The organism is Moheibacter lacus (assembly GCF_014042165.1).
Classification (GTDB): domain Bacteria; phylum Bacteroidota; class Bacteroidia; order Flavobacteriales; family Weeksellaceae; genus Moheibacter; species Moheibacter lacus.
The window spans coordinates 1-115343 of sequence record NZ_JACDZE010000003.1; the positions used below are offsets into that span (position 1 = coordinate 1).

114 protein-coding genes and 1 pseudogene (1 of these 115 running past the window's edge) are annotated in these 115343 nt (G+C 37.3%); 61 read left to right on the forward strand and 54 right to left on the reverse strand.

Annotated features, from left to right (window positions below; translation table 11 throughout):
- Window positions 1-282 precede the first annotated feature (282 nt).
- The 13 genes from HU137_RS09455 to HU137_RS09515 form a co-directional block, all read right to left on the reverse strand.
- The gene (locus HU137_RS09455) at window positions 283-2787 is read right to left on the reverse strand and encodes a cation-translocating P-type ATPase (protein ID WP_182043605.1); all 2505 of its coding nucleotides are present in this window, start codon (window positions 2785-2787) and stop codon (window positions 283-285) included.
- A gap of 48 nt (window positions 2788-2835) precedes the next feature.
- Window positions 2836-3297: a heme-binding domain-containing protein gene (locus HU137_RS09460; RefSeq protein WP_182043606.1), complete on the reverse strand. Its 462-nt coding sequence runs from the start codon at window positions 3295-3297 to the stop codon at window positions 2836-2838.
- 44 nt (window positions 3298-3341) lie between these two features.
- Window positions 3342-4091 carry a phosphatase PAP2 family protein gene (locus HU137_RS09465; protein ID WP_182043607.1) on the reverse strand — a complete coding sequence of 250 codons (750 nt, stop codon included), beginning with the start codon at window positions 4089-4091 and terminating at the stop codon, window positions 3342-3344.
- A 1-nt stretch (window position 4092) separates the two neighbouring features.
- Complete coding sequence (locus tag HU137_RS09470) at window positions 4093-5220, reverse strand: efflux RND transporter periplasmic adaptor subunit (RefSeq protein ID WP_182043608.1); 1128 nt, start codon at window positions 5218-5220, stop codon at window positions 4093-4095.
- A gap of 9 nt (window positions 5221-5229) precedes the next feature.
- Entirely contained in the window at window positions 5230-9549 is a 4320-nt protein-coding gene (locus HU137_RS09475) for a CusA/CzcA family heavy metal efflux RND transporter (RefSeq protein WP_182043609.1), read from the reverse strand.
- 192 nt (window positions 9550-9741) lie between these two features.
- On the reverse strand, window positions 9742-10137 hold the full coding sequence (locus tag HU137_RS09480; protein WP_182043610.1) for a hypothetical protein: 396 nt from the start codon (window positions 10135-10137) through the stop codon (window positions 9742-9744).
- Between the two features lie 155 nt (window positions 10138-10292).
- A complete protein-coding gene (locus tag HU137_RS09485) occupies window positions 10293-10565 on the reverse strand; it encodes a DUF202 domain-containing protein (RefSeq protein ID WP_182043820.1) in 273 nt (90 codons plus the stop codon).
- 58 nt (window positions 10566-10623) lie between these two features.
- On the reverse strand, window positions 10624-11253 hold the full coding sequence (locus tag HU137_RS09490) for a Crp/Fnr family transcriptional regulator (RefSeq protein WP_182043611.1): 630 nt from the start codon (window positions 11251-11253) through the stop codon (window positions 10624-10626).
- Window positions 11254-11265: 12 nt separating this feature from the next.
- Window positions 11266-11607: a YeeE/YedE family protein gene (locus HU137_RS09495; protein ID WP_182043612.1), complete on the reverse strand. Its 342-nt coding sequence runs from the start codon at window positions 11605-11607 to the stop codon at window positions 11266-11268.
- 5 nt (window positions 11608-11612) lie between these two features.
- Window positions 11613-12266 carry a hypothetical protein gene (locus HU137_RS09500; protein WP_182043613.1) on the reverse strand — a complete coding sequence of 218 codons (654 nt, stop codon included), beginning with the start codon at window positions 12264-12266 and terminating at the stop codon, window positions 11613-11615.
- A complete protein-coding gene (locus HU137_RS09505; RefSeq protein ID WP_182043614.1) occupies window positions 12242-12967 on the reverse strand; it encodes an OprD family outer membrane porin in 726 nt (241 codons plus the stop codon). The genes HU137_RS09500 and HU137_RS09505 overlap by 25 nt, the downstream gene beginning before the upstream one ends.
- A gap of 5 nt (window positions 12968-12972) precedes the next feature.
- On the reverse strand, window positions 12973-13530 hold the full coding sequence (locus HU137_RS09510) for a YeeE/YedE family protein (protein WP_182043615.1): 558 nt from the start codon (window positions 13528-13530) through the stop codon (window positions 12973-12975).
- An 81-nt stretch (window positions 13531-13611) separates the two neighbouring features.
- Window positions 13612-14874, reverse strand: coding sequence for an NAD(P)/FAD-dependent oxidoreductase (locus tag HU137_RS09515; protein ID WP_182043616.1), 1263 nt, complete (start codon window positions 14872-14874; stop codon window positions 13612-13614).
- 162 nt (window positions 14875-15036) lie between these two features.
- Here HU137_RS09515 and HU137_RS09520 point away from each other — a divergent pair, with 162 nt between their 5' ends.
- On the forward strand, window positions 15037-15279 hold the full coding sequence (locus tag HU137_RS09520) for a hypothetical protein (protein ID WP_182043617.1): 243 nt from the start codon (window positions 15037-15039) through the stop codon (window positions 15277-15279).
- 63 nt (window positions 15280-15342) lie between these two features.
- Here the strand turns inward: HU137_RS09520 and HU137_RS09525 are convergent, their stop codons facing one another.
- The 6 genes from HU137_RS09525 to HU137_RS09550 form a co-directional block, all read right to left on the reverse strand.
- Complete coding sequence (locus HU137_RS09525) at window positions 15343-16878, reverse strand: glycine--tRNA ligase (RefSeq protein WP_182043618.1); 1536 nt, start codon at window positions 16876-16878, stop codon at window positions 15343-15345.
- A 223-nt stretch (window positions 16879-17101) separates the two neighbouring features.
- On the reverse strand, window positions 17102-18424 hold the full coding sequence (locus HU137_RS09530; protein WP_182043619.1) for an ABC transporter permease: 1323 nt from the start codon (window positions 18422-18424) through the stop codon (window positions 17102-17104).
- Window positions 18425-18435: 11 nt separating this feature from the next.
- Window positions 18436-19359 (reverse strand): ABC transporter ATP-binding protein, encoded by a 924-nt coding sequence (locus HU137_RS09535; protein WP_182043620.1) that lies wholly within the window; start codon window positions 19357-19359, stop codon window positions 18436-18438.
- Window positions 19360-19455: 96 nt separating this feature from the next.
- Window positions 19456-19785 (reverse strand): hypothetical protein, encoded by a 330-nt coding sequence (locus tag HU137_RS09540; protein WP_182043621.1) that lies wholly within the window; start codon window positions 19783-19785, stop codon window positions 19456-19458.
- Window positions 19763-20128 carry a phage holin family protein gene (locus HU137_RS09545; RefSeq protein ID WP_182043622.1) on the reverse strand — a complete coding sequence of 122 codons (366 nt, stop codon included), beginning with the start codon at window positions 20126-20128 and terminating at the stop codon, window positions 19763-19765. Before HU137_RS09545 ends, HU137_RS09540 begins: the two co-directional genes overlap by 23 nt.
- A 39-nt stretch (window positions 20129-20167) precedes the next feature.
- On the reverse strand, window positions 20168-20482 hold the full coding sequence (locus HU137_RS09550; protein ID WP_182043623.1) for a YtxH domain-containing protein: 315 nt from the start codon (window positions 20480-20482) through the stop codon (window positions 20168-20170).
- 106 nt (window positions 20483-20588) lie between these two features.
- On the opposite strand from HU137_RS09550, the gene HU137_RS09555 reads away from it, so the two are divergent.
- The 3 genes from HU137_RS09555 to HU137_RS09565 all read left to right on the forward strand — a co-directional run bounded on the left by HU137_RS09555 (window position 20589) and on the right by HU137_RS09565 (window position 24508).
- Complete coding sequence (locus HU137_RS09555) at window positions 20589-21782, forward strand: pyridoxal phosphate-dependent aminotransferase (protein WP_182043624.1); 1194 nt, start codon at window positions 20589-20591, stop codon at window positions 21780-21782.
- Window positions 21783-21794: 12 nt separating this feature from the next.
- The gene (gene murB / locus HU137_RS09560) at window positions 21795-22811 is read left to right on the forward strand and encodes a UDP-N-acetylmuramate dehydrogenase (protein WP_182043625.1); all 1017 of its coding nucleotides are present in this window, start codon (window positions 21795-21797) and stop codon (window positions 22809-22811) included.
- A gap of 107 nt (window positions 22812-22918) precedes the next feature.
- Window positions 22919-24508 (forward strand): class I SAM-dependent methyltransferase, encoded by a 1590-nt coding sequence (locus HU137_RS09565; protein ID WP_182043626.1) that lies wholly within the window; start codon window positions 22919-22921, stop codon window positions 24506-24508.
- 52 nt (window positions 24509-24560) lie between these two features.
- Here HU137_RS09565 and HU137_RS09570 read toward each other — a convergent pair whose 3' ends face one another.
- Window positions 24561-25259 carry a 16S rRNA (uracil(1498)-N(3))-methyltransferase gene (locus HU137_RS09570; RefSeq protein WP_182043627.1) on the reverse strand — a complete coding sequence of 233 codons (699 nt, stop codon included), beginning with the start codon at window positions 25257-25259 and terminating at the stop codon, window positions 24561-24563.
- Window positions 25256-26278: a tRNA (adenosine(37)-N6)-threonylcarbamoyltransferase complex transferase subunit TsaD gene (gene tsaD / locus HU137_RS09575; protein WP_182043628.1), complete on the reverse strand. Its 1023-nt coding sequence runs from the start codon at window positions 26276-26278 to the stop codon at window positions 25256-25258. The genes HU137_RS09570 and tsaD overlap by 4 nt, the downstream gene beginning before the upstream one ends.
- Before the next feature lie 134 nt (window positions 26279-26412).
- On the opposite strand from tsaD, the gene HU137_RS09580 reads away from it, so the two are divergent.
- The 4 genes from HU137_RS09580 to HU137_RS09595 all read left to right on the forward strand — a co-directional run bounded on the left by HU137_RS09580 (window position 26413) and on the right by HU137_RS09595 (window position 32743).
- Window positions 26413-30948 (forward strand): translocation/assembly module TamB domain-containing protein, encoded by a 4536-nt coding sequence (locus HU137_RS09580; protein ID WP_182043629.1) that lies wholly within the window; start codon window positions 26413-26415, stop codon window positions 30946-30948.
- Window positions 30949-31160: 212 nt separating this feature from the next.
- A complete protein-coding gene (locus tag HU137_RS09585) occupies window positions 31161-31631 on the forward strand; it encodes an Lrp/AsnC family transcriptional regulator (RefSeq protein ID WP_182043821.1) in 471 nt (156 codons plus the stop codon).
- Between the two features lie 10 nt (window positions 31632-31641).
- Complete coding sequence (locus HU137_RS09590) at window positions 31642-32349, forward strand: NUDIX hydrolase (RefSeq protein WP_182043630.1); 708 nt, start codon at window positions 31642-31644, stop codon at window positions 32347-32349.
- Window positions 32350-32365: 16 nt separating this feature from the next.
- Entirely contained in the window at window positions 32366-32743 is a 378-nt protein-coding gene (locus HU137_RS09595) for a hypothetical protein (protein WP_182043631.1), read from the forward strand.
- 95 nt (window positions 32744-32838) lie between these two features.
- On the opposite strand, the gene trxB is transcribed toward HU137_RS09595, so the two are convergent.
- Together trxB and HU137_RS09605 are read right to left on the reverse strand one after the other, a co-directional pair.
- Window positions 32839-33783: a thioredoxin-disulfide reductase gene (trxB, locus tag HU137_RS09600; RefSeq protein ID WP_182043632.1), complete on the reverse strand. Its 945-nt coding sequence runs from the start codon at window positions 33781-33783 to the stop codon at window positions 32839-32841.
- A 125-nt stretch (window positions 33784-33908) separates the two neighbouring features.
- Complete coding sequence (locus tag HU137_RS09605) at window positions 33909-34670, reverse strand: acyl-CoA desaturase (RefSeq protein WP_182043633.1); 762 nt, start codon at window positions 34668-34670, stop codon at window positions 33909-33911.
- A gap of 189 nt (window positions 34671-34859) precedes the next feature.
- Here HU137_RS09605 and HU137_RS09610 point away from each other — a divergent pair, with 189 nt between their 5' ends.
- Together HU137_RS09610 and HU137_RS09615 are read left to right on the forward strand one after the other, a co-directional pair.
- Window positions 34860-35306 (forward strand): DUF4442 domain-containing protein, encoded by a 447-nt coding sequence (locus tag HU137_RS09610; RefSeq protein WP_182043634.1) that lies wholly within the window; start codon window positions 34860-34862, stop codon window positions 35304-35306.
- Between the two features lie 55 nt (window positions 35307-35361).
- Window positions 35362-36048, forward strand: coding sequence for a T9SS type A sorting domain-containing protein (locus tag HU137_RS09615; RefSeq protein WP_182043635.1), 687 nt, complete (start codon window positions 35362-35364; stop codon window positions 36046-36048).
- A 79-nt stretch (window positions 36049-36127) separates the two neighbouring features.
- Here HU137_RS09615 and HU137_RS09620 read toward each other — a convergent pair whose 3' ends face one another.
- Window positions 36128-36586 (reverse strand): hypothetical protein, encoded by a 459-nt coding sequence (locus tag HU137_RS09620; RefSeq protein ID WP_182043636.1) that lies wholly within the window; start codon window positions 36584-36586, stop codon window positions 36128-36130.
- Between the two features lie 182 nt (window positions 36587-36768).
- Window positions 36769-39201 carry an endopeptidase La gene (lon, locus tag HU137_RS09625; RefSeq protein ID WP_182043637.1) on the reverse strand — a complete coding sequence of 811 codons (2433 nt, stop codon included), beginning with the start codon at window positions 39199-39201 and terminating at the stop codon, window positions 36769-36771.
- A 240-nt stretch (window positions 39202-39441) separates the two neighbouring features.
- Here lon and idi point away from each other — a divergent pair, with 240 nt between their 5' ends.
- From idi to rpsJ, 6 genes are all read left to right on the forward strand, one after another.
- Window positions 39442-39972 carry an isopentenyl-diphosphate Delta-isomerase gene (gene idi / locus HU137_RS09630; protein ID WP_182043638.1) on the forward strand — a complete coding sequence of 177 codons (531 nt, stop codon included), beginning with the start codon at window positions 39442-39444 and terminating at the stop codon, window positions 39970-39972.
- Window positions 39953-40363, forward strand: coding sequence for a 6-pyruvoyl trahydropterin synthase family protein (locus HU137_RS09635; protein WP_182043639.1), 411 nt, complete (start codon window positions 39953-39955; stop codon window positions 40361-40363). The genes idi and HU137_RS09635 overlap by 20 nt, the downstream gene beginning before the upstream one ends.
- Before the next feature lie 161 nt (window positions 40364-40524).
- Complete coding sequence (gene rpsL / locus HU137_RS09640) at window positions 40525-40908, forward strand: 30S ribosomal protein S12 (RefSeq protein WP_182043640.1); 384 nt, start codon at window positions 40525-40527, stop codon at window positions 40906-40908.
- Between the two features lie 9 nt (window positions 40909-40917).
- Window positions 40918-41394, forward strand: a complete 477-nt coding sequence (gene rpsG / locus HU137_RS09645; protein WP_182043641.1) for a 30S ribosomal protein S7 — start codon at window positions 40918-40920, stop codon at window positions 41392-41394.
- A 5-nt stretch (window positions 41395-41399) separates the two neighbouring features.
- On the forward strand, window positions 41400-43526 hold the full coding sequence (fusA, locus tag HU137_RS09650) for an elongation factor G (RefSeq protein WP_182043642.1): 2127 nt from the start codon (window positions 41400-41402) through the stop codon (window positions 43524-43526).
- 10 nt (window positions 43527-43536) lie between these two features.
- Window positions 43537-43842, forward strand: coding sequence for a 30S ribosomal protein S10 (rpsJ, locus tag HU137_RS09655; RefSeq protein ID WP_182043643.1), 306 nt, complete (start codon window positions 43537-43539; stop codon window positions 43840-43842).
- 345 nt (window positions 43843-44187) lie between these two features.
- Here rpsJ and HU137_RS09660 read toward each other — a convergent pair whose 3' ends face one another.
- From HU137_RS09660 to HU137_RS09670, 3 genes are all read right to left on the reverse strand, one after another.
- Window positions 44188-45573, reverse strand: a complete 1386-nt coding sequence (locus tag HU137_RS09660; RefSeq protein ID WP_182043644.1) for a glycosyltransferase — start codon at window positions 45571-45573, stop codon at window positions 44188-44190.
- Between the two features lie 111 nt (window positions 45574-45684).
- Window positions 45685-46335 (reverse strand): response regulator, encoded by a 651-nt coding sequence (locus HU137_RS09665; RefSeq protein ID WP_182043645.1) that lies wholly within the window; start codon window positions 46333-46335, stop codon window positions 45685-45687.
- Window positions 46332-48035 (reverse strand): sensor histidine kinase, encoded by a 1704-nt coding sequence (locus HU137_RS09670; RefSeq protein ID WP_182043646.1) that lies wholly within the window; start codon window positions 48033-48035, stop codon window positions 46332-46334. Before HU137_RS09670 ends, HU137_RS09665 begins: the two co-directional genes overlap by 4 nt.
- Before the next feature lie 261 nt (window positions 48036-48296).
- Between HU137_RS09670 and HU137_RS09675 the strand changes: the two genes are divergently transcribed.
- The 17 genes from HU137_RS09675 to rpsN all read left to right on the forward strand — a co-directional run bounded on the left by HU137_RS09675 (window position 48297) and on the right by rpsN (window position 56380).
- A complete protein-coding gene (locus HU137_RS09675; protein ID WP_182043647.1) occupies window positions 48297-48545 on the forward strand; it encodes a hypothetical protein in 249 nt (82 codons plus the stop codon).
- 295 nt (window positions 48546-48840) lie between these two features.
- Window positions 48841-49158, forward strand: coding sequence for a type II toxin-antitoxin system HigB family toxin (locus tag HU137_RS09680; RefSeq protein WP_182043648.1), 318 nt, complete (start codon window positions 48841-48843; stop codon window positions 49156-49158).
- Window positions 49136-49495, forward strand: a complete 360-nt coding sequence (locus HU137_RS09685) for a helix-turn-helix domain-containing protein (RefSeq protein WP_182043649.1) — start codon at window positions 49136-49138, stop codon at window positions 49493-49495. Before HU137_RS09680 ends, HU137_RS09685 begins: the two co-directional genes overlap by 23 nt.
- Before the next feature lie 594 nt (window positions 49496-50089).
- Window positions 50090-50716: a 50S ribosomal protein L3 gene (rplC, locus tag HU137_RS09690; RefSeq protein ID WP_182043650.1), complete on the forward strand. Its 627-nt coding sequence runs from the start codon at window positions 50090-50092 to the stop codon at window positions 50714-50716.
- Window positions 50707-51336 carry a 50S ribosomal protein L4 gene (gene rplD, locus HU137_RS09695; protein WP_182043651.1) on the forward strand — a complete coding sequence of 210 codons (630 nt, stop codon included), beginning with the start codon at window positions 50707-50709 and terminating at the stop codon, window positions 51334-51336. The genes rplC and rplD overlap by 10 nt, the downstream gene beginning before the upstream one ends.
- A gap of 11 nt (window positions 51337-51347) precedes the next feature.
- Complete coding sequence (gene rplW / locus HU137_RS09700) at window positions 51348-51632, forward strand: 50S ribosomal protein L23 (protein WP_182043652.1); 285 nt, start codon at window positions 51348-51350, stop codon at window positions 51630-51632.
- Window positions 51633-51665: 33 nt separating this feature from the next.
- Window positions 51666-52487, forward strand: coding sequence for a 50S ribosomal protein L2 (rplB, locus tag HU137_RS09705; RefSeq protein ID WP_182043653.1), 822 nt, complete (start codon window positions 51666-51668; stop codon window positions 52485-52487).
- Window positions 52488-52490: 3 nt separating this feature from the next.
- Entirely contained in the window at window positions 52491-52769 is a 279-nt protein-coding gene (rpsS, locus tag HU137_RS09710) for a 30S ribosomal protein S19 (protein ID WP_182043654.1), read from the forward strand.
- Window positions 52770-52776: 7 nt separating this feature from the next.
- On the forward strand, window positions 52777-53199 hold the full coding sequence (gene rplV, locus HU137_RS09715) for a 50S ribosomal protein L22 (RefSeq protein ID WP_182043655.1): 423 nt from the start codon (window positions 52777-52779) through the stop codon (window positions 53197-53199).
- A gap of 1 nt (window position 53200) precedes the next feature.
- The gene (rpsC, locus tag HU137_RS09720) at window positions 53201-53920 is read left to right on the forward strand and encodes a 30S ribosomal protein S3 (RefSeq protein WP_182043656.1); all 720 of its coding nucleotides are present in this window, start codon (window positions 53201-53203) and stop codon (window positions 53918-53920) included.
- Window positions 53921-53950: 30 nt separating this feature from the next.
- Window positions 53951-54370 (forward strand): 50S ribosomal protein L16, encoded by a 420-nt coding sequence (rplP, locus tag HU137_RS09725; protein ID WP_182043657.1) that lies wholly within the window; start codon window positions 53951-53953, stop codon window positions 54368-54370.
- A gap of 28 nt (window positions 54371-54398) precedes the next feature.
- On the forward strand, window positions 54399-54578 hold the full coding sequence (gene rpmC / locus HU137_RS09730; RefSeq protein WP_220457212.1) for a 50S ribosomal protein L29: 180 nt from the start codon (window positions 54399-54401) through the stop codon (window positions 54576-54578).
- A 13-nt stretch (window positions 54579-54591) separates the two neighbouring features.
- Window positions 54592-54846: a 30S ribosomal protein S17 gene (rpsQ, locus tag HU137_RS09735; RefSeq protein WP_182043659.1), complete on the forward strand. Its 255-nt coding sequence runs from the start codon at window positions 54592-54594 to the stop codon at window positions 54844-54846.
- Between the two features lies 1 nt (window position 54847).
- Window positions 54848-55216, forward strand: coding sequence for a 50S ribosomal protein L14 (rplN, locus tag HU137_RS09740; protein ID WP_182043660.1), 369 nt, complete (start codon window positions 54848-54850; stop codon window positions 55214-55216).
- 12 nt (window positions 55217-55228) lie between these two features.
- Complete coding sequence (gene rplX, locus HU137_RS09745; protein ID WP_220457213.1) at window positions 55229-55540, forward strand: 50S ribosomal protein L24; 312 nt, start codon at window positions 55229-55231, stop codon at window positions 55538-55540.
- Window positions 55541-55542: 2 nt separating this feature from the next.
- On the forward strand, window positions 55543-56109 hold the full coding sequence (rplE, locus tag HU137_RS09750) for a 50S ribosomal protein L5 (RefSeq protein ID WP_182043661.1): 567 nt from the start codon (window positions 55543-55545) through the stop codon (window positions 56107-56109).
- 1 nt (window position 56110) lies between these two features.
- Entirely contained in the window at window positions 56111-56380 is a 270-nt protein-coding gene (rpsN, locus tag HU137_RS09755; RefSeq protein WP_182043662.1) for a 30S ribosomal protein S14, read from the forward strand.
- A gap of 111 nt (window positions 56381-56491) precedes the next feature.
- Here the strand turns inward: rpsN and HU137_RS09760 are convergent, their stop codons facing one another.
- The 3 genes from HU137_RS09760 to HU137_RS09770 all read right to left on the reverse strand — a co-directional run bounded on the left by HU137_RS09760 (window position 56492) and on the right by HU137_RS09770 (window position 59332).
- On the reverse strand, window positions 56492-56983 hold the full coding sequence (locus tag HU137_RS09760) for a GNAT family N-acetyltransferase (RefSeq protein ID WP_182043663.1): 492 nt from the start codon (window positions 56981-56983) through the stop codon (window positions 56492-56494).
- A 62-nt stretch (window positions 56984-57045) separates the two neighbouring features.
- Window positions 57046-58206, reverse strand: coding sequence for an alanine racemase (alr, locus tag HU137_RS09765; RefSeq protein ID WP_182043664.1), 1161 nt, complete (start codon window positions 58204-58206; stop codon window positions 57046-57048).
- Window positions 58196-59332, reverse strand: a complete 1137-nt coding sequence (locus HU137_RS09770; RefSeq protein WP_182043665.1) for an amidohydrolase — start codon at window positions 59330-59332, stop codon at window positions 58196-58198. The genes alr and HU137_RS09770 overlap by 11 nt, the downstream gene beginning before the upstream one ends.
- 166 nt (window positions 59333-59498) lie before the next feature.
- On the opposite strand from HU137_RS09770, the gene kbl reads away from it, so the two are divergent.
- Window positions 59499-60698, forward strand: a complete 1200-nt coding sequence (gene kbl / locus HU137_RS09775) for a glycine C-acetyltransferase (RefSeq protein WP_182043666.1) — start codon at window positions 59499-59501, stop codon at window positions 60696-60698.
- 137 nt (window positions 60699-60835) lie between these two features.
- Here the strand turns inward: kbl and HU137_RS09780 are convergent, their stop codons facing one another.
- Complete coding sequence (locus HU137_RS09780) at window positions 60836-61543, reverse strand: class I SAM-dependent methyltransferase (RefSeq protein ID WP_182043667.1); 708 nt, start codon at window positions 61541-61543, stop codon at window positions 60836-60838.
- A 114-nt stretch (window positions 61544-61657) separates the two neighbouring features.
- Here HU137_RS09780 and HU137_RS09785 point away from each other — a divergent pair, with 114 nt between their 5' ends.
- From HU137_RS09785 to HU137_RS09795, 3 genes are all read left to right on the forward strand, one after another.
- Window positions 61658-63199 carry a serine hydrolase gene (locus tag HU137_RS09785; RefSeq protein ID WP_182043668.1) on the forward strand — a complete coding sequence of 514 codons (1542 nt, stop codon included), beginning with the start codon at window positions 61658-61660 and terminating at the stop codon, window positions 63197-63199.
- 55 nt (window positions 63200-63254) lie between these two features.
- Entirely contained in the window at window positions 63255-64373 is a 1119-nt protein-coding gene (locus tag HU137_RS09790; protein WP_246361538.1) for an MBL fold metallo-hydrolase, read from the forward strand.
- A gap of 112 nt (window positions 64374-64485) precedes the next feature.
- Complete coding sequence (locus tag HU137_RS09795; protein ID WP_182043669.1) at window positions 64486-65535, forward strand: 2Fe-2S iron-sulfur cluster-binding protein; 1050 nt, start codon at window positions 64486-64488, stop codon at window positions 65533-65535.
- A gap of 136 nt (window positions 65536-65671) precedes the next feature.
- Here the strand turns inward: HU137_RS09795 and HU137_RS09800 are convergent, their stop codons facing one another.
- A complete protein-coding gene (locus HU137_RS09800) occupies window positions 65672-66070 on the reverse strand; it encodes a hypothetical protein (RefSeq protein WP_182043670.1) in 399 nt (132 codons plus the stop codon).
- A 255-nt stretch (window positions 66071-66325) separates the two neighbouring features.
- Here HU137_RS09800 and HU137_RS09805 point away from each other — a divergent pair, with 255 nt between their 5' ends.
- From HU137_RS09805 to HU137_RS09815, 3 genes are all read left to right on the forward strand, one after another.
- Window positions 66326-66571 (forward strand): hypothetical protein, encoded by a 246-nt coding sequence (locus HU137_RS09805; protein ID WP_182043671.1) that lies wholly within the window; start codon window positions 66326-66328, stop codon window positions 66569-66571.
- Between the two features lie 106 nt (window positions 66572-66677).
- Complete coding sequence (locus HU137_RS09810; RefSeq protein ID WP_182043672.1) at window positions 66678-67445, forward strand: GLPGLI family protein; 768 nt, start codon at window positions 66678-66680, stop codon at window positions 67443-67445.
- Window positions 67426-70098, forward strand: coding sequence for a TonB-dependent receptor (locus HU137_RS09815; RefSeq protein WP_182043673.1), 2673 nt, complete (start codon window positions 67426-67428; stop codon window positions 70096-70098). Before HU137_RS09810 ends, HU137_RS09815 begins: the two co-directional genes overlap by 20 nt.
- Here HU137_RS09815 and HU137_RS09820 read toward each other — a convergent pair.
- Complete coding sequence (locus HU137_RS09820) at window positions 70088-72118, reverse strand: M3 family metallopeptidase (RefSeq protein ID WP_182043674.1); 2031 nt, start codon at window positions 72116-72118, stop codon at window positions 70088-70090. The genes HU137_RS09815 and HU137_RS09820 overlap by 11 nt on opposite strands.
- Window positions 72119-72414: 296 nt before the next feature.
- On the opposite strand from HU137_RS09820, the gene HU137_RS09825 reads away from it, so the two are divergent.
- Both HU137_RS09825 and HU137_RS09830 read left to right on the forward strand, forming a co-directional pair.
- Entirely contained in the window at window positions 72415-74298 is a 1884-nt protein-coding gene (locus HU137_RS09825; RefSeq protein ID WP_182043675.1) for an ATP-binding protein, read from the forward strand.
- 2 nt (window positions 74299-74300) lie between these two features.
- Complete coding sequence (locus tag HU137_RS09830; RefSeq protein WP_182043676.1) at window positions 74301-74924, forward strand: response regulator transcription factor; 624 nt, start codon at window positions 74301-74303, stop codon at window positions 74922-74924.
- Between the two features lie 55 nt (window positions 74925-74979).
- On the opposite strand, the gene HU137_RS09835 is transcribed toward HU137_RS09830, so the two are convergent.
- Complete coding sequence (locus HU137_RS09835) at window positions 74980-76236, reverse strand: DEAD/DEAH box helicase (protein ID WP_182043677.1); 1257 nt, start codon at window positions 76234-76236, stop codon at window positions 74980-74982.
- Window positions 76237-76568: 332 nt separating this feature from the next.
- Here HU137_RS09835 and HU137_RS09840 point away from each other — a divergent pair, with 332 nt between their 5' ends.
- The 5 genes from HU137_RS09840 to HU137_RS09860 are packed head-to-tail and all read left to right on the forward strand — an operon-like array spanning window position 76569 to window position 81336.
- Window positions 76569-77012 (forward strand): Fur family transcriptional regulator, encoded by a 444-nt coding sequence (locus HU137_RS09840; RefSeq protein ID WP_182043678.1) that lies wholly within the window; start codon window positions 76569-76571, stop codon window positions 77010-77012.
- Window positions 76993-78864 (forward strand): OstA-like protein, encoded by a 1872-nt coding sequence (locus tag HU137_RS09845; RefSeq protein ID WP_182043679.1) that lies wholly within the window; start codon window positions 76993-76995, stop codon window positions 78862-78864. Before HU137_RS09840 ends, HU137_RS09845 begins: the two co-directional genes overlap by 20 nt.
- 60 nt (window positions 78865-78924) lie before the next feature.
- Window positions 78925-79572: a hypothetical protein gene (locus tag HU137_RS09850; RefSeq protein WP_182043680.1), complete on the forward strand. Its 648-nt coding sequence runs from the start codon at window positions 78925-78927 to the stop codon at window positions 79570-79572.
- A complete protein-coding gene (locus HU137_RS09855; protein WP_182043681.1) occupies window positions 79572-80762 on the forward strand; it encodes an aspartate aminotransferase family protein in 1191 nt (396 codons plus the stop codon). The genes HU137_RS09850 and HU137_RS09855 overlap by 1 nt, the downstream gene beginning before the upstream one ends.
- Before the next feature lie 43 nt (window positions 80763-80805).
- Complete coding sequence (locus HU137_RS09860) at window positions 80806-81336, forward strand: adenine phosphoribosyltransferase (RefSeq protein ID WP_182043682.1); 531 nt, start codon at window positions 80806-80808, stop codon at window positions 81334-81336.
- 93 nt (window positions 81337-81429) lie between these two features.
- Here the strand turns inward: HU137_RS09860 and HU137_RS09865 are convergent, their stop codons facing one another.
- Both HU137_RS09865 and HU137_RS09870 read right to left on the reverse strand, forming a co-directional pair.
- Window positions 81430-82554, reverse strand: a complete 1125-nt coding sequence (locus HU137_RS09865; protein WP_220457214.1) for a GNAT family N-acetyltransferase — start codon at window positions 82552-82554, stop codon at window positions 81430-81432.
- Between the two features lie 33 nt (window positions 82555-82587).
- On the reverse strand, window positions 82588-84036 hold the full coding sequence (locus tag HU137_RS09870; RefSeq protein ID WP_182043683.1) for a S41 family peptidase: 1449 nt from the start codon (window positions 84034-84036) through the stop codon (window positions 82588-82590).
- A gap of 109 nt (window positions 84037-84145) precedes the next feature.
- On the opposite strand from HU137_RS09870, the gene HU137_RS09875 reads away from it, so the two are divergent.
- The 4 genes from HU137_RS09875 to HU137_RS09890 all read left to right on the forward strand — a co-directional run bounded on the left by HU137_RS09875 (window position 84146) and on the right by HU137_RS09890 (window position 87932).
- Window positions 84146-84544, forward strand: a complete 399-nt coding sequence (locus HU137_RS09875) for a hypothetical protein (protein WP_182043684.1) — start codon at window positions 84146-84148, stop codon at window positions 84542-84544.
- 15 nt (window positions 84545-84559) lie between these two features.
- A complete protein-coding gene (locus HU137_RS09880) occupies window positions 84560-85255 on the forward strand; it encodes a zinc metallopeptidase (RefSeq protein WP_182043685.1) in 696 nt (231 codons plus the stop codon).
- Between the two features lie 149 nt (window positions 85256-85404).
- Complete coding sequence (locus HU137_RS09885; RefSeq protein ID WP_182043686.1) at window positions 85405-86565, forward strand: acyl-CoA dehydrogenase family protein; 1161 nt, start codon at window positions 85405-85407, stop codon at window positions 86563-86565.
- 140 nt (window positions 86566-86705) lie between these two features.
- Window positions 86706-87932, forward strand: a complete 1227-nt coding sequence (locus HU137_RS09890) for a dihydrolipoamide acetyltransferase family protein (protein WP_182043687.1) — start codon at window positions 86706-86708, stop codon at window positions 87930-87932.
- Between the two features lie 450 nt (window positions 87933-88382).
- Here HU137_RS09890 and hemF read toward each other — a convergent pair whose 3' ends face one another.
- Window positions 88383-89285: an oxygen-dependent coproporphyrinogen oxidase gene (hemF, locus tag HU137_RS09895; RefSeq protein ID WP_182043688.1), complete on the reverse strand. Its 903-nt coding sequence runs from the start codon at window positions 89283-89285 to the stop codon at window positions 88383-88385.
- Between the two features lie 198 nt (window positions 89286-89483).
- On the opposite strand from hemF, the gene hpt reads away from it, so the two are divergent.
- Both hpt and HU137_RS09905 read left to right on the forward strand, forming a co-directional pair.
- Window positions 89484-90020, forward strand: coding sequence for a hypoxanthine phosphoribosyltransferase (hpt, locus tag HU137_RS09900; protein ID WP_182043689.1), 537 nt, complete (start codon window positions 89484-89486; stop codon window positions 90018-90020).
- A gap of 2 nt (window positions 90021-90022) precedes the next feature.
- Window positions 90023-90601, forward strand: coding sequence for an adenylate kinase (locus HU137_RS09905; RefSeq protein ID WP_182043690.1), 579 nt, complete (start codon window positions 90023-90025; stop codon window positions 90599-90601).
- Between the two features lies 1 nt (window position 90602).
- Here the strand turns inward: HU137_RS09905 and HU137_RS09910 are convergent, their stop codons facing one another.
- The 8 genes and pseudogenes from HU137_RS09910 to porX all read right to left on the reverse strand — a co-directional run bounded on the left by HU137_RS09910 (window position 90603) and on the right by porX (window position 97013).
- Window positions 90603-91709: an acyltransferase family protein gene (locus HU137_RS09910; protein WP_182043691.1), complete on the reverse strand. Its 1107-nt coding sequence runs from the start codon at window positions 91707-91709 to the stop codon at window positions 90603-90605.
- A complete protein-coding gene (locus HU137_RS09915; protein ID WP_182043692.1) occupies window positions 91702-92082 on the reverse strand; it encodes a hypothetical protein in 381 nt (126 codons plus the stop codon). Before HU137_RS09915 ends, HU137_RS09910 begins: the two co-directional genes overlap by 8 nt.
- Before the next feature lie 20 nt (window positions 92083-92102).
- Window positions 92103-93308, reverse strand: coding sequence for an alanine dehydrogenase (locus tag HU137_RS09920; protein WP_182043693.1), 1206 nt, complete (start codon window positions 93306-93308; stop codon window positions 92103-92105).
- Window positions 93309-93317: 9 nt separating this feature from the next.
- On the reverse strand, window positions 93318-93722 hold the full coding sequence (gene tsaE / locus HU137_RS09925; protein WP_182043694.1) for a tRNA (adenosine(37)-N6)-threonylcarbamoyltransferase complex ATPase subunit type 1 TsaE: 405 nt from the start codon (window positions 93720-93722) through the stop codon (window positions 93318-93320).
- 84 nt (window positions 93723-93806) lie between these two features.
- Window positions 93807-94301 carry a DUF6691 family protein gene (locus HU137_RS09930; RefSeq protein WP_182043695.1) on the reverse strand — a complete coding sequence of 165 codons (495 nt, stop codon included), beginning with the start codon at window positions 94299-94301 and terminating at the stop codon, window positions 93807-93809.
- Between the two features lie 11 nt (window positions 94302-94312).
- Window positions 94313-94876, reverse strand: a complete 564-nt coding sequence (locus tag HU137_RS09935; RefSeq protein ID WP_182043696.1) for a YeeE/YedE family protein — start codon at window positions 94874-94876, stop codon at window positions 94313-94315.
- Between the two features lie 83 nt (window positions 94877-94959).
- Window positions 94960-95358: pseudogene (locus HU137_RS13000) on the reverse strand (rhodanese-like domain-containing protein).
- A 107-nt stretch (window positions 95359-95465) separates the two neighbouring features.
- On the reverse strand, window positions 95466-97013 hold the full coding sequence (porX, locus tag HU137_RS09945; protein ID WP_182043697.1) for a T9SS response regulator signal transducer PorX: 1548 nt from the start codon (window positions 97011-97013) through the stop codon (window positions 95466-95468).
- Window positions 97014-97066: 53 nt separating this feature from the next.
- Between porX and HU137_RS09950 the strand changes: the two genes are divergently transcribed.
- The 7 genes from HU137_RS09950 to HU137_RS09980 all read left to right on the forward strand — a co-directional run bounded on the left by HU137_RS09950 (window position 97067) and on the right by HU137_RS09980 (window position 106726).
- A complete protein-coding gene (locus HU137_RS09950; protein ID WP_182043698.1) occupies window positions 97067-98290 on the forward strand; it encodes an HD domain-containing protein in 1224 nt (407 codons plus the stop codon).
- 42 nt (window positions 98291-98332) lie between these two features.
- Complete coding sequence (gene lpxD, locus HU137_RS09955) at window positions 98333-99373, forward strand: UDP-3-O-(3-hydroxymyristoyl)glucosamine N-acyltransferase (RefSeq protein ID WP_182043699.1); 1041 nt, start codon at window positions 98333-98335, stop codon at window positions 99371-99373.
- Window positions 99373-100767, forward strand: a complete 1395-nt coding sequence (locus tag HU137_RS09960) for a bifunctional UDP-3-O-[3-hydroxymyristoyl] N-acetylglucosamine deacetylase/3-hydroxyacyl-ACP dehydratase (RefSeq protein ID WP_182043700.1) — start codon at window positions 99373-99375, stop codon at window positions 100765-100767. The genes lpxD and HU137_RS09960 overlap by 1 nt, the downstream gene beginning before the upstream one ends.
- Before the next feature lie 11 nt (window positions 100768-100778).
- A complete protein-coding gene (gene lpxA / locus HU137_RS09965) occupies window positions 100779-101570 on the forward strand; it encodes an acyl-ACP--UDP-N-acetylglucosamine O-acyltransferase (protein WP_182043701.1) in 792 nt (263 codons plus the stop codon).
- A gap of 21 nt (window positions 101571-101591) precedes the next feature.
- Window positions 101592-102158 (forward strand): elongation factor P, encoded by a 567-nt coding sequence (gene efp / locus HU137_RS09970; RefSeq protein ID WP_182043702.1) that lies wholly within the window; start codon window positions 101592-101594, stop codon window positions 102156-102158.
- Between the two features lie 185 nt (window positions 102159-102343).
- A complete protein-coding gene (locus HU137_RS09975) occupies window positions 102344-103357 on the forward strand; it encodes a 3-oxoacyl-ACP synthase III family protein (protein ID WP_182043703.1) in 1014 nt (337 codons plus the stop codon).
- A gap of 156 nt (window positions 103358-103513) precedes the next feature.
- Window positions 103514-106726 carry a S8 family serine peptidase gene (locus tag HU137_RS09980; RefSeq protein ID WP_182043704.1) on the forward strand — a complete coding sequence of 1071 codons (3213 nt, stop codon included), beginning with the start codon at window positions 103514-103516 and terminating at the stop codon, window positions 106724-106726.
- A 72-nt stretch (window positions 106727-106798) separates the two neighbouring features.
- Here the strand turns inward: HU137_RS09980 and HU137_RS09985 are convergent, their stop codons facing one another.
- On the reverse strand, window positions 106799-108265 hold the full coding sequence (locus HU137_RS09985) for a T9SS type A sorting domain-containing protein (protein ID WP_182043705.1): 1467 nt from the start codon (window positions 108263-108265) through the stop codon (window positions 106799-106801).
- A gap of 96 nt (window positions 108266-108361) precedes the next feature.
- Between HU137_RS09985 and HU137_RS09990 the strand changes: the two genes are divergently transcribed.
- Window positions 108362-108769: an RrF2 family transcriptional regulator gene (locus HU137_RS09990; protein ID WP_182043706.1), complete on the forward strand. Its 408-nt coding sequence runs from the start codon at window positions 108362-108364 to the stop codon at window positions 108767-108769.
- A 177-nt stretch (window positions 108770-108946) separates the two neighbouring features.
- Here the strand turns inward: HU137_RS09990 and recN are convergent, their stop codons facing one another.
- From recN to dapA, 7 genes are all read right to left on the reverse strand, one after another.
- Entirely contained in the window at window positions 108947-110602 is a 1656-nt protein-coding gene (gene recN, locus HU137_RS09995; RefSeq protein WP_182043707.1) for a DNA repair protein RecN, read from the reverse strand.
- The gene (gene porD, locus HU137_RS10000; protein ID WP_182043708.1) at window positions 110602-111504 is read right to left on the reverse strand and encodes a type IX secretion system protein PorD; all 903 of its coding nucleotides are present in this window, start codon (window positions 111502-111504) and stop codon (window positions 110602-110604) included. The genes recN and porD overlap by 1 nt, the downstream gene beginning before the upstream one ends.
- Complete coding sequence (gene coaBC / locus HU137_RS10005) at window positions 111501-112703, reverse strand: bifunctional phosphopantothenoylcysteine decarboxylase/phosphopantothenate--cysteine ligase CoaBC (protein WP_182043709.1); 1203 nt, start codon at window positions 112701-112703, stop codon at window positions 111501-111503. Before coaBC ends, porD begins: the two co-directional genes overlap by 4 nt.
- Window positions 112704-112716: 13 nt before the next feature.
- A complete protein-coding gene (locus HU137_RS10010) occupies window positions 112717-113040 on the reverse strand; it encodes a DNA-directed RNA polymerase subunit omega (protein WP_182043710.1) in 324 nt (107 codons plus the stop codon).
- A gap of 23 nt (window positions 113041-113063) precedes the next feature.
- Window positions 113064-113930, reverse strand: coding sequence for an outer membrane protein assembly factor BamD (locus HU137_RS10015; RefSeq protein WP_182043711.1), 867 nt, complete (start codon window positions 113928-113930; stop codon window positions 113064-113066).
- Window positions 113931-114003: 73 nt separating this feature from the next.
- On the reverse strand, window positions 114004-114501 hold the full coding sequence (locus HU137_RS10020; RefSeq protein ID WP_182043712.1) for a ferritin: 498 nt from the start codon (window positions 114499-114501) through the stop codon (window positions 114004-114006).
- Window positions 114502-114511: 10 nt separating this feature from the next.
- On the reverse strand, window positions 114512-115343 hold the 3' portion of the coding sequence (gene dapA, locus HU137_RS10025; protein WP_182043713.1) for a 4-hydroxy-tetrahydrodipicolinate synthase. It continues 44 nt past the right edge of the window; 832 of the gene's 876 nt are visible here — the last part of the coding sequence; the start codon falls outside the window, past its right edge — the gene reads right to left on this strand; it ends in the stop codon at window positions 114512-114514.

Genomic DNA, 115343 nt, shown 5'->3' on the forward strand with positions numbered 1-115343 from the left:
TCCATTGAAAACCATTCGGTCATTGATCTCGGGGAAACTCTATGAATCCATGCTACATCTGCCTGAAGTTTTTCATCTTTATGATGTAACCAAGCTCCCTGAAAGGCAAAAGGCTTCATTCTTCCATCGCTTTTATTCAACAAAGGCGTATATTCTATAGGAATTTTTCCATATTAATCTTTTGCCTCTAAAAAAAGTTAGTTAGTATTCGCTAACAAAGATATGGATGTTTTCTATCCCACCAAACTTTTTACCTTATATATTAGTATTTTACTTGTCGTATTATACTTTTTTCATCCGTTTCACCCATTTATATACCTCAAACCACAATACCGACAGGGAAGCAATACTCAGAGCCGTGCCTAATTCCGCCCCATTCAGTCCGGTTAAGCGGAAAAAACCGGCTAAAGGTTCAATATATAATATGGCAAAAAGAAGGATAAGGGTAATGCCGATAACGGCGGCAAACAGGCTGTTCCTGTTCTTAAAACTTTCCAGCATACTGTAATAGAAGGAACGGTTTACGAGGCTCAATAAAATATTGGCGAAAATCAACGTAGTAAAAACCATTGCCCTTGTTTGTTCTTCATTTCCTCCGTTTTGCACCGTATATTGGTATGCGGATAATACGCCTGCGGTTATTGCCAGTCCCTGAACAATACTTATACCAAGCTCTTTCCAGTTCAGGAAAGTATCTGTCATTTTTCTTGGCTTTTGCAGCATCGTATTCTTTTCCATCGGTTCGTTTTCATACACTATGGAGCAGGTAGGCCCCATTACCAGCTCTAAAAAGATAACGTGCACCGGTGTAAATATCTGCGGGAACACCCAACCCAGAAATAACGGCAGGGAAACAGTGAGGATAATCGGGATATGAATGGAAATGATGTATTGAACGGATTTTTTGATGTTGGCATAAATCCTTCTGCCGGATGCAATGCCGGTAATCAGCTTGCCTAAATCATCATTGGTAATCACTAAAGCCGCCGCTGCTTTGGCTATCTCTGTTCCCTTGTTGCCCATTGCCACGCCGATATGGGCGGCTTTCAGTGCCGGACCGTCATTCACGCCGTCACCCAGCATCGCCACCACTTCGCCTTTCTTTTTTAAAGCGTTCACTACGGCCAGCTTGGCATCGGGGAACATCCGCGTGAACAATACTTTTTCTTCGGCGGCCTGCAAAAGCTCCTCTTCCGAATACGCCATAATGTCTTTGCCCTCTACTGCTTCGGCTGTATGGGTAATGCCTGCCTGTGCGGCAATGCTTTTGGTAGTATCGGTATTATCGCCGGTAATCACTTTTACCTTTATTCCGGCATCGTAGATATGACGGAAAACTTCCTGAATACCTTTTTTGGGAGGGTCGTAGAATACTGTCAAACCCAGAAAATCAAACCTGAAATCCTGCTGTTTTGCGGGGAAATTATCACCTTCAAAATGCGACTGGGCTACGCCCAAAATCCTGAAACCCTGTTGTCCTAATGCTTTAATGATATTCCGTATTTTGGTTTTTTCGTTCTCCGAAAGCACAGAAACATTCAGAATAGCTTCCGGTGCACCTTTTGCCGCAATAATCCGCTGGTTTTCGGCATTTTCAAAAAGGTGCGTCATCATTGGCGGTTTGCCGTCCAGCGGATACTCGTGTATCATTTGAAACCGTTTCCGCTCGTCACCGGATTGTGTTTGCTCATATACTTTGTGCAGGGTTTTTTCCATTGGGTCAAAAGGCACCGGCTCGCTGCTCCACATCGCATAATCAATCAGTGTGGACAGTGCGGCATCGCCAAAATCATTCTCATCAAAAACCTTATCCGAACGGTAATCGTAAAGATGCTTCAGCTGCATCGTATTTTCGGTAATGGTTCCGGTTTTATCGGTGCAGATAACTGTTGTGCTGCCCAGGGTTTCCACAATGCTGCTTCGTTTGACGATGATGCCGTCACGCATCAGCTTCCACGCACCCAATGCCATAAAAGTGGTAAATGCCACCGGAATTTCTTCCGGCAGAACAGACATTGCCAGCGTAAGCCCGTTGAGCAGGCTGTCCGTTAAGTTTCCTGTGTGATAATAACTAAAAACACATACCATTCCGAAAATAACGATACCTATAATAGCCATTGCTTTTACAAACCTGCGGATTTGAAGCTGCAAAGGCGAGGCTTCTTCTTTTATTTCCGAAATAGAAATACCGATTTTACCAAGGCGGGTTGCTTTTCCGATTTTCTCTACTTCAAAAACGGCTAATCCCGATACGGTTAAGGTTCCGCTATAAATATTCCGGTCTTCGCTTTCGCTGCTTTTGAATACAGATAAGCTTTCGCCGGTTAAGGAAGCTTCATTAACAGAAAAATCGTTGCTGTGTATAATTCTGCCGTCAGCATTAATCATTTTTCCTTCTTCGGTAATGCAGAGGTCGCCAACAACAATTTCATTGGTCGGAATTTCAACTACCTGTGCATTTCGGATAACCTTGCTCAACGGTTCATTCAGCTTTTCCAACGCCTCCAATGCCTTTTTGCTGCGGTTGTCTTGATAAAATGAAATAGCGGAAACCGCCACAATGGCAAGAAACATAAACAAGGCTTCGCCATAATCGCCTATGATAAGGTAAATAACCGAAATAGCGAAAAGCAATATCAGCATCGGCTCTTTCAGTATGTTCAGGAGCAGTTCCAATGCGGAACTTTTGTGCACCGCATCTATTTGGTTATAGCCGTATTGCTTTCGTGAAGCGGTTACCTCGCTATCATTAAGACCTTTCAGATGGTCGGGAATATTATAGGACATAAGTAATTAGATATAAATATTTAAAAATAATCATATTTATTTGACGGCTTACTGAATTTCTCTTTTTACTTCAGTTACCCACATTTCTATTTCTTTCTTATCCGCATCTGATAGCTTTGCATTACTGTGAATAAGCGTATAAGAACTTAATGGCATTTCATCTTTATTGATAGTTTCTACCACTTCATCCAGCTTGTGCCGCTTTTTTTCTGCCGTATAGTTATTGAACTCATCAAAGTTCAAATGCCTTTTTCCATCGTTGATATGATTGGCTAACCACCATTTTACAGGCTGTACATTGTTATACCAGGGATATTCGGTGTTGTTGGAATGACAGTCGTAGCAGCTCGTTTTTAATAATCCCTGTATCTTAGGAGATACCGTGTAGTGTTTTTCAATCGCATCTTTAGATGCTATCGCAGTACTGTTTTTTTTCGTTCCGAAAAACTGGATGATGATGAGCAGCAATACAACTGCTACGGCTATTTTTTTAATGTTTGATTTTTTCATTTTTAATATGATTTAATTTTTTATTTGCCTCCTTATATTCTTAATTAAAATGTCTTTATAAGATTTAAACCGATTTGCTTTGATTGATAAGTTGGCAGAATGACAAATGATTGTTTTTCGTTCTTAGGTGAAAGCCATTTAGAAGTCATGGGAAATAACCAATAAGCCATTTCAGTGGATAAGATACCAATGCCTGCTCCTGCAACCACATCGCCCACCCAATGTTTATCGTTAAAAATCCGATATATCCCAGTAGCTGCTGCAACAGGATACCCAGAAAGACTTAGCCATAGATTTGTATCTTTATATTCTCTGAACATAAAATGGGCAGAATAAAAAGCCGTTGCCGTATGACCTGAAGGAAAAGAGAACCTATTGGAACCATCGGGACGTTCTTCTTTAACCAAATGCTTGGTTGGCAGTACAAGAGCTGCGGAGACTAATTGAGACGTAGCATAGATAATGGTTCTGTCTTTAAAATTATGCTTCCCTTTAACCCCTGCAAGATTAAGCCCATATACGGCTGCCGCGGGGGCATACTGCATATAGTTGTCTATGGTTGCTCCGGCAATGATATGTTCCCGTGTTTCGTAGCGTGTAGACTGGTTCAATGATTTTAAATCATCAGACATCAAACTCAATACTCCGTATGAAATCAAAACAGAAGGAACAATCAGTTTTTTTGCCGAAAATTTATACGCTTTATCGTCAATGCTTAATGTGTCGTTGCCTCCTGTTTGAGCTTTTAAGCTCAATGCATACAGAAAAGTCATCAATAACAATACAGGCTTCATCTTAATCCTCTGCGGTATTTTTTAGTGCCATTAATAAAGTATAAGCCCCTTTCTGTGCGATTTTTTTACCGGTCAATTGGTTTCCGTTGACAATCTCTATCCAACCATCGCCAGTGTTTCCGATTTCTACTGTTGTCATTCTGAAACTGTTCTTGTCCAATACTTCAAAGACGTAATGTTTTCCTTCAAAGGCCAAAATGCTTTCCTCCGGTAGTGCCAATGCCTTGCTTTCGGGTATGGGAACCTCGGCATTCATATACAGACCGGGAATAAGCTGTGCATTGCTTTCCGTGAAATGGGCGTGAACCTCCACAGCCCGGTCTTGGGAAATATTTTTACTGATCAGAATGATTTCGCCTCCGTATTTCTTTTCCGGGTGGCTGTTGGTGTATGCCGTAAGCGATTGTCCGATGCTTATTTTATCCCAATCTTTTTCAAATACTTTCAGGTTCAGATGCAGATCTTTCGGATCTACGAGTTCAAACAGCACATCCGATGGCGAAACGTATTTGCCTACATTCACAAAAACCTGCGAAACGAAACCGTCAAAAGGTGCATACACAGATGCAGTACGTTTGATGTTGTTCACCGAAACATTAGAAGGGTTGATGTGGATCATCCGCAGTTTTTCTTCCAGTGCCTTTTGGCTGATGAGCAGCGTTTCATAATTGGCTTTTGCCTGCAAATACACTTTATCACTGCTTGCTTTACTCTGGTTCAATTGCTTCTGGCGGTGGTATTCGGCTTCTGCATTTTGCAATTGAGCCCTTGTCGTCAGGTAATCCTGTTGCAGTTGGATGAACTGGTTGTCTTCCATTACGGCGATCACTTCACCTTTTCGGAAGTGCATTCCGGGTAGCAATTTCGTGGATTTTACATATCCGCCCAATGCACTGCTCACCGACACGAGGTTTTGTGGCGGTACGTCCACCGTTCCGTTCAGTTTCAGCGTTTTGGTAACGTTTCTTTCTTGTAATTCAACGGTCGTCAGCGAGAATGCTTTTAGCTGTTCGTCCGATAGTTTCAACACATTTTCGGTAGCTTCCGTAGTGTTTTCTTCTGTTGTGTTTTCCTTATTTCCGCAACTCCATAACAGGAGCAAAACGAAAATTCCGACTATATTTTTCATTTGAATAATTTATTTTGAAATGAGATATTGAAGATTGATGATTTGGAAATTGAGCTGCATCACGGCATCGTAATAATCACGCTGTATCTGTATCGCCTGATTATTGAGCATCACCCAGTCTAAGTAATTGATTTCGCCATTGGCAAATTGTTCTTCTGCTGTTTTGAAAATCTGCTCGGCTGCCGGCAATTGTTTTTGCTTATACGTCCCGACGATGTCAAGCTGTGTCCGGTATTGCTGCAATGCCGCTTCATACCCGCTTTCCCATTCGGCTTTACGCAAAGCGAGTTCATTTTCCGTGAAGAGAATACGTTGTTCCTCTGCTTTGATCTGTGATTTCTGTGCTTTGAAAAAAATAGGTATGCCTACCCCCACCTGAAAGGAATTAAAGCGATTGCTGTTCAAATCCCTGAAGCTCTGGTTGAAATAACCAACGGACAGATTGGGCAACAGCTTCGATTTTTCTAATCGAACCGATGCTTTTGCTTTTTCGATTTCCTGTGCCGACAATAGCAAGACCGGATGTTGTGCGACATCTACATCCGCATCAAAAAGTCCATCCATAACAACGATGTCGGAAGCCGATGGTTCATAGCGGGTGTCAGCATTCAGCATCAGTTGAAGCTGTATTTTTGCCAATTCGATTTCGTTTGCCAACGCTTTTAATTGTATAGCAATGTTTTCCCGTTGCACTTCGGCAGCCGTTTTTTCAAGCAGGTTGCTTTCGCCGCTTTCCATTCGCAGAGAAGCTTTTTCTAAAAACCCTTTATACATTTCATCGGTACGGTTCAAGATTTTTTCCCGCTCACGCAAAACCAAAATCTGGTAAAACAGCTCGCTTACCGTCTTGCGGATGTCCAGCTTGTTCAGGTTCACCGAAATCACTGCCGAATTCCATTCTTCGTTCAGCAATTTCTTTTGGTTGCTATACACAGTCGGAAAACTGAAAGATTGTGAAATCCCGAATTTATTATCGGAAGTACCACTATTGACCTGCCCGAATTCGCCCGTTACGACAGCCTGTGGAATGTTGGCTCCGGTAGCCGTCCGCTTTTTATAATATTCGGCAAGCAGGTTTTGGCTTTTTGCCGACAGGTTGTTTTCCGTAGCCATTTTTACCGCTTCTTCGAGTGTGATGCTTTGCGAAAATGCCGAACCACTTAAACCCAACAAAATAAGCAGTGTTGCACTTTTCCTGCCGAATGTCAGCTTGGGAAATTTAAGTTTTTCAAACAGCACAAATAAAGTAGGCAATACAAAAAGGGTCAGAAATGTGGCAAACAGTAAACCACCGATAACCACCGTTGCCAACGGACGTTGCACTTCAGCTCCTGCACCGTTGCTCACCGCCATCGGTAAGAAACCGAGTGATGCTACGAATGCGGTCATCAGTACCGGACGAAGCCTTGTCTTTGTTCCAAGCAATGCTATCTGGTACAGGTCTTTATCGCCCGTTTGTTTCATCCGGTTAAACTCTGCGATAAGCACAATCCCGTTGAGTACGGCTACCCCGAAAAGGGCAATGAAACCGATACCTGCACTGATGCTGAACGGCATTCCACGCAATGCCAACAGGAATATTCCGCCGATTGCAGACAGAGGAATGGCGGTATAAATCAACAAACTTTCCTTGACGGAACGAAAGGCAAAATACAGCAGAATGAATATCAATGCCAGCGAAACAGGAACGGCTACCATCAATCGGTTGGTGGCTTCATTCAGGTTTTCAAATGCTCCTCCATAGGTTACGTAGTAGCCGGGCGAAAAGGCCATCTGTTTATCGGCTTTCCCCTGCAATTCGTTGACGATGCTCTGTACATCACGTCCACGAACGTTGAAACCAACCACAATCCTTCTTTTGGCATCTTCCCGTTGGATCTGTGCAGGGCCTTCAATGATCTGCACATCAGCTACCTGATACAGCGGTATCTGGTTGCCTTTGGGCGTTGGAATGAGCAGGTTGCGTATATCTTGTAGATTTTCACGTTGTGTTTCGTCCAGACGAACCATCAGGTCGAAACGTTTCTCTCCCTCATATACTTTTCCCGTGCTTTGCCCCGCAAAAGCAGTGTTCACGACTTTGTTGATGCCGGCTATATCCAGATTGTACTGGGCAATGTTTGCACGGTTGTATTTGATTACCACCTGCGGCATTCCTGTGATGGGTTCGATGTATAAGTCCTGAGCCCCTTCAACCGTTTTGATGATTTCGCCGAAGCGGGCTGCATAAGCCGACAGGCTATCCAGATCTTCACCGAAAATCTTACAGACCACATCCTGCCTTGCTCCGGTCATCAGTTCGTTGAAACGCATCTGCACAGGATATTGGAAACCCGTGGTAATACCCGGAACAGCTTCAAGGGATTTTCCCATTTTTTCAGCCAGTTCGGGAAAGGTTTTGGCAGATGTCCATTCCTTTTTATCTTTCAATATCACCATCAGGTCGCTCGCTTCCATCGGCATCGGGTCGGTGGGTACTTCACCGCTTCCTATTTTGGTCACGACCTTTTCTACTTCGGGATAATCCCTGATGAGGATATGGGCTGCTTTCTGCGTGTATTCAACCGTTGTTTTCAGATTACTTCCCGTCAATACACGGGTATCTACCGCAAAATCGCCTTCTTCCAATGCCGGAATAAATTCGCCTCCCAAGCGGGACAAAATAAGCACCGCAACGATGAACAGAGCAGCCACCACACCAATAACCATTTTTGGAAAATGCAGCACCTTAGCGAGTGCTTTGTGATGAATGTTTTCCAACTTTTGCATAATGCGGTCGGAAAAATTGGGTTTGTGCTTGATTTTTTTGCTCAATACCAATGAACTCATCATCGGGATATAGGTCAGTGAAAGGATGAATGCACCGATCAGAGCAAAAGCTACGGTCTGTGCCATCGGTTTGAACATTTTTCCCTCGATGCCTTCGAGCGTGAAAATAGGCAGGTACACAATCAGGATAATGAGCTGACCGAATACGGCACTATTGACCATTTTGGTAGCCGAATTGCTGACCTGATTGTTCATTTCGTCCTGCGAAATACGATTGGCAACTGCAAATTTCTTTCCGTGCAACTGGTGCAGCACGGCTTCGACTATGATGACCGCTCCGTCCACAATCAATCCGAAATCCAATGCCCCCAAGCTCATCAGGTTACCGCTCACGCCAAACAAATTCATCATAATGATGGCAAACAGCATCGACAGCGGTATGACGGAGGCAACCAGAAATCCTGCCCTGAAATTTCCGAGGAACAAGACCAGTACAAAGACCACGATCAAGGCTCCTTCGGCAAGGTTGGTCTCAATGGTGCTGATGGCATTGTTGACCATCTTGGTACGGTCGAGAAAAGGTTCAATGACCACACCTTTGGGCAATGTTTTCTGGATAACGGCAATGCGTTCTTTCACATTTTTGATAACTTCGGCACTATTGGCTCCCTTGAGCATCATCACCACCGCACCGGACACTTCCCCCTGATCGTTGTAGGTCATAGCTCCATAGCGTGTGGCATAGCCTGTTTTCACTTCGGCAACATCTTTCAACAATACAGGAATACCATCCTGCGTAGCCGTGACCGAAATGTTTTCTATATCTACTTTATTACCGATCAGTCCTTCGCTACGGATATAAAGCACGGTAGGGCCTTTTTCGATATAAGCACCTCCGGTATTCTGGTTGTTATTTTCCAATGCCGTGAATACGTCACTGATGCTGAGGTTCAGCGATTGCAGTTTGTTGGAATTGACCGCAATTTCATATTGTTTCAGCTTACCTCCGAAGCTGCTGACTTCGGCAACACCTTTTACACCTAATAGTTGTCGCCTTACGATCCAGTCCTGAATGGTACGCAGTTCGGTGGCATCGAATTGGTTTTCAAACCCTTTTTCGGGTCTTACCACGTATTGGTAAATCTCTCCCAATCCGGTGGAAATAGGCCCCAGTTCGGGCGTACCTACACCGTCGGGGATTTCGTTCTGAACGGTTTGTAGTCGCTCGGAAACCTGCTGTCTCGCCCAATACACATCGGTATTGTCGTCAAAGACGATAGTCACCAACGATAATCCGAAGCGGGAGAAACTACGTATTTCGGTGATGCCGTTGATATTGCTGTTTGCCTGTTCGATAGGGAAAGTAACCAGACGTTCGATATCGGTCGCTCCCAATGAAGGAGCTACGGTAATGACCTGCACCTGATTATTGGTAATATCAGGTTGTGCGTCAATCGGCAATTTGGTGGCTTCGTATAAGCCCAAGCCGATAAGGGCTATGGTAAAAAGCCCGATGATGAGTTTATTCCGAATAGAAAACTCAATAATTTTATCTAACATAATTTGTAATACTGTTCTGTTAATGATGAATGGAATACGGGATTTGCAGGCATACACTGGTAGTGCAAAGCCCGAAAAAACGCAGATGATTAATTGGGAACAGGCTTATGCTGCGACAATATGCTTTCTGTACAGACATACAGAGACAGCATCCGCAAAAGCGAATTCAATTAAAAATCTGTCCAAGAAAAATTAACAGTATTTGGGCGGTTGCCAGATAGCAGAAAGATAGTTTTTGTCAGAGAATGTATCGTCCAAAGGCAAGGCTTTGGGTTCTTTACCCACAGGGATTTTCGTCTCTATTTCAAAACTAAAAGGAGGGGTAAGTACAAAACTGATACTCAAAACATCGGTATGAACAATAAACGGTAGTTGTTGGTCATGTTCGTAATCGTCATCATGCGGATGGTTTTCAAGGTGATTGCCTTCGTAGTGAAGTGCGAGAAATTCAACCACAGTCATTTGAGGGTTTTTCTCTTTGTGTTCGAAATAATGTTCTACCAGCATAGGGAATTTCAGCAACTGACCTAATTCAGTTGTTGAAATAAGATACACGGATAGAAACAATATGGCGAGTACTCTCCTCATACAGCAAAGTTAATGAAAAAGAGTATTCAGTTTTTTAAGTTGTTGTAATTTAAAAGCTTTCAAAATTAGGAGCAAAAGAAAGTTAGATTTTTTTAAACATTTCTATTTACCCCTGTTGTATCAAATGTTGCAAATCGAGGTCATTTTTGCATTACTTATTTTTCATATTTCAGCTTATAATCTCCTATATGAATTTCACTTTGTTTGATTTTTTTACGGTTGCGGAAATAGTTGATAATGCCTACAACGAGTAAAAGTCCGGATATAACGAACAAAATGTACTCAAAAATTACCGCCTCTTCACCATTTACCAACTTATTTACACTTAAGCCTGCTACCAAAAAATACATGGAACTTCTTAAAAATGATAAGAAGGTAGATTGGTTAGCAAGGAATGTACGCTGGATGGCTAATTGCTCCCGAAGTATTAGATCTTTTTTGAATGAATCCGAAACTTAATTAACTTCTTTTTTATCCATTTATCAATTAAGATAATAACTCTATATTATTACGGTTCAGTTTTATTTTTCCGTCATTTTCTAATGCTTTCAGCAATCGTGAAATTACCACGCGGGAACTATTTAGTTCATAAGCAATTTCCTGGTGGGTTTTAGTAATAATATTCGAATCGTTGATCTTACTTTTCTCCTGAAGATAGTTGTAAAGGCGTTCATCCATGTGCATAAAGGCAATATTGTCTATAGCAGCGAGCATTTCATTGAAGCGATTGTTATAACTTTCAAAAACAAAAGCACGCCAACTTTTATATTTTCCCATCCATTCTTCCATTTTACCTACGGGAATCATCGCTACCAAACCATTATTTTCTGCCACTGCCCGGATCTCACTTTTTTTATCGCCCATACAGCAGGTTAGTGTCATAGAGCAAGTATCTCCTTTTTCGATGAAGTATAACAACAGTTCACCTGTATCAAAATCCTCACGCATTATTTTTATAGCACCACTAATAAGCAAAGGCATGGTTTTGATGTATTTTCCTATTTCTATTAACACATCGCCTTCCTTAAATTCAACCAGCTTCGCAACTGAAATTATTTCGTCAATCAGCTCTTTTTCAAATATCCCCCGATAGGTTTCACGGATTAATTCTTCCATATTTATTTTGATTTAATGAGGCAATTTATCTTTTATCAGACCGTAAAGCCAGGTTCCTAATACCGCTCCTAAAATTACAACTAAAATAGGAAAATATCCTGCTCCGGTCAACACAAACATCGGGCCTGGACATGCTCCCGCTAATGCCCAGCCTAAACCAAAAAGAATACCACCTATTAAATAGCGTGGAATACTTTTATCCTTGTCTGCAATAACAATAGGATTTCCAGTAATATCTTTTACCTTGTTTCTTTTGATGTATTGTACTACGATTATTCCTACTGCTAAAGCAGTTCCCATTAAACCATACATGNCGAAAAATGTTCCGATTAGTAAGTAAACTATATTTTTCATTGCTTTTAAAAATTAAAATTTGTTATTAGATTGATTTGGTTGTAATCGCTTCTTTGCGCAACCAATTTTGTATTAGGCTCGTTTTTGTTTTGTTTCCAGACATACAGCAACTCGATATGAAGACCTTTTAAGAAATCGGTAAATTCATAAAGCAGTCGTGTATTTATCTGGTAATAATCATCGATATTGTATTTGTTTAATTCATAGGCTTTTATTGCTATTCCATGAGTAGTAGTTGCATCAACATTCAAAAATAAATGTTTCCAATTGTACTGATACCCGATAGCAAAGACATCAACGCCGCCTAATCCTTCGATACGGCTTCTTGGCATGGAAGTATAAAACTGATCCCGCCCCAATTCTTTCGGGAATAAGTACCTGCCCGTTTCAAAAGCTTTGGAATAAGCCGCTTTGATTTGAGAATGTCCATTTTTGTATTTCAGCATAAAGCTGGCAACCTGTCCGTTTTCATTTGGTTGCACATAGCGGCTTTCGTAAGCAAGCTGCTTTTGATAGGAATCTGGTATTTGATACGAATAAATCATACCCACGTGCCAGTTCTTTTTTGAATACTCCAATTGCAACCAAGAGGTATTGATGAACTTATCTAAATGAAAATTCCAGAAATTTGCGTTCAGATTATTGAACGCTTTTCCCAAATGAACATAGCCAATCCTTGCGAATGGGTTGTTCCTTCGTATGCTGCTTTTTCTCCGTTTGGTAAATATCCGTTATCCGTCAATCCGATAGCTTCTTCCATTGAAAACCATTCGGTCATTGATCTCGGGGAAACTCTATGAATCCATGCTACATCTGCCTGAAGTTTTTCATCTTTATGATGTAACCAAGCTCCCTGAAAGGCAAAAGGCTTCATTCTTCCATCGCTTTTATTCAATAAAGGCGTATATTCCACAGGGATTTTCCCATAGGTTACGTACGAATTTTTCCAATGATATTTGATATATAGTTCCTCCAATCTGTCCAAATCTTTAAAATTGTCTTTATGGTTCACATCAAAAAGTTCTTGTTCCCATCGTGATGATTTATTGGTCTGATCATAAGGTTTATTCAAATCAGATGAAAACAGCTTATAGGTAAATATTCCCGAAACACCTAACTGAAATCCCTTGTACGATTTGGTTTCATAGCTTAATACGCCTCCAATGGCATTGGCATAATAATCGTTTCCATGATTGTTTTCAGTCATCAAAAAATAATTTCGGATATGTCCGCTGATTTCGCCTTCTTTGAGATAGGAAACCAATGATTTGTTTTCAACTGTATCTTTTGTATGGTTTTCTTGTGCTTTTGTTGATTGAGAAAGGGAAAACACAACCAGCATTACCACCAACCTTTTCATCGGTATTAAAAAATTAAAGGAAAAATAAGATGTACCATAATTAATCCACCTATAAAGAAACCAATAGTTGCTATCAAAGACGGTAACTGTAAATTACTGATACCTGATATAGCATGACCAGAAGTACAGCCACCTGCATAACGTGCTCCAAAACCAACCAATATTCCGCCAATTAGTAGTATAGCCAATATCTTAGGATCTGAAAATGCTTCCGTCCCAAAAAGTTCTGTAGGTACGTATGCTTTCCCGGCACTTTCAAAACCTATTACCTTTAAATGCTCAACCGTTTTTGGGTTTAAGTCCGGTATTTGATTATCCGACAGATAATTTGAAGCTACAAAACCACCGATAACAGCTCCGCTCATTACCAATAAATTCCAGCGTTGTGCTTTCCAGTCAAAACAGAAAAAATCACAAGTCTTGTCGGCTCCGCACATGGTGCACAGTGTCCTCAAATTGGACGACATTCCAAAATTTTTACCTACGTAAAGTAGAATAAACATCGTCAGTGCAATCAATGGTCCGCTCACATACCACGGCCACGGTTCTAAAATCCATTCCATAAAATTATATTGTTATTCTTTTTTATAGTTGCAAATTTCAGTTTTCAAAAAGAGATAGTCTGTTACATAGGTTACACAACACTAAACATCTTTTCCTTTCATCATTTTATGCCAATACAAATAGGGCAGCATATATTTTTTCAACAGCCACAAACGCCAGTGTTCTTTGGAACTGTCGCCAATCAGCATCATTTTGAGTTTTGGATCGGGGGTAAATTCATTTTTGTAATTAAATTCAGCTAATACCATTTTTCCATAACCTGTTACCAAGGGACAAGATGAATATCCCTGGTATGATTTATTGTCAGCAGTATTTCCTTTGATGAGTTTGAGAATATTATCGACTACTACTGGGGCTTGTTTGCGAATAGCAGCACCCGTTTTGGCAGTAGGCAGTGCAGCTACATCTCCAATTCCGAAAATCTTTGGGTATTTTTTATGTTGGAGGCTATTGATGTCTACATCTAACCAACCTGCTTTATTTACCAATACAGATTCTTTTACAAACTTTGGAGCTGTTTGAGGCGGCGCTAAGTGTAACAAATCAAAAGGCATTTCAATTAACGAATCGCCTTGTTGCTTTTCTCCTAAAACATTACCTTCGTTTACAATACAGTTGTTGTCATCGGGAGCCACACTTTTGAAATAGACTATTTTTTTGTCGACGTCTATTTTAACGGGAGCATAAAAAGGTTTAAAATGTACATTGTATCGATGGATGACTTTCATCAAAGTATCTGCAATTTGCTTTACCCCAAAAATAACTGTACCAGGAGTTGCAAAAACAACATTCGAGTTTTTATCTAAACCATTCTTGCGAAAATAATCAGCAGCCAAATACATGATTTTCTGCGGCGCTCCACCACATTTGATGGGTGTTGTGGGTTGTGTGAAAACCGCATTTCCACCTTTGAAGTTATTTAGGCATTCCCAAGTATATTTGGGATCTATATAATTACTGCAAACAACTCCCTTTTTGACCGCATCTTCTAATCCTTCTATCAGGGAAAGGTCATTTACTAATCCGGGAGCAACCACAAGATAATCATAACTAATTTTGACACCTTTTTTTAGTTCAATTTTATTTTCTTCCGGATAAAAAGATATTACTGAATCTTGGATCCATTTAGCTTGCTCCGGAATTAAATCTCTGATTGGTTTTTCTGTTTTATCGAAATCATAAGTTCCAGCTCCAACTAATGTCCAGGCCGGTTGATAATAATGTTTATCTGCCGGATCAATAATAACAATGTCAAGTGACTTGTTTTTTTTAAGAAGTTGGGCAGCGGTCATAATTCCGGCTGTACCTGCCCCAATTATGGCTATTTGATAATGCGATTTCATACCGTTACTATTTATTATTATTCGTAAAAGTATATTTTGGCAATAAGATAGTCTGTAACATATGTTACTGAAAGGCATTTATAGAATAAAGACGTCAAAATTTACAGTCAGAATTCTATCGTTATCTTAATTAATTGTTTGACTTTTTAAAATTGAAATATTATGAGATACATCAAGAAAATCATTCTGAAAATCAGAGAAGAAGAGCAGAAATCAGACTTAAGTCCTCAATGTGTAATTGCAAGTTCACGGCAAATTGCTTCAGTTTTGCTGGATAAACTTGAACTTATGAAGGGATACATTTTGGAAAATGGTTTTGGGAAATCAGAAGAAGAAATCGAGTTCTTCAAGAAAATAAAACCAGAAGTACAAGGGAAATTAATTTTTTACAATAAAAAACTTTGACAAAGTTTAATCTGTGAAAACACAACTTTGTCAAAGTTCAATTTATAGTTTAATAAAATCGAATTAAACCTTTGCCAACAAATGTTTCATATTCACTTCTTTATCGATGATTTCAGAAAGTTTCTCAACCGGAATTCTCTCTTGTTTCATCGTGTCTCTGTAACGCAACGTAACTGAATTGTCATTCAAAGAATCATGGTCAACCGTGATACAGAAAGGTGTTCCGATGGCATCCATTCTTCTATATCGTTTCCCGATCGAATCTTTTTCTTCGTACATTACATTGAAATCCAAACGCAAATCATTGAAGATTTTTTCTGCAAATTCAGGCAATCCGTCTTTTTTAACCAAAGGAAGGATTGCAGCTTTAATCGGAGCAAGCGCAGGAGGTAAGCTCAAAACTGTGCGTTCGCTTCCATCTTCTAACTTTTCGTCTTTCAACGAATTAGAGAAAATCGCCAAGAACAATCTGTCCAAACCAACCGAAGTTTCTACCACAAACGGTACATAATGTTGGTTCAATTCATTATCGAAATATTGTAATTTTTTACTTGAATGTTTCTCGTGTGAACTCAAATCGAAATCGGTTCTGGAGTGAATTCCTTCCAATTCTTTGAATCCAAACGGGAATTTGAATTCGATGTCAGCCGCTGCATTTGCATAATGTGCCAATTTTTCATGGTCGTGAAAACGGTAATTTTCTTCGCCTAAACCAAGTGCTTTGTGCCAGCTCAAACGGGTTTCTTTCCATTTTTCATACCATTCCAATTCAGATCCTGGTTGTACAAAAAATTGCATTTCCATTTGTTCAAATTCGCGCATACGGAAAATGAATTGTCGGGCAACGATTTCATTTCTAAATGCTTTTCCGATTTGAGCAATCCCGAAAGGAATTTTCATTCGTCCCGTTTTTTGAACATTTAGAAAGTTGACAAAAATTCCTTGCGCCGTTTCTGGTCGCAGATACAAATCCATCGCGGTATCGGCAGTTGCGCCCAATTTGGTTCCAAACATCAAATTGAATTGCCGCACTTCCGTCCAATTTTTAGAACCGGTAAGTGGATCAGCAATTTCCAATTCTTCGATCAAAGCTTTGACATCGCCCAAATTTTCAGTTTCGAGCGATTTCGCCATTCGACTTAAAATGCTGTCGATTTTTTCTCTGTATTCGACAACTCTTTGGTTTGTGGTAACAAATTGCGCTTTGTCAAAAGCATCTCCAAAACGTTTGGCTGCTTTCTCAACTTCTTTGTCGATTTTCGCTTCGATTTTTGCACAATAATCCTCAATCAAAACGTCTGCGCGATATCGTTTTTTAGAATCTTTATTGTCGATCAAAGGGTCGTTAAAAGCATCAACGTGACCGGAAGCTTTCCAAGTCGTGGGATGCATAAAAATCGCAGAATCGATGCCGACGATATTTTCGTTGAGTTGAACCATCGCTTTCCACCAATAGTTTTTGATGTTGTTTTTGAGTTCGGCTCCGTTTTGACCATAATCGTAAACGGCTGAAAGTCCGTCATAAATTTCACTGGATTGAAAGATGAAACCGTATTCTTTTGCGTGCGAAATGATGCGTTTGAAAATATCTTCTGACATGATTTTAATTTAAATTGCGAATTTAAACAAATCCAATCAATTTGAAGATTTGAATTTCGATAAACTCAATTACAAAAAAATTGAAGATTTGATCCCGATGTTTCGGGATGGGAATTTGAAAATACTATTCTATTTCAAAAAAGTATTTATTCTTTTATAAATAAAGAGATGCACAAAAAACTTGAAACATTAAACTTGAAACATTGAACTCATAACTCAAAACTTAATTCGAATACCGCATCCATTTCCACATTTCTTTTAGCGATGGTTTTTTTCCGTACATCAGAATTCCAACCCGATAAATTTTCGATGCAAAATACACCATCAACAACATCGAACCTATCAATAACGTCAACGAAAGTGCGATTTCCCACCATTCTACACCAAAAGGCAATCGGGTAACCATAGAAATAGGTGAAGTCAGCGGAATCATCGAAAGCCAGAAAGAAACCGGTCCATCCGGATTTTCCATCGCGGTAAAACTTCCGTACATCGCGATCATCATCGGGAAAATAGGGTAGAAAGTGAATTGTTGGGTATCGGTATCGTTATCGACGGCAGAACCGATCGCTGCAAAAATGGAACTGTAAAACAAATAGCCGACAAAGAAAAATAATACAAAGAAAGTGAGGATGAAAGGATAATTCAATTCCATCAACGTATCGGTAATTTGTTTTGCATCGTTCATCCATTCCGGATTTTGCGCCATCATTTCTTGGGCTTGAGGAGTGGATAAATTGGTTGGGATTTCCATTTTGGAAGAAAGAAAAGCAGAAGCCGCAAAGGTCAAACCAAGTCCCATCAAAATCCAAATGATGAATTGGGTCAACGCCACGAAAGTCGTTCCCAGAATTTTCCCCATCATCAGATTAAATGGTTTTACCGACGAAATGATGATTTCCACGACTCGGTTGTTTTTTTCTTCCACCACGCTTCGCATTACTTTCACTCCGTAAATCATGATAAACATAAAGATAACGTAGGATAAAAACATAGCCAATCCGAATTTCAGGAATTCGCCTTTGTCTTCTTCTCCGCCTTTTAGGTTAAAAGTTTTGAGTTGGAGATTGGAATCGATGGTTTTTAGCTGTTGATCAGAAATGCCTGCTTTTTGCATTTTGAGTTCTTCCAAACGTTTGTTCAATCGGTCTTCCAGTTTTTCTTTGAATCCCATTCCGATGTTGCCATTGGTGGTCAATTCGATACCATTTTCCAAAGGTTCTAGATTATTTTGATCAAATTTAGGAATGACCAAAAGTCCGTTTAAAGTTTTGCTATTTAACAAAGTGTCTTTGATTCCTTTGATGTCTTTTGCGCTATAAAAGTTATAAATTTCGTTTTCACCGGAAACCAAAGTAGTGATGAATTCCTGGCTTTCATCTACAACAGCTATGCTTTTCTGGTCTGAGTTTGCGGAAATCATCCAAGCGATGATCCCGATGATTCCCACCAAAAATATCGGGGATAAAACCGTCATGATGATGAAGGTTTTGTTTTTGGCTTGGGTGATGAATTCTCTTTTGGCGACGAGTAATATTTGGTTCATTTTGATGCGAATTAATGATTGGAGGTTTGTACGGCTTTTAAAAACACTTCGTTCATGGAAGGAATGGATTCTTTGAATTGGGCGATATGTCCCAATTGGGTCAATTGAAGCAACAAATCATTGGAGTTCATTTGTTCCGGTTTGGCGATATTGAATTTATAAGAATTTTCGTCCGATGATAGGATTTCAATATCGAATTCGGATTGAAAACGATTTTGCTTTTCCATCGAAACATTTTCTATTTCTGCGAAATATTTTCCCGATTTGAATTGGTGTTTGATTTGGTTGATTTCACCGTCGAGCACTTTATTGGACAAATTAATCAAAGCAATATGGTCGCACATTTCCTCAACGGATTCCATACGATGCGTCGAGAATATGATGGTCGTTCCTTTGTCGCGCAACTCCATGATTTCTTTGGCAATGATTTGCGCATTCACTGGGTCAAAACCACTAAAAGGTTCATCAAAAATCAACAATTCAGGATCATGCAAAACGGTGATAACAAACTGAACTTTTTGTCCCATTCCCTTGGAAAGTTCGGTCAGTTTTTTGTTCCACCATTCATCGATTCCCAATTTCTCAAACCAATATTTCGTTTTTTTATGCGCATCGACATTGGAAAGTCCTTTGAGTTTGGCGAAATAAAGTGCTTGTTCGCCTATTTTCATATTATTGTAAAGTCCGCGTTCTTCCGGCATATAGCCAACCATCGGGATGACCGTTTTGTCGAGTGGTTTTCCGTCGATGGTTACAGAACCTTTATCTGGCGCTGTAATTTGGTTGATGATACGAAGGAAAGTGGTTTTTCCGGCTCCGTTTGGACCGAGAAGTCCGTAAATAGAACCCTTTGGGATGGTTAAATCAAAATCGTTCAGTGCGATTTTTTTTCCGTATTGTTTGGTTAATCCTTTTGCAACAAGCAAATCCGACATAAGAACTGTTTTAAGTGTTAGTTGAAATTCTTATGCAAATGTTACAAAAAAATAGGAAAAGATTATTTCAGGAGGAATAATGATTTATAAAAGAATTTAAATTTTATTGTCAATAAATTCTTGCACTTTTTTTGCGATAATAGGTGCTGCTACGACGACAGCTATGGAAAGGATGGTTTTGGCTGTTTTGCCCATGTTGAATCGATTTTGGACTTGACCGGAAAGAAAACTAAGAGCCGAATTAACGCCACTACCAACCGGCGTCATTTGGACGTCAGAACTGTCCTCGATTTTATTGAAAAGAGAATTGACGGTTTTGTATACAAACCCGTCTTTTGCTTCTTCATCCGCACGAGCCATTTTAAGTTTTAATTCTCTTTTGGCTCGTCTTAAATCGTTTAGATTATTGATGTCCTTCGTTTTCATGTTTTTCTTTTTCATCCTCATCTGAATTATCGATTGCTTCCATTGCAGCTTCGATTGCTTTATCGGTAATTAAAAGCATGATTTTCTTTCGAAATACAAACAAGATAATTAAAAATCCGACATAAATCCCCATTACCAAAAGGAATCCAAGTCCGGTATCGTTAAACCAACTACCGAAAAGATAGCCTGCGGAAAGGCTGCCTATGAACAAAATCATCATGATAAACATCCCCACCAAAACACCAAAAACACCTGCGGAAATCATATTGCTGACAGAATCAACGATTTCCAATTTGGCATAGGCAATTCTATTGTTGATATATTGTTTCAGGTCATCAAACATAGTAGTTGTTTTAGTCAAAAATAAAAAAAATGTTGGGAATTAAACCCCAACATTTTCTTCAAACTCATCTTTCGCTTTTTTAGCATCAGATTTCAAGTCATTTGCAGTGCTTTGCAATTTTGATTTTACTTCAGCCAATCTAACTTCTAAATCAGCCTTTGCTTTTTTTGCTTTTTCACTGAAATCATTTGAATATTTATCCAAATCTTTTTTCAGTTTATCTGCTTCTTTGCGTAATTGTTTTCTTGTTTCTTCTCCGGATTGAGGAGCCATCAATAATCCTGCTGCGGCACCGGCAGCTGCTCCGATTAATAATCCGGCCAATAATTTAAATGCTCCACTTTCTTTTGCCATGGTTTTTATTTTTTTTGGTTAATACTCTATAAATTTACGAAATCTAAAAGTCAAAAACAATACCAAAAATTCTATCTTTACGCCAATTTAATGAAAATTTTAACAAATGCCACAATTATCTGTTAAAGGCAACCAAATGCCTGCTTCTCCTATAAGAAAACTCGTTCCTTATTCCGATAAAGCCAAACAAAGAGGTACAAAAGTCTACCATTTGAACATTGGTCAACCGGACATCGCATCGCCCGTTCCGGCGTTGGATGCCTACCATCATTTGCCTTTTGATGTTATTGCGTATACACATTCGGAAGGGACGCCCGAATATAGAAAAGCACTTTCTGACTATTATAAAGGAAGAGGTTACCAAGTGGAATCTGATAATATCATCGTAACCAACGGTGGTTCTGAAGCTTTGCTTTTTACCTTTGGTGTCATCGCCAATTCCGGCGACGAAATCATCATTCCCGAACCTTTTTATGCCAATTACAATAGTTTTGCGGTGCAAAGCGGGGTGAAAATCGTTCCGATTAAATCCAATATCGAATCCAACTTTGGCTTGCCACCGATTGAATCATTTGAAGAAAAAATTACCGAGAAAACCAAAGCCATTCTCATCTGTCATCCGGGAAATCCTACCGGATATTTGTATTCCAAAGAAGAATTGGAAAAATTAAAAGATTTGGTGATCAAACACGATTTGTATTTGATTTCAGATGAAGTTTATGCCGAATATATTTATGGAAACGAAGAACATATTTCGGTTTTGAGTTTTGACGAACTAAAAGACAATGCCATCATCATCGATTCAGAATCCAAACGTTTTTCCATGTGCGGTGCCCGTTTGGGAGCAATTATCACAAAAAATCAAGAAGTTTTACAACGTGCTTTGAAATTTGCCCAAGCACGATTGAGTCCGGTTGTGACAAGTCAATATGCCGCGACGAAAGCACATGAAAACGTCGGAGATTATTTTGAAGAAAGCCGTGCGGAATATGTAAGTCGTCGTGATTTATTGGTGGCGGAACTGAATAAAATTCCCGGCGTGATTTGTCCGAATCCCAAAGGTGCGTTTTATTGTATGGTGGAATTGCCGGTGGATGATGCCGAAAAATTTGCGATTTGGTTGTTGGATGAATTCGATTTGGATGGTGAAACCGTAATGGTTGCGCCCGGAAATGGTTTTTACAGCGATCCGGAATCCGTGAAAAACCAAGTCAGAATTGCTTATGTTTTGAAAAAAGAAGATTTGCAGCGTTCGGTTGAAATTTTACGTGTTGCTCTGGAGAAATACAATTCAATTTGAAAATATTGAGTTTTGAGTATTTCCAAAAAACAAAATCTAAAACCCTACAACACTTTCGGAATTGAAGTTTTTGCCGACTATTTCACCGAAGCGAATTCGGTGGAAGAAATCATTTCCGCATTGGAATTTGCGGAAAAAAATCAATTGAAACTTTTAATTCTCAACGGCGGAAGCAATCTTTTATTTACGCAAGATTTCAAAGGTTTGGTTTTGAAAATCAATCTGAAAGGAATTGAGATTGTTTCGGAAACAGATGAATTTGTAGAAGTTAAAGTTCAATCGGGAGAAAACTGGCACAACTTTGTTCAGTGGACTTTGGCGCATAATTTCGGTGGATTGGAGAATCTATCCCTCATTCCCGGAAATGCCGGAACCGCGCCGATGCAGAACATCGGAGCTTACGGTGTCGAAATAAAAGATACGATGAGCGAACTTTCCGCATTGGAAATTTCCACCGGAAAAATCAGGAAATTCACCAACGAAGAATGTCAATTTGGTTACCGTGAATCGGTTTTCAAAAATGAATTGAAAAATCAATTTATCATTCTCGACGTAACGTTCAAATTGACGAAAAAAAATCATGAACTGCATACAAATTACGGTGCGATTCAATCGGAATTAGAAAAATTAAACATTCAAAATCCCACGATTCAAGATATTTCAAAAGCCGTAATCAACATTCGCCAAAGCAAATTACCCGATCCGAAAGAAATCGGAAATGCAGGAAGTTTTTTTAAAAATCCGGTGATTTCAAAAACCCAATTTGAAGCCATTCAAAAAGAATTTCCAAACATTTCGGCTTATCCGTCCGGAAACGAATTGAAATTGGCTGCAGGTTGGTTGATTGAAAATGCAGGCTGGAAAGGAAAACGTTTTGGTGATGCCGGCGTTCATGAAAAACAAGCCTTGGTATTGGTGAATTATGGAAAGGCGAGTGGAAAGGAAATTTTTGATTTGTCTCAAAGTATTTTGGATGATGTTCAGGAGAAATTCGGCATTCTATTAGAGCGAGAAGTAAATATCATGTAAATGTAGGGTTCTGATTAAAAATGTCTTACATTTAAATTGAGAAAATTTTCATTAATCTACCTTTTTGGTAGACTAAATGAATTAATTTTGCACCCTAATTTTATGTTATGGACAAAAAATTATTGCGTTCGTTTATTTTCAGACATTTGGATGGAGTCGTTACAGCTCCGGTTTTTCTTCAATTGGCAGAAAAAGGAATATTGGAATTTCTTTTGGAAAAACAAAAAGTTGATATTGCTGAAATTGCTTCGAAATTCAATGCCAATGAAGGTTATTTGAATGTTGCGCTTCGGGTTTTGGCTTCGCAAGGATATTTGGATTATAAATTGGACAATGATAAAAACACCATTCAAATTGCTACAAATGAGAAATCTAATGAAGCTTTTTCAAATGCGGAAACCTACGAAGATTTAGCCAAATTTTTGTCAGATGATGAATTGATCTATTCCAAAACAATTTCAGATGAATTGGGAAAAAAATGGATAAATTTATTTGAAAAATACCGTGCTTATTTATTAGAAGAATTGGATCAAAATTCTTTAAAATACCAAATCCAAAAGCACTTAGAAGGTGCACTCATCAGTCCGATTATCGTCAAACTCGGCATGAGCGGAATGTTTCACAAATACTTTATGGAAGCGTCTTTCAGTGCCGATGAATTCCATAAAAACCCAATGTGTTTTGGACAGATTTTAGATGCTTTGGGCGAATTGGGATGGTTTAGCAAAAAAGGAAAAAATTATCAGTTTACGGAAACCGGGTTGTTTTTTGCCCGCCGCGCTTCGGCTTATGGCGTTACCGTTTCCTATCTTCCCATGTTTGCCAAATTGGAAAATCTCATTTTTGGGAAAGCAAATGAAATCCGGGAAGTTGAAATAGGTGAGGAGGAAATCCATGTGGACAGGGAAATGAATGTTTGGGGAAGTGGAGGAGCGCATGCGACTTATTTTAAAGTGTTGGACGAATTTATCCTCGAGATATTTAATCGACCGCTCGACCAGCAACCCAAAGGAATTCTCGATATGGGTTGTGGAAACGGGGCGCTTTTGCAGCATTTATACGATATCATCGACCGGCAAACTTTGCGTGGAAAACATTTGGATGAGCATCCCTTGTTTTTGGTTGGTGCCGATTATAACCAAGCTGCGCTAAAAGTAACCCGAGCCAATTTGATCAAAAACGACATTTGGGCGAAAGTGATTTGGGGCGATATCGGAAATCCAAAAAAACTGGCAGAAGATTTACAAAGTGATTATGAAATCGATTTAAGCGAACTCTTAAATATCCGCACTTTTCTCGATCATAACCGAATTTGGGAAGATGTTCTAGATGTGGATTCCGATCGTAAATCGACTTCTTCCGGTGCTTTTGCTTTCCGAGGAAAACGGTTGTCCAACCAAGATGTGGAAGAAAATCTATTGCAACATCTGAAAAAATGGACGCCGTATGTGGAGAGATTTGGATTGCTTTTGATTGAATTGCATACCATTCCTCCTGAAATTACTGCTCAAAATTTAGGACAAACGGCTGCAACAGCTTATGATGCAACGCATGGATTTTCAGATCAATACATCGTAGAAGTTGATGTTTTTCATCGGATTTGCAAAGAATCAGGACTAAATCCCGATGGAAATTTATTCAAAAAGTTTCCCAACTCAGAACTGGCAACGGTCAGTATCAATTTGTTGAAGAAATAATTTAATCAAAATAAAAACTTCTCGACTTGGTCGCACAAAGAAAACGCAAAGTTTAATTCACCCAATTCAACCCAAAAACGGCATTTAGTGCAGCAGTTTCTGTGCGTAAACGTTGGTTTCCAAGTGAAATTCCCGTGAAATTATTTTGATAAGCCAATTCGATTTCATCTTTAGAGAAATCACCTTCAGGACCGATGAGGATCAAATAATCTGATTGGGGTTGAAGAATTTCTTTGATATCTTTTCGGTCGAAATTCGCATCGCAATGCGCAATGAATTGATTTTTAGTAGGGTTCATTTTGATGAATTCTGGGAATTTGACCAAGTCATTCATCTTTGGTAAATAAGCTTTCAGAGATTGTTTGACAGCCGACTGAAGGATTTTTTCACATCGATTCAGGTTGATGTTTTTTCGTTCCGAATGAAAACTTTGCAAAAAGGTAATTTCGTCAATGCCGATTTCTGTGGCTTTTTCCAAAAAGAATTCCATCCGATCCATGTTTTTGGTCGGGGCGATGGCTACATGCAATTTATACGGGCGTTGTTCAAAATTTTTTTGAATTTCAATCAATTCAAGTGCAACAGATTTAGAATTGATTTGGTCAACGATTCCTTTTGCTAAAATTCCATTTCCATCGGTGACATGGATTTCATCACCCATTTTTCCACGCAAAACTTTTGAGAAATGTTTGGATTCTTCTTCGGTCAATTCGGCTGAATTTCCATGGATATTTCCAAAAAATAGTTTCATGAGATGCTGTATTTGGAAACCGATTTCGAATTGATTTCTGCGAAATCTTCTTGTTCAAATTTTAACTGTCCTGTCATGGCAATCATCGCCGCGTTGTCTGTGGTATATTCAAATTTGGGAATAAAAACCTTCCAATTTTTTTCGGTTTCCATGGATTTTAGTCGGTTTCGGATTTCAGAATTGGCCGAAACACCTCCGGCGATCGCGACCTGTGTAATTCCGGTTTTTTCTGCTGCCGCAATCAATTTCTCCATCAAAATATCGACAATCGTTTTCTGGATGGAAGCACAGAGATCATTTAAATTTTCCTCGATGAAATGGGGATTTTCTTTGACTTCTTTTTGAATGAAATAGAGAATGGCAGTTTTCAGTCCACTGAAACTGAATTTGAATTCGTCCACTTTTGGTTTGGAGAATTTGAATTTATCGGGATTTCCTTCTTTGGCCAATTTATCGATGATCGGCCCTGACGGATAATCCAATCCCATGATTTTTCCGGCTTTATCAAATGCTTCTCCGGCAGCATCGTCGATGGTTTCGCCTAGGATTTCCATTTCGAAAAAATTGGAAACCTTTACGATTTGGGTATGGCCGCCACTTACGGTTAAACACAAAAATGGGAAACTCGGCGGATTTTCGTTGGCATCTTCAATAAAGTGTGCTAAAATATGCCCAACCATGTGATTGATTTCGATCAATGGAATATCCAATGCTAAACTTAAAGATTTTGCAAAACTACTTCCTACCAAAAGTGATCCCATGAGTCCCGGGCCGCGTGTATAGGCAATTGCACTGAGGTCTTCTTTTTTGATTCCTGCGATTTTAATTGCTTCGTTTACAACAGGAACGATGTTTTGTTGATGCGCACGAGATGCCAATTCAGGAACAACTCCACCGTAGCTTTGGTGTATTTTTTGATTGGCAATGACGTTGGAAAGGATTTTGTGATTTTGAATCACAGCTGCGGCTGTGTCGTCACAGGAGGATTCGATTCCTAAAATGATGGGAAAAGCATTCATTTTAACGGTCTGAATTAATTAATTAGCGTAATTTTGTGCAAATATCGGAAATTTATAGTTTGAAAGCACTTAGAAGAATTGGAAGGATAATATTGATACCCCTAATTGTGGTGCTAACGCTGTTGTTAACCGCCATGATTGCCATTCAAATTCCGACAGTTCAAACCAAAATTGCGGGTTATGCCGTTAAGGAGCTCAACGAAACTTTTCAAACCGAAATAAGCGTAGACCGTGTTCACATCGATTTTTTTGGAGATATCAATTTAAATGGCGTTCGTGCAAAAGACGAAAAAGGAACTCAGTTCGTCGATATAGAAAGACTTCAGGCAAAATTGAGTTTGACGGGTTTGATCATGGAACCCAATCGCATTGCGATCCGAAAATTGAATCTTTATCAACCTAAAGTTCAGGTCATTACGTATAAAGGTGATTCTATTTCCAACTTTATTTCGCTTGTAAACAAATTTTCCAATAAGGAAAATCAAGAACCTTCCGATTTTAAATTGCGCGGTTTTTTAAATGTGATGGATGGTGAATTGCACATCCGAAACGAGAATCTAGAAGGCTACAAACAGGATTGGGTCGATGCAAAAAAATTAAACATTTCCATCGAAGATTTTCGATTGGAAAACAATGAGATTTGGGCGGATTTAAAATCGATGAATTTTGAAGGAAAGCGCAATGGAGAGGATTATATCGTTGAGAATTTAGCCGGAAATGTCCATTATTCGGACAAGGAAATCCGGGTGGATGAAATGGATTTTAAAACGGAGGATTCTTATTTAAATGGTCATTTGGTTTTGTCTTATGATTCGATGGCCGATATGAAAGATTTTCTCAATAAAGTGAATTGGGATTTGGAGTTGAAGGACGACTCCAAAGTGAATTTTAAAGACATCCGCTATTTCGTAGATAATTTTGATAAAAACAGTACAGTTGAGGTTTTGGGAACTGTGACTGGGACGCTCAATGATTTAAAAATAAATGAGTTGCAGTTGTCTGGTGATGGCGCTTTTATTGCTGCCAATGAATTGCGTATTTATGATATGACAGATGGTGAAAACATCATCATAGATTCGGAATCTTTAAAGATGAAAACTTCTTATCGAGGATTGACTGATTTGCTCCCAACTTTTATTGCGCAACGAATTCCTGATTTTATCGATCGATTTGGAACGATGGACTATGCGGGTGATTTTAATTTGGATCCGGTTCGAATTAATTTGGATGGTTATGCCATGACAGCGCTGGGTGATGCTGATATGAAAGTTCGGTTGGATGATTATCGGGCAACTATGCGATATGAAGGAACTGTCATTGCAGATGATATCAATTTGAAACAAATCACAGAAGTTCAGGAATTGGGGTTTGTTTCAGGAAGAGTAGAATTTGATGGAGTAGGTACGGATATCAAAACTTTGCGACTAAATGCAGAAGGAAAGTTGGAATATCTGGATTTGATGGACAAACGCTATCAAAATGTGGCGGTAGATGGACGATTGGAGAATCAAAAATTCAACGGTATATTTTCTATAGAAGATCCGCAATTGACAGCAAATTATGTAGGAACTTTTGATTTTTCTCGAAAACCTTATCAATTGGATTTCACTTCAAAAGTCGGGTACATCAATTTGGATTATTTGGGTGTGACAAAAGATATGAATGCTCAGTTCAGAGGAGATATACGAGGCGATTTTCAGTTTAGTAATTTGGATGATTTTTTAGGCGAAATTCAATTAAATGATGTTTATTTTTCATCCAAAATCGATACGCTTGAAATTGCGCAAGCTTATGTTCTTTCGTCAAAAAATGCAGACATCCAAAATTTAAAATTGGATATTCCTGGCTATTTGGTTGGAGAAATCAATGGAAAATACCGATTGAGTCAATTGCCAGATGCTATCATGAATACAGTTGGGACGACGACTTTGATGACTTATGAGCCCAAAGCTGTCGATCCCGATCAGAATTTCAATTTCTATTTTGAAGTGCAACAGGATTTGTTCAGCATGTTTGACGAGAAAATTCAAATCGCACCGGGAACTATTTTAGACGGAAGTGTGGATACGAATTCCAATACTTTAATTGCCGAATTGAGTTCGGGTGAAATCGGTTATGATGGAATTAATATTTACAATCCGCTGATCAACGTCGATACCTCAAAAGAAACAGAACAAATCTATGTGCGCAGTGATAGTTTGGCTGCAAAAGGTGTGATGTTGTATAACGTGAATGTGCATACAACACCTATTCAGGATTCGCTTTTGGTCAAAACTGATTTCCAAATTGGAAAAGAATTTCCGATGGATTTTGATTTGAATTTGTTCCATACAACAGATGAAAATGAAAATTTGGTATTTGGATTTTCACCATCGACTATCGTCATAGACGAAAATAATTGGTACTTAAATCCAAATAATGACAGTTCTTCCAACCGTGTCATCGTTAATTTTGATAAAAATTACTACGAATTACAAGGTTTATTGTTAGAATCTGAAGACCAAAAGTTATTGGTTGACGGCCATTATGCAAGCAATACGGATTATAAACTCAATGCTGATTTAGAGAATTTGGATTTGGCTAAAATTATTCCGAAAGGACTATTGGGAGAATTGAAAATTGATGGAATTGCCAATGGAAATATAGACATTGTACGAACTGAAAATGAGTTCAAACCCTTGATTGAATTAACGGTAGGTCAATTGGCTTTAAATGAATATGGGTTAGGAGATCTGGGGATGAATGGCGTTTATAATGTCGAACAAAATATATTTGATTTAGAATTATTTCTGGAACAAGAACAAGTACAAGTATTGTATGTAAATGGTTTTATCGACAATAAACCTGAAACGCCGGAACTTAATCTGGTAGCGAGTTTGGATGATCTTAATTTTAAATTTGTTGAAAGTTTTCTGGCAGCGGCCATGAGCAATATGCGTGGAATGGTTTCAGGGAATATGCGGTTTACAGGACCGATTGATTCGCCTAATTTTGAAGGAATGTTGGATTTAAAAGATCTAGGATTTACCGTAGATTATTTAAATGTTGATTATTCATTTGATGGCATCAATACGGTTCCGGTTTCGAAACAAAGCGGTGGACAGGGTTTTATTGCATTGGATGAAGTTCATTTTAGAGATACAAAGTACAATTCCAAAGGCGAAGTTACCGGGCAATTGCTTTTCCGAGATTTTGCTTCATGGTTCCTCAACTTGTCATTCAATACCAAAAACCTATTGGTCATGGACACCAATCAAACCCATAATGATTTATTTTATGGAAGAGTATTTGGAGCGGGAGCATTTGAACTTTTCGGTCCTCCTGAGAAATTGGATATTTCAGCATCGGCTATTATCAATGACGGTTCGGAATTTACCATCAATACAGGTGCAACAAAAGTTGAGACCGCAAGTGATTTGGTGCGATTCATTCCGGAAGCTGATGTAGTGGAAGAGGAAACTGGGCCAAAGGGAATGAACATCGATTTGGAAATTACAGCTTATCCTTCCACCACTGTAAACCTTATTTTTGATCCGATTTCAGGAGATATGGTTACAGCCAATGGATCTACCGATAAATTGAAATTTAACATGAACCGAAATGGAAATATGACCATTGATGGAACTTATATGCTAGAGTCGGGTGAATATAAATTAAGACAAGTAGCTTTGTTAAATCGTGACTTTAACATCCAACCCGGAAGTTATGTCAGTTGGGATGGTGGAAGTGCGATGGATGCAACTTTAAGTATCAAAGCGACTTATGAACGAACTGTTTCCAATGTGGGCGAATATCTAGGCGCAGGATACAGCCAGATCTATGATGTCGTTCTCGGTATCAACATCATGGAAACACTAGATGATCCACAAATGGAATTTACTTTGACCATTCCAAAAGCCGGAACTGATGTCCAATCCATGATCGATTATAAATTCAATTTGGATCCAGATGAAAAGATGATTCAGTTTGGATCGGTCTTGTTGATCGGTCAATTTATGACCAATTCGGACTCTGTTTTGACGGCTGGAGCTACTTCAACCGGAGCAGGAATTGCGCTCAAACAATTGGGTGGAATTATAGAGTCCATCATAGCCGGTTCAGGTGTTTCACTGGATCTTGATTATGTTACTGGATCTGAATTGAGTAATACTTCAGACCGATTCAAAACCGGATTGACTGTGGATTTAAGTCCAAGGTGGACCATCAATGGAGCGCTAGGAGTAGCTGTCGGGAGCACTTCTAATTTGGATAATAACACAACTGTTGAAACGGAAGCCCAGTGGGATATCTCGCGCAATATGGATAAAAGTATCGTGGTCAATTTCTTCACTCGTCCAACCAATTTCGGCGTGCAAAATTTCGGAGGCGCAGGAAACTTCCAGAGTGTAGGAGCCGGAATCATTTATAAAACTTCGTTTGATCGATTTTCAGAAATATTTAAAAAAGAAGAAAAATCAGATCCTTTGGCTCAACCTATTTCTGATTCAGAAGACTCAAATGAGGAACCACCATCACTTTTTGATCTACCGGAACCAGAAAAACAGGATTCTATTTCTGAATCGGAAAAACAAAGTGCTCCGGAAAAATCAGATTCAATTCCGGAGAAAGAAGTTTCTCATCATTCCTCATCTACCAAAGCCAGAAAAAATGGTTTGGTAAGATTCAAATAAAAAAGTTTATTGCCCTTTCAGACAATAAACTCACGCAAAACAAACAAAAGTGATGAATTGAGATAAACTTAAATCCATTACTGTAATCAAATGTAGAATAAATTGAATTAAATTTAAATATATTGATATGTTTTTTGTTGGTAATTTATAAAATTAGTAATATTGCTGCTTAAATATTGATAATTTAATAAAATATCCCTTTGATTATGAAAGTGAATTATGAAATTGATGAAATTGACAAAACCATTTTGCTCTATTTGATTGAAAACACGCGGATGCCTTTTACGGAAATTGCCAAAAAGATGAATGTTTCTGCAGGGACGATACATGTGCGGGTAAAAAAATTGGAAGAAGCCGGAATCATTAAAGGGACAACGCTCATAACGGATTATGATAAAATGGGTTATCAATTTGTGGCTTATTTAGGGCTTTTGCTGACAAAAACCAATAAAATCCAAAAGGTAGTAGATGAATTGTATATGATTCCTAACGTTACTGTTGCGCATATCGTAGCCGGGAAATACAATATTTTTTGTAAAATCAGGGCCAAAGATACCAGTCATGCAAAAGAATTGATTTATCAAATCGATCAAATCGAGGATGTATTGCGTACAGAATCCATGATTTCTCTGGAAGAGAGTTTTAATGATAAAAACAGGCTGATGAAAGCCATTTTTAAATAATATAAACAGGATGAAATTGGAAGAAAACCCATTAGTAGAGTATTTTCAAGTAGCCATTGCTTCTAGTTTGGTTTTGTTTGGTTTTGATGGAGAAGAATTGTTCATTCTCCTTTCAAGAAAGTCCCACGAACCATTTAAAGACGCTTACATTCTGCCGGGAAAATATGTCAAACCATCAGAAGGAAATGATGCAGTGATGCATGAATTGTTAAATGAAAGAATCGGTGTCAATCCTGATTCTATTTATTTGGAACAATTGAAAGCTTTTTCAAAAGTATTCCGAAATCCTCTCGGTCGTGTTGTCAATATCGCTTATTATGCTTTGGTCAAATTGACTCCAGAAGTGAAAAAACATTCCAATGATTTTGAGAACGATTGGATTCCATATAATAAAATTCCGGATTTGGCATTTGATCACAATGATATCATCATTTATGCAAAGGAAAGGTTGAAAAGAAGGGTGAAAAGACGTCCGGTGGGGTTCAACTTATTACCGGAGGAATTCACATTATCACAATTACAAGCGCTTTATGAAAAAGCGCTGAATCGGGAATTGGATAAACGAAATTTCCGTAAAAAAATATTCAATTCCAATCTCATCATCGAAACCGGAAACCAGACCGATCCAAATCTTTATAGGAAAGTTTCTAAATTGTATCGATTTGATGAAGAAAAGTATGAGAAAATGACTTTAAAGGGTTATGACTTCTTGTTCTAATTTTTAACTTTGCGAAATGAAAAGATCCATTTGGTTCAACGGTCTGATAGGCCTTATGTTTATTTTAGTTGGCGGAATTATTTTTAGAGGATACAGGATTTGGTCCACCAACGATTTCCTTTTCAAAGAACATTTCAATATGTCAGATTCTGTGATGCCGAGTTGGTATCCAAACGCTACTTTAGGATTGGGGATTTTGTCATTGATCGGAATTATCCTGGTTTATTTTTATAAAAAAATCGGAGTTTATTTGACGATTCTCAGTCTATTTATCGCCATCGCCATGCAGCCCGAATTCATGCCCGACGGAACGCTATATTCCATGTTTACTTTGTTCGTTTTTATCGGATATGGATTGGCGGTGATTATTCCTCATTGGAAGGAATTTAAGTAAAAAATTAATAACTAATTGGTAAAGAAAAATCCCGAGTCTTAACTCAGGATTTTTTTATTTATAATTACTATTCACTAATTACCCATTACTGTTTATTAATGAAAATATTCCGCAACATATTTCTCTGCATCTAACGCAGCCATGCAACCTGTTCCAGCAGCCGTAATTGCTTGGCGGTAAACATTGTCCTGAACATCACCGGCAGCAAAAACACCCGGGATATTGGTTTTTGTCGATTTGTCTTTTGTGATGATATATCCGGTGGGATCCATATCGATCAAACCGTTGAACAGTTCCGTATTGGGTTTATGACCGATTGCGATAAAAACGCCGTCTACCGCCAATTCTGAAATTTCGTTTGTTTGGTTGTTTACAATTTTTGCTTTTTCAACCACTTTATCGCCTTCCAATCCGATCAATTCGTGGTGGAATAAAACTTCGATGTTCGGGGTATTGAAAACGCGTTCCTGCATTACTTTGGAAGCTTTCAACTCATCTTTTCGAACCAACAAATAAACTTTAGTACATAATTTCGCCAAATAAGTAGCTTCTTCAGCGGCGGTGTCGCCACCTCCGACTACAGCTACGGGACGACCTTTGTAGAAAAATCCATCACAAGTCGCACAAGCAGAAACCCCACTTCCGGCATATTTGGTTTCGTCGTCAAGCCCTAAATATTTCGCTGTAGCACCGGTTGAAATAATCACCGTTCTGGCTTGAATTTCAGTTCCTGAATTGGTTTTTACGGTATGAACTTGACCTGGTTCGGTTTTTAGATCGACTTCCGTGATGTATTCGTAATGAACTTCCGTTCCAAATCTTTCCGCTTGTTTCTGGAGATCTTCCATCATTTCCGGTCCGGTAATTCCATCAGAATAACCCGGAAAATTTTCCACTTCTGTTGTAGTGGTCAATTGTCCGCCCGGCTGCATTCCGGTGTACATGACCGGATTCATGTTGGCACGTGCTGCATAAATTGCGGCAGTATATCCTGCAGGTCCAGAACCTATGATGATCGTGTCTTTGATTGTTTCACTCATTTTTGTGTGTTTAGTTCGCAAATTTAGAATTCTTTTTAGGAATTCAAAATGCGTTCTGATTTGAAATAATTATGGTTTCATAAATTGGATTTTTCAAATTTTTCAATCTTCAAATTCTCAAATTATTACATATACTGTGTAGCCGGTTTGTTTTTGAATCGGATGATTTTTACTTTGTCCATTGCCCAAATAAACGGATATAAAGGGTCAAATTCCCACCATTTTACGGCGAAGTTTGGACGTCCTCCGAATTTATGATGGTTGTTGTGCAAACTCTCGCCCCACATCAACAAATCAACCGGAAATAAATTATGCGAAGTATCTTTTACGTTGTAATTTCTGTATCCGTATTTATGTGAATACCAATTGACGATCACACCGTGAACAGGTGACATCAAAACCATAATGGGCACTAAGAAATACAGCCACCATGGAGCATCTAACAAAACAAAAGTCAATATGTAAACAGCAACCCAAACCAATCTTGTGATTCTTGATTCTGCAAATCGGTCAAATTTTCTCCATTTCGGAACGCCTTTTTTGAATTTCTCACCCACAACTGCAATTTCCTGATCGATGTCCATATAAACCCTTCTCGTTCTCCACATCATCGCAAATAAATCTTTGTCGATAACCGGCGAATGTGGATCTTCTTCCGTGTCTGCAAAAGCATGGTGAAGTCTGTGCATCACACCATAGGCATACGGGCTTAAATAAGAAGAACCTTGGGTAATAAATGATCCGATATGAAAAGCTTTTTCCCAGAAATTGGACATCGTAAACATCCCATGTGCGGCATATCGATGATGAAACATAGATTGGAAAAAAAGCGAAGCATACCAATGTAAAATAAAAAGGCAAATCAAAATAATGACAGTCGTTTGCATGGATTTTTTTAATTTTCACAAAGATAATTGATTAATTTCGAAAAGTTTCTGTTGAAAATCATCTGAGCGAATTATATTTGAAGGATTAACAAAAGTTTATGAAATGCCCATTAGAATTCGTTTCAAACTAACCGAACATGATGATTAGGGCATTGCATCTGACCTTTTTTGAACAATAAATTTTAACAGATGAATACAAGTACTTTCAGTAAATTTCTTTGGGCGAAACTCCCAATTGCCAAAATAGCCGGACTGAAACTGACGCACTATAGCGAAGAAAAAGCCCAAATTTCTGTCAAACTCAGTTGGCTGAATCAAAATCCGTTTAAAAGTATGTTTTGGGCGGTGCAAGGAATGGCAGCCGAATTGTCTACAGGAGTTTTGAGCATTTCCAAAATTCAGAAATCAGAAAGGAAGATTTCGATGCTGGTGGTAGGGCTCGAAGCTAATTTTACCAAAAAAGCAGTCGGGAAAATTGTATTTACTTGTGAACAAGGAAAAGAACTCGATGAAGTTTTACAAAAAGCCATCGAAACAGGCGAGGGGCAAACTTTAAAAATGCGAAGCACGGGAATCGATGAACAAGGAAATCAAGTTTCGGAGTTTCATTTTTTATGGAGTTTTAAGGTGAAATAGGAAATTGAAATTTTTAAATTATTTAGGCTAAATTAAACCAACTAAATCCAAAACTATGAAATCAACTTTATTATTTTCAATTGTTCTTTTTTGTTCTATTCCTTCTCATTCTCAATATTACAATTATTACCTCTACCATTTTCCTTATCAAGATCCATTTGTGCCAAATGAAGAAATTCCTTTTGTTAAATTTTCTATCGGAGATGAAAATGACTATACCTACTTAGAAACTGAAGTTTGTCAATACAGAAAAGTGCGGATTGATTATTGTCTTTGTTGGGATCCGGAATTTCATATTATCGAAATCTTGGAAGAATCAGGTGAGCCTTGTGAGAATCAGGAAAACCAATCCTTTGAGCAAGATTATTTGAGCAATTTTGATGTTGATAGACATTGGTATTATTGGGATGAAAATTTGGATAATGGCGCACATCTTTATCATCTTACAGCAAGTTTGGTTCCCGGCCAACCTTATATTTCGTATTCCAATACTTTAATGAACACGACCGATATGATTTCTCCTGAAAAAATAGAAATTTATCCAAATCCTGCTTCGAATTCAATTCAATTTTCTGAAAAAATAAAAAAGTTGGTTGTTTTTGATTTATCCGGAAAAATCCAAATTGAAAAAGATTTAATTCTAGATGAATTGGATATTTCAGATTTACCAAAAGGAACTTATATCATCAAAGGTTATAAAGAAAACGGAAAATTCTTTACAGCAAAATTTATGAAGAATTAAATTCGAATTTTTCAACTTCCATTTTCAAAGCTCAATAAAATTTTTGGTTGGCTTTGCATTTATATTTTTTGAGAAATGATCAGTTGTTTGCGGTTTTATAATTTTCAGGTGAAAATGGATCATTGTTTATTTTTTGAAGATTTTCACTATATAATTCCTTGAACAAATAATCAAAAGCATTGTTCAGTCTTTTAAAATCTTCTTTATCGTCAATATAAATACGCGCTTCGTTTTTGTATTTAATTTTTAATTGCTCAAAACGTGGATTGTATTTTGGGTCTTCGATGCAGTCGGTTTGTTTTATACATTTAAATTGAATTTGAAAAGGATGATGAGAATAAGTGTCCACCTGAACATCCTTATAGTAAAAGATTCCAACATCTTTTATGAAAATCACGCCTTGGTTATCAATGCTAATTTGGGTTTTTTGTAAACGACTGTTGATGTAATGAATCGTTTGTTCTTTCGTCATGTCTTGTCCAAATACAAATGAGAGATTGAGGACAAAGAAAAGCTGTAGTAGTTTTTTTGTTTTCATGGTTTAGATTAATTGATTAAAAAAAACCTGCAGAGTATTCATTTTCAGGTACTCAGCAGAAATTAAATTTTAGTTAGAGACGTTAAAAGTAAAAATTGTATTTGAAATAATGAGAATATTTAAAAAGATTTTTGTTTCAAAAAAAAAACTCCCATTTGATTTTGGAAGTTTTTTTTTGAATTTTATAGCGTTTTTGCGCCTTTTACTTTCTGTTTTAGCAATGCGATTTTCAGCACGTCCATCATTTCGGTTACATAATGGAATTTCAGTCCTTTGATGTATTCCGCTTTGATTTCGGCGATGTCTTTTCGGTTTTCTTCGCTGAGGATGATTTCTTTAATATTTGCCCGTTTGGCAGCCAGAATTTTTTCTTTGATTCCGCCAACGCCCAGTACTTTTCCACGCAAAGTGATTTCACCTGTCATAGCCAAATTAGCTTTTACTTTTCGTTGTGTAAAGGATGAAACAATCGAAGTCAGCATTGTGATTCCGGCAGAAGGTCCGTCTTTTGGTGTCGCACCTTCCGGCACGTGGATGTGGATGTTGTAGTTGTCAAACGTTTCTTCTTTGATTCCCAATTCCTGAGCGTGTGCTTTGATATATTCAAGTGCGATTCGAGCCGATTCTTTCATCACATTACCGAGATTTCCGGTAATGGTCAGATTTCCTTTTCCTTTGGATAAAATGGATTCGATAAACAAGATATCTCCACCGACTCTCGTCCAAGCCAAACCTGTTACCACACCGGGAACTTCGTTGTTTTCATATTTGTCATTAATTCTTCCGGGTCCTAAAACTTCGCGGATGTATTCTGAATTCAATTTGCTTTCAAACACTTCTTCCATCGCCACTTTTTTGGCGATGCTTCTTACCAATTTGGCGATTTGTTGTTCCAAATTCCGAACGCCCGATTCTCTTGTATAAGTTTCGACCAAAAACTCCAATTCTTTTTTAGTCAACGATATATCGTTTTTCTTCAGGCCATGTTCTTTTAATTGTTTGGGTAGTAAGAATTTATAGGCGATTTCTACTTTTTCTTCAATCGTATATCCGGCGATGTTCACCATTTCCATTCGGTCGCGAAGCGGCATCGGAATGTCAGCAATGTTGTTGGCGGTCGCTATGAAAAAGACTTTGGATAAATCAAAACCTTGTTCCAAATAATTGTCATAAAAAGCAAAATTCTGCTCCGGATCTAGGACTTCCAGCATCGCAGAGGAAGGATCACCATGGTTGCTGCTTCCCATTTTGTCAATTTCGTCGAGAATGAAAACAGGATTGGAACTTCCGGCTTTTTTGATGGATTGTAAAATACGTCCCGGCATCGCACCGATGTAAGTTTTACGGTGACCTCGGATTTCCGATTCGTCATGCAAACCACCGAGTGACATACGGATGTACTTTCTGCCCAATGATTCTGCAACTGATTTTCCTAGTGAAGTTTTCCCAACTCCCGGAGGGCCATATAAACAGATGATCGGGGATTTCATGTCGCCTTTTAATTTCAAAACCGCCAAATATTCGATGATGCGTTCTTTGATGTCTTCCAGTCCGAAATGGTCGCGATCGAGAATTTTCTGCGCTTTTTTCAAATCGAAATCGTCTTTGGTAAATTCATTCCATGGAAGATCTAGCATGAATTCCAAATAATTTCTTTGGATGCTGTGTTCCGGCATTTGAGGATTGAGCCGCATCATGCGGTTGATTTCTTTGTCAAAATGCTGTTTGGTTTCCTCGTTCCAAATTTTGGATTTGGCGCGTTGACGCATGTCTTCTATTTCCGTTTCAGAAGAAACACCACCCAATTCTTCTTGGATGGTTTTCATTTGTTGATGCAAGAAATATTCGCGTTGTTGTTGGTCCAAATCTTGACGGACTTTGGACTGGATATTATTTTTTAATTCTAATTTTTGGAGTTCGATTCCCATCAAACGGAGAATTTCCGTCGCACGATCTTTCAAATTGTCAAACTCCAAAAGTGTTTGTTTTTCTTTGATTGTCAAATTCAAATTGGAACAAACAAAATTGATCAAAAAAGAAGAACTTTCGATATTATTAATCGCCATGCTGGCTTCAGTTGGCAACGCCGGATTTACATCCACGATGCGCAAAGCCATGTCTTTTACTGATTCTATAGTTGCTTGGTATTCTTTGTTTTTAGCTCCCGGTTTTTTTTCTTCGACTGGTATGATTGAAGCTTTAAAATAGGGATCGGTTTGGAGCATTTCTGTCCATTGGAAACGTTTGATGCCTTGTAAAATGACAGTGGTATTTCCGTCTGGCATTTTCAACATTTTCAAGATTTTGGCTACGGTTCCGATTTTATGGATGTCTTTGGGTTCCGGTATGTCGATTTTTGAATTCTTTTGGGTAACTACGCCAACGATTCGGTTTTCTTTGTATGCATCTTCCAGTAATTTGATGGATTGATTCCGACCTGCTGTGATCGGAATGACGACGCTAGGGAAAAGCACCGTATTTTTTAAGGAAAGAATCGGTAGGATTTCCGGGATAGGTTGTTTTTTGTTTCGTTTTTCATCCTCTTCGTTCATCAAAGGAATCAATTCGATTTCTTCTCCCATCATTTGGTCAAGTGACAAATTGTCTATGTTCATGTTTTATTTTTCTGTTAAACTGTCAGTGATTTCAGAATGTATCCAATTTGAATTCAAATAATTTTAAGCCATTGGTTCTTTAAATGATTAAAGTTCAATTGGATAACTAAATAAATTCAGGAAACCACTTAGCTATAAAGTCAAATGGTATGCCAATTGAAGGTAGAATTAAAAATTAGAATTTCCAATATTTCTAACCTCTTATATCGTCCTTCTGAGTTTTAATTCTACCTTTGAAACATGAATGAATTTGTTGTATTGGTAGATGAAAAGGATCAACAATTAGGGTTGATGGAAAAGCAGCAAGCGCATGTTGCGGGATTATTGCATCGGGCTTTTTCCGTTTTTGTATTCAATTCAAATGGTGAATTGTTGTTACAGCAAAGAGCTGCTGATAAATACCATTCGCCACTTTTATGGACCAATACTTGTTGCAGTCATCCACGAAAAAATGAAACCTATTTAGAGGCGGCGCATCGTCGTTTGCAGGAAGAAATGGGATTTGATTGTGAATTGGAAGAAAAATTTCATTTTATTTATAAAGCCCAATTGGGAGAAAGATTGTTTGAGCATGAGTTGGATCATGTATTTGTCGGTCAATATGATGGCGCAATTTCAATCAATCCAGAAGAAGTAGAGGAGACCAAATGGGTTTCGATGGAGGAATTGGAATTGGATATGAAAAATAATCCTGAAAATTATACCATTTGGTTCAGAATCATATTTGACGAATATTTAGCAAAACTTCAGTATGCAAGTAACGATAAGTAGAAAGGCGCATTTCAATGCGGCGCATCGGTTGTTTAATCCGAATTGGGACGATGAAAAGAATTGGTCGGTTTTTGGGAAATGTTCCAATCCAAATTTTCACGGTCACAACTATGAAATGATCGTCAGCATCACAGGTGAAATCAACCCTGAAACGGGTTTTGTGATGAATCTGGATGAATTGAAAACGATTATTTTTTCGGAAGTTGAAGAATATTTGGACCATAAAAATTTGAATGTAGAAATTGAGGAATTCAAGGATGTGAATCCTACTGTGGAAAATATTTCGGTGGTAATTTGGAATCGGATTCGAGCGAAATTGGATTCGAATTTAAAATTGAAAATTACCCTATTTGAAACGCCAAGAAATTTTGTGGAATATTCGGGCGAATAAGAATTTTTAGGACGTAAAATGGTCAATTTTCTTATCAAATTTTGAGATTTCGATAGGATAAAAACTTTCCTTATTAAAAAATAATTCCATTCATTTGTTTGTAAATAAATTAATTGTACTTTTGCAATCCCAAAAAATGGGGTTAAACATATTTTTATAGTATGCCAACAATACAACAATTAGTAAGAAAAGGAAGAACAAAACTAGCCAAGAAGAGTAAATCGGCTGCTTTGGAATCTTGTCCTCAACGTCGTGGAGTATGTACACGTGTGTACACGACTACGCCGAAGAAACCTAACTCTGCGATGCGTAAAGTAGCGCGTGTTAGACTTTCAAACGGTAAAGAAGTCAACGCTTACATCGGTGGAGAAGGACATAATTTACAGGAGCACTCGATAGTATTGGTTAGAGGAGGACGGGTAAAAGATTTACCTGGAGTACGTTACCACATCGTTCGTGGTGCGTTGGATACGGCCGGAGTTAACAAAAGAACTCAGCGTAGAAGTAAGTATGGTGCAAAACGTCCAAAAGAGGCAAAAAAATAACTTTGAGAAATGAGAAAGACAAAAGCTAAAAAAAGACCGTTACTTCCAGATCCAAAGTTTAATGATCAATTGGTAACTCGTTTTGTGAACAATATGATGTACGATGGTAAAAAAAGTGTTGCATTCACTATTTTTTATGATGCATTGGAAATCGTAGATAAGAGAAAAGAAGATGCTGAGAAGTCAGCATTGGATATTTGGAAAGAGGCATTGACAAATGTGATGCCGCACGTAGAGGTTCGTTCTCGTCGTGTAGGTGGAGCTACATTCCAGATTCCTATGGAAATTCGTCCGGATAGAAAAATTTCTACTGCGATGAAATGGTTGATTTTGTACGCACGTAAACGTAATGAGAAATCGATGGCTCAGAAATTGGCCGGAGAAATCATTGCTGCTGCAAAAGAGGAAGGAGCCGCTGTGAAAAAACGTCAGGATACCCACAAGATGGCAGAAGCCAATAAAGCATTCTCACACTTTAGAGTATAATTAAGATGGCAAGAGATTTAAAATATACAAGAAATATCGGGATTGCTGCACACATTGATGCAGGAAAGACCACAACGACTGAACGTATCTTATTTTATTCAGGGAAAAATCACAAGATAGGAGAAACGCACGAAGGAGCTTCTACTACTGACTGGATGGAACAAGAAGCAGAAAGAGGAATTACCATTACTTCTGCAGCCGTAACTGTTGATTGGAAATTTCCAACTGAACAAGGTAAGCCACTTCCAGATGCAAAAGACTATCATTTTAACATTATCGATACTCCCGGCCACGTGGATTTTACCGTTGAGGTAAACCGTTCTTTACGTGTTTTGGATGGATTGGTGTTTTTGTTTTCTGCGGTAGACGGAGTAGAGCCACAATCTGAAACCAACTGGAGATTGGCAGATAATTACAAAGTTCCTCGTATGGGATTTGTAAACAAAATGGACAGACAAGGTTCTGACTTTTTGAAAGTTTGTCAACAAGTAAAAGATATGTTAGGTTCTAATGCGGTTCCTATCGTTTTGCCAATCGGTGAAGAAGCTGATTTCAAAGGAGTAGTTGATTTGATTAAAAACCGTGCGATCGTATGGCACGATGAAAATTACGGATCAACTTTCGATATCGTTCCGATTCCGGAAGATATGTTAGAAGAAGTTAATCTTTATAGAGGGAAATTGATTGAAGAAGTTGCGGGATATGACGATGGACTTTTAGAAAAGTACATGGAGGATCCGGACTCAATTACAGAAGAAGAAATCAACAACGCTTTGCGTGCTGCTACATTGGATATGTCTATCATCCCAATGACTTGTGGTTCTTCATTTAAAAACAAAGGTGTTCAGTTCATGTTGGATGGTGTTTGTCGTTATTTACCATCTCCGATGGATAAAGAAGCGATTGAAGGAACAAATCCAGATACTGAAGAACCAATTGTTCGTAAGCCATCTGTATCAGAGCCTTTTTCAGCTTTGGCATTTAAGATTGCAACTGACCCATTCGTAGGTCGTTTGGCATTCTTTAGAGCTTATTCAGGAGGATTGGATGCAGGTTCTTATGTTTTGAACACTCGTTCAGGAAACAAAGAGAGAATTTCTCGTATCTTCCAAATGCACGCAAACAAACAAGAGCCAATCGAAAGAATTGAAGCAGGAGATATTGGAGCGGCAGTAGGATTTAAAGATATCAAAACAGGAGATACGCTTTGTGATGAAAAACATCCAATCGTATTGGAAAGTATGAACTTCCCAGATCCTGTAATCGGTATCGCTGTTGAGCCAAAAACGAAAGCAGATATGGATAAAATGGGTATGGCTTTGGCTAAATTGGCTGAAGAAGATCCAACTTTTACCGTAAGAACTGACGAAGCTTCTGGTCAAACGATCATTTCCGGAATGGGTGAGTTACACTTGGATATCATCGTAGATCGTATGCGTCGCGAATTCAAAGTGGAGGTTAACCAAGGTCAACCGCAAGTAGAATACAAAGAGGCATTTTCTCAAAACGCCAATCACCGTGAGGTTTACAAAAAACAAACCGGTGGTCGTGGTAAATTTGCCGACATCGTATTTGAAATCGGACCTGCAGATGAAGGAAAAGTTGGATTGGAGTTCGTTTCTGAAATCAAAGGAGGTAACGTACCAAAAGAATATGTTCCATCTATCGAGAAAGGATTTAAAGCGGCTATGAAAAATGGTCCTTTGGCCGGATACGAAATGGATTCGATGAAAGTTACTTTGAAAGACGGATCTTTCCACCCGGTTGACTCTGACCAATTATCGTTTGAGTTGGCAGCAAAATTAGGATACAAAGAAGCAGCTCGTGCAGCAAAAGCAGTTATCCTTGAGCCAATCATGAAATTGGAAGTTTTAACTCCAGAAGAAAACATGGGTGATGTAGTAGGTGACTTGAACAGAAGAAGAGGTACAGTAACCGGAATGGATGATAGAGCAGGTTCTAAAGTTGTTAAAGCTTATGTTCCACTTTCAGAAATGTTTGGTTATGTAACTTCTTTACGTACGCTGACATCTGGTCGTGCAACTTCAACGATGGAGTTTGATCACTATGAGCCGGCTCCGACTAACATCGCAGAGGAAGTAATTTCAAAAGCAAAAGGTGCAACTGTTTAATTTCTAAGAAATGAGTCAAAAAATCAGAATAAAACTAAAGTCTTACGATCATAATTTGGTAGACAAATCTGCTGAGAAAATCGTAAAAACAGTAAAATCGACTGGAGCAGTTGTTAATGGTCCAATTCCATTGCCAACCAACAAAAGAATTTTTACTGTGTTGAGATCACCGCACGTAAACAAAAAAGCGCGCGAGCAGTTTCAATTGAGTGCTCACAAAAGATTGTTGGACATCTATAGTTCATCATCCAAAACAGTTGATGCTCTTATGAAACTAGAACTTCCAAGTGGAGTAGAAGTAGAAATCAAAGTGTAGTTATAAACACGAATTTCGATATATGATCCGCCTCAAAAGGGCGGATTTTTTATTGTTTTTCTTCATTGCGAGGCACGAAGCAATCTTGAAAATGTCTGAGGAATAGACTTCATTTTGCATTGCTAAATAATCTATATTGTTTTAAAAGAAAAAGTTTATTCCTGCAGAATTCTTATTTAAAACCATAATATTTACTAGGGGTACAATTAGTTATCAGCCAATTCAGCGACTTAATTTTTTTGATTAAAAATGGATATTCGCCAAATTGAAATAAAAATAAAACCGACATTAAGCCGGTTTTATTCTCATTAATTAACAATTCACCATAAGGCAAATATCTTTGTTCTATCGGGTTAGCCAGCCGCCGTTTTTTACAGTTAGAATAGAAAATGGATAAATCCAAAAAAGTGCAAACATATAGAAAACACTGTATGGATAGGCCCAAAGCGCTTCTATGAAATTGTATTTTTTTGTAAAGAATAACATCTGAATGCTGGAGAAAATAAAGGTTCCGACCAATGCTGAAGTCAAATACAAAAAAGGATGCGTAAAAAAGAAATAAAACATCAAAACGACCATTGGGATAGCCAGGATCAAGGTCATCCATTGGTTGATAAATACTAACCTTGCTCCAGATTTATTTTTCTCTCTGAAATTTTTAAATACAAATTGATTCATCGCCAAAGTTTCTCTGACATTGCTTCTTCCCCAACGTGTGAACATTTTATGAAGGGTTTTAAATCCTGTTGGCGTGTTGGTCAGGACATTGGCATTTCGCTGAAATTGAACCTCATAACCTTGTTTTAAAATCATATTGGTCATCGCACGGTCTTCTCCGATGGTAGCATAATTTCCCAAAAACCTTTGTTCGATCCAATCTTCCAAAGCATACATAACCGCTTCTCTTTTATAGGCTGACAATGCTCCTGGCGTACACAGGACAAATCCCAAAGAACTCTGCGCTGCACGCACAAATTCAAAACTAAATACAAAACTGACATTCAGCATTTTAGGGATGATCCCTTGTTGCTTATTGAGCACTTTTACATTTCCGGCTACACCACCGCAATTTTTATTGACCACAAACGGACTCACTAAATTTCTAATCGTATCTTTTTCTACCACAGAATCACTGTCGATTGTAATGAATATTTCTCCGCTTCCGGTAGTAAACCCTCTGTACAGCGCATGACGTTTCCCCTTATTTTTAGGTTGTTTATACACAGTCAGACTATAATTCAAATCAGCATTTGCTTTATTGATCCAGTACCATGTGTCATCTTTACTACCATCATCTACAGCGATGATTTCCATTTTTTCCTTTGGGAAATTACTTTCCGAAATGCTGATTAAAGTATCATAAACCAATTTTCCTTCGTTATAAGCCGGTACGATGATCGTACAAGTTGGAAGTGCTTCATCTGATACGGATTGGACGGCCTTATATTTGAAATATAGAAAAACGATATATCCCAAAAAGAACAATTGAAATACCAACATCGCCAATAGCGAATAAACCAAAATCTGACCAGCTAGGGTTTCCATTCTTTCAAAATGAAGTGCTTCAAAATGAAGTCGGAAATTGGTGAAGATAAAAATGGCAGTCAGCATCAATACCTGAACACCGATTAAAATCCCTAAATCTCTCCTGCTTAAATCCTTTAATTTGTTTAATGAAAACCAATTTTTTCTTTCTGAAAACTCTCTGTTGTTTGTAAGGCTTTTTTCCATTTTCTCGTGATTTACGTACATCACAAAGAAATGAGAAAATTGAACCAATCCTTAAAAATAGGCTTCGATGTTTGTCGAAGATCTTGTCGAATTAATTCTACAAAAATGGATTCAGATCGAATGATGGATCCGCATCAATTCGATCAATTCAACCAAAGAATCAATTCTTAACTTTTCAAAAATGCGCTTTTTAAACGTACTGACCGTGTTTTGCTTCAAATCTAATTCATTAGCAATCTCAAGGTTTCCAGCTCCTTTTGCATACATTTCTGCGATTTGTAATTCGCGTTCAGATAAGCGATTCAGCGGATTGAGGAAGTTTTGGTCATAAGAGGCGACTTCCATTAATTTTTTTGTAAAAGGGGAGTAGTACTTTCCGTTTGCGATCAATTCAGATACTGCTTTTGTAATTTCTGATTCCTCACTTAATTTACTCAAATAACCATCTGCTCCGGCTTGGATGAATTTTAAAGCGTAATTTTCTTCTTCAAAACTCGTGAAAACCATGATTTTTACATCAGGTTGCATTTTTTTAATTTCAGGAAGTACCGTTAAGATGTTTCCATCTTGAAGTTGAGCATCCAAAATTGCAATGTCAAATATGTGATTTTGAATTTGTTGATGAATTTGTTCCAAACTTGAAGCGGTGAAAATCTCATGTTTTTCAACCAGATCCTCGATGATCAATTGCATGCCTTGACGTACGATCATATGGTCGTCTGCCAATAAGATTTTTAGAGAATTTTCCGCTGAAGAAATCATGTTACCCTATTTAAATTGATTTCAAAAATAAGATTTGTTCCTTTTCCGGGCTCACTTTCTGCAGAAATCTTTCCATCGTACAGCTGAACGATTTCCTTACATAAACTCAACCCCAATCCGGCTCCGAGGTTTTTGATGTCATTTGAGACGATACCTTGAAAATAGGGTTCAAATATTTTGTCCAAATCGGATTTTGAAATGCCTATACCGCTGTCGGAAATTTGGACATGAAGTTTTATTTTTTGATCATTTTCAACTCGAGAATGAGCAAGAACTTCAATTTTCCCGTTTTCTGTAAACTTATTGGCATTCCCCAAAAGGTTGATGAACAATTGATGGATTTTAATTCGATCTGAATGGACATAGATTTCAGAAGGAATATCATTCTGAATTATAAAAGCATTGTTTCTGGATTCGATATAAGGATCGAACATATTTAAAATCGCACTGACTTCTTCATTCAAATTAAATCGACTGTTTTTTAGTTCGACTTTCTTTTCTTGATTTTTGGCGTATTCAAGGATTTGATTGGATTGGATCAACAGAGAATTATTGGTGAATTCTATGGATTTTAAATATTCTAGCGTCTTTTCATCATCTGTTTTTTTCCTAATTCTTTGTGTGAAAATATTGATGATCTTAAGTGGAGCACGCAACTCATGACTGAGCATCCCTATGATCCGATTTTTGAAATTCAGGTTTTCATTGATTTTTCGATTGGCAGTTTTCAGTTCTTTTTCATACAAAAAAGTCAATTTGGTCGTGTAAATCAATAAAGCCAAAACAAAGAACATCAACACCATCAATCCCAGTACAGCGTATCTTCTGATTTTGTTGTTCAACGAATTTTGTTCTTCATATTGTTGAAATAAACTGGAGCTGAAATCCTCTACTTTTTTGTCATAAATGCCCATGAGATCATTGCTCAGGACGATAAGGTTGTCATAATTATGATAAAGATTTTTGTTTTTTGTATCGATAGTCGAAATATGGCGTTCATATTTTTTCAATTCCTTTTGGTAATGATCGTTGATGACATTGACCGTACTGTCAAAATCAGATTGGACTTGTGTCGTGTCAATTGCATTATTGTATTTGGCAATAACAAAGGTCGTATCTCTTTTCACATCAACATTTCCCGAAATCGCATCTTTGATTCTTGGGAAAAATTTCTTTTTTTCCGTTGTACTATCCGCCACATAGTAAACTTCAACGTCCACTTCTGAAGGTTGTTCTTTGATTACGACTTTATCGATTTTCAGATTCTCTTTTTGAGGAATTGGTTTTTGGGCTGTTTGGTAGGTTTCTTCAATTAAATTTTCAAAATCTTTTAATTTGGATAATGCATCCAAACTGTCTTTTGAATTTTGAAACGAATGTTCAGAATTTCTATAGGTGTTAATGCTGTCGATGTTTCCCGAAAGATTTCGCAAAGAAGTAAAATAAGCTTCTAGAAAATCTTTGTCTTGATCCGTGATGAATTTTTGAAGGTTAATTTGCGCATGGACCAATTCTTTTCTTGAATCATCAGTCAGTGATTTTAACACCCGCATTTCTTTGATTTGATTTTCAATGGCGGTCAATTTCTTTTCATTGAAATATTCATTGTAGAAAAAAAGGAGAATGACAATCTGAATCAGAACGATAGATGCAATCAATGCATAATGAATGGGCTGTCTGTATTTGGTATTAATAATCATGAATCAATTTAACGACAAACAAATTGTTTTCTATATTCAAATGGTATTCATTATAAGTTGATTAGATGGTTTTTGAGGTGTTTTTTATTCGGAAACGCCTTTCAAAACTACAAATTTATTCAAGAATGAATTGTTAAGAAATTGCCATTTGGCAAAATTGAGTTCATGGATAGGTCTTAGATTTCATTTAGAATTTTAGGATTTCTTTATCATTTTGAGGCTTGAATATTGCAAGTTTTTAGACAAATTAAAATTTGAAACATGGATACACAAGAAAAAATCGACATCATGAATGCTGTTTTGACCAAAATGGAAGACATTCAAAATACTCAACAAAGTTTAATCGAAAAAATCGGACAAGTCGAAGTCAATTTGTTTGACATTAAATCCGAAGATTTGGACAAAGAACTCGATAAAATTATGGAGCACGCTAGTCAATCTTTCGACATCATCAAAGAAGCTATTGAAGCATTTGAGATGAAACGAAACCGTTTGGTGAATGAGTCGTAAAGGAAATATTTGATGAATATTTAAAGACCTTTCAGGTTTCTAAAATCTGGAAGATCTTTTCAGTATAAATCAGGCTCAATTCCTTGAAAATTGAAAACTTGTCTAAAAAGGGTGAATATTTTTGTCATTGAATTGTCATTGCGAGGCAGGAATCAATCTTATGATGGTGAATGAAATTGCGTCATTTCGCTCTGCTGCATTTGCAATGACTTGGAAATCCGTGACATCGGATTTTTGTGGAATAAATAACCCCAATTATTTGTAACCAATTTGGTAACAATTCTTATATTTGCGTATGCGGATAATTGCAGTTAAAACTTTGAAGGATTATTGGAATGAATTTCCGCAAGCGGAACAACCCTTACTTTCTTGGTACGAAGAAGCAGAATCTGCAGAGTGGAACAATCCTAATGAATTGAAAGCACAATATAGAAATGCTTCGATTTTAAATGATAAAAGAGTAGTTTTCAATATTCATGGAAATAATTATCGATTGATTGTCGATATAGAATACAGACTTAAAATTGTTTTTGTAGTTGGGTTTGGAACGCATAAAGGATATGATAAAATTGATGCTAAACAGATAAGTTATGTTAAGACCTATAAAAAATGAGCAACAATATGAGCAAACGCTGGAAAGGGTTTATGAATTGATGCAGAAAGAAATAAAGCCGGATTCAAAGGATTCTGACGAATTGGAAATTCTTTCTATTCTTATTAAGGAATATGAAAATGAACATTATCCGGTTCCGCAACCCAATCCTTTGGAAGCGATTAAATTTCGTTTAGACCAAATGAATTTATCGGAAACCGAATTAATTAAAATATTGGGTGCGCGTTCGCGTAAATCAGAAATTCTTTCAGGTAAAAGAAAACTTAGCCTTACGATGATCCGTAAATTAAATGAAAAACTAAATATTCCTGCGGAAGTTTTGATTCAGGAGTATTGAAATATATGATTCACACCATTCAATTTTGAATGATCAGGGGAATGATCACGGATTGCAAATCCGCGCTATCGGGTGGTCTTGATATTTAGATATTATGCACGGATTGCAAATCCGCGCCATCGGGATCGCCTTGGTTTTCGGGGTGAGGGTAAATAGTTCGGAGCTTGAAAAGAAGATTTTAAATAACTGAAAACAAAACTAATTTTTATTTTGTTTACAACCCAAGTCGCGCTCGTTTGAGCGAAGCGGAAACGACTGACTATCTTCACCATCGTTTGCAACGAAAAAGTATTTCAGATGAATCATCCATTTCCAACTTTTACTTACGTTTTTAAGTTGAAGAAAAATTTCTAGATTTTGATTTTGAAGCAAAACTTTAAAAATCCTTAAAATCAATTAGTTGCAATTCTTCCTTCCCCAAACCTAAAATTCCCTAAAAACTTCTCTAAAAAATACTTACATAAAATTTGTGTCGTAATAAATAATCACTACATTTGCACACTCTTTTTTAGGGGAGGATTCTGCCTATTTCACAGATAGTTAAGCTGAAACCCTTATAAAGAGCGAGAAATTTAAAATTAAAATTAGTAAAAAATGTCAGGAATCATTGGAAAGAAAATTGCCATGACGAGCTTGTTCGATGAGAACGGGAAAAACATCCCGTGTACCATCATCCAAGCCGGTCCCTGCGTCGTAACACAGGTCAGAACCGAGGAGAAAGACGGTTATAAGTCCGTTCAGCTTGGTTTCGATGACGCAAAAGAGAAGAACACTTCTGCTGCTTTGAAAGGTCATTTCAAAAAAGCGGGAACTACACCAAAGAGAAAGTTGGTGGAATTCTACGGAGATTTCGTAGATAATTTGGAATTAGGAAAAGAGGTAACCGTTGATTTATTTGCTGAAGGCGAATATGTAGACATTACAGGTGTTTCCAAAGGTAAAGGATTTCAAGGGGTTGTAAAACGTCACGGATTTGGTGGAGTTGGACAAGCTACCCATGGTCAGCACAACCGTTTAAGAGCGCCGGGATCTATCGGAGCCGGATCTGACCCTTCACGTGTATTCAAAGGAATGCGTATGGCGGGAAGAATGGGAGGTAAAAACGTTACCGTACAGAATTTGAATGTAGTAAAAGTAGACAACGAACAAAACCTTTTGATCGTAAAAGGTGCCGTTCCAGGTCCTAAAAATTCATACGTAATTATCAGAAGATGGAAGTAGCAGTATTAAACATCAGTGGAAAAGAAACCGGAAAGAAAGTTTCTTTAGATGATGCGATTTTCGGCATCGAACCAAGTGAGCATACTGTTTATTTGGAAGTGAAACAATACTTGGCAGCACAACGTCAAGGAACACATAAAGCAAAAGAGCGTGCAGAGATTGCAAAATCTACACGTAAGATCAAGAAACAAAAAGGTACAGGTACCGCTCGTGCAGGTTCTGCTAAATCTCCGGTTTTCAGAGGTGGTGGACGTGTTTTCGGACCAAGACCTAGAAATTATGATTTCAAATTGAACAAAGCCCAAAAGAAATTGGCGAAACGTTCAGTATTGAGTCAGAAATTGAAAGACAATGAAATCAAGGTTTTGGAAGACTTCAATTTCGAAGCGCCAAAAACAAAAGATTTCATCGAAGTGTTGAAAGCATTAGGTTTGGAAACCAAAAAAACACTTTTTGTGTTGGGTGGAGCAAATGAAAATGTGTATTTGTCATCACGTAATTTGCAAAAAACCAAAGTAGTGAACAATTCAGAATTGAATGTATATGATTTGATCAATGCATCTGAAGTTGTTTTCCTAGAAGGTTCTTTGGCACAAGTTCAAGAAAATTTAAGTAAATAAAACGAAAAGATATGTCAATTTTAATCAGACCCGTAATCTCAGAAAAGGCGACAAACTCAAGTGAAGTTTTGAGCCAGTATTCGTTTTATGTCAACCCAAAAGCCAATAAATTGCAGATCAAAGAAGCAGTTGAGAAGGCATATGGCGTAAATGTTACCAAAGTGAGCACGATGATTTCAGCTCCTCAAGTTAAGTCTCGTTATACCAAAACAGGACTTCAAGTTGGGAAAACCAATAAGTTGAAAAAAGCGATCATCCACGTAGCAGAAGGACAAGAAATCGACTTGTTTAGTTAATTAATTTAGAATTCAAAATTCAAATTTAGAATAATGTCAGTTAGAAAATTAAAACCTATCACTCCCGGCCAACGGTTCAGAATTGTAAACAATTTTGACAACGTTGAGTCAGTAAAACCGGAGAAATCTCTTACGGTTGGGAAAAAGAAAAGTGGTGGTCGTAACCATTCCGGTAAAATGACCATGCGCTACATTGGGGGTGGACACAAGCAAAGCTATCGTATCATCGATTTCAAAAGAGATCGTGAAGGCGTTGCAACGGTAGAGTCAATTCAGTATGACCCTAACCGAACTGCATTCATCGCATTGATCTCCTATGCAGATGGTGAAAAGCGATATGTGATTGCTCAAAATGGATTGAAAAAAGGTCAGACTATCGAGTCTGGAGACAATGTTGCTCCAGAGGTAGGAAACACGATGAAATTGAAAAATATCCCATTGGGTACTGTGATTTCATGTATCGAGTTGCGACCAGGTCAAGGAGCTTTGATGGCGCGTAGTGCCGGATCTTATGCACAGTTAGTAGCAAGAGACGGAAAATATGCAACGATCAAATTGCCAAGTGGTGAAAGCCGTATGATTTTAACGGAATGTAAAGCGACGATTGGAGTGGTTTCCAACTCAGATCATCAGTTAACCGTTTCCGGTAAAGCAGGTAGAAGCAGATGGAAAGGACGTCGTCCGAGAACAAGACCGATGGTGATGAACCCGGTTGATCACCCGATGGGTGGTGGTGAAGGACGTGCTACCGGTGGTATTCCTCGTTCTAGAAATGGTATGCCTTCAAAAGGTTACAAAACCAGATCGAAGAAAAAAGCGTCTAACAAGTATATCGTTGAAAAGAGAAAGAAATAAGCTATGGCACGTTCATTAAAGAAAGGACCTTTTATCCATTATAAATTAGACAAAAAAGTTCAGTTAAACGTAGAATCTGGAAAGAAAAATGTGATCAAAACTTGGTCAAGAGCTTCCATGATTTCACCTGACTTTGTAGGACAGACAATTGCGGTTCATAACGGGAAACAATTCATTCCGGTATATGTAACTGAGAACATGGTAGGACATAAATTGGGGGAATTTGCTCCAACTCGTACATTTAGAGGGCACGCAGGTGCAAAAAACAAAGGTAAAAAATAAGTAGGCGATGGGATCTAGAAAAAGAATCAGCAACGAAAAAATTCAGGAAGCAAACAAGAGTATTGCTTTCGCGAAATTGAACAATGTTCCTACTTCACCTCGTAAAATGAGATTGGTAGCAGATATCATCCGTGGAGAAGAAGTTCAGAAAGCTTTGGCGATTTTGAAATTTTCAAAACAACATGCTTCTGACCGTTTGGAGAAATTGTTATTGAGTGCGATTGCTAACTGGCAAGCGAAAAACGAAGATGCAGATGTTGAAGAAGCAGGGCTTTTTGTGAAAACAATCACAGTAGACAGCGCACGTCAATTGAAAAGAATCCGTACAGCTCCTCAAGGTAGAGCGCACAGAATCAGAAAACGTTCCAATCACGTGACTATCGTTTTAGGAACAAAAGAAGATAAAGTTAAAGCAGAAGATAAGAAATAATATGGGACAGAAGACTAATCCAATCGGAAATCGTTTAGGGATCATCAGAGGATGGGACTCAAACTGGTACGGTGGAAATGACTACGGTGATAAAATTGCAGAAGATGCAAAGATCCGTGAATATTTGAAAGCACGTCTTTCAAAAGCGGGCATCTCTCGTATTTACATCGAGCGTACATTGAAACTGATTACCGTGACCGTTACGACAGCTCGTCCCGGAATTATTATCGGAAAAGGCGGACAGGAAGTTGATAAATTAAAAGAAGAGTTGAAAAAAATCACCGGAAAGGAGGTTCAAATCAACATCTTCGAAATCAAAAGACCTGAATTAGACGCTGTTTTAGTAGCAGATAGCATCGCACGTCAGATTGAAAATCGTATTTCTTATAGAAGAGCGATCAAAATGGCAATCGCAGCGGCGATGAGAATGAATGCAGAAGGAATAAAAGTTCAGATTTCAGGACGTTTGAACGGTGCAGAGATGGCACGTTCAGAGTCTTACAAAGACGGACGAATTCCTTTGTCAACTTTCAGAGCAGACATTGATTATCACGTAGGTGAAGCACATACGACTTATGGACGTATGGGGATCAAAGTTTGGATCATGAAAGGAGAAGTATATGGTAAACGCGAATTGTCTCCACTAGTTGGTTTGCAGAAAAAGCAAGGCAAAAAGAAACCGGAAGGTAGAGGTGGCGATAGAAAAAGACAAACGCGTTAATTTAGTTTAACAGATTAAAGATTAGAAGAAATGTTATCACCGAAAAGAACGAAATTTAGAAAAACCCAGAAAGGCAAAATGAAGGGAAACACCAAAAGAGGTGCAGAACTTGCCTATGGGACATTCGGGATCAAATCGTTAGACGAAGCATTCATTACTGCACGTCAGATAGAAGCAGCTCGTATCGCGGCAACACGTTTTATGAAACGTGAAGGTCAATTATGGATCAAAATCTTTCCAGATAAACCAATTACCAAAAAACCTGCAGAGGTTCGTATGGGTAAAGGTAAAGGTGCACCTGAATATTGGGTAGCTCCAGTACAACCGGGAAGAATCATTTTCGAAGTAGGAGGGGTACCTCAAGAAGTAGCAACTGAAGCTTTGCGTTTAGCAGCTCAGAAACTTCCCGTAAAAACAAAGTTCATCATCGCTAGAGATTACTCGGCATAAAATCAGAAAGAATATGAAAATTTCAGATATGAATGAAATGAGCGTAGAAGATATCAAAGCGCAAATTGCGCAAGAAAAAGATAACTATGCGAAATTGAAAGTAAGCCACAAAGTGTCTCAGTTAGAAAGTCCTTTGTCTATACGTGCATCTCGTAAAACGATTGCGAGATTGTCAACAGTGTTGAACCAAAAATTAGCTCAACAGTAAAAACGGTCACAAGATGGAAAGAAATTTAAGAAAAGAAAGAATCGGTATAGTTTCCAGTAATAAAATGGAAAAAACCATCGTGGTTTCTGAAACGTACAAACAAAAACACCCATTCTATGGGAAGTTCGTGAAGAAAACCAAGAAATATACGGCACACGACGAACAAAACGAGTGCAACGAGGGCGATACAGTTCGCATCATGGAGACTCGTCCGTTGAGTAAAAACAAACGTTGGAGATTAGTAGAAATCATAGAAAGAGCGAAGTAATATGTTACAGCAAGAATCAAGATTAAAAGTAGCAGATAACACAGGGGCTCGTGAGGCCTTGGTTATCCGTGTTTTGGGTGGTACCAAAAGACGTTATGCTTCTGTCGGAGACAAAATCGTAGTAGCGATCAAGGAAGCTACGCCGGCAGGAAACGCGAAAAAAGGAACCGTTTCAAAAGCAGTAGTCGTTCGTACCAAAAAAGAAGTTAGACGTAAAGACGGATCTTACATCCGTTTTGATGATAATGCATGTGTTTTGCTTAACGCCCAAGGCGAAATGAGAGGAACACGTGTATTTGGACCTGTAGCAAGAGAATTGCGTGACAAGGAATATATGAAAATCGTATCACTGGCTCCTGAGGTGCTTTAAAATTTAATGACAATGACAAAATTGAAAATTAAAAAAGGGGACAAGGTAGTGGTTCTTTCAGGTTCTTCAAAAGGAACTAAAGGTTCTGTTTTGAAAGTATACCCTGAAAAAGGAAAAGCTATCGTAGAAGGTGTGAACAAAATTAAAAAACACACCAAACCCAACGCAGAAAACCCTCAAGGAGGAATTGTAGAAACCGAAGCGCCGATTTACGTAAGCAAATTGGCCTTGGTAGACAGCAACGGTAAACCGACAAAAGTGGGTTACGAAGTGAAAGATGGTAAGAAAGTGAGAATTGCTAAGAAAACCGGTAAAGAAATTTAATTATGAGTACAAGTACATACAAACCGCGTCCGCAAGTTAAATACAAAGAGGAAATTGTTCCTGCATTGAAAGAAGAGTTTTCATACACTTCAGTAATGCAAGTTCCGAAATTGCAGAAAATCGTTTTATCACAAGGTTTAGGTGCAGCGACTGCTGACAAAAAAGTGGTAGATTATGCAGTAGAGGAAATGACACTTATTTCCGGTCAAAAAGCAGTTGGAACCGTTTCTAAGAAAGACGAAGCTGCCTTTAAATTACGTAAAGGAATGCCTATCGGTGCAAAAGTTACCTTAAGAGGCGTACAGATGTACGAATTTTTAGATCGTTTGGTTTCTTCTTCATTGCCACGTATCCGTGATTTTAACGGAATCAGCGCAAAAGGATTTGACGGTAGAGGAAATTACAATTTGGGTATTACAGAACAGATTATCTTCCCTGAAATCAACATCGACAAAGTGAAGAAAATCCAAGGGATGGATATTACCTTTGTAACGTCTGCCAACACAGATAAAGAAGCAAAAGCTTTGTTAGAAAAATTCGGTTTACCATTTAAAAAAGACACAAAATAAGATGGCTAAAGAATCAATGAAAGCGCGTGAGCGCAAAAGAGAAGCGTTAGTAGCAAAATATGCTGCAAAACGTAAAGCCCTTAAAGAAGCTGGTGACTTTGAAGCACTTCAAAAATTACCAAAAAATGCTTCTCCTGTACGTTTGCACAATCGTTGCAAATTGACAGGTCGTCCTAGAGGATACATGAGAACGTTTGGTATTTCACGTGTTACTTTCCGTGAAATGGCTAATAACGGTCTTATCCCAGGTGTGAAAAAAGCGAGCTGGTAAGATTTTCTTTCATTCCGTGAATTGAGGTTCTCGAAATTGAGGAATGAATAAAAATCTCAAAATACAAAATCCAATCTCTGAAAAGGGATTGGATTTTTTGATGGGCATATTTTAATAGGTTAAGACCAACTCCAAAATAAAATCGTCCATAACATACCCATTCCCGATGTCAAAAACTCCTTCATCCACTTTCGTGAAACCATTTCGTTCATAAAAAGCAATCGAATCCACATTGTATTTGTTCACATTTAAATAGATTGATTTTTTTTGATGGTGCTTCGCCAATTCTTTGGCGCGATTCAACAATAATTTCCCTAAACCTTTACCACGGGTTTCCGCTTTCAAATAAATTTTCGAAATATATATTTTCTCAGTTTCAATTTTACAAACCAAATAACCAATCGGATTTTCTCCATCCCAAAGCAATTCCCAAACAATTCCTTCCTCCAGTTCTGAATTGATTTTTTCTTCCGAATAAAACAAATCCAACATATAGTCGATTTGTTCTTGTGAAAGGATTTTGAGGTAATGCTCTTCCCAGATTTCTCTTGCTAACTGTTGAACAATAGGAATTTCTCGGGATTGAATTTTGATTATTTTCATATAAAATTGAATTGAGACAAGGTTATGAATAGTTAAAAATAAGGATTGAAATTAGGTGAGTATTAATCTACTACTTTCCTTTTGATGTCCTTAGGAAGCCTTGCCAATAGTTCATAATTCAATTGATTGCTATTTTCACTAAAAGAAGCCACAGAAATGGATTGCTCATCTTGCTCTCCGATTAAAACCACTTCATCGCCTATTTTCACATCAGTAAGGTGCGTCACATCGAGTGTCATCATATTCATGTTAACGGTTCCGATGACATCTACTTTTAAGCCTCGGACCAATGCTTTTCCTTGATTACTCAAATTTCTATTGTATCCATAAGCATACCCGATGGGTACTATGGCGATTTTTGTCTGAATATTGGTATAATAACTCATGCCGTAACCAACAAATTCTCCTGCTTTTACCGTTTTGGTTTCGATGATTTTACTTTTCCATGAAATCACGCGTTTCAATGGATTTTTTTGATCCGGATTTTTTAGATAATGATGGATGTAAGTTTCATTATTGGGAAAAAAACCATATTGTAAAATCCCAACTCTCACCATGTCAAAAACATATTTAGGATAGCGCAAAACCGCTGCTGAGCATGCGATATGGAATGTAGGCGTATGACTTTCTAAATTTTCGAATTTCTTTTTTAGTTTCTGAAATTTCTGAATCTGATCTTTGATTCGTTTATAATTTGCAATGCTTTCAGATCCTGCCAAATGCGTACAAACACCTTCGATTTCGATGAGTTTTGATTGCTCAATCATCGAAATAATCCTTTTAAAATCAGAAATTGGGAATCCGGTTCTGTTCATTCCGGTCTCAAATTCCAGATGAATTTTCGCTGTTAAATTGATTTTCTGAACTACTTTAATGGTACTTTCTAGTGTTTCAAAATTTGGGATATAAAATTCGATTTGATGTTCTATCGCCCATCGGATTTCGTCTTGATTGAGACTTCCCATGATCATGATTTTATAATCGCCATGTACTGATTCCAGAAGTTTATAAGCTTCATCAGCACTGAAAACACTGAAGTGCCGAACGCCGCATTCATATGCAAGAGGTGCATAAATCTCTATGCCATGACCATAAGCATTCCCTTTTAATACTGCTGAAAAAACGGTATTTTTTGGAATTGCGTTTTGAATGAATGAAATATTTTGTTGTAAAGCCGATTTCGAAATTTCTATCCAGGAAGTGGATTCCGGTTTATATTGCATTTTTTAAAATTTGGTAGAACATTTTGGAAGCTGTTAGCGTAATTTCATCCGGAAAATCATAATCTGGATTGTGAAGCGCCGGGCAATTCTCACCTGAACCGATTCCAAACATCGCACCCGGAATCTTTTGCGTAAATAGTCCGAAATCTTCGCCCCATTTAAAAGGATCTTTAATTTTTTGATGGTTCAAATTTAATTCTTCTGCTGATTTTTGGATGATTTCAACTGCTTTTTTATCATTTTGATTGGATAGAAATTCTTGTGTCCATGAAATAGCCAATTTTAAATTATTTCGCTCCGAAATTTGCGCTGCAAATTCAATTAATTCATTAGTCAATTGATCAAAAAGTTGTGGCGACCATGAACGGATGGTCAGGTGCAAACTCCCTTTTCCGGCAGAAATACCATAATCCTTTGTCCCTAAATCTGCATAAACCGGTGTGATGAGGAAAAAGTTTTCATCTTGGGGCCGATTATGGGTTAGGTTTTTAGATTTTTCTAGAATTTCAGCCATCGCAAAAGCCGGATTAAAACCATGCTCAGGCTCTGCGGCATGAGCTGTTTTACCATGAAAATCAAAGATCAAACTTTTAACATTTGCTGTAAAAGCACCATCCTTATACAGGATTTTATGAAGCGGAAAACCAGGTAAATTATGCAAAGCAAACACCATGTCGGGCTTTAAATTTTCAAATTGAGGATCTTCTAAAACCGCTTTTGCACCCATTCCATTTTCCTCTGCCGGTTGCCAAAGCAAAATAATTTTTCCTTTGTTTATTGGATTTTTTTCGAGCATTTCAGCCACGCCAATCATGATGGTGGTATGTCCGTCATGGCCACATTTATGAGAAACATTTGGGTCGATGGATCGATGTGCAAAATCATTGGTTTCCTCTATGGGTAATGCATCTGTGTCCGCACGTAGCATGATCGTTTTGCCTTTTTCTTTTCCTTCAAAAACAGCCATCACACCCGTTTTCCCAATAGGGAAAACTTTGGTTCTTTTGAGGTTTTTTAAAAGTTCTTGGATTCTTTGGCAGGTTCTGAATTCCTGAGTTGAAAGTTCAGCGTAATTCTGATGCAAATCCCGACGTATTTTTTGTAATTCTTCAGCTAATTTCTCCATATGCTTACAAATTAATTGAATTGTTTGGTTTTGACACAATTTTTTGAATTGAATTCATAAATGAAACCATAGTTTTCGATACTTAATCATCCATTCAAAAGATTTATATTTGTTCCTCGGTTTCAAACAACTTGAAACTATAAAATTAAACTTGAAACAAAGAAATATGTACAGCAAAACATTCCAAGAGCATTTAAAAAGTCAATTGACCGATTTAGAAAACCAAGGATTATTTAAAAGAGAGCGCATCATAGCTTCTCATCAAGCCGCAGAAATTACTTTGCAAAACGGAAGTAAACTTTTAAATTTTTGTGCCAATAATTATTTGGGACTTTCAGATAATGCTGAAATCATTAAAGCTTCGCAAGAAACTTTGGATAATAGAGGATATGGAATGTCTTCTGTACGTTTCATTTGTGGTACACAAGACATCCACAAAGAATTAGAAGCCAGAATTTCCAAATTCCTCGGAATGGAAGATACGATTTTGTATGCCGCAGCTTTTGATGCCAATGGTGGTGTTTTTGAACCTTTGTTTACCGAAGAAGATGCAATCATTTCAGACGAATTGAATCATGCATCCATCATCGATGGAGTTCGGCTTTGTAAAGCAGCTCGGTACCGATACAAAAACAACAATATGGAAGATTTGGAAGCGCAATTGATAGCCGCTTCTGAAAAAAATCACCGCTTCAAAATCATTGTGACCGATGGTGTTTTCTCGATGGATGGAATCGTTGCCAATTTAAAAGGCGTTTGCGATTTGGCAGATAAATATGATGCTTTGGTGATGGTGGACGATAGCCATGCCACGGGATTCATCGGAAAAACCGGGCGCGGAACGCATGAGCACAACGAAGTAATGGGAAGAGTGGATATCATCACTTCAACACTTGGAAAAGCATTGGGCGGTGCGATGGGCGGATTTACTTCAGCCAAAAAAGAAGTCATCGAAATGCTGCGTCAAAAATCACGTCCTTATTTGTTTTCCAATTCTTTGGCACCAGGAATCGTGGGTGCGGCTTTGAAAGTTTTTGACATTTTGGAGGCCGATACTTCACTTCGTGACCGTGTGATGGAAAATGCCGATTATTTCCGAAAGAATATGAAAGCTGCCGGATTTGACATTCCGGATGGTGATGCGGCGATTGTTCCGGTAATGTTGTACGATGCAAAACTATCTCAAAATATGGCGGAGAAATTATTGTCAGAAGGAATTTATGTGATCGGATTTTTCTTTCCGGTAGTTCCAAGAGACAAAGCCAGAATCCGAGTACAACTTTCAGCAGCGCATACCCAAGAACAGTTGGACAAAGCCATTGCAGCCTTTACCAAAGTAGGAAAGGAGTTGGGTGTGATTGCTTAATTATTTAGAATTAAAAATTTCAATTTATAAATGAACCTTGTCTTGAGTAAAATCTGGCAAGGTTTTTTTCTGCGAAAATTTGAGCAATTTTCGAGAGAAATTAATGCCCGCGGATTTATCAGATGCCCCCAGATTTTTTACTCAATTCTGGTAAGTTTGGCTACATACGAATCTCCTTCTTCCAACACCAATTCAACTTCGAAACCATTTGTTTCTGCAGCATCTTTCAAATTTTCAAAATCCAAATACAACCATTTGATCGGTTCTTCTGATTCATTTTTATAATGAACGACATAATCCAATTCGCCATAATAATGATCAACCGGAATCCTAAATCCGCCATCCTCTTCTTCGTACATATAGAGAATATCGGTTCCGTCGATCAGGATTTGACCGTTTTCATTCAATAAATCATGAAGTTTTTTCAGATAAACATCCATTTTATCGATCGTTTCAAAAATTCCGGTACCATTCATCAAAAGTAAAATCGTATCGAATTTTTTAATTGGATTGAAATCTAGAATATTTGCACAAATTGCATTTTGAACACCTCTGATTTTAGAAATTTCAATTGATTTCGGAGAAATATCGAGCGCCGTCACTTCTAAATTTTTCTCATTTTGCAGAAATAAACTATGCGAACCTGCACCGGAGCCGATGTCCAAAGCTTTTCCTTTGGTCAATTCCAGAGCTTTTTGTTCCAAAAGGTTCATTTCATTAAAATTTCGAAACAAATAGTCGATCGGTAAATCATCCAACTCAGAAATAGAAGTTTCAGTTTGGAGGTTTTCGGGTGAATTATCGTAATAATAATCCCAAATGGCTTGTCCCATTAAATCTTTCATGGTGTAAAATTAAGTTTTAAGTTCAATTTTTTCAGTATATCATGGTTGGACAAAAAAATAAAATCAAAAGAATATTTACATTTACAAATTCAAAAATCTATTAGCATTATTCAAATGAAATTCAAAATATACCTTCCCTTTTTACTCGCTCTACTCTCTACCCTCAGTTTCTCCCAAGAAATTCCCGAACAGAAAGTTGATGAATTGGTTCAAAATACCTTAAAAACTTTCAACGTTCCCGGAATTGCAGTTGGCATCATTCACGACGGAAAAGTCGTTCTCGCAAAAGGTTACGGCGTTTCGGACATCAACACCGGAGAAAAAGTAAATGCCGATACGAATTTCGGTATCGCTTCGAACTCCAAAGCTTTTACCACAACGGCTTTGACCATGTTGGTGGACGATAAGAAAATCAATTGGGACGACAAAGTCAAAAAATACATTCCCGAATTCAAAATGTACAACGATTATGTAACGGAAGAATTTACGATTCGGGATTTGGTGACGCATAGAAGCGGATTGGGACTCGGCGCAGGCGATTTGATGGTTTGGCCGGATGGTCACGATTTCACACCCGATGACATCATTAAAAATATTCACCATTTACAACCGGTTTCTGATTTTAGAACCAAATATGACTATGATAATTTACTGTATATCATCGCCGGAGTAGTCATAGAAAGGGTTTCAGGAAAATCTTGGGTGGATTTTATTCAAGACGAATTTTTAACGCCACTCCAAATGAATCGCTCGGCTTCGAGTTGGAATTCACTAAAAGATAAATCCAATGCGGTTGCACCTCACGTTCCGATTGATGGAAAATTAAAAGTCATCGACCGGTACACCAATCATATTTTTGATGCGGCAGCCGGAATTTATTCGAGCGTAAATGATTTGAGTCATTGGGTTCAATTTCAATTGGATGAAGGAAAATACAAGGGTTTGCAATTGGTTTCTGAAACCCAAATGAAAGAATTGAAAAAACCACAAACCTTGATGCCTTTTTCTACCAGACCGCCGTATAATTCGTTGTTCAGAGCCTATGGTTTGGGTTTCCAATTGCAGGATGTCAACGGGAAATTGGAGGTTTCACATACCGGAGGTTTGGAAGGAATTGTCACACAAATCGTCATGATTCCACAAGAAAATTTAGGAATTATCGTGTTGACCAATCAACAACAAGGTGCCGCTTTTATGGCGATTTCCAATACGATCAAAGACCATTATTTAGGATTGCCGGAAAAAGATTGGGTAAAAGAATACGACGAATTGATTTCAAAAAGAGGAGAAGAAGCCGATAAAATCACGGAAGAAGTTTGGAAAACGGTAAATTCCAATCCGAAATCAATGATTCAAGAAAAAGATTTAATCGGAACTTATCGAGACAATTGGTTTGGCAAAATTACCATTTCAAAAGAACAAGGAAAACTGAGGTTTACTTCCAAACGTTCAAGTCAATTGGTCGGTGAAATGTTTTATTACAAAGACAAAACTTACGCTGTGAAATGGGACAATGCTTATTTGCATGCCGATGCCTTTGTGTTTGTCCAAATGGAAAATGAAAAAATTACGGGATTGAAAATGGAAGCGATTTCGCCGTTGACCGATTTCAGTTATGATTTTCAGGATTTGGATTTTGTGAAAATCAGTAATTAGTAAATGGAAATTAGTTTTAAGCTGATTTGACTTTTCGAATTTTGATTCACAAAGAATGAAAAAAATATTGAAAAAAATGCTGATAGGGTTTTTCATTTTTCTGTTGCTAATTCTTGTGGGTGTTTGGGGCTATATGCAACATCCGAAATTTGGGAAAGCGCCATCAGGAGAGCGATTGGAGCGAATCAGACAATCCAAAAATTACAAAGACGGAGCTTTTCAAAATCTAAACCATACGCCGCAATTGGCTGAAGGTTACACGATGATGGGTGTACTTTGGGATTTTCTTACGACAACGTATCCAAATACACATCCGCTCGATTCCATTCCAGCTGTCAAAACCGATTTGAAAAATTTAGATCCCAATGAAAATCTTTTGATTTGGATGGGACATTCGTCCTATTTCATTCAACTAAACGGAATCAAATATTTAATCGATCCGGTTTTGAGTGGAAATGCTTCACCTTTGCCGACCACCAAAGCTTTTCCTGGTTCTGATGTTTACAAAGTTGCTGATATTCCTAAAATTGATTTTTTGCTGATTTCGCATGATCATTATGACCATTTGGATTATGAAACGATCAAATCCTTGACTCCAAAAGTTGGCAAAGTCATTACAGGTTTGGGAGTTGGATCTCATTTGGAACATTGGGGTTATAAGTCGGAAATGATTACCGAAATGGATTGGAACGAAACGACGGTTTTAAAAGATTCGACAAAAATTCATACGACACCGGCGCGTCATTTTGCGGGTCGAACTTTAAAACGGAACAATACGCTTTGGCTTTCCTTTGTGTTGGAAACGCCAACTAAAAAACTCTTTCTCGGTGGAGATTCCGGTTATGATACGCATTTTAAAGAAAACGGGGAGAAGCACGGCCCTTTTGATTTCGCGTTGTTAGAAGATGGACAATACGATCCGAAATGGAAATACATTCATCTGTTGCCGGAAGAAGTCGTGAAAGCCGCTCAGGAATTGAAAACCAAACGATTGATGCCTGTTCATAATTCCAAATTCAAATTGGGAAATCACTCTTGGTTTGATCCGCTGGATCGGGTAACGGCTGAAGCAGAAAAACAAGGAATGCCAATCCTAACACCTAAAATTGGAGAGAAGGTAAATTTGGATAACGAAAACCAATTGTTTGAAAAATGGTGGGAAGGATTGAAATAATCAGAAAATTTCAAATTTCTTTAATTGGTCAGAATAATTAAGTGAAAACTATTGAAGATTTCAATTTCCCATTCCTTTTTGAATCCGTACTTTTGCACAAAATTTTCCGAGGATGGATTTCCATAGCTTACAAGTCAAAACTTTAAATAAATTAACACCCAATTCCGTCGAAATTACCTTTGATATTCCGGACGAATTGAAACCTGAATTCCAATTTAAATCAGGCCAATACATCACACTAGACATGGACGGAACCAGACGAGATTATTCGCTCTGCACCAGTCCCCTGGATGGGAAATGGTCCATCGGAATCAAATCAGTGACGGGTGGTTTTATTTCCAAATTTTTGAATTCGGATTTAAAAGAAGGTGATTTTCTGAAAGTTTCGACGCCCAACGGTCGTTTCGGGATTCCTTCCAAACCCAATGAAAAACGGACGATTCTTGCTTTTGCTGCCGGAAGCGGAATTACCCCGATTTTAAGCATCATCCGTTATACTTTACAAACGGAAAAATGGGTGAATTTTTATTTGTTTTATTCCAACAAAACGCCTCAGGATGTGATGTTCTATGAGGATTTGAAAAAATTAAAAGCGGAATTTCCAGAAAACTTTCATTTGCATTTATTTTATACACAAGAACGATTGGAAGATTGGTTGTTTGAAGGGAGATTAAATGCGCATAAGTTTGAATTGATTTTGAACCAATTGGTCGATATAAACGAAGTAGACGAAGCCCTTGTTTGTGGTCCAAACGAAATGATCAAAGAAATTTCCAACGAAATTTTTAAGGCCGGAATTCCGAAGCAACACATTCATTTTGAGTTATTTACGACTGATTCCAATCCGCTCGATATTTTACCGGAGGAAATGGATGCGCCTGATGATGTTCAAGTTACCGTAGAACTAGATGGTGAGACGCATGAAGTGGTTTGGAACCGTGGAAAAAATCTGATCGATGCCATGCTGGATGCTGATGTAGATGCGCCATATTCCTGTAAAGGAGGAATTTGTAGCAGCTGCATGTGCAAACTGGAAGAAGGAGAAGTTCATCTGGCGGAAAACTTTGTTTTGACGGATTCCGATATCGAAGAAGGATTGATTCTCGCTTGCATCTCCCGTCCCAAATCCGATAAAATCCGAATCAATTTTGATGCGGTCTAGTTGAAGTGATTGAGTTCTTGGGTAGTGGAGCAGTTGAGAGTGAACTTTTCTAAAATCAAAACACCAACCTTCAACCGCCGAGCCGTACAAATTTTCTCATCCTGTCCCGAGTCATCAGGAGTCTCGAAGGATCAAATCAATTCGGAATCACAGGTTTTGGGTTTTTGGATTTGATTTCAACGATCCAATAAACCAATTGTCCAATTCCACTTAAAAACGCTAAAATCAAAATCCAAACAATTTTCATATTGCTGTTTTCGCCGTCTAAATGAGGGTTTTTTGCTGCATGAATGATAAAGTAAATTAAACTGAAAAAGGATAAGAAAACGGTCAATAAAATCAACACAAAAAACACCCCAAATCCGGCGAAAAATTCGGTAGGAAAAGGAGCACTTCCATTTTCATCAAAATTTTCTAAGCTTTGCGCAGAACTAATCATCGTAAAGAAAAACACAAAATAAGCCATCATCAGCATTACAAAAAGAACGATAGGACCGATTGCCAGAAAGGCTTGTAGAGATTTGTTGTTGAGCATGGAATAACATTTAAAGTTTGAAAGATAAGTAAGGTTTTGGAGAATTTGGTTAGAAAATATTAAAAATTATTTTCCAAATACTAAAGAAGGCTTTGATACCAAGATCTTGGTATTTTTTAAGTTTTCAAAGACTTTTTGATCTGTAAATTTTGTCATTTTTTTTTTTTTTTTTTTAGGTTTGAAAAGTGATGAAAATGAGGCGGTACCAACTCATATGTTTCAAAAAAATCAGTATTAATATTAAATTTTAAAAACATGAAAAAAATGATTTTGCTTTCTGTCTTCGGGCTAATGGGTACTTTTGCTTTTGCCAATCTTAGTGAAGAAATTTCACATAAGGTTGAATATGCGCCGGAAGGTGGTTGGTGTACTGTAACGATTTTTAATGTATATGGAAATCCAATTTATACAGAAACATCATGGCAATCTTCTGAGGCTGCCTGCCACAGTTGGGCAAGTGGGAAAGTTTATGAATTTATTACACAACCAATAGCTCCATAATTGGTTGTTGAAATACAAAGAATTTTGAGTTTACAGATTGAATTTCAATCTGTAAACTTTTGTTATATTGGGCCTTTAGTATCAATTATTTAAATAAAATTAAAACATGAAGAAAATATTGAACCTGTTGATTTTTTGTTTATCAATCAGTTTATTTTCGCAAAAAAACCTCGCGGTGACTTATAAAACATCTATAGCAAATTTAGAAACAAACGCTATTTTAATTGCAAGTAAAACGCATTCGATGTATGAAGAAGGTATCGAATTTAAAGAAAGGGAAATGAATGAATTTGAACCCAATTCATTTACAATTGGAGGGTGGGATCATATGCGGATTTTTCAAAATTTAAAAGAACCTGAGGTTTTGAAAATCCAAATGTTTAAAAACGAAGATCGTTTTTCCTACGTAGATAAGGACTATTATATTTCTGATACCATTCCGAAGCTTAATTGGGAATTCATAAATCATCATGAAGAAATTGAGATTTTAGGGTATAAGTGCAAAGAAGCAAGGCTTAAGTTTAGAGGTTCCGAGTTTAAGGCTTATTATACAACTGAAATTCCTACAACATTTGGGCCATGGAAATTTCATGGTTTACCTGGCTTGATTTTACGTGTTTCATCTGTTGACAATCCCAAGATTTATTGGGAAGTTGAGGAAATTATCTATCCGTACGAGGAAGCAAAAATTGCTGATGTTTCAGCAATGAATTTCAATCTTTCTATGAAAGAATATATCCAAAACTTTGATGATTTAGTTGAAAAAAGAGGAAGAGCTTTTGCGGCAAGAATGGGGAGCTCCTATCAATCCATTCCCAAAAACATGAGGCGTCAAATGACAAGAGAAAGAAAATATGAGTGGGAAACCTGGTAGAACATTTCTTTTAAATCTCTTTTCATTATTCCCATTTTTTTTATTTGCCCAAACTGAAATCAGCGGAAAACTGGTCCATGAATCCATCCAAAATCTTAATTTAGAAGGTGTGATGGTCCATTTTTCTCATAACGGAGAAATGGAGGGAAATGTTTATACAGATGCAAATGGGGTTTTTTCTTTTCAAACATATCAACATGGGACATTTATCGTGTCCATCAATGATTTGGATTTTCAATCTGAAGAATTTGAAATAGAAATCCATCCAAATTCACCAGCTAAAATTCAAATCGAAATTCTGATTCAAAACAGAGAAATCCAACTCAATGAAGTTTTGATCCATCGTGAAAAAATTAAAGAAAAAGGTGATACCATCATTTTTGATGCGAAGCTTTTTGCAAAAGGAGATGAACGAGTCGTGGAAGATTTGTTGAAAAGAATTCCTGGTTTGAATGTAGATGAGCATGGAACGATTTCGATCAACGGGAAAGAAGTCGAAAAAGTGATGATTGAAGGAGATGATTTTTTTGAAAAAGGCTATAAAATGGTTACCCAAAACATGCCTTCAGATCCCATCGATAAAGTGGAAGTTCTTCAGCGGTACCATCATAATTCTTTGATGAAAGATTTTGAAGAATCTGACAAAGTAGCTTTGAATCTAACTTTGCGTGAAGATGCCAAAAATAAATGGTTCGGAGAAGCAGAGTTAATGAATAGTTTTTATCCTGAAAATCATCACAAAGTTTATGGAAACCTGATAAGTTTCGGGAAAAAATCCAAACATTTTTTCTTCACCAATTTGAACAATTTGGGTGAGCAGGAGAAAGGAGATTTGCGTCAATTGTACAGCACTGAAAATTATCTTTTGGGAGACCAAATAAAAAACAAAAAATACTATCCAAATCAAAATTTTATATTGGGTCTAAACCAAGAACGATATCGGTTCAACAATTTGAAATTAGGCTCGCTCAACTCGATTTTTAACCTATCTGATCAGATCAAATTAAAACCGAGAATCACAGCAAAATGGGACAAATTGAATTTTGATACCCAAGAAAATATTCGTTATTTTTTGGGAAATGACAGTATTTTTAATGCCATTCAAAGACAGTCTGTCCATTCAACTTTTGAAATGAAATCAGTTTTGGACGCAGAAATTGAACTAAATTCCCAATCTAAAATTAATGTTTCCTCTCATTTTTCTTTTGAAAATACCGATCAATCCATTACTGAAAATTTCAATCAAGTCAATTCCAACCAAGCATTCCCAAATTCTTATCAAACATTTGATCAAAAAATCAATTATACCAATCGCATCAATGAAAATAATTTAATTTCAATTCATTTCAGAATGATCAATCAGTTCAATCAAGAGGAATTGAATGCTTTTTCTGATGAAAATATATTGGAATCTGTTTTTGATGAAGTGTCATCCAGCAGGCTTCAGCAAAAAATCAACCGACGTTTGAATTTTGTTGCTGCAGATGCAAAATGGATTTATAAAACTTCAAATGGACAGCTATTTGAAACCTCAATCAATTTACAGAACACAAACAATCATTTGAATTCAATTTTTGCACTGGGAAATGATTTAAATGAAATTCCAGAAAATTTCCAAAATGATCTTCGAATCAAAAACCTTGAATCTGAAATTTCTGCAAAATATACCCATCGTTTTTCAAATCGATTAATTTGGATCAGTAAAATAGGTGCCGGATGGGGAAATTATGATTTTTATTCTCATGATTTCACAAATGATTCCCAATTTTTTTATCCGAAAATTTGGACCATTTTGAATTGGGATTTGGCTTCAAAAAACAAATTGAGGTTTTCATTTCAACATGATAGCGAACCAGTCCAATATGATGAATTATTTGATCGTCCATTGTACTTTTCACCTCGGAATTTTAGAGTAGGTTTGAATGAAAGTGAACTTTTGCCATTTACCAGTTTAAAATTTAAATATGATTTTGGAGAATTTTATGACCCATTGAATTTTGGATTTGAATCAGGTTTTAAATGGACGGAGAAATACATTTCAACCAGCCATGAAATTTTTATGAATTACCAAACCAACCAATCTTTGATCTTGAAAGATAAAAAAGATTGGATGAACGTTTTCTATGTCAGTTATTTGTTTGAAAATCTTTTTCATTATGTTAAAATTACAGGCATCAAGAACTTCTATCGTTTTGAAAATGCAGTCAATTCGCAACAACTGAGAAATGTAAAAAGCAATTTTACAAGTATAGCGCTTTCCATTAATTCCGCGCTCAATCAATCCTTTCTCAATTATAATTTAGGTGGAAAATGGAATAAGAATATTTATAAAATCGAAAACATTGAAAATGCACAGGAAAATTGGAATGGATTTCTCGATGTGAATTTTAAAATTTCAAATCGATATTGGCTGAAACTTTCACAAGAATTGATTTATTTTCCAGATTTATCTGCTTCTCAAACCTATTATTTTGCAGATGTAGATTTCGGACACGAGTGGGAGAAATACAAAATTGGAATCAATGCAAAATTGCGAAATTTAACCAATACCCAAACCTTTAGAAATATTTACAATACAGATTATCAGCAAACTACGTCTTCTTATCAATTGTTTCCAAGAATGCTTTTACTTGGTGTAAGTTTCAAATTCTAAACCCCGCTCTTTTCATCAGTGCTTCGTTGCTCGGTTTTTTACCTCTGAATTCGACATAAAGATCCATCGGTTCCACACTTCCACCGCTTTGCAATAATTTTTTGAATTTCGCAGCTACTTCTGGATTGAAAATTCCTTTTTCCTTAAAATAAGCAAAAGCATCAGCATCAAGTACTTCTGACCATTTGTACGAATAATATCCTGACGAATATCCGCCGTTGAAAATATGCGAAAAAGAGACGCTCATATTGGTTCCGGGAACGACTGGATAAACATTGGTTGGTTCAAAAGCCTGATTTTCATACGCATCGACAGAATCAATAACCAACGGATTTTCTCCATGCCAAGCCATATCGAGCAAACCGAAACTCAATTGGCGAACGGTTTGGTAACCTTCCATATAATTGGAGGCCTGGATTACTTTTTCGATCAATTCCTGTGGAATCGTTTCTCCCGTTTGATAATGCTGCGCAAACATCGCCAAAACTTCCGGTTCATAACAGAAATTCTCCATGAATTGTGAAGGCAATTCTACGAAATCATAGAGCACATTGGTTCCCGACAAACTTTCATAGGTAATGTCGGCCAACATCCCATGTAACGCATGTCCAAATTCATGAAACAAAGTCGTCACTTCGTTGAAAGTCAATAGGGAAGGTGTATCTTTTGAAGGTTTGCTGAAATTACATACGATGGAAACATGCGGTCTGATTTCTTTTCCGTTGAGATTGGATTGACCTCTGAATTCCGTCATCCAAGCACCGGCGCGTTTGCCTTCTCTCGGGAAAAAATCGGTATAGAACAGTGCCAAATGTTGATCATTTTCATCCAAAACTTCATAAATCACCACGTCTTCATGGTATTTGTCGATGTTCTCTAAGGTTTTAAATTTTATGCCAAATAATTTTTTAGCAACTTGAAATGCACCATTCACCACTTTATCCAACTGGAAATAAGGTTTTAATTCGTCTTCAGAAAAAGCAAATTTTTCTTGTTTTACTTTTTCAGCATAAAAAGTATGGTCCCATCTTTCCAAAGTAGAAATTCCATCTTTTTCAGCAGCAAATTTTTGAAGCATTGCTACATCTTTCAGTCCAAATTCTTTTGAATGATCCAACAAATCATCCAGAAATTCTTTCACGATTTCAGGAGATTTCGCCATCCGTTCTTCGAGTACAAAATCGGCGTGGGTGTTGTATCCCAATAAATTGGCACGTTTCAAACGCAATTCTGCGATGCGTTTGACATTATTTTCGTTATTGAATTCGTTTTCCTGAAAGGCTTTTTTTCCATACGCCAGAAAAAGTTCTTTGCGCAAATCACGGTTTTCAGCATAAGTCATAAAAGGAAGATAACTCGGGATTTGTAGCGTGAAAGTCCAACCTTCTTGGTTTCTTTTTTCTGCTTCGGATTTGGCTTCTGAAATGGCGTAATCCGGCAGACCTTTTAGATCAGATCTATCGGTGATATTTTTAAAATAAGCATTGGTTTCGGCCAAAGCATTTTGACCAAACTGAACTTTTAAAGTAGCCAATTCTTTGTCGATTTCGCGAAGCAAAGTTTTTTCGTCCTCTTTTAAATTGGCTCCATTTCTACTGAAACTCTGGTATTTTCTGTCCAATAATATTTTTTGTTCCGTTGTTAAATCCAATTGATCTTTCTGTTCAAAAATGGTTTTTACACGTTGAAATAAAACAGGATTAAGCCGAATGTCATTTCCAAATTCGGAAAGCATCGGTGAAACTTCTTGTGCGATTTTTTGGATTTCATCATTGGTTTCCGCCGAATTCATATTGAAAAATACAGCCGAAATCCTACTCAGTTTTTCACCCGAAATTTCCAAAGCTTCGATGGTATTTTCAAAACTCGGATTTTCAGCATTGGAACAAATCGTTTCGATTTCTTCTTTTGCCAATGCAATTGCAGACTGAAAAGCCGGAAGATAATGTTCAGTTTGGATTTTATTGAAAGGAACGGACTGAAAAGGGGTATCGAATGGATTTAAAAGTGGATTGTTCATTTTTAAAAATTAATTTTCAAATTTAAGGGGTTTTGAAAGAATGGGATACAAAAAATCCGTGTAGATTTTATCATACACGGAATAAGATATTATTTTTTGTTGGCTATTGCGCTTTGGTCAAAGGAACGCTTTCGTTAAATTCAATAGAACCATGATCTCCAAAACTAAATTCAATGGCTTGTCCATTGAGATTTGAAATGAAGATTGATTGAAATACCCATAAATAGGTAATTTAGGTAGAGCAGGTGTGGTCAATACAGTTTATTTCTATATTTGGTTGATCTCAATTGCATGATGTGAAAACGCTATTTTTATGGATCTTTTCTCTTTGTTGGGGGTTTTCTTTTGCTTCAAAAGGAGATACGCTTAGATTAACAGGTGCCTATAATGGTTATTTGCCTGATTATTTGCGAATTAAAGTTGATTGTTCAAAAGATGCGTCTTTTGAACAACTATTGGAACAATTTAAAAACGGTGAATTTGAGCGTGTCAATAAAGGCAATGTTTCCAATGTTGTGAATATTGGTGTGACCGATTGTAACCATTGGTTTGCATTGGTAGTGAAAAATGAATCTGAAAAGCCTGAAGATTATTTATGGGGATTTTACAATGATGGAATTCAGTTTACATTGTATGAAATCAACAAAGGATTAGATGGATTTGAAAGAAAAGAAAGGCTATCGCACTCGATGAGTAGAGCTGAAAGACAGGTACCATTGCGTTCATTATCTTATCGAATTTCCATGCAACCGGGCGAAAGCAAGTTGCTTTTGGTAAAAACAGAATTGGTCGGTAGAAATAATTTGTATTTTCCAACTGACATCAGTACGGAAACAGACATTTTATGGTGGGAGCTTGATTATTCTTTTTTATTGGGCAGATATTTCGGTTTTTTCTTTTTTGCGGCTATTTTTAATTTTATCCTATTCATCATTCTTAGAAAGAAATTCTATGGCATGATGATGGGCTATTTGCTTAGTTTGATCGCTTTTAACCTCATCGAGTATCTTCATGATTTGTATCTGATTCCGGGTTGGTTGTATCCATTTTGGTCAAAAATTCCCAAAGAATTTTTCTTGGGTTTGATTTTGATTTTCAATATAAAAGTTTTTCAAAACTTCATTAATCTTAAAAAATCCCTTCCTAAACTTAACCGCATACTAGAAATTTCAGTTTCAGCAGTTTTGGTTATATCGATGCTATATTTCTTGATTTTTACCAGCGGTTGGGTTGCTGATTTTAGCGTTTCTGGTTTAAAGCTATTCTATAATGCTATCTTAATCTTATTGGTTGGTATTTTTCTCTTTTGTATTTTCATAGCGGTTCGAAATAAAATCAATTATGTATGGCATTATTTGGGTGGCAATATTTTGTTGTTTGCCTCTTTGATTATTTATTTATTGAACCATAATTTTCCTTTCTTTCATCTGAAACAATTTATTATGCCTGGAAATTTAATTTTTTCTTTGGCATTTGAAATTGTATATCTGATGATCATTTTTATGTTGAAATACAAAAAAGATTTTGATGAATTTTCAAGGAGTTTGATTCGGGTGGAAAATGAAAGGAAATTGCTTACTGAAGAATTGATTTCTGTTCAGGAAAAAGAAAGAATGCGGATAGCACAAGATATACACGATGGAATAGGAGGAGCATTTCAAGCTTTCAGATTTTTGTTGAGCCAGGAAAATTTGAAAAACGGAGACAAATTACAGTCGGTTCTCAAAGAAATTAACAGTGATTTCAAACAATTGATTCATAGATTATCACCAAAAGGTCTCCAGTCCCATGGATTGTTTAAAACCATAGAAGCAGACGCACTTATTTATGAAGATGTGCCTAAAGTAGAATTGAATTTAATTGGAGATGAATCACTCATTCCATTGTCCATGAAAATCAATCTATACCGTATTTATCAAGAACTTTTTACCAATGCTTTGAAACATGCCAATCAACTGACGCATGTATATATTTCGATTGCCGTTGATACAGAAGATGTACGTTTGATGGTAGAAGATAATGGAAGTCAACAAGTTAATTCTACCCTTTTTCAGTCATCAGATGGCCATGGGTTGTCTAACATACGATCCAGAATTGCCTACTATAAAGGCGATATCCATATCCATAGTTCCATTACAGGAACAACAATCATCGTTAACCTCCCTTTTCCAAATACTTGAAAATGATAAAAATTATTTCAATCGACGACCATAAACTCTTTTTTGCAGGTTTATCTGCCATAATGGAACAAGAAGATGATTTGTTGCTTATCAATGGTTTTGAACAATTAAAAGATTTAAATTCATTTTTAGAAATAGAAAAGCCAGATATGATCTTGCTTGACATTCATCTACAATCAAAATCAGGCATTGCGATAGCAAAAGAAATAAAATATCAATTTCCTGAAATAAAGATCATGATGCTTTCCATGGACGTGGACCATACTTATTTTCACGAATTGACCGATATAGGTGTAGAAGCCTATTTGTCAAAAGAAATTGAGGCCCATGTTCTTATCAATTTAATCAGGAAGATACAAAGTGGAGAAAGGCTACAGTTTGAAAAGAATAAAGTAACTCCTTATACAAAATCAGAGATTTTAAGCGATAATTTTAATCTTACAGAAAGAGAAATAGAAATTCTCAATTTCATTAAAAAAGGCTATACCAACCAACAAATTGCAGATGCCTTGTTCAGAAGTATCTGGACCATCAAAACCCATCGGAAAAATATCAAACAAAAATTAAGTATCAAAAATGGCTATAAATTTCCAATCGACCTAGATGATTTAAACAATGAAATCTAAATCCCTTTCCTCAAAAAAAAAAATATTTCAATCAAATTTGATGAAATTAACTTTCCTACTTTTTCTTTTTAAATCTAAATTGTTTATTAGAGTTATTGGCTTTTGGGTTTGAATGGTCTTTGGGTTTGCGACTAGGTCTGGCTTGTTTTTGTTTAGGCGGTGAAAGTTCGAAGTTTTCCATAGGGAATGGATGATTTTTTACTTCCGGAATTTTGATGCCAATGGTTTTTTCGATGTCTTTTACATAGGCCTTTTCATCAATGTCACATAAAGAAATCGCTACACCTTCTGCACCGGCACGTCCACCACGACCTATTCTGTGCACATAGGTTTCCGGGATATTTGGGATTTCAAAATTGACTACATATTTCAGCAAATCGATGTCGATTCCTCTCGCGGCAATGTCCGTCGCGACTAGAATCTGAATCTTTTTGTTTTTAAAATTGTTCAGTGCATTTTGACGTGCATTTTGGGATTTATTGCCATGAATGGCTGCGCCAGTAATCCCTAATTTAGAAAGTGCTCTCACCAATTTATCAGCACCGTGTTTGGTACGTGTAAAAACCAAAGTACTCTCTTTGGTGTTTTCTTTTAATAATTGATGTAACAATTTGATTTTGTTTCCTTTATCTACAAAATAAATCATTTGTTGAACAGTTTCTGCAGTTGTGGATTCCGGTGTAACCTCCACTTTTACAGGATTTTTCAAAATGGTATGCGCCAATTCTTGAATCGGTTTGGGCATGGTGGCAGAAAAGAAAAGATTTTGTCTTTTTTCGGGTAATATTTTGAGTAATTTTTTGATGTCGTGGATAAATCCCATATCGAGCATACGGTCTGCTTCGTCTAGCACAAAAATTTCAATGTCTTTCAGCGAAATGATTTTTTGTCCTACCAAATCGAGCAATCTTCCCGGCGTTGCGACGAGCACATCTACGCCATTTCGCAATCTTCCCACTTGCGGATTTTGTTTCACACCACCAAAGATTACAGCGTGTTTGAGCGGCAGATGTTTGCCATAATCTGCAAAACTCTCATCGATTTGGATGGCGAGTTCACGGGTTGGGGTAACGATGAGTGCTTTGATATTTCGGTTGCGGTTTTGGGATTTTTGATTTTGCAACAATTGGAGAATCGGAATGGCAAAAGCTGCTGTTTTTCCGGTTCCGGTTTGGGCACATCCCAGCACATCTTTTTTCTCCAAAACGGGAGGAATCGCTTGTTGCTGAATGGAAGTGGGTGTTTTATAGTCCAATTCTTCTAATGCTTTTAAAATCGGATCTATGAGGTTTAATTCTTGAAATGTATGCATAAATGTTTTGTTCAATAATTTGTTGAATTCTTCACTTGAAATTGAAAAAATCTGATTTAATATTAAATAAATGAAGTTTATTTCTGGATAATCAATTTACTGTTATTTTCTTTTTAATCAACTCTTTTAATGGGTAAAGAGGTGAATGAGAGTTGATTAGGTGGTTTGTTTTTCAATTATCAGAAGAATAACTGCTGCAAAAGTACGATAAATTAAGGATTTTTAAGGAGATTTAAACTCGAGGTTTAATATTTATGTTTTCCTTCAAATCTCCAAATTTTCTAATTTCTAAATTAAAAACTATCTTTACCCAAACATTACGCAGAAGAGAAATGGATGCTGTTAAACAAAAGAATTACGAGATAGTCAAGCAGGTTTTTACCAATTTTTTGGAAGAACAAGGACATAGAAAAACGCCGGAGCGCTATGCGATTTTGGAAGAAATTTATTCGACCGACGAGCATTTCGATATCGATCGTTTATACATCATGATGAAAGAAAAGAAATACCGTGTGAGTCGGGCAACTTTGTACAATACAATTGAGATTTTGTTGGAAGCCAAATTGGTACGCAAACATCAGTTTGGAGACCAACAAGCCCATTATGAAAAATCTTATTTCGACAAACAACACGACCATATTATCCTTTCTGATACCGGTGAAGTGATCGAATTTTGTGATCCAAGGATTCAATCCATCAAAGCAACCATCGAAGAGGTTTTCGGCATAAAAGTTGACAGCCATTCTCTTTATTTTTATGGCAGAAGAACGCAATAGAAAATTTAAATTTTTATCGATTTTCCTCCTCCTTTTTTTGGGGGTTTTTGTGTTGGGGCAAGTTCCGTCCGGTGGAAAAAAACCACCTCCCAAAAAAATCAAACATATGCATTCGGACGTGATGCGTGTACTTCCTTCCAAATTTGAAGGCAATCCATTTGCCTACGGGAAAGTGGGATTTGAACACGATGGAACCCGTTTGTACAGTGATAGTGCGGTTTATTATCAGAAAGAAAATTATTTCCGTGCTTGGGGAAATGTACGCATGATCAACGATACGGTTACCATGACTTCTGATAGTCTTGTATACGATGGAAACACCAAAATAGCCAAAGCTTTTGATCGGGTTCATATGAAAGACAAAAAATCGGAACTTTTTGCTGATTATGTGGAATACAACCGCGTAACGGATATAGCCATTGCTTCCGGAAATGTGGTCATGATCGATCCAAGCCAACGCATAGAAACACCTTATATGGTGTATGACCGGAAATCTGGAATAGCTCGAACCGACCAAGGCGCCATCATAAGAGGAAAAGACGGAACCGTCACGCATACCCAGGTTTTAGTGTATAATTCCAAAACCAAAACCATTGATTTTGATCGGAATACGACGATTGAAACACCGGATTATCGGATCAATTCCGATAAAATGATCATGAATCAATCGACCGATGTGACGGAATTTATAGGAAGAACGACGATTACCGACCGTAAAAATCCAAGGAATTATATTTCTATGCCGACCGGTGGTGGAACTTTCAATAAAAAAACAGGAGAAGCCTTTTTGAAAAAAAGGTCCACGGTTTACAGAGAAGGGAAAGAATTGCATGGAGATGAAATGTATTTCAATGATAAAACCGGATTTGGTTGGGCAAAAGGAAATGTTTTGATAGATGACCCGGAAGAAAAAAGATTCATCAGAGGCGAATATGGCGAAGCGCATCGCGAACTCGATTCGGCTTTTGTGACCGGAAATGCTTACGCCGTAAAAGCTTTTTCTACGGATTCGCTTTATTTTCATGCCGATACGATCATGGCGGTTCAGCGAAAGGATTCGACCAAAGTTTTGAAAGCCTATTTCAACGCACGTTATTTTAAAAGTAATGCCCAAGGAAAATCGGACTCTATTTTTTACAATGAAACCAAAGGATTGATGAAATTTTTCCGTGATCCGATCATGTGGTCCGGCGAACAGCAAATCACAGGAGATACGATTTATGCGTATAATAATCCTGAACTGCAGATCATGGATTCGGTTCGGGTTTTCAATAATGCATTTGCGATTTCCAAAGTTGATTCTTTAAACGATAAAGAATTTAACCAAGTAAAAGGGAAATTTATGACCGGATTCTTTTTAAATAATGAGTTAAATTTAGTAGAAGTTCACGAAAATGCTCAAGCGCTAAATTTTGTGGATGATGAAGATCATGTCACCAAAGTCAAAGAAAGAATCGGGATCAACACTTCAGATTGTGGGATCATCGAAGCTGAAATAAAAGGAAGTGAAGTAGAGGTTTTGGCATGTCGGATTCAAGCCAATTCCAAATTGTATCCTGAATCCAAATTGCCCGAGAAATCTAGGTTCCTAAAAGATTTTATATGGCGTGGTGAAGAAAAAATGCAAAAATGGCAAGATATTTTTGATGAACCGCCGGCTTATTTAGAAGTGAAAATGAAAGAGAGTGGGACGGAAACACAAGAAATGGAAAAAATAGATTTGGATGATGTTGTGAGTTCAAATTCAAATCAATCCGATAGTGGTTCGGCAATTCAAGTTGATCCAAAATTAAATGAAGAAGCAGATCCGATTCAAAATACCGTAGAACCTACAAAAGAAAATGAAAAATAATCCGTTTTAGATTAGTATTTTTACTTTTTTAATTCAGAATGCTGAAAAATTGAACCCAAAATGAAAAAATTTACCTTTCTTATAACCACGCTATTATTTGTTTTTTCCAGTTGTTATATTTATAAACCTTATCAATTTAAAGATGAGGAAACTGTTGTGCGTCAGGATAATAGAAGTTCTCTTTCTCTTCGAACCGAAATGGCAGGTAAAAAAGAAAAAGAAGATGCTGAGAATAGAAGGAGGTCAGAGGAGATTCAAAAAGAAGAAAGACTAAAAACGGAACAAAAAGCTAAGTTAGAATTAGAATCTACTGATTTGACGGAAGATGAATTGCAAAGAAAAGCTGAATTTGAAAACAATGAAAGACTTGCTTTGAATAAGGGAAAAGATCTAGGAGAAGTTTCGTCCAAGATGGAATCTGAAATGGCCATGTCTGCTGAGGATAGTTTGAAAATTAAAATTAAACCGAATCTTTATTATCGAATTGCTGCCGATGGTGAGAAGTATAAAATACAAGCAGATCAATGGGAGGGCGATACTTTGGTTTCACATATCATCAGAAAACCGGAAAAAGTATTGCGTTTTCACAAAAACCAAATTGACCCAGAAAATTTAGAAGAAAGAAGATTCTCAAAACCATTTTCTGATTTGATTACCGTAGGATCTTATGTTACAGGAGGTGTGATCATCTTATTGTTAGTTTTGTAATGAAAGCCTCAAAACTTCAACAAGACTTTTTTCAATACCAAGCCAAAACAACGCCTTTTGCGTCCGGATTTGAAGTAGATTTTGCGCGAGGAACTTATGTTTACGGGAAAGATGGAAAGGCCTATTTGGATTTTGCAGCCGGTGTTTCTGCCAATACACTTGGACATTCACATCCTAGAGTCAATCAAGCCATCAAAAATCAAGTCGATCGACATCTTCATGTGATGGTTTATGGCGAATATGCCCAAGAAAAACCAGTGGAATTATGTCGTAAATTGGCAGCGGCATTGCCCAATCCACTTGATACGACCTATTTGGTGAATTCTGGAACAGAAGCCATCGAAGCTTCCATGAAATTGGCAAAACGATACACAGGTCGTGAAGAAATCATCGCTTGTAAAAATGCTTACCATGGTAATACCCATGGTTCGCTGAGTTTGGCAGGACGAGAAGAAAAGAAACGGGCATTTCGGCCATTATTGCCCAACATAAATTTCATCGAATTCAATTCAGAATTAGAATTAGCAAAAATCACCCAAAAAACTGCCGGAGTTGTTGTCGAAACGATTCAGGGCGCATCGGGATTCAAATTGCCTCAAAATGATTATTTGAAGAAATTAAAGAACCGATGTGAAGAAGTTGGGGCTTTGTTGATTCTAGACGAAATCCAACCGGGATTTGGGCGGACAGGAAAATTATTTGCATTTGAACATTATGATATGGTGCCAGATGTTCTTGTGATGGGAAAAGGAATGGCGAGTGGGATGCCGATCGGTGCTTTTACTGCCAGTGCCGAAATGATGGATTGTCTTTCGCATCATCCGACTTTGGGGCATATCACGACTTTTGGTGGAAATCCGGTTGTGGCAGCCGCTGCATTGGCAACTTTGGATGAATTGCTGGAATCTGATTTGATGCATCAAATTGATGAAAAAGAAAAATTATTCAGAGAATTATTGGTTCACCCAAAAATCAAAACCGTTCACGGACGAGGTTTAATGCTCGCACCCGAATTGGAATCGGAAGAATTTGCACTTGAAGTTGCCGCCAAAGCGATGAAAAAAGGATTGATTCTTTTTTGGCTGATGTACAGCATTCAAAATCTGAGAATTACGCCACCGATTACGATTTCGAAGGAAGAAATCAGAGAAGGTTGTGGGATTTTGTTGGAGGTGTTGGATGAATTTTAATTTGCGATTTTGGAATTCAGAATTACTAAATAATAAGATAAAAATGAATGATTTAGCTCAACGAATTGATGATAATATAGCGCGAGTAGCGGATTTTCCTCAGCCTGGAATCCAATACAAAGACATCACTTCGCTTTTTCAGCAACCAGAACTTTGCAACGAAATGGTGGAAGCATTTGCGGAATTTAGCCGTGGGAAAATCGATGCGGTTTGTGGAATTGAAAGCCGTGGATTTTTATTTGGGTTGTTGATTGCGCAAAAATTAAATCTTCCATTTGTATTGGTTCGCAAACAAGGGAAATTGCCTCCACCTACAGTTGCAGAATCTTATGAATTAGAATATGGAAATGCAACGATCGAAGTCCAACCGCAATACATCCAAAATGGGCAACGGTTTTTGGTGCACGATGATGTTTTGGCAACAGGCGGAACGGCGGAAGCCACGGCAAAATTGATAGAGAAATGCGGTGGAAAAGTAGTGCAATTTAGTTTTATCGCAGAATTGGAATTTCTACACGGACGTGAAAAATTGAATCCTTTTACGACTGATATTCAGAGTTTGGTGAGGTATTAATTGTAGATACGTCAAGTTGAGCTTGACTCAACTACTCATTGCGAAAAAAGATAATTTGATGCTGAAACAAGTTCAGCATGACGTACTTCGAAATTACCCGATATTCTTCTTAAAAGTCTTCCTTCTTTTGTGTTGAACAGGATTATAATCCGTCCAAAGCGCTTGAACACTTTGGTTTTCTTCCAGTTCAGGATTGGTTTCCAAATATTTGATATTGTGTTTGGTAAAGGTCTCAAACATATCTTTAAAGATGATGGATGTTATGCCTTTTTTCTGGTATTTCGGATGCACGCCGATTAAAACAAATTCGACCGTATCGTTCTTTTTCTTTGCTTTTAACAAATGGTACCAACCAAACGGGAAAAATTTACCATTTGCTTTCTGAAGTGCTTTTGCAAAAGAAGGCATCGTGATCGCAAAGGCGCATAATTCCCCATCTCCATCCTCGATGAAACTGATGAAATCCGGATTCAATATCGCCGAATATTTCTTTGCATAATGTGCTTTCTGTTCTTCAGAAATCGGTACAAAGGTTTCCAATCCTTTGTAAGATTCTTCTAGTAAATCAAAAACCGGCTTGATATAAGGCTGCATTTCTTTGGCGGTTTTAAAATGCAAGAGTTTTAATTTGTATCGTTCTGTCACCAATTTGGCGAAATCATAAATTTTTGGAGCAATAGACTTTGGGGCAGTAAGAAATTGTTCCACCCATTCTTTTTCTATTTCGAACCCTAATTTTTTTAAATGTTCAGGATAATAAGCATAATTATATTGGCCGATTGCCGTAGCAATTCGATCAAAACCAAAAGTCAGCATTCCGGCTTTTTCCAAATTGGAAGCACCCATGGGACCTTCCATAAATTCCAAACCGTTTTCCTTTCCTACTTCTTCCAATTTCGAAATCAAAGCTTTGGTAACTTCGATGTCATCAATCATATCCAACCAGCCAAATCTTAATTTTTTGATTTTCAATTCATTGACTTCTATGTCGTTGATGATTGCAGCCACTCTTCCCACTATTTTCCCTTCTTTGTAAGCAAGAAAATAACGAGCTGATGCAAATTTAAAAGCAGGATTTTTGGTAACGTCCAAACTGTTTACTTCGTCCACCATCAAGGCTGGGACGAAATAGGGATTTCCTTTGTACAAATTCATTTGAAATTTGACAAAATCTCTTAACTCTCTCTGCGTGTGTATTTCTTTGATTTCGATACTCATAATTTGCTAAATCGTGGGCAAAGATAAGTGAATCTACGGATTTAAATCAAAACCTTTATCCAAATACATTTCGGTTCCAAATGGATCAAGACTCTGAGAAGTTTTAAACAAGCTAGCATGCAAATTTGGAGAAATATTTTTGTTGAAATTGGAATTTGATATCATGGAGATTGCAGCAGATAGCAGTGGTTCGTTGATATTTCCAAGCGGCAATAAATCTTCTAAATAATGGATTTCATTAACTTCTTGATTGGGAACGATGCCAAAAGTTGGACTCGACTGATTTTGAGAATTTTTGTATTCGAAAACGATGGGTTGCATCGCCCAGGTATGATTAGGATTCACATTTTCATTTGAAGAATAATAGTCTTGTGGAGCATCATAAAGCGTAATTGAACCAACTGTTTTTCCATAAGTAGTTGTTCCAATTGTAACGACTTCGATATAAGGTTTCAGACAACTGATGAGCATTTCTGTAGCAGAAGCTGAGTTTCCGGTGGTCAAAACATAGACTTTGTTGAGGTTCAAATGTTCGATGGTGAAATTTCCATTTTCAACTAAATTATCATCATAGGTTTTCCCTTGATTTTCAAATTTATAAGTGGTATTGTTAGAAGAGGCTTTTTCATTAAAAGTCAATCTGGTGAAATCTTGTTGGTCAAATTGTCCGGTGATCATGCTTCCCAAATATGCCGAAGTTTGGACAGATCCACCACCATTGTAACGTAGATCCAAAATCAAATCCGTGATGCCCTGACCCTTCAATTGCGCAATGGCAGCGTTCAATTCGTCATTATAATTGGCCCGAAATCCATTGAAAACCAAATAGCCGATGGTATGTCCATCTATCGAAAAAGTATTGGATTGATAAACCGGATTTTCTTGTATTTCAACTTTGGTGAGCGAAAATTCTTCATTGGAATTGAACAATTCTCCATTCTGAATGTATCCCATCCCAAATGTAGCAGAATTCTGTCCCAAAAGTTGATTATAGTTTTGGTCGGTCAACTGGGTTCCATTGATGCGCGTAAAAATATCACCCCGCTGCAAACCTGCATTGGAAGCAGGAGAATTGGGTAAAACATATTGAACATACCCAAATAATTGAGAAGTATTTTGACCGGCATAAACCAGCCCAAAATCCATCCCATAAGATTTTGTTATTCCGGCAAATGCATTATCCAATTCATGGTAATCTTCTACGATCCATGAAAAACGATCCGTATTTCCATAATCATACAACAAATTGAAAAATAGCTCGTCGGTTTGTTGCGAATTCAGATATTCCGTGTATTGAGCATCTGATGAAAATCGATCATCTGCCAAATCGGGAACATCTTCTTGCCAATAATACCAAAGATTCATCGCCTTCCACACAAAATCGTTTACAGAAGCGGAAGGAGGAAGTCCATTATCATCATCGTTGTTACAAGAATTGGCTATGAACAACAGAAAAAACAAAGCAAAAATTTTGTATTTCATGGGATTGGAATATTAATTGTATTTTTAAATCAATGAATTTGAATAGTAATAGAACTCAAATTTAGTTATTAAAAGTATAAAATCTTCCTTAAAAAATCATATCGCAGCCATGAATCCCTTCAAAATATTCATTTTAATCGTCATGACATTTCAATTGATAAGTTGTCAGAAAAACAAATTGACAGAGGAAATACAACCTGAAATTTTGACAGCTACCTATGAAACGATGACCAGAGGAGAATCCGAAAGAGGATACAATGTGCTTTTGGAGGTAAAAGGTTTACCGAAATCAACCGAAATCAAACAAATTCTGCTAAATAAAAGGTTGTTTGATGTTCATTCGTTTAAGAATTCAGAAAATAATCACTTGATGGTGGAAGCATTTTTACCGCTTCAATCCAGAATGATTCAAAATTTCAAACCGCCAAAACCTGACAACCGACCTGACGGTATAATTTTTGAAATCGATGGAAAAACGTATTTTTACGAAATTAAATTTGAATTATAAACTAATTATATAACTATGGGATTTGATCCGATTTATCTGATTGTAGTAGGTGTGCCGATGCTTTTGAGCATGTATATCAGTTACCAATTGAAAAGTAAATTCAAACATTATTCAAAAGTCCATTTGGCGAATGGAATGAGCGGAAAAGAAATCGCCGAAAAAATGTTGTCTGACAACGGCATTCACGATGTGAAAGTGATTTCGACCGCAGGTCAGTTGACCGACCATTATAATCCGGCTAACAAAACCGTTAATCTTTCTGAAGTCGTTTACCACGAAAGAAATGCTGCGGCTGCGGCTGTTGCGGCGCATGAAGTCGGACATGCTGTTCAGCATGCAAAAGGTTATTCTTGGTTGCAGATGCGTTCCAAAATGGTGCCGATGGTCAATATTTCCAGTAATTTGCTACAATGGGTGTTGATGGGTGGAATTATTTTGTATGCTTCTTCCGGGATTTCATCTGTTTTGTGGATAGGAATCGTACTTTTTGCCATTACAACTGCTTTTGCATTTGTGACTTTACCGGTCGAATACGATGCAAGTAACCGTGCATTGGCTTGGTTAAAAGAAAGAAATATGGTGATGCCGAACGAATACGACGGAGCAAAAGATGCACTAAAATGGGCAGCGAGAACCTATTTGGTGGCAGCGATTGGGTCATTGGCGCAACTGCTTTATTTTGTGATGATCGCAATGGGAAGAAGAGAGTAATTTTTCTTCTTTTTAAAATATTTTCCAAACCTGTCAGGTCTTAATGTCTTGACAGGTTTTTTTCTTTCATAAAGTTGATACAAGACTTTATTAAAATATTTGGCAATCCTACAATTCTGATTAATTTTACGCTTCAAAACAAACTTAAAATGGCTACAGATTATTTTCAAATAGACGACTTGTTGACGGAAGAACATAAATTGGTTCGACAAAGCGTGCGGGACTTTGTCAATCAGGAGATTAAACCTGTGATTGACAATGCAGCGCACAACCATACCGACATCCCCGGATTGATGCCGAAACTCGGTGCAATCGGAGCTTTAGGGCCTTATATTCCGGAACAATATGGTGGAGCTGGTCTCGATCAAATTGCTTATGGATTGATTATGCAGGAATTAGAAGCAGGCGATAGTGCAGTTCGTTCGGCGGCTTCCGTTCAGTCTTCTTTGGTGATGTATCCGATTTACACCTTTGGTTCGGAAGAACAACGTATGAAATATTTACCCAAATTGGCTTCAGGTGAAATGATCGGTTGTTTCGGTTTGACGGAACCCAATCATGGTTCCAATCCCGCTGGAATGGAAACCCGCGTAGTCGATAAAGGCGATCATTATATTTTAAATGGTGCCAAAATGTGGATTACCAATTCCCCGATTGCAGACATTGCAGTCGTTTGGGCAAGAGATGAAGAAGGAAAAATCCGCGGACTGATTGTAGAGCGTGAAATGAAAGGATTTTCAACGCCTGAAACTCATGACAAATGGTCTTTGCGTGCATCAAAAACCGGAGAATTGGTGTTTGAAGATGTGGTTGTTCCGAAAGAAAACGTATTGCCAAATGTCAGCAGTTTGAAAGGACCGCTTTCTTGTTTGAATTCTGCCCGATATGGAATTTCCTGGGGTGTAATTGGCGCTGCGATTGATTGTTATGAAGTAGCTCTACAATATGCTTTGGAGCGAAAACAATTTGGGAAACCGATTGCTTCTTTTCAATTGCAACAAAAGAAATTGGCTGAATTCATTACCGAAATCACCAAAGCCCAATTATTGGTTTGGCGTTTGGGAACGTTGAAAAATGAAGACAAAGCGACTCCGGCTCAGATTTCCATGGCAAAACGAAACAACGTGAAAATGGCGATTGACATCGCACGTGAGTCCCGTCAAATCCTTGGTGGAATGGGGATCGTAGGCGATTATCCGATGATGCGCCATGCTGCCAATTTGGAATCGGTGATTACCTACGAAGGAACGCATGATATCCATTTGTTGATCACCGGAAACGACATTACGGGAATTAATGCATTTGAATAAATTAATTTTGAGTGCATAGCGATAAGTGATTAGTAATTAGATTTTTATAGTTTTTGATAATAATTCTTAGAAATGATTCTTTTTATCTTGGTATTAAAACTAATTACTAACCACTATGCACTAATCGCTTATCAAACACTATGAAAGAAATCCAAATTCTCCTTCCCAAAATGGGCGAAAGTGTAATGGAAGCTACCATTACAGATTGGCTGAAACAACCGGGCGATAAAATTGCCAAAGACGAATTGTTTGTGACCATCGGGACGGACAAAGTCGATAGTGATTTACCTTCGGAATATGAAGGAATTCTCAAGGAAATTCTGGTTGGAGAAGGCGAGGAGGTGAAAGTCGGGCATCCGATTGCGATTCTCGAAGTTTCGGCCGATACGGTGGTTCATGCAGAAAAAGTTGAAATCAAATCAACCGAAATAAATTCTATAAATTCTTCTGTTGAACTTTTGGAAACCAAATCTTTGGACGGGAAATCTTTTCTTTCGCCAGTTGTTCGCAGAATTGCGGCGGAAAATCGATTGGAAGTGGAAGATTTAAAGAAAATAACGCCAACCGGTGAAAATGGAAGAATCCGAAAAGTGGATATTCTTAAATTTCTTAAAAAGGACGAAAAACCAATTCCACAAAAGGTTTCTACAAAATTAAATTTAAACATACAACCTGAAGATACGGTCGAAACATTGCCGAGAATTCGCCAAATCGCTGCGGAACATCTTCAAACTTCTTATCAAATCATTCCACATGTTACGACTTTTTCGGAAGTAAATGTGACGAATTTGGTGAATTATCGCGAAAAAATCAAAGACGAATTTCAGCAAGAAAACGGACTGAAACTGACCTATACACATTTCATCATGAAAGCGGTCATCGATACGTTGGTGGAATTTCCAAAATTCAATTCCTGGATGAACGAAGACGAATTGATCCTGAAAAAGGACATCAACCTTGGATTTGCAACAGCTTTACCTGACGGAAATCTCATCGTTCCCAACGTCAAGAAAGTGAACGAAATGTCGCTAAAAGAAATCATCGAAAGCGTGAATTTGGTGGGGAATAATGCCAAATCCAACAAATTAAAATCGGCCGACATTCAGGATACGACCTTTACGGTGAGCAATACCGGAATTTTTGGAAGTTTGATGGGAACGCCGATTATTTCCCGACCGCAAGTTGCGGTTTTGGCTTTGGGTGAAATCCGCTCGGGAGCCGGAGTTGTGGTGGTTGATGGAAAAGAAGAATTGGCAGTTTGTAAAATGATGATGCTATCACTTTCCTATGATCACAGAGTGATTGATGGCGCTTTGGCTTCGCAATTTTTGAGTACGTTGAAGAAGCGGTTGGAGAATTTGATTTGATAATTTGATAATTTGATAATTTGGAAATTTGAAGATTTGAAAATTTGAAAATGAATATAAAAGCGAAAATAATTTTCTCAATTCTAATTTTGATACAATTTATTTTTACTTATTTTTCAGTTTGGATTTATTTAATGGATTCAAGTCCAATTTATTATTTGTATAATCATATTTTTTCAGGATTTATTTTCTTAATTGGTTGGATTTTTTTAGTTCTTTTAAATAAGTATTATTTTCCGAAAATTATTATTCCAATAATTTTAATGCCTTTAGGAGTTTCATTGGCTATTTCAATACCAATTATAATTGATGTAAATGCAAGTGTTCAGACTAGACGAATTGCAATAATATTAATTGGACTACTGACAATCCTTCAAATATTTTTTTGGATACGATTATTAGTTAGTGATAATAAAATTCATAATTCAACATTTAAAATTTAGAATTCTATCACACCCATTCTTTCGGATGCATCAAAATCTTCAAAAGTTTTTCTTCTTCTGAGCCAACTTCGGGCTGATGATTATAATGCCATTGTACATGCGCAGGTAAACTCATCAGGATGGATTCAATTCTTCCATTGGTTTTAAGTCCAAATAAAGTCCCGCGGTCGTGAATTAAATTGAATTCCACATAACGGCCACGACGGATTTCCTGCCAGGTTCTTTCTGCCTCTGTAAAACTTTCGTTTTTGTGTTTTTCCACAATGGGAACATAAGCTTCGAGGAATGAATCACCGACGGATGTCACAAAATCATACCAGAAATCCACATCAAATTCCGCTGTTGGTTTTAAATAATCAAAAAACAATCCGCCGATTCCACGTGCTTCACCTCGGTGTGAATTCCAGAAATATTCGTCGCATTCTTTTTTGTATTTCGGATAGAAATCGGGATGGTGAGAATCGCAAACTTTTTTACAAACCGAATGCCAATGCGACGCATCCGCTTCGTCCAAATAGTAAGGAGTTAAATCTTGTCCACCACCGAACCATTGGTCGACCACATTTCCATTATCATCATACATTTCGAAATAACGCCAGTTGGCATGTGTAGTGGGAACTTTTGGGCTTTTTGGGTGAATGACCATACTCAGTCCGCAGGCGAAAAATTTTCCTGATGAAACATTGAGCGCTTTTTGCATGGTTTCGGGCAATTCCCCAAAAACTCGGGAAATATTGACACCACCTTTTTCTATCACATCACCATTTTCAATGACCATCGTGAGTCCGCCACCACCACCTTCGCGCTGCCATTCGTCTTTATGGAATTTGGCTTTGCCGTCTACGCGTTCTAACTCGTTGGTGATGGTAGTTTGGAGGTTTTGGATATAGTTGAAGAATTGGTCTTTCATCTGAATTTGATTTCTAACAAATGTAAAATTTTGAATGACCATTTTTTATGACTTTTATAATGTTTGCTAATTCAAATTGAATCTAATTTAAATTTTACTTTCGACTTTTAGGGATATTATGGGAATTGAAATAAAATTTTATTGACCCAAATTGACAGATTCTAAAAAAATATGTAGTTTTGGCACACATTGAAACTTATGGAAGAAATTATCATACACGACAAGGTATTTATACCCTATATTACATTTGAAGAAATCGAACATGCGATCAAAAGGATGGCCAATACGATTTATGAACAACATAAAGATGAGGTTCCGGTATTTATCGGGGTTTTAAATGGTGTGGTGATGTTTATGAGTGATTTTTTGAAACAATATCCTGGGCAATGTGAGATTTCTTTTTTAAAAATGGCTTCTTATGAGGGAACAGCATCTACAGGAGAAGTGAAATTACATATGGACATTCCCATGGATTTGACGGGACGGCATGTGATCATCCTTGAAGATATCGTAGATACTGGAAATACGCTGGAAGCACTACATAAAATTTTAAGTAAAAAGAATGCGAAAAGCATAAAAATAGCTACACTTTTGTACAAACCGGAGGCGTATAAAAAAGATCTGACGATCGATTTGGTTGCGCTGACTATACCGGATAAATTTGTGGTAGGTTATGGATTGGACTATGATGGTCTAGGCAGAAACTTACCGGATATTTATCAAATTAAACAATAAAAATGATCAACATCGTATTATTTGGCCCTCCGGGAAGCGGAAAGGGAACCCAAGCTAAATTTTTAGAAGAAAAATTCAATTTGAAACAATTGTCTACCGGAGATATGTTCCGGTACAATTTGAAAAACCAAACCGAATTGGGTAAATTGGCTCAGTCCTACATGGACAAAGGGCATTTGGTGCCGGATGAAGTAACGACCAATATGTTGCGTGAAGAACTGAAAAAACATACAGGTTTTTCAGGTTTTATCTTTGATGGTTATCCCAGAACGACTTCACAGGCAGAATCTTTGGATCAAATTCTCAAAGAAGACTTGAATCAAGAAGTTTCAGTTTGTCTTTCTTTAAAAGTAGAAGATGAAATTTTAGTAGGACGTTTGCTTGAAAGAGGAAAAGAAAGCGGTCGTGCGGATGATGCAAACGAGGATGTGATCCGAGAAAGAATCGTCGAATACTACAAAAAAACAGACGAAGTCGCCGAACATTACAAAGCTCAAAATAAATATGCCGAAATCAATGGCGTAGGTGAAATTGCTGAAATCACAGATAAATTGTCGGCTGAAATCGAGCGATTTACTTAAATCAACTTTGAGATTTTAAGTAAGACTTTTTCATTTTAAGGAAATATTTTTCAAAATAATGGTAGGAAAAATGGGACATGATGATGGTGAAAAGAATCACAGTTCCATAAAAGATCAGGATGAAAATGGAGTCGTTAATCATTCGAAAATCAATTATCTTTAAAAAGATGAATCCGACGATTTGCATGGCAATTGCGTGATACATATAAATTCCGTAAGAAATTTTCCCTAAATGATTTAAAATTTTTGAATCAAAAACCGGAATTGATTTTTGAGACAAAATCCAAATGACCATCGGGAAAAGGATCATGGAAATCAAATGATACAAAGCGTCTGATAATCCTTCAAAAAGAGGTGTGAAAAAATACAGAATGAACAGCGTTAAAATAGAAAATCCTAAGATTTTAGGAAGTTTAAAATCTGGGAATTTCAGTGAAAGAATAGCAATGATTCCACTTACAGAAAAATAATAATAAAGCATTTTAAACTTTCTAAGCCATTCTAAGCCAGTGTAATTGTAAAAGAAAAAATATACAATTGAAAAGGTAATCAGGAAAGTTAAAATTCGTTTGTTTTTAATTAGGAGAAAAACAGGAGCGATCAAAATATAAAATTGCTCTTCGATGCTGATGGACCATAAAATCTCCAAAATGCCGCCGGGTTTAAACGTCTCTAAAACATTGGCCAAAAATGTAAATCCAAATAGCAAACTTTCTTTAATAGGGAAATCATGTGCATCCAGCATGCCTAATTGTGGTAAAATAACCGCATAATACAATATCCCAAAAATAAGCACCAAATAATACAAGGGGAAAATCCTGAGGATACGATTGAGGTAAAATCTTTTGAGGTTAACATGATTGGTTTTTCGTTTTTCATCGTATAACTGCCTGATGATCAGGAATCCGCTTAGCGAGAAAAATACATAAACAGCTTCAGTTCCTTTGTGGAAAATCGACCAATCTTTGAAAAAAGGAAAACCGCGGTTTTCGCAAAATTGAGGAAGATGATAAAGGATGACGAACAATGCCAGGAAAAACCGCAAAGAATTTAGGTTGGGAAGTTGACTTAGCGGTTGTTTCAAGTCTATTTTATTGAGATTATTCAACCTTTTTTATTTCCTTAATTACCGTTTGTTTTTTACAAATCTGATACACCACATCAAATTTCTTTTCCTCTCTATAAGCTGCTCGATAAGTTCTACAAGGTGTTTCCCGAACTTCATCCGTTCCGAAATTGGTGATTTTACTCTTTTTGAAAATTTCGTTAAAAAGAAAAACACTGTCCATTTTTTCAGCATTGATGGTTTGTTGGGCTTCGGCTGAAAAACTCATCGGATAAATTTTGGCTTCTTCCAGAGCACGGGAATTTGGGAAATAGGAGCATTGCATAGACCTTGGTCCAAAAAACATCAATACCAATACAACACCAATTGAAAGTCCAATCAAGTAAAAACGCAGTCTCTTCCAAAATCCCATCATTGCTTTAAAAATTTTGGCAATTATACGATTAATAAATTAATGTCATGAAATGGAAGGTCAAACCAATCGCTGATTTTCTTTTTGGTCATGCGGCCATGGAATAAATAAATACCGGAACGTAAGCCTCTGTCACATTTTATTACATGCTCAAAACCACCTTCTTTGGCGACTGAAAGTAGATACGGAAGGAAAAAATTGCTCAATGCTTTTGTAGTGGTACGTGAAACACGTGAAGTGATATTGGTCACACCATAATGGATAACGCCGTGTTTGGTGACGATTGGATTGCTATGCGTCGTGATTTCTGAAGTTTCAAAACAACCGCCATTGTCGATGCTCAAATCGATAATGACCGCACCTTCTTTCATGTTTTGGACCATTTTTTCCGTTACCACACAAGGCGTTCTGGCATCTACACGTAATGCGCCTATGGCTACATCACATCGTTTTAATGCTTTTCCTAATTCCTTTGGATCGAGCATGGAAGTCGAAATTCTTACTCCCAAATCGGTTTGTAATCTGCGCAATCGACTGAGTGAATTGTCAAAGACACGGACATTTGCTCCCAGTCCCAATGCTGCTTTTGAAGCGTATTCACCAACTGTTCCACCACCGAGAATTACAATTTCAGCAGGACGAACTCCGGCTATACCGCCCATCAAAACACCATTTCCACCATTGGTATTGGACATCAATTCTCCGGCCAATAAAACAGAAGTTGTTCCGGCGATTTCGCTCAATAAACGAACGACCGGTAAATATCCATGTTCATCTTTGATGAATTCAAATCCGAGTGCAGTGATTTTTTTAGCTGACAATTTTTCAAAATAACTTCTGGTTTGCATGTTCAACTGAACCGTTGAAACCAAAAATGTACCAGGTGTCAATAAGTCGATTTCATCTGAAGTTACGGGACTGACTTTTAAAACGATGGGTTTGGAAAATACTTCTTTTGTGTCATAAGAAATCTGTGCACCTGCCTCAGCATATTCTTGGTCGGTATAATTGGCACCTTCTCCGGCACCGGTTTCAATTGTTATTTCATGACCATTTGCTACTAAAACCTGCACAGCGTCAGGTGAAAGACAAAGACGTCTTTCCTGTAAATGGGTTTCTTTTGGAATCCCGATGGTTAATTTTCCTTCTTTTAACTGAACTTCAAGCCGCTCTTCTTTGGGCATCAATTCCTGACGGGAAAAAGGTGTGTACACTCCGCTATGTTCCATCTTTTAAATTTACACAAAAATAATGGTTCTTTGGTTTTCCTCCGCAACTATTTTAACAGTATGATAAGAAGTTGGAAGGAGATTTTTGATTTTATCGGGCCATTCGATGAAGCAATAATTTCCAGAATCTAAATATTCTTCTATACCAAAATCCATCGCTTCTTCTTCAGATTTGATCCGATATAAATCAAAATGAAAAACCTTTCCCATTTGGGTTTCATATTCGTTGACGATAGAAAAAGTAGGACTGGAGGTTTCATCTTCACTTCCCATTTGGTGGATGATTTCTTTGATCAAAGTGGTTTTTCCTGCGCCCATTTCGCCATCAAACAAAATGATTTTCTGGTGAAAGTTGGAAATGATTTCTTTGGCGACATTTGGCAATTCTTTTAATTGGTTGATGTTGAAATTCATTCGATAAAAATAAATACAAATGTAAGCCTGAATAATTTGTTGCAAGAAATTTTCTGGAATAATAATTTTAATTCGAAAATGCTATCAGTGTGGCAATCTATCTCTGAAAAAACCGTAAACCCAAGTTCCGGCTATGGCACTCAAAAGGGTGACAATTATCACCGTTGCACCCGTTCCGATTTGTGCAAATAATGGGCCGGGACACGCTCCCGTGATGGCCCAACCAAAACCAAAAATAAGTCCGCCATAAATTTGCCCTTTGTTAAATGATTTGGGTGCAATCTTAATCGGTTCGCCATAGATGGTTTTGATATTCAATTTTTTAATCAAAAAAACGGAAATCATGCCTACAATTACTGCACTTCCGATGATTCCATACATATGAAAGGATTCTAATCGAAACATTTCCTGGATGCGAAACCAACTGATTACTTCTGATTTTACGAAAACAATTCCGAACAATATTCCTACAATTAAGTATTTCAAATTATGGTACCATTTGTGCTGCAATTGGCTTTCGTTGACGCAGATAGCGTCTAATTCGCGAAGCTGAAGATCTTTTTCTGTATTTTTTTGCATTTCAATTTGAATTAAAGTGAAAGAATAAAAGGCAAAATCAAATTTGCCATAATGAAACCACCGATCATAAAACTAATGGTCGCGATCAATGAAGGAAGTTGTAGGTTGGACAATCCCATAATGGCGTGTCCACTCGTACATCCACCTGCATAACGGGTTCCAAAGCCAACCAGAAATCCACCAACTACCATCATGATAAATCCTTTCAAGGTAAACAATGATTGCCAATTCATGATATCTTCAGGAACTAAATTGTTGAAATTCGTAATGCCGTAACCTGCTAATTCTGAAGCCAATTTTGGGTGGACTTCAACTGGATTGGGATTGGATAAGAGGTTTACAGCGATTGCTCCGCCTAAAAATATGCCCAAAACAAAAATTAAATTCCAAATTTCTTTTTTCCAATCGTATTTGAAAAATGGAATGTTGGCGGGTATACACGAAGCACAAACGTGCCGTAACGATGAGCTGATACCAAACGATTTGTTGCCAATGATTAATAGCGCTGGAACGGTCAATCCGATTAATGGCCCTGCGATATACCAGGGCCAAGGTTGTTTTATAATTTCTATCATTTTCAATTTTAAGAGTTTGTATAAATTTAAGGTTAAGATATTATTTCCATACGAAATTAATTCTGTTAAAATTTAAGCCGGCTCTAAGTATTTGCACAAAAGGAATCCTTACAAGAAATCACTTTTTCATTTGTTTCCAACCATTCTTTCATTCCGCCTGAAAAATTTTTGATATTTTCAAATCCATTTTTAACGAGAATAGAATAAGCTATGGCTGAACGATCTCCTGACTGACAATGGATCACAACCTGTTTTTCTTTGCTGATTTTATCTAAATTGTCCTAGATGGTTCCAACAAAAAGATTTTCTGCTCCTTCGATGTGTTCTGTTTCGAATTCGGTTGCGCCACGTACATCCAGAATTTGGACATTTTCTTTATTGAGGTAGGTTTTAAATTCTTCAAGAGAAAAAACATCAGCCGTTTGAAGTTCTATATCCAAATTCCCAATTGGAAAACGCAAAGCTTCTAAATTGTCAGTCATGAGCAAATTTTTTCTGAAACAAATTTAGTTTGGAATAATGGATATAAAACAAAACCTCCAAGATTTTCTTATTCCAGGAGGTTGAACTGTTTTTAAGTCAGAAAAAATTATTTCGGATTCAATGTCACAAAAGGAATGATCATTTCTTCCATAGAAACACCACCATGCTGGTAGGTATCTTTGTAATAATTTACATAATGGTTGTAATTTTTAGGATAAGCCAGGAAGATGTCTTCTTTAGCAAAAATGTATTTGGACGTCATATTGACTTTTGGTAAATAATAGTCTTCGGCATTGTCAATTGCAAAAACATCATCATCATCATATTGTAATTTACGACCCATTTTATAACGCAGATTGGTGCTGGTTTCACGATCACCTACAACTTGCGAAGGTTTCCGGACATAAATAGTTCCATGATCGGTTGTCAACAAAATTTTCATTCCTTCTTCTTGTGCTTTTTTTACAATTTGCAACAAATAGGAATTTTCAAACCAATTTTTAGTCGTGGATCGATAGGTTTTATCGTCACGGATCATTTGACTGACGATACGGTTGTCCGTTTTGGCGTGGGAAAGAATATCGATGAAATTATAAACAATTACTGTCAGATTTTTGTTTTTGTATTGGTGGAATTCATCGAGGATTTTCTTTTCAAAATCAGAATTCAACACCTTAAAATATTGGGTTGTTAAATCACCAAGTCCCAGTCTTTTCATTTGGTCCTCAAGGAATTCTTTTTCAAATTGGTTTTTATTTCCTTCATCATTATCGTTTAACCATTCATTTGGGAAACGCTTTTCGATTTGGGACGGCATCAATCCGGAGAAGAATGCATTTCGTGCATATTGCGTTGCCGAAGGCAAAATGCTGTAATACATCTGTTCTTTTTCCAAATTATAAAACTGATTGAAAAGCGGTTCGATGGTTTTCCATTGGTCATAACGTAGGTTGTCCACCATGATGAGCAGCGTCTTTTTGTCTTTTGCCAAATGCGGTTTGACATAGTCTTTAAAAACGGTGTGTGATAAGACAGGCTTTTCTTCTGTATGCAACCAGTCGTGATAATTTCTTTCGACGAATTTAAAAAAAGAAGCATTGGCTTCTTGTTTTTGGGCTTCAAGGATTTTGACCATTTCGGTGTCCTGAATATTTTCCAACTCCAATTCCCAAAACACCAACTTTTTATAAATATCGCGCCAGTCTTCAAAATCCCGAGCATTCATCATGTCCATGGCGATGCTGCGGAACTCTTGTTGATAATTGACTACGGCTTTTTCTGTAATGATTTTATTGGAATCCAAAATCTTTTTCAAACTCAATAAAATTTGATTTGGATTGACAGGTTTGATGAGGTAATCGGCGATGTGAGAGCCAATGGCTTCTTCCATGATATGCTCTTCTTCATTTTTTGTGATCATCACGATAGGAAGTTGAGGTTTGATTTCTTTGATTTTTTGCAAAGCTTCCAAACCACCCATTCCGGGCATGTTCTCATCGATTAAAACGGCAGAAAAATTTTCATTTGGAATTATTTCCAACGCATCCGTCGCATTATTGATCATTTGTGTTTCATATCCTTTTTTCTCTAAAAAAAGAGAATGTGGTTTCAATAAGTCGATTTCATCATCGATCCATAAAATTTTTATAGCCATAAACCTGAATTTCTGTTAAATTTGTTCCTAATTTACTGATTAAAATTTTCAATTTGGAGTATGTAAACAAACTAAAGGTATTTAACGATCCGGTGCACGGATTTATTAGCATACCCAACGAATTAATTTTCGACATCATTCAACATCCCATTTTTCAACGACTGCGAAGAATATGCCAAACTGGTTTGACAGAAATGGTTTATCCGGGCGCCAAACATTCTCGATTTCACCATGCGCTTGGTGCGATGTTTCTGATGCAGAAAGCCATAGAGGAGCTTCGTGCAAAAAATGTAGAAATTACAGATGAAGAAAAAAATGGAGTTTTATGTGCGATTCTTTTACATGATATAGGCCATGGACCTTTTTCACATACGTTGGAAAATACGTTGATAGAAGATTTGTACCATGAAAAAATTTCTTTGTTTCTAATGGAGAAATTGAATGCTGAATTTTCAGGTGAATTGGATTTGGCGATTCAGATTTTCAAAGGCGAATATAAAAAACAATTTCTGACCCAATTGGTTTCCAGCCAATTGGACATGGATCGTTTGGATTATTTAAAAAGAGATAGTTTTTTTACCGGTGTGGTTGAGGGAAACATCAATCCTGACCGGATCATTTCGACTTTAAATGTTAAAGATGATTTGCTGGTGGTGGACTCAAAGGGGATTTATTCGATAGAGAAATATCTGACAGCTAGGATGTTCATGTATTGGCAAGTCTACAATCACCGGACTTCCTATACGGCTGAAGTTTTATTGACCCAAGCCTTTCGAAGAGCAAAGGAAATCAGCCGTAACGGAGGGAAAGTTTTTGCGACAGATGCTTTGGGATATTTTTTACAAAATGATACCAAAGACAGTTTGAAGAATCAATTGGATCAATTTATCAAACTGGATGATAGTGATGTTTGGGCTTCATTGAAAGAATGGCAATACCATGAAGATGTAATTTTATCGTTTTTATCACGTTGTTTAATTAACAGGAAGTTATTGGTCTCCAAAATATTTACCGAAGCTGTTTCTGATGAAGAGTTGAAAAAATTGGAAATAGAAGCAGCAGGATATTTAGGGATAGAAAATGGAGATTATTTTGTCCATCAATCTCCGATCAGAGTGATACCGTATGACAAGACAAAATCTCCAATTTTTATCATGAATAAGGATCAGAGTTTACAAGAAATTTCAGTGAGTCCTTTACAGATTTTGTCAGAACATTTATTGAATCCGATCGAAAAGTATCATTTATGTTACTTAGATGTTAAGAAAAAAATATAATTCAAATTTGAGTTAACCCCAAAATTTATATTTTTGCATACTATGGAATTTAGCGCACTAGAAATAGCTTCTGTTTTGGAAGGTAGAATTGAAGGGAATCCTGAAATAAAAGTTTCAACCTTGTCCAAAATTGAGGAAGGGAAATCAGGGTCGATTTCTTTTTTATCCAATTTGAAATATGAGCCGTATCTTTATAAAACCGAGGCTTCTATCGTGATTGTTTCAGATGGTTTTATACCAGAAAAAGAAATTTCTCCTACGCTGATTTTTGTAGAAGATGCCTATAAATCCTTCACCAAATTATTGCATTACGCCAATCATTTAAAAAACAAAAAAGTAGGAATTGAACCCAATTCCCAAATTCACGATTCTGCCCAAATCGGCGAAAACGTTTACATCGGAAGTTTTGTTTATGTAGGTGAAAAAGTGAAAATAGGAAACGATGTGATGATCCATTCCAATGTTCATGTTGGTGAAAATGTAGCCATAGGAGAAGGAAGCGTGATCCATTCTGGTGTAAGATTATATACCGATACCAAAATTGGTAAAAATTGTATCATCCATTCCAATTCCGTTTTGGGAGCAGATGGATTTGGATTTACACCAACTGCAGAAGGGAAATTGGAAAAAGTTCCTCAGATTGGGAATGTGAAAATAGAAGACAATGTAGAAATCGGTTCATCATGTACGATTGACCGTGCTACTTTAGGAACGACACTCATCCGTGCAGGAGCGAAATTGGACAACCAAATTCAAATTGCGCACAATGTAGAAATTGGAGAAAACACGGTGATTGCTTCACAAACTGGTGTAGCAGGATCAACCAAAATCGGTAAAAATTGTATGATCGGAGGACAAGTTGGAATCGTCGGTCATTTAAAAATAGGAGATTACGTACAGATTCAAGCCCAAAGTGGGGTGAACAATAACGTTCCGGATGGTGCGAAAATCTATGGTTCACCATCTATGGATGCCTCAGATTTTAGAAAATCTTACGTATATTTCCGAAATTTCCCAAGCATCGTCAAACGATTGGAAGAATTAGAAAAAGAATATAAGCAACAACAAACAATAAAAGATTAATGTCAGATAAACAAAAAACATTGGCTAACGAATACACCTTCAACGGTGTTGGTCTCCATACGGGACGCGAAGTTACCATGACATTAAAACCGGCACCGGTAAATACTGGATTTGTATTTGTCAGAACGGATTTAGAAGGAAATCCTCATGTAGAAGCTGATGCAAATTACGTCACCAGCACTGAAAGAGGAACTACGATAGAGAAAAAAGGTGTAAAGATCCATACTACGGAACACCTTTTGGCAGCGTTAACCGGAATGGATTTGGACAATGTTCTCATTGAAATCAACAATTCGGAAGTACCCATTTTAGATGGTTCTTCCAAATTCTTTGTGGAAGCAGTTGAAAAAGCTGGAATTGAAGAGCAAGATGAGGAAAGAGAGTATTTTGTCGTAAAAGATATCATCACCTATCAAGATCCCGAAACCGGATCTGAAATCACGGCTATTCCTGCCGATGAGTATCAAGTGACCACCATGGTCGATTTCGGAACCAAAGTTTTGGGGACTCAAAATGCTTCTATCAAAAGCATGTCCGAATTTAAAGATGAAATTGCCAATGCAAGAACTTTTAGTTTTTTGCATGAAATCGAATATTTATTGGACGCAGGTTTGATAAAAGGAGGAGATTTGGGAAATGCAATCGTATATGTAGACAAAGAAATCACGCCTGAAACCCGTCAAAAACTCACAAAAGCATTTAACAAAGAAGATGTTTCCATTCGACCAAATGGTGTTTTGGACAACATCACGCTTCATTATCCAAATGAAGCTGCTCGTCATAAATTATTAGACGTAGTTGGAGATTTGGCTTTAATTGGAACCAAATTAAAAGCCAAAATCATCGCCAATAAGCCTGGGCATCAGATCAATACGAACTTTGCGAAAAAACTGAGCAAACAAATCGGAATTGCAAAAAGAAAAAATGTTCCGGAATTTGATTTGACCAAAGAGCCGATTTATGATATCAATGATATCATGAAAATTCTTCCACACCGTCCGCCATTTTTATTGTTAGATAAAGTGATTGAAAAATCAGAATCTTCATTGGTTGGGGTAAAAAATGTTACGATGAACGAACCATTTTTCGTTGGACATTTTCCGCAAGAACCTGTTATGCCGGGCGTTTTACAAGTTGAGGCTATGGCTCAATTGGGTGGGATTTTGGTTTTAGGAGAAATCGATGATCCAAAGGATTATTCGACCTACTTCATGAAAATTGAAAATGTAAAATTTAAACGAAAAGTCATACCGGGTGATACTTTGGTTCTGAAAGTGGACTTATTACAACCCATTAGAAGAGGAATCGTCCACATGCAAGGATACGGATATGTAAACGACACCATCGCTGTAGAAGCAGAAATGATGGCATTGGTAACAAAAGACAAAATATAATTTTGGAAATAATGAATCAACCCTTGGCCTACATTCACCCAAACGCAAAAGTTGCTGAAACAGCAATTATAGAGCCATTTTCAACGATTTATGACAATGTGGAAATTGGAGAAGGAACATGGATAGGCCCAAACGTCACCATCATGGAAGGTGCACGAATCGGTGAAAATTGTAAAATATATCCGGGAACCGTAATATCGGCAGAACCACAAGATTTAAAATATGTAGGTGAAAAAACTTTGACTTATATAGGAGATAATACCACAATCAGAGAGTGTGTTACGGTAAACAGAGGGACTAATGCGCTGGGTTATACCAAAATTGGAAACAATTGTTTGGTGATGGCAACGGCACACATAGCTCATGATTGTATAATCGGTGACCATGTCATTTTAGTAAATGGTGTAGGGCTTGCCGGTCATATAGAAATAGGCGATCATGCGTTTTTAGGAGGAATGAGTGCGGTTCATCAGTTTACGCATATAGGAGAACACGCTTTTATAGCCGGAGGATCTCATGTCAGAAAAGATGTTCCGCCATTTGTCAAAGCGGCTAGAAATCCACTTTCTTATGCAGGTGTTAACTCAATCGGACTTCAAAGAAGAGGTTTTACGACAGAGAAAATCACCGAAATCCAAAACATCTACCGAGTGCTTTTTCAAAAAAGTAAAAACGTAACACAAGCTTTAGAAGTGATAGAAAAGGATTTTGAAGCATCAACTGAACGTGATCAGATTCTTGATTTTATCAAAAAAAGTCCGAGAGGCGTTATGTCCGGATATACAACAAGAGCAGAATTATAACAAAACAATCAAATTTATAAAATGGCAACTACAGCAGATATACGAAAAGGACTATGTATCAACTGGAATGATGATACATGGAAAATTGTAGAATTCCAACATGTTAAACCTGGAAAAGGACCCGCATTTGTGCGTACAAAACTAAAAAGCGTAACGAATGGTAAAGTGCTGGATAATACTTTTTCTGCAGGGCATAGAATTGATGAAGTAAGAGTTGAAACTAGAAAGTACCAATATTTATACGATGATGATAATGGTTTTCATTTTATGAACAACGATGATTTTTCCCAAGTTTACATCAATAAAGGAATGATCGACAATGCGCAATTCCTAAAATCTGGAGACGAAGTAACGATTTTATTCAGAGCTGAAGATGAAATGCCATTGTCTGCGGAACTTCAGCAGTTTGTGATCATGGAAATTACATACACTGAACCGGGATTGAAAGGAGATACAGCTACAAATGCTTCTAAACCGGCAACCACAGAAACCGGAGCTGAAATCCGGGTTCCACTTTTTATTAATGAAGGTGATAAAGTGAAAATCAATACAGAAGATGGTTCCTACATGGAAAGAATCAAAGAATAATTTCAAAAAAACATACCAAATTAACCCGACAGTTTTCTAAAAGTTGTCGGGTTTTTTATTTTTCAAGTGTAAAATTAAAAAAAATAGATAGGACAAATTAGCAACTTCATAATTTTCAATTCATAAATTCCATTAAATTTGTCAAATCGCAAACAACAAAAGTATCAGAACTTAAATTCTACTCAATGAAAAAGTCCATCATAACCGGAATCGGTCATTATGTGCCGGAAAATATTGTAACCAATGACGATTTATCCAAACTCATGGAAACCAATGACGAATGGATCCAAGAAAGAACCGGAATCAAAGAACGTCGTCATTTAGGGAAACATTCCGGAGTTACGACTTCTGATTTGGGAACCAAAGCTGCTGAAATCGCCATTAAAAATGCGGGACTAACAGCAAAAGACATAGATTTCATTTTATTTGCAACGCTGAGTCCTGATTATTTTTTCCCGGGATGTGGTGTATTATTGCAAAAGAATTTGGGTTGTGAAACGATCGGCGCACTCGATGTTCGTAATCAATGCTCCGGATTTATTTATGCACTTGCGACAGCAGATGCTTATATCCGTTCCGGGATGTATAAAAATATTTTGGTAGTGGGAGCAGAAAATCATTCGTTTGGATTGGATATGACTACGCGAGGTCGAGGTGTTTCCGTGATTTTTGGAGATGGAGCCGGTGCGGTTGTGGTTTCGGCGACGGATGATGAAAATCGGGGAATTATTTCTTCCAATATGCACAGTGAAGGAGAATTTGCAGAAGAACTGGCCGTTTTATTCCCGGGAACCAAATTGGGTTGGTCCGATGTGATGCTCGAAGAAGGAAATACCTTGACTCCTGAACAAATTTATCCGGTGATGAATGGAAATTTTGTTTTTAAACATGCTGTCACACGTTTCCCTGAATCAGTTAAAGAAGTATTTGAAAAGGCGGGTGAGGATTTTTCCAATTTGAAATTATTTATTCCGCATCAAGCCAATTTACGCATCAGTCAATTTGTTCAAAAACAGTTGGGATTACGCGATGATCAGGTTTTTAACAATATCCAGAAATACGGAAATACGACAGCCGCTTCAATTCCAATTGCGCTAAGCGAAGCTTTTCAAGAAGGCCGAATCCAAAAAGGCGACTTGATTTGTTTGACTGCATTTGGTAGTGGATTCACTTGGGGAAGTGTTTTGATCCGTTGGTAAATCCATTATTTCTTATTATTTCGCAATAATTCTGTATTTATTTCGACTACCAATATCTTGGTATTTTTAAACTTTGTTTATTAAATATCAGAAGATTAAGGTCAATTCCTAAAAGATAAAGTGTTAAATTCAACCAACAATTAACACTAATTATTTATGGACAAAATTTTACTAAAAATCAGTATTGTAATAATGCTGATGGCTTGGCAGTTTGGTTCGGCCCAGACGCTGGCAGAGAAACAAAAAATTGTAGATCGTTATGATTTAAACGAATTGCTCAAATTGGAAAATGAGTATTTTCAAAAAATCAGTTCTGAAAAAGAACGCGTAAAGGAATTGGCAACTTCCTTAAACGTTCCTTTGATCATAGAAGAAAATGGAACTTACCAAGAATTGCAAAAAATTCTTCCAGATGGTTCATTGATTTATTACACCACATTTAATGTAAATGCAGCTCGTTCTACCCGAACCAACCATTTAAATTCAGGAGGTTCATTGGGACTAAATCTTATGGGTCAAAACATGACGGCACATGTTTGGGACGGTGGTTTGGCGAGAACTACCCACCAGGAATATGACGGAGCCGGTGGAACCAACAGATTCAGTATAGGAGATGGAACAACTACATTGAATTATCATTCGGCGCATGTAACGGGAACAATCATAGCTTCCGGTGTAAGTGCCAATGCAAAAGGTATGGCACCACATGCCCGAGCAATCGGTTACGAATGGAACAATGATTTGACGGAAGCTACATCTGCGGCCTCCAATGGAATGTTGATTTCCAATCATTCTTATGGTTTCCGTTCGGATTTGGTACCGGATTATTATTTCGGAGCCTATATAACGGATTCCAGAGATTGGGATAATTTATTGTTTAACGCGCCGTATTACCTAATGGTCGTAGCAGCCGGAAATGATGGAAATACCAATTACAATGGTGCTCCGCTTGGAGGGAATTCAGCTTATGATAAATTGACCGGTCATAGTACTTCCAAAAATAATTTGGTGGTGGCAAATGCCAATGATGCCAATATCGATAACAATGGAAATTTAGTAAGTGTTACCATTAATTCTTCGAGTAGTGAAGGTCCGACTGATGATTACCGGATCAAACCGGATATCACCGGCAACGGAACATCTGTGTATTCGACGTATGAAACCAGCAATACCGCTTATGGAACGATTACTGGAACCTCAATGGCTTCACCAAATGTAGCCGGAACCTTGTTGTTATTGCAACAGCATTATAATAATTTGAATTCTAATTTTATGCGTGCTGCGACTTTAAAAGGATTGGTTCTGCATACAGCAGATGATGCCGGTTCTGCCGGTCCCGACGCTATTTTTGGTTGGGGATTATTGAATGCCAAAAAAGCTGCCGAAACCATCACAGCCAAAGATAATGGTTCACTGATTCAGGAGTTGACTTTAACCAGCGGCCAAACTTATCAATTTACGGTAGATTCAGATGGAATAAACGAATTAAGAGCTTCTATCAGTTGGACAGATCGTCCCGGAACCGCCACAACCCAAACCAATTCGCCTACAAAAGTATTGGTCAATGATTTGGATTTACGGATTACCAAAGGTTCTACCACGTATACTCCTTGGAGATTAACAGGCATCACAACCAACGGTAAAGGTGATAATATTTCCGATCCCTTTGAAAGAGTAGAAGTTGCAGGAGCTTCCGGAACATATACCGTAACAGTTTCTCATAAAGGATCTCTTACAGGTGGAAGCCAAAATTATTCATTAATCCTTACCGGAGTTTCTTCCACACCAGTTCAGTGTGAAGCAACAACTCCAACCGGATTGTCGGTGGATGGAATTGGAAGTTCAACTGCATCGCTTTCTTGGGATGCTGTTGCCGGAGCTTCTTATGATTTCCGTTACCGTTTGGTAGGAGCAACTAATTGGACGACGAGTGCAGAAACTTCTACTTCCAAATCTTTGAGTGGTTTAACTGCCAACTCTCAGTACGAGGCTCAAGTTCGAAGTAATTGTGATGCAGGTGCATCGTCGGCTTATTCGGCTTCAGTAAACTTTACCACAACAGAAGTTCAAATCAACTATTGTGCATCTGCCAGTACCAATGTAAACGATGAATTCATCCAAAGAGTTCAGTTGAATACGATCAATAATCCTTCTGGTGCGCAGTTCTATTCAGATTTCACTAATATTTCAACTAATTTAAATAAATCTCAAGCTTATACCATTACGGTTACTCCACAATGGACCGGAACGAATTATAATGAAGGATATTCCGTTTGGATTGATTATAACAAAGATGGTGATTTCAACGATTCAGGTGAACAAGTTTGGACCAGAACACCGACCAATGCTTCTTCTGTAAGTGGAACATTTACAGTTCCGGCTTCTGCTTTTGATGGTGCGACGCGTATGCGGGTTTCCATGAAATACAATGCAATTCCAACTTCTTGTGAGTCCTTTACTTATGGTGAAGTTGAAGACTATACTGTGGTAATTGCTGCATCGGCTGCAGATACACAGGCTCCTTCAGCACCAACCAATTTAGCAGCTTCCAATGTTGCCCAAACCACGTTGACGTTAAATTGGACAGCTTCTACAGATAATGTGGGCGTAACCGGATACGATATTTTTTCCGGTTCGACCAATATCGGTTCGACAACAAGTACTTCTGCTAATATTACCGGATTAACTGCCAATACTGCTTATGCGTTTACCGTAAAAGCAAAAGATGCGTCCGGAAATGTTTCTTCATCCAGTAACGTGGTAAATGTTACGACGCTTGCAGATAACCCAGACCCGGGATTGGTGTTGAGTATCACTTTTGATAATTATCCGGAAGAAACTTACTGGAGAATTTACAGAGGAACAACCATCGTTGCTTCCGGCGGAACTTATGGTTCACAACCCGATGGCTCGACTTTGGATATACCATTGACGTTGAGTCCTGATTGTTATAGATTGACATTCTATGATACTTATGGCGACGGAATGTGCTGTTCGTATGGAAACGGTTCTTATACTTTGAAGCAAGGTACTACTGTATTGGCAAGTGGAAGTACTTTCCGTTCTTCACGTTCCACCAATTTCTGTATAACTCAGTCCTTCAATAATAACAGTACGTATGCATCAACTGAGACAGATGAAACAAGTCTTCATTTAAAAGTGTATCCAAATCCGGTAAAAGAATTCTTAAATATATCCTTGAACGGATTTGAAGCCCAAACCTACCAAATCATGGATATGTCCGGTAGAGTGGTGATGCAAGGAAGATATACGGAAAACTTGGATGTTTCCCGTTTGGATTCCGGTATTTATGTTTTGAAATTGATGATCGGCGAGAAATCAAAATCTGAACGATTTATCAAAAAATAAATTATTCCATTTTTAATTAAAAAAGCCGTCCCATAGTTATTTAGGACGGCTTTTGTCGTATGTGAATTTTAATTATCGAATGATCAATTTCTGTGTAGATTTTGATTTTTCTGTTTCGAATTCAACTAAATAAATACCTTTAGGAAGTCTTATTTGAATTTGTTTTTGAACTGAATTTTTTTCTTCGGTTTGGATCAATTTTCCATTCAAATCGAAGATTTTAATCGTTCCGTTTTCTACGGATTCGATTTGGAACGAATTTTTAGCCGGATTTGGATAAATTCTAAAAGATTTTTGATCGAAATCTACAGTTTCCATTACAATTCCACATTCAAATGGATCAAAAAATACTTCACCCAAAGCAGGATCGTCTACAACATGAGAAATTACACTTTCCACATCTTCTGCAGTAGATTCCTGACCTTCGATCCAACAATTGTGCAAAGCTTTTATTGGATTAGGAGTGTTGTTAAACAATGCGTAAATTTCCCCTCCATTTCCATTTTCACTGAAAATATTTCCACCCGGATTCAGGTCTTCCGCATCATCACTTCCCAAATTGGCTTGTGCAGTTCCGATAACCGTTATGCCCCAAAGGTTTCTTCGGATTTCATTTCCTTTAATAATAACCATTTCTGTATTGTAGAGTGAAATTCCACTTCCTCCATTCATCGGATTGGTTTCAGTATCATTGTCCTCCAAAATATTATTTTCAATCACGCCGGAAGATGGCCCTAAGGAAGTAAAACCGTAACGGTTGTCACGAATCGTATTGTTTTTAATAACAAATTGATTTTGTACACCCGCCAAACTGGAAACAGAAACGCCTCCAACTACCGTAAAATCACGGTTTCCGATGATCGTGTTGTTGATGATCCGTGTAGAGTCGGCGGTTCCACTTGGTCCCATGTTGATTTGTGGTCGGTTGTTATTGGTCGTATTATTTCCTTCAAAAAGACAATTCTCAACTTGAATCGCAACAGAATTGGTCGCACCTGAACTCAAAGCGGGATGGATATTATTTCTAAAAGTCGAATTTCTCACAACCGGGCTTCCATTTGAAAAAGAAATCGCTCCTCCGGTGGCAGAACCATCTGATTTGTTGTTATTGGACACTTCTGAGTTCTCCATTAAAAAGTCCGGTGTGATGACGCGAATTCCACCTCCGTATTCAACCAGGGTATTGTTGAAATAAATTTCAGAAGTATCAAACATCCAAAATCCTTCATAAGGATTTTCAGGATCAACTGCTGTGATGGTAATTTCATCTGCATCACTTGAAAAAAAACCTTTTACTTCAATCTCAACATCTGCAGCTATTTTTAGAACTAAGTTTTCATTCAATGAAAGAGAATCGTTTACTTCTACCAATAAATTTTCATGCAGGGTATATTCGTTTCCAGAAACTGTAACCGTAGTAGGAGAATTGGCAGCTATATCGTCCAATGTCCAATGAACTCCGGTGTTTGGGGTAGAATACTGCGCAACTAGTGGAGTGAAACAAAAAGTCATGAATAAAGATAAAAATCGAATTGTCATATGTTGTTAATTAAAATTTGGGTTGCAAGTTAGAATAATTTGCCGAAATTTGCTTGTTAGAAAAACCTAATTAATATTTGCAAAGGTCACAATGATATGTTGACGAAAAAGACAAAATACGGATTAAAAGCGATGACTTATTTGGCCAAAAATACTTCTGGTCAACCAGTTTTGATTTCTGAAATAGCGGAAAATGAAAATATACCTTTAAAGTTTTTGGAAGGAATTCTTTTAGATTTAAAGAAAAACGGATTATTACTATCCAAAAAAGGAAAAGGTGGAGGATATTTTTTAGAAAGACCTGCCGAATCCATTTCTTTGGCTTCAATCATTCGTGTTTTGGATGGTCCGATTGCACTTTTACCGTGTGTAAGTTTGAATTATTATAAAAAATGTGATGATTGTCAGGATGAGGTGTCATGTTCCTTAAACCGAGTGATGGTGCAGGTTAGAGACAAAACGCTAAAGGTTTTGGAAAGCCAATCTTTAAATGATTTAGTTTAAAATCAAAAAAAAATAATTTTTTAGTATACTAATTTGATAGACTTTACTATATTTGTGGTGTACAAAAGCATAACGGTTTGTACAGGTCTTATTTTTTAAGATTATTTGTGTGTTAGTTATTTATGCCTCATGGTCGAAGTCTCAACTATGAGGTTTTTTATGCAAAATATTTTGGGTTTAAGCTTTGATCAGTTCTTTTGCCTGATCGATCGCTTTTTCTGTGATATCGGAACCGCTTAAAAGTTCAGCGATTTCTCTCACTCGGTTTTCATTTGAAAGTTCGTGAACCTGAGTTATCGTCTTTCCGTTTTTGATGTTTTTGGAAATTTTGAAATGTTGATTGGCTTTGGCAGCTACTTGAGGAAGATGGGTGATGCTGATCAACTGTAAACTATCAGCCATTTCTTTCATCAAATTTCCTACTTCATTGGCTACTTTTCCTGAAACACCGGTATCGATTTCATCTAAAATGAGTGTCGGCAATTCTAATTTTCCGGCAAGCGCTTTTTTGACCGATAACATCAATCTTGAACGTTCACCACCGGAGACTGATTTGCTCACTTGTTTCATTTCAGCACCTTTATTGGCGCTGAAAAGGAATTCGATTTCATCTTTTCCGTTCCATTGGAAATCTTTTTTCTGACTGAGTTCCAATTTCATGGTCGAATTTTCCATCCCCAATTTCCCCAAAGATTCCAGTATTTCCTTTTCTACCTTTGGAATGGATGATTTTCGCGCAATGGAAATTTCATCAGACAATGATCCCAATTGATTTTCAATTTGGTGCAAATCATTTTCGAGTTTCGAAATTTCAGCTTCTAAATTTTGAAAATTTTGGTTTTCGTTTTCCAATTCAAATTGAATGGATAACAATTCTTCAATCGAACTTACACGGTGTTTGTGTAATAAATTTTGGATCAAATCCAGTCGTTCGTTGACCTCAAATAACCTTTCGGGATTGGATTCCAAACGTTGGGTTTTTTGAGCAATTTCGGTATTTAAATCATCCAATTCGATGCGCGAAGATTCCAGTCTTTTTTGATAATTTTCCAATTCTTCTCCCATTCCGGCCAATTTTTGAAGTTGGTTGGAAGCTTCATGTAATTGGGAAAGAATGCCAAATTCTGCTGTATCTAATTTTGTGCTGATTTCAACTAAAACACGTTGGATTTCATCTACATTTTGTAATTCGATTTGTTCTTTCTCCAATTCTTCAAATTCATTTCGTACTAAATTCGTAGCCAAAAGTTCGTCCAATAAAAACTGTTTGTAATCAGCTTCACGACTGAGCTGATCGAGTTCTTCCCGTTTGGATTTGAGTCGAATTAGAATTTGATTTCGTTTTAAAAATTCTGTTTGGTATTTTCTGATCAAATTCATTTGCGAAGCAAAAGCATCCAGAATCTGAAGTTGAAAATCTTGGTGAAATATATTTTCAGTGTTGAATTGAGAATGAATATCAATTAATTTCTCCCCCAATTCCTGTAAAATGTTTAAAGTTACCGGCGTATCATTGATAAAAGCTCTGGATTTCCCGCTTGGAAGCAATTCTCTTCGCAATATGGTTTCTGCATCATAATCCAATTCGTTTTCTTCAAAAAAGGCTTGAAGCTGTAAATTGGAAATAGAAAATTGTGCTTCGATGATGCACTTTTTAGTTGAATCGTTGAGTTGTTTCAAATCGGCTCTTTCCCCCAAAATCAATTTTAATGCACCCAATAAAATGGACTTTCCTGCTCCGGTTTCACCCGTGATGATGGTCAATCCTTTTTGGAACTGCATCTGCAATTCATCGATGATAGCAAAATTGGATACCGAAAGTCGGGTGAGCATTATTTTTTCAGATTATTCCAAGTAGAACTATTGGTCGGTGAAAGCGCATTTAAGGTTTCTTTGATTTCTCCTATGTTGACAGATGACATCATCCCACCTCCAAAAATTTTAGCGATTTCGTCTTTTTTGGCCATAAAGAAAATATCGAGCGGATAAAAAAGTGCATAGTTTCCTCTCTGGTAAAAACTTAAAGTTTCTAAGGAATTTCCAATCGCATTTTTGGCTTTGCTTTCGTTGTCGCTCATTTGATCCAAACCTACTCTATGGTACTGATAGTAAATGTTTCTTAGGGTTTTGTTGGTTGGTTTTAAAACGTTGTTGATCAGCGTACCTCGAGATTTATTTCCATCCATTTCACTCCACCCACCGAACTGCGATCCCATTGCATTGGTTGCGATTTGTTGTGCAGTTTTAAAATGCGAAGTCCCACCTTCCAGTTGAAAAGTATCAGCATCCATTCCCAAGATATAATAGACATAAAAAGCCATTGCATCCGTTAAATTTTTATTGCTGAATTTACGGGGATTGAAGATTAATTCTTCGAATTCTGTATATTCAAAATCAAATTTACTGTCGACAAAGTTTAAAATCGGCGAATAATAAGTTGAGTTAAAAACAGGGCGTCGGGTTTGAATCTGTAGACGTCCGTTGTAAAAATTACCATTTCTTCCCGTGATGATGATCAGGAAATTGGACTCTATTTTTTCATGGATTTTATACCGGTTATCCGTCCATTTGGTCGTATTGATAAAATCGCTTAACGACTTTTCTAATGTTTGAAATACTTGAGTGTTAGAGCCTTGTACTTGTGAGAAATCAACTGTAACGGTGGCTAAAAATTCCTGTGCAGAAATTGTAATTGAAAAAAGCAAACTGGCGACTAGCGCTTTCATTTTCATCATATCTTGTAATTTTCAAGGATAAAGTTAAGAATATCTTTTGCAACTTCTGTTTTATTTTTTGCTTCGTATGCAACCGGATTCCCATTGCGTGGAATCAAGGTGATTTTATTGGTGTTTTTTTGAAATCCTGCTTGTTCATCCCGCATAGAATTTAACACGATGAAATCCAGATTTTTCTTTTCCAATTTGCCTTTGGCGAACTCCAATTCGTTATTGGTTTCCAGAGCAAATCCTACCAAAATTTGGTGGGTTTTCTTTTCTCCCAATCCTTTTAATATATCAGGATTTTTCACCAATTCAATTGTCAGATTTTCATCGTTTTTTTTGATTTTTTGTTCAGCCATAGTTGCAGGTCTGTAGTCTGCAACGGCAGCCGACATGATGACGATGTCAGCGTTTTCAAACTGAGATTCCATTGCATCTTTCATTTCCATTGCAGAAACAACATCGATGCGGTTGATATTGTAATTGGTAGTCGAAATAGAAGATGGACCGCAAACCAAAGTCACATCGGCACCCATTTCCATCGCTTCTTTAGCGATTTCGATGCCCATTTTACCGGAAGAAAAGTTGCCAATAAACCGTACAGGATCTAACTTTTCATAAGTCGGACCGGCAGAAACGAGTATTTTTTTACCAAATAATGGTGCTTTTTCTTTTAAATCATTTTCTATGAATGAAAGGATGTTTTCCGGTTCAGCCATTCTTCCTTCACCGCTTAGACCACTGGCGAGTTCTCCAGATTCAGCCGGAATGATAATATTTCCAAAACTTTCCAGTTTGGCTAAATTTTCTTTGGTGCTCGGATGTTGATACATATCGAGATCCATCGCCGGCGCAATGTAAACCGGACATTTGGCTGAAAGGTAAGCTGCCAAAACCAAATTATCAGAAGAACCGTCGGCCATTTTGGAAAGAGAATTGGCGGTCGATGGAGCGACTACCATAAAATCAGCCCAAAGTCCTAATTCGACATGGTTGTTCCAGTTGCCATTTTCTTCAGAAAACTCCCATTCAACTGGGTTTTTAGAAAGCGTAGCAAGCGTTAGGGGAGTAACAAAATCAAGGGCTTTTGGCGTTAAAATGACTTTCACTTCGGCCCCTTCTTTTATAAAAAGACGAACCAGAAAAGCAGTTTTGTAAGCGGCGATCCCTGCGGTAACGGCCAACAAAACTTTTTTCCGGTTCAGAATAGACATATGCTATTGTATTTTAAGCTTCCTCGTTTGGATTTCTGTAATAGATATCGTTGCTCATCCATTCTTTAATCGCAATGGATGTTGGTTTTGGAAGACGTTCGTAAAATTTGGAAACTTCGATTTGCTCGCGGTTTTCAAAAATTTCTTCCAAAGAATCTGTATGCGAAGCAAATTCATCCAATTTTTGAATCAATTCCGATTTCATTTCCTGGTTGATTTGTTCGGCACGTTTACCCATGATCACGATGGATTGGTAAATGTTTCCCGTTTTTTCTTCAATTACACCTTTGTTAAATGTTTCTGTTGAAGTAGGTGCGTCAATGTCTTTGAAGTTCATATTGTCTAACTATTTGATTCGACTTAATTTAATATTGGTGTAGATTGCGTAGGATTTTCTTTTTTATCCTGTTCAATTTTTGCAAGGCTTTCTTTATGCTTGGTAAAATCGGCTTCTACTTTTTGATTGATTTTATTAGCTTCATCTGAAAATTTAGAAGAAGGAAAAGCTTTGGTAAACAATCTGTACTGCGTCAAAGCTTCTTGTAATCTCAATTCTTTGCGATCGAAACGACTGAAATTTACTGCCAATTCATATTTGGAACGAAGCGAATACATCATGGCTTCTTCACGGAATTTTGTGTCGGGATAGTCATCCAACATATTGTCAAACGCAATTCCTGCCGCTTTGTATTTCAGTGTTTTATAATAAATTTTGGCAATTTCAAATGCTTTTTTCTCCAATTTCTGTCTCAATTCATTGATGTATCCATTGGCTTCTTCTACACGAGAAGAATTGGGATAAGCATTGATAAAAGATTGTAATTCATCAATCGCACTGTATGTGCTGGTTTGATCTAAATTATAATCCGGAGAATCTGTATAAAAAGAATAGGCCGATCGGTAAGCCGCTTCTTCTGCACGAGGATCAGTAGGATTGGTGATATAAAATGTTTTGAATTGATGTGCAGCTAAACGATAATTCTTGTCTTGAAAGTTTGCATCGGCTTGCTTATATGCAATGTCAGCAGCGTGTTCCGTTCCGGCAAATGCAGACGAAACTTTAGCATACAATTCTATGGCATTGGCCCATTTTCCTTCTTCATAAAATTCGTTGGCTGTCTGTAAAATGAAGTCTTTGTCCGTACTCTTCATCGCTTTCTCAAAACGTTTGTTGCAAGAAACAACCACCGCCATCATGATCAATAAAACTCCTAATTTTTTAAACATTTTGCAAAGGTATAAAATATTTGGAACAAACATAGTTTAAATGCTTGTTCCAAACTGTTAAGGTTTTCAAAAATTATTTAGGAGCATTGAAAGTGGATATGTCTCTGTCAAACAGGTACATACCGCCTTTGTCGTCTCCGATCAATTTCAATTTGTCTAAAATAATTCGGGCCAATCTTTCTTCTTCGATTTGTTCTGAGACATACCATTGCAAGAAATTATGCGTGGTATAATCTTTTTCTTCCAATGTCAAATCGACTATTTCATTGATTTTTTCCGATACTTTGATTTCGTGCTCCAACACCATTTCAAAAACTTCATGTAGATTTTGGAAATCTTGTTTCGGCATGTGTAAAGAAGGAATAATCGCAGTCCCGCCACGTTCGTTGATAAAACGAACCAATTTTAACATATGCATCCTTTCTTCGTCAGAATGTGCAAATAAAAATTCTGAAACGCCTTCCAATCCTCTGGAATCAGCCCAGGAAGCCATCGCCAAATAGAGTTGGGAAGCGCCTGCTTCGGCTTCAACTTGATTATTGAGGGCATCAATTATACTTTGTTTGATCATGATTTATGTTTTAAAGTTGTTCTACTAATGTTTTAATTTTCCCCGATAAATTTTCAGTTGCCGCAACCAATGGTAATCGGGTGTATGGTTTGCAAATTCCTTTGTGGGAAAGCAAAGATTTGATTCCGGCTGGATTTCCTTCCAAATAAATGGAACGCGTGATTTCCATCAATTTGTAATGTAAATTATACGCTTCGTCCACTTTTCGTGCCAATCCCAAACGGATCATTTCCGTGTACAATTCCGGTAATCCTTGCGCAATGACTGAAATCACGCCTTTTCCGCCTGCCAAAGTCATCGGTAACCCAAATTCGTCGTCACCAGAAAGAACGATAAATTCCTCAGGTTTTTCTTTCAAAATTTCAGTGCTTTGCAAGAAATTGGGTGAAGCTTCTTTTATGGCGACGATGTTTTTAAAATCATTGGCCAATCGTAAAGTCGTTTCAGGATTGATGTTGGAGCCGGTTCTTCCGGGTACATTGTAAAGGATGATTTTAGCTTCCGTATTTTCAGCGATGGCTTTATAATGTTGGTAAATTCCTTCTTGACTGGGTTTGTTATAAGCAGGTGAAGCCGATAAAATGGCTGCGAAATCAGAAAGATCTGTTGATTTAAATTCTTCTATTACTTCCGATGTGTTGTTTCCGCCAATTCCCAAAACCAAAGGCAATCTTCCGGCATTTGCAGATTTTATAGTGGAAACGATTTCCGATTTTTCCTTTTTGGTTAGGGTTGGGGTTTCTGCGGTTGTCCCAAGACAAACCAAATATTCGACGCCTCCTTTTATGCTGTAATTTACCAATTTTTCTAGTGCCGGAAAATCGATGCTTCCGTCTTGGTTA

Bases quoted from the DNA above. Each gene is read 5' to 3' on its own strand.
- HU137_RS09455 (WP_182043605.1), bottom strand. From the start codon at position 2,787: ATGTCCTATAATATTCCCGACCATCTGAAAGGTCTTAATGATAGCGAG.
- HU137_RS09460 (WP_182043606.1), bottom strand. From the start codon at position 3,297: ATGAAAAAATCAAACATTAAAAAAATAGCCGTAGCAGTTGTATTGCTG.
- HU137_RS09465 (WP_182043607.1), bottom strand. From the start codon at position 4,091: ATGAAGCCTGTATTGTTATTGATGACTTTTCTGTATGCATTGAGCTTA.
- HU137_RS09470 (WP_182043608.1), bottom strand. From the start codon at position 5,220: ATGAAAAATATAGTCGGAATTTTCGTTTTGCTCCTGTTATGGAGTTGC.
- HU137_RS09475 (WP_182043609.1), bottom strand. From the start codon at position 9,549: ATGTTAGATAAAATTATTGAGTTTTCTATTCGGAATAAACTCATCATC.
- HU137_RS09480 (WP_182043610.1), bottom strand. From the start codon at position 10,137: ATGAGGAGAGTACTCGCCATATTGTTTCTATCCGTGTATCTTATTTCA.
- HU137_RS09490 (WP_182043611.1), bottom strand. From the start codon at position 11,253: ATGGAAGAATTAATCCGTGAAACCTATCGGGGGATATTTGAAAAAGAG.
- HU137_RS09505 (WP_182043614.1), bottom strand. From the start codon at position 12,967: ATGAAAAGGTTGGTGGTAATGCTGGTTGTGTTTTCCCTTTCTCAATCA.
- HU137_RS09510 (WP_182043615.1), bottom strand. From the start codon at position 13,530: ATGGAATGGATTTTAGAACCGTGGCCGTGGTATGTGAGCGGACCATTG.
- HU137_RS09515 (WP_182043616.1), bottom strand. From the start codon at position 14,874: ATGAAATCGCATTATCAAATAGCCATAATTGGGGCAGGTACAGCCGGA.
- HU137_RS09520 (WP_182043617.1), top strand. From the start codon at position 15,037: ATGAGATACATCAAGAAAATCATTCTGAAAATCAGAGAAGAAGAGCAG.
- HU137_RS09525 (WP_182043618.1), bottom strand. From the start codon at position 16,878: ATGTCAGAAGATATTTTCAAACGCATCATTTCGCACGCAAAAGAATAC.
- HU137_RS09530 (WP_182043619.1), bottom strand. From the start codon at position 18,424: ATGAACCAAATATTACTCGTCGCCAAAAGAGAATTCATCACCCAAGCC.
- HU137_RS09535 (WP_182043620.1), bottom strand. From the start codon at position 19,359: ATGTCGGATTTGCTTGTTGCAAAAGGATTAACCAAACAATACGGAAAA.
- HU137_RS09540 (WP_182043621.1), bottom strand. From the start codon at position 19,785: ATGAAAACGAAGGACATCAATAATCTAAACGATTTAAGACGAGCCAAA.
- HU137_RS09545 (WP_182043622.1), bottom strand. From the start codon at position 20,128: ATGTTTGATGACCTGAAACAATATATCAACAATAGAATTGCCTATGCC.
- HU137_RS09550 (WP_182043623.1), bottom strand. From the start codon at position 20,482: ATGGCAAAAGAAAGTGGAGCATTTAAATTATTGGCCGGATTATTAATC.
- HU137_RS09555 (WP_182043624.1), top strand. From the start codon at position 20,589: ATGCCACAATTATCTGTTAAAGGCAACCAAATGCCTGCTTCTCCTATA.
- HU137_RS09565 (WP_182043626.1), top strand. From the start codon at position 22,919: ATGGACAAAAAATTATTGCGTTCGTTTATTTTCAGACATTTGGATGGA.
- HU137_RS09570 (WP_182043627.1), bottom strand. From the start codon at position 25,259: ATGAAACTATTTTTTGGAAATATCCATGGAAATTCAGCCGAATTGACC.
- tsaD (WP_182043628.1), bottom strand. From the start codon at position 26,278: ATGAATGCTTTTCCCATCATTTTAGGAATCGAATCCTCCTGTGACGAC.
- HU137_RS09580 (WP_182043629.1), top strand. From the start codon at position 26,413: ATGATTGCCATTCAAATTCCGACAGTTCAAACCAAAATTGCGGGTTAT.
- HU137_RS09590 (WP_182043630.1), top strand. From the start codon at position 31,642: ATGAAATTGGAAGAAAACCCATTAGTAGAGTATTTTCAAGTAGCCATT.
- HU137_RS09595 (WP_182043631.1), top strand. From the start codon at position 32,366: ATGAAAAGATCCATTTGGTTCAACGGTCTGATAGGCCTTATGTTTATT.
- trxB (WP_182043632.1), bottom strand. From the start codon at position 33,783: ATGAGTGAAACAATCAAAGACACGATCATCATAGGTTCTGGACCTGCA.
- HU137_RS09605 (WP_182043633.1), bottom strand. From the start codon at position 34,670: ATGCAAACGACTGTCATTATTTTGATTTGCCTTTTTATTTTACATTGG.
- HU137_RS09610 (WP_182043634.1), top strand. From the start codon at position 34,860: ATGAATACAAGTACTTTCAGTAAATTTCTTTGGGCGAAACTCCCAATT.
- HU137_RS09615 (WP_182043635.1), top strand. From the start codon at position 35,362: ATGAAATCAACTTTATTATTTTCAATTGTTCTTTTTTGTTCTATTCCT.
- HU137_RS09620 (WP_182043636.1), bottom strand. From the start codon at position 36,586: ATGAAAACAAAAAAACTACTACAGCTTTTCTTTGTCCTCAATCTCTCA.
- lon (WP_182043637.1), bottom strand. From the start codon at position 39,201: ATGAACATAGACAATTTGTCACTTGACCAAATGATGGGAGAAGAAATC.
- idi (WP_182043638.1), top strand. From the start codon at position 39,442: ATGAATGAATTTGTTGTATTGGTAGATGAAAAGGATCAACAATTAGGG.
- HU137_RS09635 (WP_182043639.1), top strand. From the start codon at position 39,953: ATGCAAGTAACGATAAGTAGAAAGGCGCATTTCAATGCGGCGCATCGG.
- rpsL (WP_182043640.1), top strand. From the start codon at position 40,525: ATGCCAACAATACAACAATTAGTAAGAAAAGGAAGAACAAAACTAGCC.
- rpsG (WP_182043641.1), top strand. From the start codon at position 40,918: ATGAGAAAGACAAAAGCTAAAAAAAGACCGTTACTTCCAGATCCAAAG.
- fusA (WP_182043642.1), top strand. From the start codon at position 41,400: ATGGCAAGAGATTTAAAATATACAAGAAATATCGGGATTGCTGCACAC.
- rpsJ (WP_182043643.1), top strand. From the start codon at position 43,537: ATGAGTCAAAAAATCAGAATAAAACTAAAGTCTTACGATCATAATTTG.
- HU137_RS09660 (WP_182043644.1), bottom strand. From the start codon at position 45,573: ATGGAAAAAAGCCTTACAAACAACAGAGAGTTTTCAGAAAGAAAAAAT.
- HU137_RS09665 (WP_182043645.1), bottom strand. From the start codon at position 46,335: ATGATTTCTTCAGCGGAAAATTCTCTAAAAATCTTATTGGCAGACGAC.
- HU137_RS09670 (WP_182043646.1), bottom strand. From the start codon at position 48,035: ATGATTATTAATACCAAATACAGACAGCCCATTCATTATGCATTGATT.
- HU137_RS09675 (WP_182043647.1), top strand. From the start codon at position 48,297: ATGGATACACAAGAAAAAATCGACATCATGAATGCTGTTTTGACCAAA.
- HU137_RS09680 (WP_182043648.1), top strand. From the start codon at position 48,841: ATGCGGATAATTGCAGTTAAAACTTTGAAGGATTATTGGAATGAATTT.
- HU137_RS09685 (WP_182043649.1), top strand. From the start codon at position 49,136: ATGTTAAGACCTATAAAAAATGAGCAACAATATGAGCAAACGCTGGAA.
- rplC (WP_182043650.1), top strand. From the start codon at position 50,090: ATGTCAGGAATCATTGGAAAGAAAATTGCCATGACGAGCTTGTTCGAT.
- rplD (WP_182043651.1), top strand. From the start codon at position 50,707: ATGGAAGTAGCAGTATTAAACATCAGTGGAAAAGAAACCGGAAAGAAA.
- rplW (WP_182043652.1), top strand. From the start codon at position 51,348: ATGTCAATTTTAATCAGACCCGTAATCTCAGAAAAGGCGACAAACTCA.
- rplB (WP_182043653.1), top strand. From the start codon at position 51,666: ATGTCAGTTAGAAAATTAAAACCTATCACTCCCGGCCAACGGTTCAGA.
- rpsS (WP_182043654.1), top strand. From the start codon at position 52,491: ATGGCACGTTCATTAAAGAAAGGACCTTTTATCCATTATAAATTAGAC.
- rplV (WP_182043655.1), top strand. From the start codon at position 52,777: ATGGGATCTAGAAAAAGAATCAGCAACGAAAAAATTCAGGAAGCAAAC.
- rpsC (WP_182043656.1), top strand. From the start codon at position 53,201: ATGGGACAGAAGACTAATCCAATCGGAAATCGTTTAGGGATCATCAGA.
- rplP (WP_182043657.1), top strand. From the start codon at position 53,951: ATGTTATCACCGAAAAGAACGAAATTTAGAAAAACCCAGAAAGGCAAA.
- rpmC (WP_220457212.1), top strand. From the start codon at position 54,399: ATGAATGAAATGAGCGTAGAAGATATCAAAGCGCAAATTGCGCAAGAA.
- rpsQ (WP_182043659.1), top strand. From the start codon at position 54,592: ATGGAAAGAAATTTAAGAAAAGAAAGAATCGGTATAGTTTCCAGTAAT.
- rplN (WP_182043660.1), top strand. From the start codon at position 54,848: ATGTTACAGCAAGAATCAAGATTAAAAGTAGCAGATAACACAGGGGCT.
- rplX (WP_220457213.1), top strand. From the start codon at position 55,229: ATGACAAAATTGAAAATTAAAAAAGGGGACAAGGTAGTGGTTCTTTCA.
- rplE (WP_182043661.1), top strand. From the start codon at position 55,543: ATGAGTACAAGTACATACAAACCGCGTCCGCAAGTTAAATACAAAGAG.
- rpsN (WP_182043662.1), top strand. From the start codon at position 56,111: ATGGCTAAAGAATCAATGAAAGCGCGTGAGCGCAAAAGAGAAGCGTTA.
- HU137_RS09760 (WP_182043663.1), bottom strand. From the start codon at position 56,983: ATGAAAATAATCAAAATTCAATCCCGAGAAATTCCTATTGTTCAACAG.
- alr (WP_182043664.1), bottom strand. From the start codon at position 58,206: ATGCAATATAAACCGGAATCCACTTCCTGGATAGAAATTTCGAAATCG.
- HU137_RS09770 (WP_182043665.1), bottom strand. From the start codon at position 59,332: ATGGAGAAATTAGCTGAAGAATTACAAAAAATACGTCGGGATTTGCAT.
- kbl (WP_182043666.1), top strand. From the start codon at position 59,499: ATGTACAGCAAAACATTCCAAGAGCATTTAAAAAGTCAATTGACCGAT.
- HU137_RS09780 (WP_182043667.1), bottom strand. From the start codon at position 61,543: ATGAAAGATTTAATGGGACAAGCCATTTGGGATTATTATTACGATAAT.
- HU137_RS09785 (WP_182043668.1), top strand. From the start codon at position 61,658: ATGAAATTCAAAATATACCTTCCCTTTTTACTCGCTCTACTCTCTACC.
- HU137_RS09790 (WP_246361538.1), top strand. From the start codon at position 63,255: ATGAAAAAAATATTGAAAAAAATGCTGATAGGGTTTTTCATTTTTCTG.
- HU137_RS09795 (WP_182043669.1), top strand. From the start codon at position 64,486: ATGGATTTCCATAGCTTACAAGTCAAAACTTTAAATAAATTAACACCC.
- HU137_RS09800 (WP_182043670.1), bottom strand. From the start codon at position 66,070: ATGCTCAACAACAAATCTCTACAAGCCTTTCTGGCAATCGGTCCTATC.
- HU137_RS09805 (WP_182043671.1), top strand. From the start codon at position 66,326: ATGAAAAAAATGATTTTGCTTTCTGTCTTCGGGCTAATGGGTACTTTT.
- HU137_RS09810 (WP_182043672.1), top strand. From the start codon at position 66,678: ATGAAGAAAATATTGAACCTGTTGATTTTTTGTTTATCAATCAGTTTA.
- HU137_RS09815 (WP_182043673.1), top strand. From the start codon at position 67,426: ATGAGTGGGAAACCTGGTAGAACATTTCTTTTAAATCTCTTTTCATTA.
- HU137_RS09820 (WP_182043674.1), bottom strand. From the start codon at position 72,118: ATGAACAATCCACTTTTAAATCCATTCGATACCCCTTTTCAGTCCGTT.
- HU137_RS09830 (WP_182043676.1), top strand. From the start codon at position 74,301: ATGATAAAAATTATTTCAATCGACGACCATAAACTCTTTTTTGCAGGT.
- HU137_RS09835 (WP_182043677.1), bottom strand. From the start codon at position 76,236: ATGCATACATTTCAAGAATTAAACCTCATAGATCCGATTTTAAAAGCA.
- HU137_RS09840 (WP_182043678.1), top strand. From the start codon at position 76,569: ATGGATGCTGTTAAACAAAAGAATTACGAGATAGTCAAGCAGGTTTTT.
- HU137_RS09845 (WP_182043679.1), top strand. From the start codon at position 76,993: ATGGCAGAAGAACGCAATAGAAAATTTAAATTTTTATCGATTTTCCTC.
- HU137_RS09850 (WP_182043680.1), top strand. From the start codon at position 78,925: ATGAAAAAATTTACCTTTCTTATAACCACGCTATTATTTGTTTTTTCC.
- HU137_RS09855 (WP_182043681.1), top strand. From the start codon at position 79,572: ATGAAAGCCTCAAAACTTCAACAAGACTTTTTTCAATACCAAGCCAAA.
- HU137_RS09860 (WP_182043682.1), top strand. From the start codon at position 80,806: ATGAATGATTTAGCTCAACGAATTGATGATAATATAGCGCGAGTAGCG.
- HU137_RS09865 (WP_220457214.1), bottom strand. From the start codon at position 82,554: ATGAGTATCGAAATCAAAGAAATACACACGCAGAGAGAGTTAAGAGAT.
- HU137_RS09870 (WP_182043683.1), bottom strand. From the start codon at position 84,036: ATGAAATACAAAATTTTTGCTTTGTTTTTTCTGTTGTTCATAGCCAAT.
- HU137_RS09875 (WP_182043684.1), top strand. From the start codon at position 84,146: ATGAATCCCTTCAAAATATTCATTTTAATCGTCATGACATTTCAATTG.
- HU137_RS09880 (WP_182043685.1), top strand. From the start codon at position 84,560: ATGGGATTTGATCCGATTTATCTGATTGTAGTAGGTGTGCCGATGCTT.
- HU137_RS09885 (WP_182043686.1), top strand. From the start codon at position 85,405: ATGGCTACAGATTATTTTCAAATAGACGACTTGTTGACGGAAGAACAT.
- HU137_RS09890 (WP_182043687.1), top strand. From the start codon at position 86,706: ATGAAAGAAATCCAAATTCTCCTTCCCAAAATGGGCGAAAGTGTAATG.
- hemF (WP_182043688.1), bottom strand. From the start codon at position 89,285: ATGAAAGACCAATTCTTCAACTATATCCAAAACCTCCAAACTACCATC.
- hpt (WP_182043689.1), top strand. From the start codon at position 89,484: ATGGAAGAAATTATCATACACGACAAGGTATTTATACCCTATATTACA.
- HU137_RS09905 (WP_182043690.1), top strand. From the start codon at position 90,023: ATGATCAACATCGTATTATTTGGCCCTCCGGGAAGCGGAAAGGGAACC.
- HU137_RS09915 (WP_182043692.1), bottom strand. From the start codon at position 92,082: ATGATGGGATTTTGGAAGAGACTGCGTTTTTACTTGATTGGACTTTCA.
- HU137_RS09920 (WP_182043693.1), bottom strand. From the start codon at position 93,308: ATGGAACATAGCGGAGTGTACACACCTTTTTCCCGTCAGGAATTGATG.
- tsaE (WP_182043694.1), bottom strand. From the start codon at position 93,722: ATGAATTTCAACATCAACCAATTAAAAGAATTGCCAAATGTCGCCAAA.
- HU137_RS09930 (WP_182043695.1), bottom strand. From the start codon at position 94,301: ATGCAAAAAAATACAGAAAAAGATCTTCAGCTTCGCGAATTAGACGCT.
- HU137_RS09935 (WP_182043696.1), bottom strand. From the start codon at position 94,876: ATGATAGAAATTATAAAACAACCTTGGCCCTGGTATATCGCAGGGCCA.
- porX (WP_182043697.1), bottom strand. From the start codon at position 97,013: ATGGCTATAAAAATTTTATGGATCGATGATGAAATCGACTTATTGAAA.
- lpxD (WP_182043699.1), top strand. From the start codon at position 98,333: ATGGAATTTAGCGCACTAGAAATAGCTTCTGTTTTGGAAGGTAGAATT.
- HU137_RS09960 (WP_182043700.1), top strand. From the start codon at position 99,373: ATGTCAGATAAACAAAAAACATTGGCTAACGAATACACCTTCAACGGT.
- lpxA (WP_182043701.1), top strand. From the start codon at position 100,779: ATGAATCAACCCTTGGCCTACATTCACCCAAACGCAAAAGTTGCTGAA.
- efp (WP_182043702.1), top strand. From the start codon at position 101,592: ATGGCAACTACAGCAGATATACGAAAAGGACTATGTATCAACTGGAAT.
- HU137_RS09975 (WP_182043703.1), top strand. From the start codon at position 102,344: ATGAAAAAGTCCATCATAACCGGAATCGGTCATTATGTGCCGGAAAAT.
- HU137_RS09980 (WP_182043704.1), top strand. From the start codon at position 103,514: ATGGACAAAATTTTACTAAAAATCAGTATTGTAATAATGCTGATGGCT.
- HU137_RS09985 (WP_182043705.1), bottom strand. From the start codon at position 108,265: ATGACAATTCGATTTTTATCTTTATTCATGACTTTTTGTTTCACTCCA.
- HU137_RS09990 (WP_182043706.1), top strand. From the start codon at position 108,362: ATGTTGACGAAAAAGACAAAATACGGATTAAAAGCGATGACTTATTTG.
- recN (WP_182043707.1), bottom strand. From the start codon at position 110,602: ATGCTCACCCGACTTTCGGTATCCAATTTTGCTATCATCGATGAATTG.
- porD (WP_182043708.1), bottom strand. From the start codon at position 111,504: ATGATGAAAATGAAAGCGCTAGTCGCCAGTTTGCTTTTTTCAATTACA.
- coaBC (WP_182043709.1), bottom strand. From the start codon at position 112,703: ATGTCTATTCTGAACCGGAAAAAAGTTTTGTTGGCCGTTACCGCAGGG.
- HU137_RS10010 (WP_182043710.1), bottom strand. From the start codon at position 113,040: ATGAACTTCAAAGACATTGACGCACCTACTTCAACAGAAACATTTAAC.
- HU137_RS10015 (WP_182043711.1), bottom strand. From the start codon at position 113,930: ATGTTTAAAAAATTAGGAGTTTTATTGATCATGATGGCGGTGGTTGTT.
- HU137_RS10020 (WP_182043712.1), bottom strand. From the start codon at position 114,501: ATGATCAAACAAAGTATAATTGATGCCCTCAATAATCAAGTTGAAGCC.